This window comes from Arthrobacter sp. TMP15, from assembly GCF_039529835.1.
Classification (GTDB): Bacteria; Actinomycetota; Actinomycetes; order Actinomycetales; family Micrococcaceae; genus Specibacter.
This window is the reverse complement of the sequence record NZ_CP154262.1, coordinates 1,552,316-1,667,658: the sequence shown is the minus strand read 5'-3', so window position 1 is coordinate 1,667,658 and position 115,343 is coordinate 1,552,316. Positions and strand designations below refer to the sequence as shown.

The following is a 115,343-nucleotide window of genomic DNA, read 5'->3' as shown; positions in this document are numbered from 1 at the left end:
GCCAGTGAGCGAGTCCGCCCGGTCACTGCTGTGGAACGTTTCATCACCCAGTAACCAGCTATTCGGCAATACCAGTTTCACAGTCAGGGCTGCCGCAATAAGGCACCTGCCACGAAAGCCGGGCACCTACGGGTGCCCGGCTTTGTTGCTAGTTGGCTTCCTAGCATTGGGGTGCGCTAGTCGTTAGGGCTTACGGGCACTCCATGCCCAGGCAACCAGGGGTACCTGCAGTGGCAGTCGGACCGAGTGGATCTTCTTAGCTGTTGAATTTCCGTCCGGCCCCCAGGCACGCCGCAAGGCCGTCACGTGCCCCGCGGTGAAAGCGATGAACATCAAAGCGGAGGCTGTCGCCGCGGCCTTGCGTGTCCGGGGAATCAAGAGTCCTACCGCAGCGAGTGCTTCCGGCACGGCCGAGGCAATCACCCACTGATGACGTGTCATTAGCGCAAATTTTCCGCCTTTATCGCTGCACAGTGACGGTGGAACAACGGCGTAATAAAACTTGGGGTCCTTGATGTGGTTGATGGCACTTGTACCCAGCAGAGCAGCCAGGGCCCACGCTTTGAGGTTGATTGAGGTCATTGACCCATCCTTGCATGCCTAACCCCGGGCGAAACTGAGAACTCAGGCGGCAACCAGCTTCCGGCGTCGCGCCGCATTCATCCGGGTAGAGATCAAACCATGGCGTGGGCTAAACAAATAGACCAGCGTAAAGGCAGCACCCTGTGCCAAAACCACCATGCCACCTGAGGCGGCGTCAAGGTAATAGCTGGCGTAGAGGCCCACGACTGCGCAGACCGCTGAGATGGTTGGTGCCAAAAATAGCATCCGGCCAAAACGATCTGTGAGCAAATAGGCCGTGGCCCCAGGAATGATGAGCATCGCAACCACCAACACCACCCCCACCGCTTGCAAGGCAACTACGGAAGTCAGGGCCAAGAGACCCAGCAGGAATGCACCGAGCACGCGCGGGTTCAAACCGATGGCGTGGGCATGCGTGGGATCGAAGGCAAAGAGCGTGAAGTCACGCCGCTTGATGAGCAGGATCGCCAGGGTGAAAGCACCAAGAATCAGCACCTGCTTGAGATCAGAATGGCTCAACCCCAGCAAGTTTCCGAAAATAATGTGGGTGAGATCCGTTTGGCTTGGTGTCACCGAAATCAGCACCAGACCCAAGGCGAACAGGGTGGTGAAGACGATCCCAATCGCGGCATCTTCCTTGACCCGGCTGGTGTCACGAACCGCACCGATCAAAGCCACCGCGAGAAAGCCGAAGAGCACAGCGCCAACGGCGAAGGGGGCACCAACAATGTAGGCCAGGGCTACCCCGGGCAGAACGGCGTGTGAGACTGCGTCCCCCATCAGCGACCAGCCAATGAGAACAAGCCAGCACGAGAGCACGGCACACACCACCGCGGCAATTAACGTGACAGCAAGTGCGCGCTGCATGAAAACAAAATCGAACGGTTCAATCAAGAATTCAAGGATGCTCATGCCGAAACCCCGCTGCGGTGTGCCCCGCTCATGCCGGCAGCCGCCATATTTGCGGCAGCTGCATGTGTGCTGTCCAAACCAAAAGCCAAAGCAAGGTTCTCAGGCGCCAATACTTCCCCAGGAGTGCCGTGCATCAGTACCCGACGCATCAACAGCACCGCCTCGTCTGCCAGATCCGGGAGCGCATGCAAGTCATGGGTGGAAACTAAAATGGTGGCACCTTCCTGGGCAAGACCACGCAACAGGGCGGCGATAGTGGCCTCAGAGCGCTTGTCTACACCAGCAAAAGGCTCATCCAGCAGCAACGTTGTGGCGCCCTGCGCGATTCCACGAGCAACAAAAGTACGCTTTTTCTGGCCACCTGAAAGCTGACCAATCTGACGCTGCGCGTACTCCCCCAGTTCCACGCGTTCCAAAGCTTCCGCCACCACCAGCCTGTCGGCCTTGCGCGGACGACGGGTCAGTCCCATATGTCCGTAGCGGCCCATCATCACCACATCTTGTACCGAGAGCGGAAATTGCCAGTCCACGTCTTCACTTTGCGGGACATAACTAACGACGCCGGACCGCCTGGCTTTAGCAGGGGTGTCGCCATTAATCGTGAGCGTTCCCGCGTCCGGTTTCACCAAACCCATAATGGCTTTAAACAGGGTTGACTTCCCCGAACCGTTCATACCCACGAGCCCACAAATTCTTCCCTTTTCCAGCTTTAGGGTGGCCCCGTCGAGGGCAAGGACTTCCCCGTAATGGACTGTTACGGCATTGACATCAATAGCGGCATTCATGATTTTTCTCCCTGCTGCGCACTATCGGTGCCGCCCGTCAGTGCATCGACAATCACCTTGGCGTCATAACGAATGAGATCCAAATAAGTGGGGACGGGTCCATCGGGTTCGGAAAGCGAATCGACATACAAGGTTCCGCCAAAGACAGCATCCGTAGCCTCAACAACCCGGTCCATGGGTGCTGCCGAGACGGTGGACTCGCAAAAGACTGCCGGTACCTTGTTGGTCCGGACAAATTCGATGGCGCCGGTTATCTGTTGGGGTGTGGCCTGCTGTTCTGCGTTGACTGCCCAAATGTACTTCTCAGTCAGACCGGCGTCGCGGGCCAGATAGGAAAACGCGCCCTCGCAGCTCACGAGGGCGCGCTGGCTAACTGGGAGGACAGAGAGTTTCTCAACCAGGTCATCCTGGACCTCCTGTAGCGTTGCGTTGTAGGAGGCAGCGTTGCTTTCATAAAATGCGGAGTTATCCGGATCAAGTTTTTGAAACGCAGTCACCATGTTCTTGACATAGATCTGAACATTCTTAGGTGACATCCAAGCATGTGGATTCGGCATGTCCTTATAGACATCCTCAGCGATGCTGATGGCTTCCACACCCTCCGTTACAACGGCGTGAGGGGCCTTAACATCTTGCACAAACTGTTCAAACCACGCTTCAAGTCCCATACCGTTGTCAAGGATCAAATCAGCCTTGCCGGCCTTGCGGATATCCCCCGGAGTTGGTTCATAACCATGAATCTCGGCTCCAACTTTGGTGATCGATTCCACCTGTAACTTATCCCCCGCAATGTTCTGGGCAATATCAGCCAGCACAGTGAACGTTGTCAGAACTACCGGAGGTCCATCGCTAACTTCGGCGTCAAGTGCGGCATCTCCCGCGGTGCAGGAGGTCAGTGCAAGCGCCAGCGCAGCTAGGCCTGCAATCATGGCGCGGCGGCGGGTCTTCTGGGACCGGGGGTGGGCCGTGGACCGGGCAAGAGAAAATGACATGCAATGACCATAGTTTAGGCTTACCGAAATTGCTAATTACTACTACCCGTAAAATGCCGCTTGGACACCGTACTATTACTTTTGTGCCTTGGCACTAGCCCCGCAAAAAAGTCTCTTTCCCTGCATGCGCATCGAGCTCCATGGCTCCAGATGGGCAGGCGACTACCTTTGCTGCGTGTGACCTGTGGCCCATAGGCCTGCCGAGGAAAAGAAATCTCCTGGCACCGCCTCCGTGAATACCCGCCAGCACCAGCTCCGGGATTTACCCCCGACCCTCGCCCCGGGGAGAAAACGCACCATGAGAATCAAGGACACTCCGCTGTTATCTAGCTCGGGATCGGTACAGGAATGGCTAGCCCACGCCGTCGTCCATCAAACGAGCCGCATGAGAAATGGGAATAGATCCGAGAGTAGCTGCGCTTGCAAACGTGAGACAAAAGACTCCCCTAACGCCCACCCCACCAACGCGCCATTTCATCCATCAGCATTCAGGACCTCACATGACTATCGCCACCCAGAAAACGCCTGAACGGCTCTCCTCTAAAGACCGCACCACCATCGCAGTATTGTTGGTTTCAACGTTTGTGGTGATCTTGAACGAAACCATCATGAACGTGGCGCTGCCCCGTTTGATGCATCAGTTCGACGTCTCATCCTCAACCATCCAGTGGCTGGCCACGGCCTTTTTGCTTACCATGTCAGTTGTCATCCCGGCCACGGGATATCTGCTGAGCCGGCTCTCCATACGTACCGTATTCATCCTGGCGATGGGTCTGTTTTCCACGGGTACCCTGCTGGCGGGACTGGCACCGGGCTTCGAGGTCCTCCTCCTGGCGCGGGTGGTCCAGGCATCCGGAACAGCGATCATGTTGCCGTTGCTCATGACCACTATCTTGGACCTAGTTCCATCACACCGCCGCGGTGCGATTATGGGTAATGTTTCCATCGTGATCTCGGTTGCACCCGCCATCGGCCCCACTCTCTCCGGCATCATTTTGAACTCACTCTCATGGCGGTTCATGTTCCTTTTGGTACTTCCGGTGGCCGTGATCGCATTGATCGTGGGAGCGCGCCTGCTCACCACTGAGAATCAACGGGCAAGTAGCAAACTCTCTATTCCGTCGGTACTGATATCCATCCCAGCCTTCGGCGGTCTTGTGTATGGCCTCAGCGGCATTGGCTCCCAGGACAATACGACGCAACAGATCGCTTTGCTCTCTCTTGTGATTTCATTGCTGTTCATGGCAGCGTTTGTTCTCCTGCAATTACGATTGCAGCGCAAGGACAGCGCACTGTTGGATCTGCGTCCATTCTTGATCCCACAATTCACACTTGCGCTTGCACTGATGGTCCTGGCAATGGTGGCGCTTTTCGGTGTCATTATTCTCTTGCCCATGTACCTTCAAAACGTCCGAGGGCTCGATGTTCTCACCACTGGGCTGATGCTCCTGCCTGGTGGGCTGCTCATGGGGCTGCTGGCACCCTGGGTTGGAAAGCTGTTTGACAGGGTTGGTGCACGCCCCCTGCTGATGCCCGGCGGAGCTCTATTGTCGCTTGCTTTATTCAGCTACACAAGGCTGGATGAAAACACGCCTCTGCTGATGATTATTGGCCTGCACTTGCTCATGTCCCTTGCGCTGGCATTCATCTTTACCCCTGCCTTTACGGCCGGGCTGAACCCCCTGCCACATTCCCTGCACTCACACGGATCGGCTGTGCTATCGACTCTCCAGCAGCTAGGCGCGGCGGCCGGCACGGCACTGCTTGTAGGTGTCATGGCGGCCGGTACAGTGGCTGCCGGCGCAGCCGGTAAGGATGAGATCGCCGCCCAAGTTAGTGGTTTAAGCAATGCGTTCACAGTTGCCGCCTGTGTTTCTGTGGGCATCGTTGTCATTGCCGCTTTTATGCGCAAGGTTGACTTTCCCGAGGATAACGATGCCGCCGCGGAGGTAGCTGCTGTAGCCAGCTAGCTGGCTTTGTGGCCTTTCCGTGGTGCCTGCAGCCACGGACGGAGCAATCTTGTGCTTAGCGGCAGGAAAAAGTAGGTCATGACAGGGGTCAAAACACAAACATTCAGCAGCACAGCGAGCACTAGGGGCCAATCTTCGGTGAGGGGGCGCAAAAAAATATTAGCCAGCAGACTTAATGGGAAGAACGGCAGGAAGATCCCTACTGCCTGCTTCCAGCGCGGGGGCACCACTGTCTCCGGTACCGTGACCGAGACGTCCCCGGGCTGGTCAAACCAGCCCTCAATGCCTGTGCGGTGCTCCACACGGGTCATTTTCATCAGGTCACCGCAACTGTCAATCCACCATTTACGCTCGTGGGAGTGGTCCCACTCCTTGAGTGTGTCAATGTTGGAGAAACGGTACATGACATGCCATTCATCGGACTCAGGGCTGGTCCGTACCCATCCTGAACCCAGGTAACCTGGCCATTCTCTGGCTAGTTCTTGGCCAGCATGAGCCCATGCGGCGAATTGGCGGTGGTAGCCGGGCTGGACACTGCGGGCGATGGATACTGTAACGGGATGCAATTTTGACACTGAAGAAGTCTACGTGCTTTTAGCAGTAGCTACAGCGAGCAGCAGCCAGCCCCCTATGGCGCGTGAGTCTACTTAGCGGTTTGGTTTTTCATAGGTGCCGTGGGTAGCGATCAAACCCATGATCACTGTGAGAATTACAATAACTGCTATGACAATAACAAGTCCCATCATGCTCATGACGTGTCAGCTCCTTAGTCCGAGGCCAGGGGTGATGGCGGCCTACGCTTGGCTTCTTTGCTGAATTCAGCTATCTCCATCATGCACCTAGTAGCGTGATGTCTCTAGAGGCTACACAGGTCCATCAGGGGTGGTCTCAGCCGGCGGCGCCTCTGAGTGCACAGGCTTGCCTCCAAGTGCACAGGCTTGCCTCTAAGTGCACAGCCGGGTTCAGAAACGCAGCTACCGGGTTGATCGTCCTCAGTCAGCCTGCATTGACAGCCAACCACCCGCGCTGCCAAGGATATGACCCGGTCACGCTCGGTGGGCCCGCCAGATCCTTCCGGATTCAGTTCCGCCATGACCTCCGCTAAGCACCCATCGTGACGTCACGGCAACCACGGCTCTACCATCTCCTCACTGCGTTGCCAGAGCTGCTGGGCCACGTCAGGATCGTTGGCTTGCCGGCTGATGCGAGCAGGCCTGCTTCTGGCGTAGTAACCGCCGGAAAACCAGTCAATGCCTGGCTCACCCAAAGCGAGCCACACAAGAGTGTGTGCTCCTTGTGCGGGGGTGAGCATGTATGTTCGCAACCCGCTGCCGTAGAGGAAACGCAAATAGCTTTTAGAACCGGCAGAAAAATTGGTGGCCACCCCGCCTGGATGAAAAGCGGCTGCGTTCAGGCCTTCAGCGGTGAAGCGGCGGTGAAGTTCCTTCGTAAAAAGGATGTTGGCTAGTTTGGCGTTCCCATAGGCCAGGTTGGAGGAGTACTTTTTCGTCGATGAAAGGTCGTTCAAATCCAATTGACCAAACAGTCTGTGGGCAACACTGGAAGTACTAATGACTTTGGCTTTGCTGGCCAGCAGCACGTTCTCAAGCGTTCTTGTCAGCAGGTACGGGGCCAGATGATTGACTTGAAACGTGCTCTCGTAGCCATCCTGGGTCAGCTCGCGTCTGCCCATAATACTTCCGGCATTATTGGCCAACAAGTCAATCCTGGGGTAGCTCTTTTTGAGTGTAATAGCTAACTCGCGCACCTGATCGAGACTGGAGAAATCGGCGACAAAATGTTCGGCACCAATGTCCTCCGCAACAGCTTGTGTCCGCTTGGGTGAGCGTCCAATAATGACAATTCTGTCCCCCGTCTGAGCCAGCGTGCGGGCAGCAGCTTCACCAATTCCACTACTGGCACCGGTAATGATGATGGTTTTCTGATCCATGGGTTGTCCTTAGCGGAAGGCCGGAATTCCGGTGATGTGGCTACCCAAAATCAAGGTGTGAACCTCATCGGTTCCTTCATAGGTTCGGACAGATTCAAGGTTATTGGCATGCCTCAGTGGCGAATATTCTAAAGTGATGCCGTTGCCGCCTAGGATTGCCCGGGCGTCACGACATATTTGAATGGCTTCCCTACAGTTGTTTAGTTTGCCCACAGAAATCTGAACCGGCTCTAGGGTGCCGGCTTCTTTCATGCGCCCGGTGTGGATAGCCAGCAAAGTGCCTTTCTGAATCTCAAGACACATATTCACGAGTTTTTGCTGCGTAATTTGATAGGCAGCCAGCGGCTTGTCGAACTGCAACCTTTCCAGCGAGTAAGCCAAGGCCGCCTCATAGCTGTCACGAGCAGCACCCATGGCGCCCCAGATGATCCCGTAGCGGGCCTCGTTCAAGCAGGAAAAGGGGCCGCGCAATCCCCTGGCCCCGGGAAGCAGCGCGTCATTGGGTAAGTGGACGTCCTCGAAGGTGAGATCGCATTGGATCGAAGCCCGCATGGACAGCTTTTCTTCGATGGGGGTAGCGGTAAATCCTGGCGTGCCGGTCGGCAACAAAAATCCGCGGACCCCGTCATCCGTCATGGCCCACACCACAGCGATATGGGCAATCGAGGCAAGCCCAATCCACCGTTTAGCCCCGTTGAGGACCCAGCCGTCACCGTCGCGGCGCGCAAAGGTTGCCATGGCGGAGGGATCAGAGCCCGCGGTGGGTTCGGTCAATGCGAAACAACCAATGATCTCGCCCGTCGCCATACCCGGAAGATACTGGTTTTTTTGCTCTTCGGAGCCCCAATGATGGATGGCAGTCATGGCCAACGAGCCTTGTACGCTGACAAATGTCCGCAGACCCGAATCGCCGGCCTCAAGTTCCATGGCGGCCAACCCGTATTCAACGGCGGAGCGCCCCGGGCAGCCATACCCTTTTAGCGTCATTCCCAGTAAACCCAGCGACCCCATTTCCTTCACAAGCTCTACGGGGAACAAGGCCCCGTCATACCAGCGGGCAATATTTGGGCGGATGCGCTCATCCACAAAGCTGCGCACTGTGCCGCGTAGTTCAAGCTCCTGCGCACTGAACAAAGCGTCGAGGTTGAGCACATCCGAACGTTGGCCCAGCTCTGTGTTGGTGGCAGGAGTGCTCATAATGATTCCTTCTGATCTGGCTGTTGCATGGACACCACTGAGACGATTGAGCCCGTTTTGAACTTCTTGGTGTCTATCGCCCAGCTGTTATGGGTTACTCACTCTGAGTCTAGGTTCATTCATCGCCAATATGCGTTAGCCGGTGAGTACGTTCATCTACACTGGCGACATGAACCAGTCACAAACCCTGGCCATCGTGGACCTAGCTTCGGGCCCAGCCCGATGGTGGGAGGTACTGGCCGCATTGGGCCCCCTCGCTGTTCTCATAGGCGCCATTGTTGCCGCAGTCGTTGGCGGGTTTACGCTCAGGCAGCGGGCTATAGCTGATGCACTCCAGTTGGCTCAAAAAGGGGAATCGGATAAGAAAGTACTTGACCAACAGCGCCTTGCCGATGACCGCAGTGAATGGTGGCGTCGCGCCCAATGGGCCCTTGACCGAGCGCTTTCTAGCAGTGAGGGTACCAAAGCCCTCGGACTAGCCACTTTGGAGGTCCTCGCGCACAGCTCGTTGGCTCGTACCGAGGAATTGGAGCTGTTTGACGTTGCCTGGGTCTCCGTTAGTAATCCACTGGGTGAGAGCTCAAACAAACACATTGCTCTTGCTCCGGAGCCACGGAGCGAAACCAGGAGCACCTTACCCCATCGGGTTCAGGTGGCTGCAGCCAGGCTGCAAGTTACACTTGATGCACGCCTGGCGCGCCCAACCCCAGAAGAAGTTAGCATCTTGGCCGGACAGCATTTATAGAGACTTTTGTGAGTTGATCCGGTTCCGGGATGACTGGCGCATGGTTGCCCTTCACATCACGCGTGCAAGACTTGGCACATGGACCTGGAGGTATTACCCACGCTCACGATTCCAGCCGCGGAGCTTGGCTGGCGTTTTTCACGCTCGTCGGGTCCAGGCGGACAGCACGTCAACACTTCGGATAGCCGGGTAGAACTGTTTTGGAATGTCTTGGGCTCGGCCACCCTGGATGATGAGCAGCGGGCCCAATTGGCAACACACTTGGGGCCCAGGCTCAACTCTGGGGTTATCACGGTGGCCGCATCGGAACAACGTTCGCAGCTACGGAACCGTGAAACTGCCTTGGCCAAGCTCGCCCAGATTATTGCCACCGGCCTAGCCCCGGAGGCTCCCTCACGGCGTCCAACCAAGCCCACACGCGGTTCTAAACGTCGGCACCAAGCAGCCAAATCCCAGCGTTCAGCCACCAAGTCACTGCGAAAACGGCCCACAGGCGAGTGATGCCACCCACGGCAGGCCCCTGAATGCACCAGCCTGCAGCGGGTCAGCCAGCACGCCCACTTCACTCCATAGCGGGAGTGTGTGCTGGATCAACTTCCTTGGCCGATGAGCTAAGTAGCGTCCTGGCCCGCCCCGCTGACCGGTAGCCTTGGGAGAGAATTCGGCACGTCCATTCTCAGTCAATGAAAGCAGGAGTATGCCTCACTTCGATTTAGTCATCATCGGCACCGGTTCAGGAAACTCGATCCCCGGTCCGGAATTTGATCATTGGAATATTGCCATTATTGAGGATGGCTCCTTCGGCGGGACGTGTTTGAATGTGGGCTGTATTCCCACCAAAATGTTTGTCCACCCGGCCGAGCTTGCTGACGCCACCCGGCACGGTAGCCTGCTAGGGATCGATGCACAGCTGAATTCAGTTGATTGGCCGGGCATCAGGGATCGAATCTTTGGCCGTATCGACGCCATAGAAGCCGGTGGACGGGAGTATCGAGAGGGCCCCGAGTGCCCAAACATCACGGTGTTTGCCGGGCGGGGAAAGTTCACCGGGCATAAGTCTTTGCGTGTTGACCTGCACGACGGCGGTACAACAGAGGTAACGGCTGAGAGGTTTGTGCTGGCCGCAGGTTCGCATGCGGTGGTCCCTCAGCTGCCGGGCCTTGCCACTGTTCCGGGCTCTTCCGGTCCCGGCACTGCGTTCCATACTTCTGACACAATCATGCGACTAGCCCAATTGCCGGCCAGCATCGCGATTTTGGGTGGCGGGTATATCGCGGCCGAGTTTGCGCATGTTTTTTCTTCCTTTGGCGTCCGCGTCACACAGATCGCACGCGGTTCTCGGCTGCTCAAGTCCCAAGACGCGGACGTATCTGCACAGTTCACCAAGGAAGCTTCAGCCCGCTACAAAGTCCTGCTCAACACAACGGTGCACAGCGTGGAGAACTCAGCCGACGGCGTCGAACTTCAGGTAGAGGACCCGAATGGGTTGGCTACTGTTCACTGCGAACTCTTCCTCGTCGCTATTGGCCGGGACCCCAACGGGGCAAATCTGGATGTGGGAAAAACCGGGGTGGATTTGGATGACCATGGCCGTGTGGTGGTTGATGAATTCCAGCGCACAGGCGTAGAGGGAATCTACGCGCTTGGCGACATATCTTCGCACTACCAACTCAAGCATGTGGCCAACCACGAAGCCAAGGTGGTCAAGCACAACTTGGCCAACCCAGAGAAGCGAATCCGCTCTGACCATCGCTTTGTGCCGGCCGCGGTGTTCTCCGATCCGCAAATCGCATCCGTGGGGATGACCCAGGCCCACGCCGTCAAGGCTGGCATTCCCCATGCGGTGAAGGTGCAAAAATATGCCGATATCGCTGCCGGTTGGGCACGCGAGGACACTGGCCACTTCTTGAAAGTGTTAGCCGATCCTGCCACCGGCAAACTCCTGGGCGCACAAATGATCGGCCCCGAGGCCGCCACCATCATCCAGCCACTGATCCAGGCCATGCATTTTGGTCAAACCGCGCATGAGGTGGCCAGCAAGCAGTACTGGATCCATCCAGCATTGTCCGAACTGGTTGAAAATGCGCTCCTGGGCTTGCCCGAACCCACAGGACTGTAGCTGTAAAAAGTAGGGTAACTGCCAACAGTCCTATAGCAGCGTGGCCACGAGCCGGACACCTTCCTGAATCTGCGCAATTGACGCGGCGCTATAAGAAAGTCGAAGGTGCGCGGCAGGTGGTTCGTCAACATAAAACTGTTTGCCGTCACCGATTAGCACGCCAGCTGTATGCGCCCTTGCCGTGAGCGCCGTTGAGTCAGTTCCAGCCGGCAATTTCACCCACAGGTGGATGCCGCCGGTGGGGACGTGCTCCACCCGCGCTCCCATCATTGAGGAGTGTACCTGTGCCATCATGGCGTCGCGGCGCTCGCGCAAGCCTGCTCGCAGGCGCTTAAGATGACGAGGCCAGGCGCTAGAAGCCAGCAACCCCAGCGCGATCTCCTGTGTCAGGGCCGGAACACACATATCGTCGGCAATGCGAGCCGTGCGCAGACGCTCACCAGCAGGCCCACGTGCCGCTATGGCACCAACGCGGAGACCTGGGGCCGCCGGCTTGCTGAGAGTGGCAATCGAAACAACGTGTCCATCCGAATCTTGCGTAAACAGCGGCAGCGGCGCTGACCCTTCAAGGGAAAGGTGCCTAGCCCAGTCATCCTCAATGATGAACGCACCGTGTTTTTTAGCTAGGGCAAGAACCTCTACACGCCGTTCAGGACTCAAGATCGATCCTGTGGGGTTGGCGTAGCTTGGTTGCAGGTAAATGAGCTTGCCCTGAGTCCGCTCAAGTGTCTCAGCGAGCTTGTCAGGCCGTATCCCGTGCGAATCTGCTGGTACTGGTGCCAGCTGCAGACCAGCTGCCTGCGCGGCGATGGTGGCTCCGGGATAGCTAGGGCTTTCGGTGATGAGCGTGGAACCGGGATCGGCAAGTGTGCGCATGGCAAAGACCAGCGACTGCTGGCCGCCGGGCATGATCAGCATGTCTTCTGGGCTTGCCCGCAGTTCTGCGGCGAAAGCACTGCGCAACTCTGGAAGTCCCATGGGGGGCGCTATGGTCCAAGCCCGATGGCTTTTGGCACAGCGGGCCGCCAAAGTGCGAAGTTCATCGAAAGGCTGTAGCTCTGGTGCCAAGTAGCCCCATGAGAGCTGAACATGACCAGCGGTTCCTTTGACTCCTGGCCTGCCTGCCCGGTTCGGATCGGCACGGCTAGCATCAACGCGCGAGCGGCCAAGGGTTGATGACTGCCATGCATAGTCCGCTTCGATAAATTTGTCCCGCTCGGCCACAAACGTGCCACGTCCCGGTTCAGCACGCACCACACCTAGACCTGTGAGTGAGCTAATGGCGGCCGTGATTGTCACCGGACTCGCCCCAAACGCTTTCGACAGTGCTCTCACCGAGGGCATCTTGTCCCCCACCTGCATGCTGTCTGCTTGCAGGTGCAACCGGCTGGCTATCTCAGTGGCTCTGCTATCGATGGACACGAGTTCATTAGATAGCGTTACTGTATTTAGGTCAATATTTGCTCGAGATTGTTACTCCCCATGGCGTGCCCTGGTTGCTGCCGTGGGCGCGGGTCATCCGCAGACGTTCAGGTGCTGTCTTCTTCAGGTGCTGTCTTGTTCAGGTGCTGTCTTGTTCAGGTGCTGAAACTTTGATAGTCAGGAATCCCTTAGTGCTTCTATCAATTCTCCCTTGCGCTTACGCGAATACCCGGTCAAATTGATTTCTTTTGCTTTGGTACGCAGCTGTTCCACAGTCCACTCCTCATAAGAGTTGGCTTTACCGCCTTTGCGCCCGACTGAGCTGCGGCCCTTCTTAGCGGCTGCATTGGAGATGCGGGCGGCTTTTTGCTGGGACGCGCCGTCGTCTCGGAGCGCCTGATACATGTCAGGATCTTTGATGCTGGTGTTTTCTTTTTCTGGCATGTCATACTCTTTCTCTTCATAGTCCGTCTCTTCATGCGCCGTCTCTAGTCTCGGCCGCCACGGCGGTGCTGGCACTGCCGCTCTGGCACTGCCGCTCTCCCACTGCCGCTCTCCCACCGGCGTCATATCAGTGCAGCGCTATATCAGTGCAGCGTTATATCACTGCCCCTGACTAGCAACGTTGGAGATGGCCCAGAACAGAAGCAAGAACTCTGCTGCGGGTCTTTGGACCCTACCCACGCCACTGGAACACACTTAGAATCTATGCCATGACGGATACCCCAGCCCACGCCCATACGGAAGAGCTCCCTGCCCACGAGTGCTGGGATTTGCTCCGCGGAGTCTCTGTCGGCAGACTGGGCCTTTGGGTAGAAGATCATCCGGATATCTTTCCCATAAATTTTGCAGTGGACCACGGCACACTGGTCTTTCGCACGGCGCCAGGAACCAAGCTCTCCGCCGCCTTGGGGGACACTGCCGTGGCTCTGGAAGCTGACGGGGTTGATGCCATCAGCGGCGTTGCGTGGAGTGTTGTCATTAAAGGTATGTGTACTTTGATCAGTTCAACCGAGGAGGTTCTTGACAGCTTTTCAATCATGCTTTTTCCTTGGCATTCCGGCAGTAAGAATGCTTTCCTCCGAATTACTCCGAGCTCTATCACCGGCCGACGGTTCACTGTGGCTGCCCCGGGCGAGTGGTGGACTACCCAAGCTAAGGATCCCCATACTTCCGCTGAGTGAAACCCGGCGTTCGAATATGGCAATTTGGTTCCGGGCGACTTCACTGCCACAGCGGCAAGGCCGTTATTTCAGCCACCATCCTCACAGTACGCGGTGGCATGTTCCCTGGGTCATCGGCAACGCCAGGACAATCCAGCAGGACCGGTCAGTCCGGGCGTAGAGTCTTCACTCCTGCCATTAACAATTTTCCCTACGTAGTTAATTTCTCCTAGTGCCCCGGTTGCAGGAAACCAGTATTGGCGAAACAGTCCCTAAGCTTCAGCGAATGTGCTTCGCATCACCTTGACCCAACATACCCCTAGGGGGTATGTTGGGTCTGTTGTCAATGAAGTAGTTTGTCTCGACCGAGGATTATTCCGGCCGCCACTGCCGTTCAACCCCAACGCACCCTCCATCCTCATTCAAAGGAAATAACTGACATGTGCGCAAGTAACACCCCTAATGATCTCACCCTGACACCCGTTTCCGGCAGCGGCTGCGGGTGCTGCTCCACCGACTCAACGTCCATGAACTCATCTCCCGCAGTTGCGTCCAAAGCAGTTCTGGCCGAAGCAGTTCCCACCGAAACTGCAGACACGAGCTACGCGTTGGAAGGACTGACGTGCGGGCATTGCGTGAAAAGCGTAGAAACGGCCGTAGCAGCGTTATCGGGAGTGGATTCGGCCACAGTTGAACTGATATCCGGCGCAGTCTCAACGCTTTCCGTCACAGGCGATGCCAGCCGCGATACCGTGCAAGCCGCTGTTGAAAAAGCTGGCTATTCCCTCACCGCAGAATAAACAGCACCCAACTTTTTCTGCCCCACTGAGCCAGGAGTGACATGGACAAGCGCCACCATCCCATCGAACGACCATCCGCCAATCCAGGACCACCTCGGGACCCGCATCAGGACCTGCCTGAAGAACACCACATTGCCGGTGAAACGATGCCGGATCACTCCTCGCTCAGTCATGGCGGCATGACTGATGATGACCATGCTGTGCATAGCGGAGGTCAGCATGCCGGGCACAGTACTGCCATGTTCAAGAACCGTTTCTGGCTCACCTTGATCCTGTCCCTCCCCGTCGTGTTCTTCAGCCCCATGCTCGGGCATCTCCTGAACTACACCGTGCCGCAGTTCCCTGGTTCAAACTGGATTCCACCCGTACTGGGTACTGTGATCTTCTTCTATGGCGGCCAACCATTCCTTAAGGGTGGGTGGCAGGAAATTAAGTCCCGCCAACCGGCCATGATGTTGCTGATCTCCATGGCCATCACGGTTGCGTTTATTGCTTCGTGGGTGACGAGCCTGGGCCTTGGCGGTTTTGACCTGGATTTCTGGTGGGAACTGGCCTTGCTGGTAGCCATCATGTTGCTGGGCCACTGGATCGAAATGCGGGCGCTGGGCTCTGCCAGAGGAGCCCTTGACGCCTTGGCCGCGCTATTACCAGATGAGGCCGAGCGGGTAACCGACGATGGCACAGAGACCATTAGCATCGCAGAATTAAACCCCGGAGACATTGTTCTGGTTCGTCCCGGCGCTCGGTTACCGGCCGACGGCGAGATCACCGACGGTTCCGCGGAAGTGGACGAGTCCATGATCACCGGCGAGTCCAAAACTATTTCTCGTTCGGTCGGAGACCCTGTGGTGGCAGGAACCGTGGCCACCGATAATTCCCTACGGGTGAAGGTGACAGCTGTTGGCGATGACACTGCGCTGGCCGGAATTCAGCGGCTGGTGGCTGAGGCTCAGTCCTCCACGTCCCGGGCACAGGCACTAGCTGACCGTGCCGCCGCGTTCCTGTTTTACTTCGCCGCTGGCTCCGGCGTCATCACTTTCATTGTTTGGTCACTGCTGGGCAGCATTCCCGACGCCGTCACCCGCACCGTAACAGTGCTCGTCATCGCCTGCCCCCATGCTCTGGGTCTAGCCATTCCATTGGTCATTGCCATCTCCACCGAGCGTGCGGCCAAGGCAGGAGTCTTGATCAAGGACAGGATGGCGTTGGAGCGGATGCGCACCATCGACGTCGTCCTCTTCGATAAGACCGGAACCCTGACCAAGGGCGAACCAGCTCTCACCGACGTCGCTGCCGTTCCGGCACTGAGCACTGATGAGCTACTGGCACTGGCCGCTGCTGTGGAATCAGACAGCGAACACCCCGTGGCCCGCGCCATCATTGCCGCCGCCAGCAAGACCGAGACTCCAGCGCTCGCAGCCACTGCGTTCCAGTCAATGACCGGTCGCGGAGTTCAAGCCACCATTGACGGTGCCACCGTGGCCGTCGGCGGCCCAGCACTGCTGAAAGAACTCGGACTCACCGAACCGGAACAGATCGCAGCCGCGACTACTGGGTGGATGGACCGAGGCGCTTCGGTGCTTCACGTCATCAAAGATGGTGCCGTGATCGGCGCCGTCGCACTAGAAGATGAAGTCCGGACCGAATCCTTGCAGGCAGTCCACGCCCTGCAGGGACGTGGCATCAAGGTTGCCATGATCACCGGTGACGCGCAGCAAGTTGCCGATACTGTCGCCGCTAAACTGGGCATCGACGAGGTCTTCGCCCAGGTGCTGCCACAGGATAAGGACCAAAAAGTTGCCGAGCTACAAGGCCGCGGGATGAAAGTTGCCATGGTCGGTGACGGCGTCAATGACGCACCGGCCCTGGCCAGGGCGGAAGTTGGCATCGCGATCGGAGCCGGAACGGACGTCGCCATGGAATCAGCGGGAGTGGTCCTGGCGGGCAACGACCCCCGCGCTGTGCTCTCCACCGTGGATCTCTCCCAAGCCAGCTACCGCAAAATGTGGCAAAACCTGATCTGGGCTACTGGCTACAACATCATCTCCGTCCCGCTGGCTGCCGGGGTACTGGCCGGCATCGGTTTTGTACTCTCCCCCGCGGCAGGAGCAGTGCTCATGTCGCTATCCACCATCGTGGTGGCACTGAATGCCCAGCTGCTGCGCCGCCTCAAGCTCAATCCCGCGGATGTGAGCTAGTACAAGACTCACCGGAATCACCCAGTACGCTCCGGTACACTACACAACGACTGGAGTGTACAAACCATCAGGAAGGATCCCGTCATGACTTCGTCAGCCACGCTGCCTCTGCCGGGGTCCTTGCTGCGCTTGGGCGGGGCCCTCACCCTGATCCTGCTTCTTGTGGCCGGTATTCTGGGAATGCACATGATTGCTGGCGCCCAAGCGTCACCGATGGCAACGGCACACGCCGGCACATCAGCAACCATGTCGATCGCCGACCATGGCGAAGTTCCGAATACATCCAACCATCTGGGCGACGCCACGGTGTGCGGATGTTCTCCCTTAGGCTGCGAAATGCCCATGGCCGGCCACGGATCCTGTATCCCCGCTCCTGGTACCGGAACGCCAACGGCCCCGCAGCCCGGTCTCGTTCCCGACCCCTCCGCCGGTCCCACCGCATCGGATCAGGCTGGATACAAAATCTCGGGCCGACTTCTGGATCCGCCTTCTTTGACTCAACTTTCTATCAGCCGGACGTAAAACGTCCGATACTGACCTGTCACCAAGTGACGGGCCCACGTTAACGCACTCCACTAAAGGGTTGCGTCCATCTGTAATGAAAAATTGAGTTGAGGACTGTTTACCGTGAAAAAACTTCTGCCCCTTACTGCCACCGCATTTGCCGCCCTCATTGCCCTGGGTGGCTGTTCCACAGCCGCCGACCCCGGCTCGATGGAGGGCATGGACCACGGCGGTTCGGCCATGTCCACCGCCCAGCCAACCGAAGTCGGTACTGACACCGGGGCCGCGCATAACGCCGCGGATACGATGTTCGCCCAGATGATGCTGCCCCACCACTCCCAAGCGGTGGAGATGAGCGAGATCATGCTGGCAAAACCCGGCATGGACACAAAAATCGCAGCTTTGGCCAAAGACATCAAGGCCGCCCAAGCCCCGGAGATCACCACCATGACGAACTTTCTCAAGTCTTGGGGTGAACCCACCACCATGACCGAAGATCACGCCATGGCCGGCATGATGACCAGCACCGACTTGGACAAACTCAAGGCAGCCGAAGGCACTGAGGCAGCCAAATTGTTTCTTGTCCAGATGACAGCTCATCATGAAGGCGCCCTTGAAATGGCCAAGACTGAAGTAGCCGAGGGAAAGAACACTGACGCCGTCACCTTGGCCACATCAATTGTTTCCAGCCAAGAAACTGAAATCAATGACATGAAAAAACTGCTGGCCGCTCTGTAGAGACCGCCCGCTCTACACGCCGGTGGCGACCCTGATGGGCCGCCACCGGCCACAGCCCTCCCCTCTTCCTTTGGAGACCTCCTTGAAATTTCTAACCCTCTTCTCGCGCACTCGCCTTCCACTGCTCAGCGCAGCCTTGCTTCTGCCACTGACTCTGATTGGCTGCACACCACCGACAACCACTGCGGCTGCCCCCGAACCCGTCTCAGCTGATGACGGGCATGTCCACGGAATCGTTGTGGATCCTGTATCCAAGCAGATTCTCCTCGCCACCCACGACGGTCTCTACGACGCCACCAACAAAACCCCCGTCAAAATCGGAGCGCAGACGATTGACCTAATGGGCTTCACCGCAACAGCGGATCCTTTGGTGTTTTACGCCTCCGGGCACCCCGGCCCCGGCTCCACACTGCCAAACCCCGTGGGCCTGATCCGTTCCTTAGATGCCGGCAAAACGTGGGAACCTCTCTCGCGCGGTGGCCAATCAGACTTCCACGCTCTCAGCAGCACTGACCACGGACTCGTCGCCTTTGACGGAGAATTGCGCACCAGCGTCGACGGCGTCACATGGGCAACATCCACGGCGAGCTTTACCCCGGCAGTATTGGCCGGAAATCCGGCCACCTCAATAGTCTTGGCCACCACCGAAGATGGCTTGCAACGCTCCACCGACAGCGGGAAAACCTGGAAAGCAGTTCCAGACGCCCCGCTCATGCAGTTCGTGTCCTTCGCCAACGAATCTGCTGGAGCGGGGGCCGCACCCACACAGGCTGTCGGCATCACCCCCGACGGCAACGTCAATACCTCCAGTGATGCCGGACTGACCTGGACTCAAGCCGGGAAGGTTGAAGGGCAGGTTCAGGCCGTAACCGCTGTGGCCGGCACAGCCGGTAAACCCAGAATCTGGGCGGCCACTGCTGAAGGCGTGCAAAGCTCCTCCGACGGCGGAGCCACCTTCTCCCTGGCCACACCCTGACACGGTGAACGCTGGGGACTTCTTCGCCACCAACGCCACCGACGGTCCAACCGGACACCCGCAAAGGAATTCATTATGAACAACACCCCCACCCGGCGCTCCTTCCTAGGACTGTCCGTGGCCGCTACCGCCATAGCTGCACTCAGCGCCTGCACTCCCGCCACCACAGCAAGCCAGCAAAACCGGATCCTGCCCACGGATCCATTGATTGCTAAGATCGAAGCTGCCCGGGCCGCCACCGGAACAACCATCACCAAAACGCTGAGCCCGGCACCGCTGACCACCACCTTGGCTGGCAAGCCCATCACTACCGCCGGCTACAACGGTACCCTCGTGGCACCAACCCTGCGCGGCACCGTGGGCGACCAACTCACGATCACTATTGCCAACAAACTCAGTGCCGGCACCAGCGTGCACTGGCACGGCCTAGCCCTAAGCAACAACAACGACGTCGTCCCCGGTCTCACGCAGGACGCCTTCGCCCCCGGGTCCCAGAACGGCTACAACTTCAAACTTCCCCACCCTGGCACCTACTGGTACCACTCACACGTGGAAATGCAGCGCGAACAAGCTCTCTACGGGGCGCTCATCATCGAGGACCCGAACGAGACGCTCGTCTATGACAAGGAGTGGGTGATCGTCCTGGACGACTGGCTCGACGGCATCAGCGGAACCCCCACCGATGTTCTGAAGGAACTCTCCCAAGGCATGGGCGGGGGCATGTCAGGGGGCGGCATGGATGGCATGGGCCACGGCAACCCGGACCAGGAAAAGACAGACCAGGGAAAAACAAGCCAAGGGAACACTGGCCCGGGCGGCATGTCGATGGGCCACATGCTCATGGGCGCCTCCAGTGACTTTTTAGGTGGAGACGCCGGTGATGTTGCCTACCCCTTACATCTCTTCAACGGCAAAGACCCGGAGAATCCGGAAACGTTCACGGCCACACCGGGTGAGAAGATCCGTCTGCGCATCATCAACGCCGCCGGAGACACCGCCTACCGGGTAGGGGTTCCCGGTCAGCAGCTCACCCTGACTCACACCGACGGGTTCCCCATCAAGCACACCGAGGTTGACGCCGTCGTGCTGGGCATGGGTGAGCGCATCGACGCTCTCCTGACCGCTAAGGACGGAATCACCCCCGTATTGGCGCTGGCCGAAGGGAAAGGGCAGATGACTTACGGGCTCATTGCCACCGGGACCGGGACCGTGCCGGCCAGGGAGTCCCTGCCCAGCACCCTGACCGGAACAGTTCTCCACGGCGGTCAACTCACCGCGGACCCCTCCGTGACGCTGCCCGCCAAGAAACCCGACCGGGTCCATGAACTGCGCCTGACCGGCGGAATGATGAAGTACGACTGGGGCATTAACGGACACCGCTTCGACCCGGCCCACCCCTTCGAGAACGCCTTTGACCTCAAAGCCGGGGAACGCGTGGAAGTGAAATTCATCAACGACACCATGATGTGGCACCCCATGCACATCCACGGCCACACGTTCCAAATCGGAACCGCTGGGGCCCGGAAAGACACCGTCATTGTCCGGCCCATGGAAACCGTGAGCGTCCAGTTCGATGCCGATAATCCGGGCCAATGGCTCTTTCACTGCCACAACGCCTATCATGCCGAACGCGGCATGATGGGTGTCTTCTCCTACCTCGCCTAAAGCCCAACGACCCTGGTTACAGCTGCGCAATACCGGATGGCAGATTCGAGACCCTCACTCTTGCCGTGAACTTTTGCATCTGCCTTCCCAAGGCACCTAGATATCTTTAATTTTTTGCTTCCACAGCGAGTCATTGTAGAGCGTCTTTGCCTCTGCTGCGGGCTCGTTAGGGACATTTATGACGTCGAAAACGGTGCTCCTGTTCTATTGGCTAGTTCAGGACCTAGGGCCCTATAAAGTCCGGCGCACAAGGCATAGGGTTGCTTTCATGACAAGTGAAAAGGCGCCGGCAGCGACTTCGTCGAAAGCACACCCCATAGAACACCTGACAAAGCCCGAGTGTTGGGATTTACTTAAAGAACAAGTGCTTGGCCGTCTAGCTGTTGTTGTTGATGATCATCCGGATATATTTCCGGTCAACTACGTGGTGGACGCTGAAACCCTCGTGTTCCGAACGGCAGAAGGCACCAAACTCTACGGCTCAACGAGCAATACGCCTGTAGCCTTTGAAATCGATGGCTACCTGCCCGAGACAGCGAAGGCGTGGAGCATTGTCCTTCGCGGTACTGTCATGCAAATCAAGGAACCCGCTCAAATCCAGACTGTGGAGAACCTTATGCTTCAGCCGTGGCAGGGCGGTATTAAAAACCACTTCATGCGTGTGCGTCCGTTAAATCTCAGCGGGAGACGGTTTCAGGTTGTAAACGCTGATATGTGGAGAACACCCTTGAGCGATGCAAGGCGTGCATCCTTTGAATAACTCACTAGACGGGACCAAAAACATGCCTTCTCAGGATCATCGCTCGCCCCTGGAACCTGGTGAAATCAAGCTATTGAACCGGTATTGGGATGCTGCCAACTACCTCACAGTTGCCCAGATCTACCTGCAGGAAAATGCTCTATTGCGTACGCCTCTACTTCCTGAGCAGATAAAGCCTCGTCTGCTTGGCCATTGGGGCACCAGTCCCGGCCTGTCATTAATCTATGTTCATTTGAATCGGCTAATTCGTAAAACTGGCGCCAAAATCTTATACATGGCGGGACCTGGACACGGTGGACCTGCCGTGATCGCGAACCTCTATTTAGAGGGAACGTATTCGCAAATTTATCCCGAAGTCAGTCAAGACAACGCTGGACTCCGACGGCTAATCCGTCAGTTTTCCACCCCGGGTGGCATTCCTAGCCATGTTGGCCCACCAACACCGGGATCCATTCATGAAGGCGGCGAGCTGGGCTACTCTTTGGCCCATGCCACCGGCGCTGTCATGGACAACCCAGAGCTGATAGTGGCCTGCATCATTGGCGACGGCGAAGCAGAAACAGCTCCGTTGGAGGGTGCTTGGAAAGCACCGTCATTCCTGAACCCCCAGCGGGACGGAGCCGTACTGCCCATACTTCACCTCAACGGCTACAAGATTTCCGGGCCCACAGTTCTCGGCCGGCAATCAGATGAGCAAGTCATTGCACTGCTGCGCGCCCACGGCTGGGATCCCGTGATCGTCTCAGGTGAGGATCCCGCCGTGGTACATCCTCAGCTCGCGCAAGCGTTAGAAAATGCCCACACACAAATTCTCCGTATCCAGGACCAGTCGCGCCGGCAAACAGTTGCCCACTGCGCGCCCTGGCCTGCGATCATCTTGCGCACGCCTAAGGGGTGGACCGGGCCAGATACTGTGGACGGCATTCAAATTGAAGGTACCTTTCGGGCCCATCAGGTCCCCCTGGCAGCAGTAAGAGAAAATCCTGCCCATCTGGCCCAGCTGGAGGCGTGGTTGCATTCCTACCAGCCGGACACCCTCTTTGACGCACAGGGTACTCTGGTACCGGAACTCGCTGCCTTGGCTCCTTCCGGTCAGCTGCGTATGGGAGCTAATCCTTGGGCTAACGGCGGCCCCGAGATAGCCCCGCTGCCGTTGCGCCCGCTGGAAAATTACGCGCTTGAAGTGGGGGTCCCGGGCTCCACGAAACATGAAACCACTAGAGTGTTGGGTGAATTTTTACGCGATATCTACACTGATACTTCCGAAGACCCCCGCTTCAGACTGTTCAGCCCGGATGAGACTAATAGCAACCGTTTGGGTGCTGTTTTCGAAGTCACGGACAGATGTCTGATGGAACCGCTGCAAGGCGGTGATGACCACCTCTCCCCGGATGGTCGGGTTATGGAAGTCCTCTCCGAGCATCTATGCCAAGGCTGGCTTGAAGGCTACGTACTCACGGGCCGTTACGGACTCTTCGCCACCTATGAGGCGTTTGCCATGGTCAGTGCTTCCATGACCATCCAACACACCAAGTGGCTCCAGCATGCACGCGAATTGCCGTGGAGAGTTCCTGTGCCAAGTCTGAACATTTTGCTCACCTCCACGTGCTGGCGCAACGATCACAATGGTTTCAGTCATCAAGGACCTGGCCTCATTGATACCGTCTTGTCCCTATCCGGTTCAGTCATCCGCATCTACCTTCCACCAGATTCAAACACCTTGTTGGCCGCCGCTGAGCATGTCTTACTCAGTAAGGACTACGTCAATCTCGTGGTGGTGGACAAGCAAGCGCACCCCCAGTATCTGAACTTAGAGGATGCACGCAAGCATGCAGCTGCCGGTGCCTCCATTTGGCATTGGGCCGGAAATGAGAACTCCTCCGAAACAGCAATTGCCATGCCCGACATCGTTATGGCTTGCGCCGGAGATGTGCCCACGGAAGAAACGTTGGCAGCGGCCTGGCTCATCCAGCGTTATATCCCCGCGCTGAGGGTGCGGGTCGTGAACGTCATGGACCTGCTGGTACTACCCCCTACTGACACGCACCCGCACGGTCTCTCCGACCCAGACTTCGAACTGCTCTTCACAGCAAATCGGGAAGTTATTGTCGCATTCCACGGATATGCCAGGGCCTTCCACCAGCTGCTTCACGGCCGGGCCAACCCAGGACGATTCCATGTTCGTGGTTACAACGAACAAGGCACCACCACTACACCCTTTGACATGGTGGTTCTTAATAAAATGAGCAGATATCACCTGACGTTGGAAGCTCTGCACAGAGTCAGTGGAGAATTTGAGGGCGCACAGGAACTGGCGGAGCACTGCAAACACATGCTGGCTCGCCATGAAGCCTACATCCACGAGCATCTGGAGGACATGCCGGAAATTCGTGACTGGCTGTGGTCACCACCGGAACTGTGAAAACCCCTGGTATGAACAAAATAGAAAGTTTCCATGAGAATGAACCACACACGGCTAACCTCGCAGGGCGGCTGAACTGGCTTCGAGCTGGGGTTCTTGGTGCTAATGACGGAATAGTCTCAGTTGCTGCAACCGTTGTTGGGGTGGCTGGTGTGACAAATTCGCCGGCTCCGATCCTCGTGGCCGGGATCGCTGCAGTTGTTGGCGGTGCAGTCTCGATGGCTCTTGGCGAGTACGTTTCGGTCAGTAGCCAGCGAGATAGCCAAAGGGCGTTGATCGAGAAGGAACGCCGCGAATTGGAGGAGGACCCTGAGACCGAATTGGCTGAACTCGCTGGTCTCTACCAAGCCAAAGGGCTCAGCGTCACAACAGCTGCGCAAGTGGCACTGGAACTGTCCGCACATGACGCTCTAGCCGCACATCTCTCGGTTGAACTAAACATCAATGAGCACGATGAAGTTAATCCTTGGCAAGCTGCATACGCTTCAGCGGCAGCGTTTACCATTGGTGCAGTCCTGCCAATGCTCGCCATCTTGCTTCCGCCAACTGAGCTGGCAATTCCCGTGACCTTCGTTGCTGTTTTGCTTGCCTTGGCCCTTACCGGTACCCTTAGCGCAACCATCGGAGGCAGCTCCAGAACCGTCTCAGCCACACGACTAGTTATTGGTGGCGCACTGGCATTGGCCGCCACATACGGCATCGGAAGTGCGCTCGGGGCAAGTGGCTTCATGCAGTGAGGCACTCGCTTTCCAACGTGCGTGTAGTCCAGATTTGGGCATCCTCTTTTCCGTCAAGGACGCGGATTCTGCCGGTCTCGGGAACTCGAGTGAATTTTCTTGTAGATCATTAATGGTCTAGTGTCGGGAAAATGTTAGATTCTCATGTTCCCACGCCACAGTTTCAAGCTTCTGATGAGCCGTTGGAGGGGTATGTACGCGTTCGAGGTGCTCGCGAGAACAACCTTAAAAATGTTGACGTTGATGTTCCGCGGGACGCGATTGTTGCCTTTACCGGCATCTCCGGTAGCGGCAAATCGTCCTTGGCGTTTGGAACCATTTTTGCTGAGGCCCAGCGCCGCTACTTCGAGTCAGTTGCACCCTACGCCCGGCGGCTGATCCAGCAGGGCAACACCCCGTTGGTGGAGGAAATTACTGGGCTGCCTCCTGCAGTGGCGTTGCAGCAGCGACGGGGAACACCAAGCACACGTTCGTCAGTAGGAACGCTCACAACCTTGTCGAACTCACTACGCATGCTCTTCTCCCGTGCCGGGGAGTATCCGGACGGCGCGGGGATACTGTATTCGGATTCTTTCTCTCCCAACACGGTGGCCGGAGCCTGCCACGTGTGCCATGGACTGGGTATTGCCCACACTGTCAGTGAAGAGCTCCTGGTCCCGGATCCCTCACTTACCATTCGCGAGGGTGCAGTGGCTGCTTGGCCGGGCGCGTGGCAGGGCAAAAATCTGCGGGATATCCTCGCCCACCTCGGCTATAACATCGACGTCCCGTTCAACCAGTTGCCACGGACGCAGCAAGAATGGATCCTGTATACGGACGAGCAGCCCGTCGTGGAGGTCACCCCACAGCGTGATCGTGTGGCAAAACCTTACAAGGGCAGGTTCTGGAGCGCACGTAGCCACGTTCTGCATACCCTTTCCGACTCCAAGAGTGCGTCCATGCGCGAACGTTCTCTGGCCTTCATGCATTCAGGTCCCTGCCCTAGCTGCGAGGGAAGTGGTTTGCAGGCAGCTGCCTTGGCAGTGACGGTGCAGGGGCGCAATATCGCCGCGATGAACACTCTTTCCTTGACGGATCTCACCTCAGTGCTGCAAGAGCTCGAAACCTGCGACCAGGGAGGGGACGGCACTAGCACGGCCGTTGCCGCGGCCATTGCTAAAGACCTGCTCCAACGCGTACGAGTTCTTTTGGATCTTGGGCTTGGGTACCTGAGCCTGGGCCGGGCCACGCCCACCCTCTCCCCCGGTGAAATGCAGCGACTGCGGATCGCCACACAGCTGCGGTCAGGTCTATTCGGTGTCATTTATGTCCTTGATGAGCCATCAGCGGGACTGCACCCAGCAGATGCCGAACCTTTGCTGGAGGTACTGGAGCAGCTGAAATCATCGGGCAACTCCGTCTTCGTGGTTGAGCACAATATGGACCTTGTGCGGCGCGCGGACTGGCTGGTCGATGTGGGTCCCCAAGCGGGAGAAGCCGGCGGACGAATACTCTACAGCGGACCTGTTGCCGGCCTCGCGCAGGTAGAGGACTCGGTGACCAGGCCCTTCCTCTTCGGCACGGCCTCACCTGCCGCGCCGATCAAAGCTGGTGTGGGTGCCCAAGCCAAAAAAACAGGTGAGGGAGAGAGCGCGCTCACTCATCGGGGCAACGCTAAGAACTGGGTTCAGATGGACGGCATCACGTTGCATAACCTGGTGGGTGTCGATGCGGCTATCCCCTTGGGCGTACTCACAGCTGTCACTGGTGTGTCCGGCTCCGGCAAGTCAAGCCTGCTTCAGGTCATGTCCAGGGCCGCGGGAGTTCACGTGCACACTGTAGATCAAGATCCCCTGCCAGCCGCGGCTGAGGGTGGCGAGCAGCAACCTCACGAGGGTGCGGATCAACCCATTGAGCTTGTGCGCAAAATGACCGGGCTGGATCCCGTGGATCGACTGGTTCAAGTTGACCAACGACCCATCGGCCGTACACCGCGTTCCAACCTGGCTACATACACTGGACTTTTTGACGCCGTTCGGCGCGAGTTTGCAGCCACAGAGGGGGCCCGCACTCGAGGATTCGGTCCAGGACGCTTCTCCTTCAACGTTGCTGGCGGGCGGTGTGAAACCTGTCTTGGAGAGGGCTCAGTAGCAGTAGAGCTCCTGTTTCTACCCGGCAGTTACGGACCCTGCCCTACTTGCCACGGATCTCGATTCAATGAAGAAACCCTTGCCGTGGAATACCACGGCAAGAACATTGCACAAGTGCTGGCCTTGAGTGTGGACGCGGCAGCTGCCTTCCTCTGCGATATTCCGGCGGCAGCACGCAGCTTGGCTACTCTCCTTGAAGTGGGCCTTGGCTACCTTCGCCTTGGCCAACCTGCAACCGAACTCTCCGGTGGTGAGGCCCAGCGCATCAAATTAGCCACCGAACTTCAGCGCGCCCGCCGCGGCCACACACTTTACCTTCTGGATGAACCAACTACCGGCCTTCACCCGGCGGATGTTCGTCTTTTGTTGCACCAGCTCAACCGGCTTGTGGACGCCGGTAATACGGTGGTGGTGGTTGAACATGACATGGACGTCATTGCAGCGGCCGACTGGGTCATTGATCTGGGTCCTTCCGGTGGAACCGATGGGGGGCGGATTATGGCAGCAGGCACGCCCGAATACGTCTCGACGGTTGAGGACAGCCGAACCGCTCCCTATCTCGCCAAAGCGCTGGAGCGCTCCTAAGCTGGAGCTCCCTTAAACATGCGCTGCCTAGTGGGCAGGGGTGCCTGCGGCCGCTGGCTCGAGCCGGACCACCAGATGTTTGGATACGGGAGTGTTGCTCTCCTCGGCCACCGCTTCCAGCGGAACAAGTACGTTAGCTTCCGGATAATATGCAGCTGCACAACCGATGGCACTGGGATAGGCCACCACACGGTAGTTGCGCAATACACGTTCCACGTCGTCTGCATATTCGCCGTAAATATCAACGTACTGGCCATCCGCAAGACCCAGGGTCGCGAGATCCGCCGGGTTGACAAAAACCACTTCACGACCTTTTTTGATCCCTCGGTAGCGGTCGTCATGACCGTAGATAGTGGTGTTGAACTGGTCGTGTGAGCGCATGGTCTGCAAGATCAGGCGCCCCGGCGGGCACTGCACGTGTTCAAGATCATTCACAGTAAACATGGCTCTACCAGTGGCAGTGTGAAAAGTCCTAGAGTCACGTGGGCCGTTGGCCATGACAAACCCGCCCTCCTGCCGGATTCGTTGGTTGTAGTTCTCACAGCCATCCACCACCCGCGAAATATGATCGCGGATCAGGTCATAGTTCCCCTCAAAACCAGCCCAGTCCACCTTTACTTTCTCTGACAAAGTTGCCTGGGCCAGCCGGGACACGATTGCCACCTCGGAGAGTAGATTTGGTGCCACTGCCTCCACCTTTCCCCACGATGGATGGACGGCACACACTGTGTCCTCCACTGAAACGAATTGTTCACCGCTTGCCTGACGGTCAATTTCAGTGCGGCCCATGGTGGGCAGAATCAGTGCCTCCTGACCGAGAACCGTGTGGGATCTATTTAATTTTGTGGAAATCTGAACGCTCATCTCCAAGTTCTCCATAGCCGCCTCCGCAGCGTGCGTATCAGAAATTGCGGCCACAAGGTTCCCGCCCATCGCCACGAAAACTTTCATGTCGCCGTCGCGCATTTTCACAATGGTCTGCACAGCGTCAGTTCCATGTCCGCGAGGCGGCTCAAAGCCAAACTCCTTTTCAAGTGCATCTAGAAATGCTGGCGGCATCTGCTCCCAGATGCCCATGGTTCGGTCACCTTGGACGTTGCTGTGTCCGCGGATAGGAGAGGCCCCGGCACCGGGTTTTCCGATGTTGCCACGCAGCAGCAGGAGGTTGATGATCTCCTTGATGGCAGCGACCCCCTTTTTCTGTTGAGTCAAACCCATGGCCCAGGTGATGATGACTCGTTCAGCTTTGAGATAACGCCCTGCCAGTTCATCAATCTCAGCCAAAGTCAGCCCGGTGGATTCCATGACGGCCTGTTCATCAAGTTGGTTCAGATGAGTTTTTAGCTCCTCCAGCCCCTCGCAATGGTCCTGGATGAACTCTCGGTCAAGGACAGTACCCGGATTAGCTTCTTTGGCGTCCAGTACCCGTTTGGATACAGCCTGCAGCAGGGCCATATCTCCGCCCAGGCGTATCTGCATAAACTGGTCGGCAATATCAGTGCCACGTCCTACGATGCCTTTAACTTCTTGCGGATTTTTATAACGTCGCAGCCCTGCCTCAGGCAGTGGATTGACGGCAACAATCTGGGCCCCGTTATTTTTTGCCTCTTCCAGGGCGGTGAGCATTCGGGGGTGGTTAGTGCCAGGGTTTTGTCCCATGATAATGATGAGATCTGATTTACCGAAGTCGTCGTAGGAGATAGTGCTTTTACCGATCCCCAGAGTTTCTCCCATAGCCCAACCGGTGGATTCATGGCACATATTGGAGCAGTCCGGCAGATTATTGGTGCCGAAAGCGCGTACAAAGAGCTGGTATGCAAATGCTGCCTCGTTGGAGGTGCGGCCACTGGTGTAGAAAACAGCCTGATCAGGTGACGCCAGGCTGTTCAACTTCTCCCCCAGGATCTTGAATGCCTCATCCCAGCTGACAGGACGGTAGTGGTCCTCCCCCGCTGGCTTGTACACCGGCTCGGTAAGTCGGCCCTGCTGGCCGAGCCAATACTCAGATTTCTGACGAAGTTCGCTGACAGAATGCTCTGCCCAGAAGCCCGAACTGACGGTGATGGGTGTGGCTTCCCACGTAACGGCTTTAGCTCCGTTCTCACAGAACTCGAAGGTCTTACGGTGATCGGGGTCAGGCCAGGCACAACTCATGCAGTCAAAGCCGTCCTTGTGGTTCATCGCCAGCAACGTTTTACGGCTCCGCTCCACACCCATGTCACGAAGTGCCGGCCCCATCGAATGTAAGACACCTGGTACTCCAGCCGCCCACTCCTTTGGGCTGCTAACCTCAATATTTTCCTGGCTTGGTTCTTCCAGGCGAGGAGATTTGTTCCGTGCCATGCCGCACTTCCCTTCAGCCACCCCGGCCGGTGATTGAAAAGGTGTGCCACCGGGGTCATCGCGCACCTACCCTAGGCCTAACAGCTATTCGGGAGAGCTGCAAGGCAAAACGCACTTTTCTCTACCCGGAGCCCTCACCAGTGAACACAATTTGGCGTTGACTACACCTGCGCACCCTGGCTGTACAGCGGGTGCCATAGGCCCCTAGCCGATACCCGCCTGTGGGGCTACGCTCAATTTTATGGATACTGAACGCATGTCAACCCAGGAGACATTCGTCATCGTTGGTGCTGGAATGGCGGGCGCAAAAGCCGCCGAGGCGCTGCGTGCGGAAGGGTTCCTTGGCCGTATTGTGCTCATCGGGGAAGAACCAGAGCGCCCCTATGAACGGCCACCGCTTTCCAAAGGGTTCCTACAAGGCACAGTGGAGCGGGAAAAGATCTTCGTCCACTCCAAATCTTGGTACACAAAAAACAAGATCGAACTTCGAAGTAGTACCAAGGCCACTGGGATCGATACGTCAGCGCACCGGGTGGATTGCGCTCGGGGAGGCTCTGTCTACTATGACAAGCTGCTACTGACCACGGGCGCGTCCCCACGCCCGCTGACCATATCCGGCAGTGACAGACACCGGGTTTACTATCTCCGTCGTATTGAAGACAGCCAGCAGCTGAAGTTTGCACTCTCAGTGAGCTCCCGCGTGGCCATCATAGGCGCTGGTTGGATTGGGCTGGAAGTTGCCGCCGCCGCACGGGATGCCGGCTTAGACGTTACTTTGCTAGAACGCGGGGAAATTCCTCTCCAACACATCCTGGGAGCTGAGGTAGCCGGGATCTTTGCCACCTTGCATACAGACCACGGAGTGGATCTACGCTGCAACACCCAAGTAAGACGTATCACAGGAGATAATCCCCGCCAGGGCACCGGCGTGGAATTATCTGATGGAACCGTGATCGATGCTGATCTCATTGTTGCTGGGATCGGAGCCGTGCCCAATACTGCCCTGGCGCAGGCAGCCGGTCTGGAGTTGGAGAACGGCATCAAGGTCAATGAACACCTGTGCACCTCCGACCCTGACATATATGCCGCCGGTGACGTTGCTAACGCTTTTCACCCGCTGTTGGGTCTACACATTCGTAGCGAGCACTGGTTCAATGCGCTGAGCCAGCCAGCAGTGGCGGCCCGGTCCATGCTGGGTCAAAACGCGGAGTATTCAGAGGTACCCTATTTTTTCACCGACCAGTTCGGGCTAAGCATGGAGTACTGCGGTTATATGGCACCAGCCGGCTACGAGGAAGTTCTCTTCCGAGGAGATAAAGAAACCTTGGAATTCATGGTTTTTTGGCTCAAAGAGCACCGCGTAATCGCCGGGATGAACGTAAACATCTGGGATCAAACGGAACATATCAAGGCACTTATTCGCTCGGCTCTACCCGTCGATACCGAACAGCTGGCCAATATTGATGTCTCTTTGGAGACCATCCTTATGAACGCCCAGGCCTCCACCAAATAGTGCCCTCCTACGGATTCGTACAGCGCTCTAGCGTGTTGTCAGGTCGCGATCTAAGGTGTCCACATGAGAGCTTTGTTATGCAGGTGAAGACGAACAATGTGACCGGTGCACCATCAAGAAGTGCGCGCTCCACAGCGGCTCGATCCTCTGTGCTGCTCCACGCGGCAATGGCCGTCACCGGGCTGATCATGATCCTGTTCCTCCTGGCGCACATGTACGGGAACTTGAAGGTTTTCGAGGGTCAACAGGGCTTCGATGGATACGCGGGCTACCTACGTGAGATCGGGGAGCCACTTCTGCCCCATGCCGGAGTGTTGTGGATCTTGCGCGTAATTCTGTTGGCAAGTGTCCTGCTCCACATTTTCTCTGCCCTCACCTTGTGGCACCGCTCCCGGCACGCCACAGCAGGCAAAGGCGGATGGAGATACGAGAGTCGCAAGAACCGCCGTGGTGTCCAGCGAAGTTACGCCTCATTCACGATGCGTTGGGGCGGAGTCGTCATTGGTCTCTTCGTGATTTACCACCTTTTACACCTGTCAGCTGATGTCATTGCTCCTGGTGGGGCCTCGGCGAGCCCCTACCAAAGAATGGTTAACGGTTTCGCAATTTGGTGGGTTTTGTGTTCTTACGTGATAGCCCTGATAGCTCTTGGTTTTCATTTGCGCCACGGCATCTGGAGCGCGTTCGCGTCCCTTGGTGCCAATAAATCGTTATCCGGACGCCGTTTCCTCAACCAGTTGGCAATGATGATTACGCTGGTGATCTTGGTGGGCTTTTTAGTTCCACCAGTGGCTATCTTTGCAGGATGGGTGAACTGATGGAACAGTTTTTCACAATCGGAGAACCCATTCAAGACACCAAGACTCCCGCGGGGCCTCTGGCCGATCAGTGGGAGTCTCGTCGCTTTGGCGCCAAACTGATCAACCCTGCCAACCGGCGCAAGCTCTCCGTCATCATGATCGGTACTGGATTGGCGGGCGCTTCGGCCGCGGCAACTCTGGGGGAGGCCGGTTATCACGTCAAGAGTTTCTGCTATCAAGACAGCCCTCGGCGCGCCCACAGCATCGCCGCACAGGGTGGGATTAATGCAGCTAAAAACTATCGCAACGACGGGGACAGCGTTCGCCGCCTGTTTTACGACACCGTCAAGGGCGGGGACTACCGTTCCCGGGAGTCAAACGTCTACCGCCTTGCGGAAGTCAGTTCTTCCATCATCGATCAGTGCGTTGCCCAGGGCGTTCCGTTCGCTCGGGACTACGGCGGACTATTGGACACTCGCTCCTTTGGCGGCGTGCAGGTTTCTCGAACTTTCTACGCTCGCGGCCAGACGGGCCAGCAATTGTTGTTGGGCGCTTACCAAGCACTTGAGCGCCAAGTCGCTGCGGGCACCGTGGAAGTCAACACACGCCACGAGATGCTTGACCTCATCGTCATCGATGGGAAGGCCAGGGGCGTTGTGGTCCGGGATTTGGTCTCCGGGGCCTTGGAGACTCACCTGGCCGACGCCGTCGTTCTCGCCTCAGGTGGTTATGGCAACGTCTATTATCTCTCCACGAATGCCATGGGCTGCAATACAACGGCCACCTGGCGGGCGCACCGCAAAGGCGCACTGTTCGCTAACCCGTGCTTCACACAAATCCATCCAACCTGTATTCCTGTCAGTGGAGAGCATCAATCAAAACTGACGCTGATGAGCGAATCATTGCGCAACGACGGGCGTATTTGGGTTCCGAAGAAAGCTGGTGATACCCGGTCCCCAGCGCAGATTCCACTCAACGAGCGGGACTACTACCTCGAACGTGCCTACCCCGCGTTCGGCAACCTCGTTCCCCGGGATGTGGCCTCCCGGGCAGCCAAGAGTCAATGCGATGCCGGGCATGGGGTGGGACCGGGCGGACGCGGAGTCTACCTGGATTTTGCCGACGCAATAGCCCGGCTGGGTCGGGCTGCCATCGAGGAAAAATACGGCAACCTTTTTGACATGTATCAAAAAATCACCGATGAAGATCCCTACCAGGTGCCGATGCGGATCTATCCTGCGGTGCATTACACCATGGGTGGGCTCTGGGTGGACTACGATCTGGAGAGCTCCATTCCCGGATTGTTCGTCATTGGCGAAGCGAACTTCTCAGACCACGGTGCTAATAGGCTCGGTGCCAGCGCACTAATGCAGGGTTTGGCCGACGGCTACTTCATTCTGCCTAACACCATCAATGACTATTTCGCCAGAAATCCTGTCACGGCCCTCGATTCATCCCACCCGGAGGCAGTGAAAGCGCTTGAGACGGTCCGAACTCGCCTGAAGTACTTCCTTGCCATCGACGGCAACCGGAGCGTTGATTCATTCCATAAGGAACTAGGCAGCATTCTCTGGGAATATTGTGGAATGGAGCGCAGCGCCCAGGGACTTGCCCAGGGGCTTGAGCTGATCCGTGCACTCAAACACGAGTTTTGGACAAATGTTAAAGTCACTGGCGTGAACGAGGAACTAAACCAGACACTGGAACGGGCCGGCCGTGTTGGTGATTTCTTCGAGCTAGCCGAGCTCATGTGCATTGATGCGTTGCACCGGGAAGAGTCCTGTGGCAGCCATTTTAGGACTGAGAGCCAGACGGCCGACGGCGAAGCGTTGCGCAATGATGGTGCGTTCACCTATGTTGCGGCGTGGGAATTCACGGACGAGGACTCCCCGCCGCGGTTGCGTAAGGAAATCTTAGAATACTCCAACGTTGAGCTGGCCCAGAGGAGCTACAAATGAACATCACGGTACGCATCTGGCGTCAACATGACCATACTGCCCCCGGCCAGATGGTTAACTACGCCGTGGATGGTATCTCTGCCGATATGTCTTTTTTGGAAATGCTCGACGTGCTTAATGATCAACTCACCACTGCCGGGGACGACCCTGTGGCCTTTGACCACGACTGCCGCGAAGGTATCTGCGGCATGTGTAGTCTTGTTATCAACGGCATCGCCCACGGTCCCGAAGCCTTGACCACCACCTGTCAGCTGTATATGCGCCACTTCAACGATGGCGACACGATCGACGTCGAACCTTGGCGTTCACAATCTTTCCCGATCCTGCGAGATCTCATCGTGGACCGAAGCGCCATGGACAGAATCATTCAGGCAGGCGGCTTCATCAGCGCCCCCACAGGATCTGCACCTGACGCTGCGGCGGCTCTGGTGTCCAAGAACGACGCCGACAGGGCATTCGACGCCGCTGTCTGCATTGGTTGCGGTGCCTGTATCGCCGCATGCCCCAACGGATCGGGAATGCTGTTCACAGGTGCCAAAGCGAATCATTTGGGAATACTTCCCCAGGGGCAGCCAGAGCGCCAGTCACGGGCATTGGCCATGGTTAATCAACATGATGCTGAGGGATTAGGCGGCTGCACACAGATTGGCGAATGCACGGCCGTGTGCCCTGTTGGCATCCCACTTGACATGATTTCCTTCCTGAACGCAGATGTACTCTCGGCGTTGGCCCACGAAAAAGACTGACCCGCTGGCTACTGTCAGCTTTCGTGAGGCGCAGTGAGAATGGCGTGGCATGTCAGCGCCGTCAGCGTGGGGGCTTTCGCAACCGTGCGTGGGTAGATACAGTAAAAACAGCACTTCTCCTTCGGGGCACAAACGCAATGCCAACGGGTTTCATCTGCCGCAGCGGCCCCGCAGGCACACCTTTTTGAAGTATGAAAACGTTCGGACAAGGAGACTCCATGAAAGCAAAATTGACCTTCCTAGCAGGTCTGGCCGTTGGCTACGTAGTAGGCACCCGAGTGGGACGCCGCGGCTACGAGAGCCTAAAGAAGAATGCCAAGAGTGTCTGGGAAACAGATATCGTGCAGGAAACTGTCACGACGGTGGAAGACACCGTAAAGGACCAGGCAAAGGATCTCGGCGCCCGTCTCGTGGGCAAAGTGGCCGGAACCGAATCGGGACGCCGAGTTGCCCGCGAAAAAGACTCTTCGGAAGTCGAACAACCAGCCCTCTCGGATGTGGATTCAGATCCCGCCTTGAACAATGATGTTGGGCAGGATTGGGCAGATGAAGGCGGAGCCCTCCCGTCAGGACCGGCACGCTAGTGCGCACGGAACGCTCCTGACCTTCAGAACTTGCAAATCAATTAAGCAGCACGCAAGGAGAACCTCATGAATAGTGATAAGAAAAACATGAATCCCCTCCACAACCAGTCTCCCGGGTCTGCATCAGTTGGATCGCAGGAGAGCACCCGAGCACTGGAGGAGGAGCTACCTGCTGGCAATACTGCCAATCCAGGCTCGCCTGACCCGACTATTCTGGGGCAGCAAACTGATGCCGAAGCCTTAGGTGCCGACCCGAGTTTGGGGGCGCCCGATCCAAGTTTCTTCCAAGACGAAGACTCTGGCAGCGATGGTGAGCCCGACGCGGGTCCTTTGGGCGGAACCCAGGATCAGTTCCATGCCGAAATGGACCGCAGCGACGCAGACGCGGCTCGCGTTGACCCAGCTGATGAATCTCCACGAGAGACCTGATAGGCCAGGACACAGTTGAGCGTGGAGCTTTACGCTGGATGTAGGCACTTTAGGGTCTAAGCATTTTTGGGCTGGTATTTTTGACCCACTGCTTCCCAGAAAGCTGCCACAAGGTCGGCTGGAGCATCTTCTGCTGATAGGCCGATTAGCTGTCGAGACAAAGCAATTTGGGGCACCTGTATCACCGTGATCCCGGCCGGACGTTCCAGCATTGCCAGCGACGGCACCATGGCAATCCCATGCCCCGCTGCCACTAATCTCAAAGTGGCTTGAAAGTCGTCACTGAAAGCGACAACACGTGGGTGAATTCCTGCATTGGCCAACAGGGAATCAATGACGCTTGAATCACTAGAACCGCGCAGATGTAGAATCCATGGCATCCCCGCCACGTCATTCGCTCCAACCACTGCTGCTGAATCCATGCGCCAGCGCGCAGGCACAATGATCTGAAAGGGGTCCTCCCCCAGCCACGTCTTAGTGACCCCCTGCGGCAAGACCAGACCTGATTCCCCGAGCTGATACACGAGACAAACATCCAGTTCACCGCCCGCACGTAAACCAGGCACGGTAGCGCTTGGCTCACCAATAGTGACCAACAAGCCCACACCGCGTGACTGCCAAACTTGCGAATCCAACAGCATGGGAACAATGAACGTGGCCGCTGAAGGAAACGCGCCCACCCGTAAAGTCGCTTCATGACTGCCCCCGGCACTATTTCCTGCGGCAATTAGCAGTTCTGCCTCACGCATAAGTTTCACGCCGTGCAAACTCATAGCTTGGGCTGCTGGTGTGGGCTGGATACTCCGCGCGCTTCTAACGAACAATTGAATACCAGTCTCACGTTCCAAAGATGCCATTTGCTGGGAGACGGCCGAGGCTGTATAGCCCAGTCGATTTCCCGCCGCAGTGAACGAGCCCAGCCTCACCACTTCAGTCAGGGTACGGATGTGCACAATATTGAGCATTAGCTTTCCTTGAAGTCAGTACAGCGTATTCTCGGCGTTCATCAGCTCATATCCTGCCACAAAGTGTCCTAGAGTAGACAAAGTAGTTATTTGTGACTCATCCCACACTTTGTTTTCATCAATACAGCGGCCTGATGCCGCTCGAAGGATTAGGAATGCTTGAACAACGCTTATTTGTCAATGGACGCTTCTTAACTGTGCCGTCCAATCAGACTCCCGGATCATCCCCCACAGCTTTATTGAGCCACGGCGAAGAAATCATCGCGCTAGGTACTTCAGAGGAACTACGTGCGCACACTGTCGGCGCCATAGAAACGATTGATTTAGCGGGCGCTACCGTTATTCCAGGGCTAACTGATGCCCACATCCACACGGCGAACTTGGCCCGGGAGCTGGCTGCCGTTGACCTGCGTGGGGCCAAAGATCTAGAAGAGGCGCTAGAGAGAATCCGCACCTTCGCCCAGCCTCTGCCCCATGATGCTTGGATATTCGGCGGACGCTGGGATTTCAACGCATGGACTGTACCAATCCAACCCACCCGGCAAGCCTTGGATTCCGTCACAGGAGGACGCCCCGCCGCTCTGCCCAGTGTTGACGGGCATACCGTGTGGGCCAACACAGCAGCACTTCGCGCGGTTGGGATTACAGCTGCGAGCTGTGATCCCGTAGGGGGAGAAATTGAGCGGGACGCTTCTGGTGAGCCAACCGGAATCCTTCGCGAAGCAGCCCATGGACCCCTAGAAGCCATCATGCACAGCTCGGCAGCTGGAGACCTTACGCAGCAGCTCAAAACGGCACAGGATTTCCTACTCTCAGTTGGCCTCACGGGGATCCATGATTTTGATGGCGAAGACTGCTTGGCGGCCTACCGAACTCTTGAAGCTGCCGGAGATTTGCAACTTCGTGTACACAAAGCAATCCCTGCAGTTGCCCTTGATCTGGCCATCGCAGAGCGCCGATTCACTGGTGCTGGAACCCCTTGGCTACGCACTGGTCCTGTGAAATTGTTCTCCGACGGGGCACTTGGTTCACACACCTGCCATGTCTCGGAACCATTCCCGGGTGAGGACGGCAATGTTGGCATCGCGGTCACACCCTTTGAGGAACTGCTTCGCCTGGTCCGCCGTGCTGCCAGTGCTGGCATTGCAGTGGCAACACATGCCATTGGAGACCGAGCAAACCACTTGGTTCTCAACGCTTATGAAGACCTGACCAATCACCCGGTTTCCGCAACACGGCAGGGAGCTGGTGCACAGCCGTTACGTCATCGTATAGAACACACACAGCATCTTCTGCCCGGGGATGTTTCAAGACTCGCGCGTCTGGGTGTGATCCCTTCAATGCAACCCACACATTGCACCAGTGATTACAGACTGGTAACCAACCTTTTAGCGGATCGAAAATTGGCCTCCTACGCGTGGCGCTCACTGATCGATGCAGGGGCCATTCCCGCCTTTGGCTCCGATTCTCCAGTGGAACAGCCCCACCCACTGCACGGAATCCACGCCGCGGTGACCCGCCAAGACAGCAACCACCTGCCACAAGGCGGCTGGCAACCCTCCGAACGCGTCACTGTGCAAGAGGCGATAGCCGGATTCACCAGTGGGGCTGCCCACGCTTCCGGTGAAGAGCGGCTTAAGGGCCGGCTCAAAGCCGGCATGTTGGCCGATTTTACTGTCCTAGGTGAAGACCCCTGCCGAGTCTCGAGCTCGGATATCCGCGATATTCCTGTGGAAGCCACAGTGGTGGGCGGTCGTGTTCGCTACCGCAAGTCTGCTTAACTTTCTTAGCTAACAAACAACTATCAACACAACAATCGACAGGGAAGTACTATGCACCGTTTAGCCAGTAGCTCAAAGAAGAGTTTCTCCCCATGGGTCTTAGCATCCATTGCTGTCAGCGCAGCCCTCCTGACCTCAGCATGTGGTGGCCAGTCGCTCTCAGGTGTGGGAGCCGAACCTACACTTTCCAACAGTGCCTTTACCGCTGTCCCGGCACCCAGTGAAGACTTGGCCAAGGATGTCATCGATGCCGTCAAACCAGACGCTGAGCTGACATCCATGCTGCCCGCAACGATGGTGTCAGAGGGACTTCGTATGACCACCTCCGAGGGTTACCCGCCCATGGAAATGTTCGCCACTGATGGTGAAACGTTGGTGGGAGTTGATCCCTCGTTAGGCCGTGCCATTGCCAATAAGCTTGGCCTGGCCATCTCCATCAAGAATGAAGACTTCAACGCGCAGATACCCGGGATAACCACCGGACGGTATGACATCATCATGTCCTCCATGACGGACAATGAAGAACGCCGCAAAACCGTTTCCTTTGTGGACTATGTCCAATCGGGGTCCGGCTGGGTGGTGAAAAAAGGGAATCCAGCCAGTATGGGCGCTCCGGAGACTGCCTGTGGCAAGACTGTCTCGGTAGTTGACAATGGCTCTTCACTATCTCTTTTGGAAGACTTCGACAAAGAGTGCAAGTCATCCGGCAAAGCAAGCATCAACATTCTAAAATTTGCGGGCGATCAGGAAGCTATCCTGCAGGTTCGCAATGGGCGTGCTGACGCAGCTGTCAATGACTATCCGGTAGCCGCATACCGTGCTCAGACCTCAGAAAGCATTCTTGATGCCGTCATCATTGATGGTCCCACCAGCCCTTGGGGTATAGCTATCAGCCAGAAGGATCCAAAGGTCATCCAAGCGGTCCAGAAGGCTCTGCAGTCACTGATCGAGGAGGGCAGCTACGAAAAGATCCTGCAGGCCTGGAACGTTGAGAAGATGGCCGTTCCCTCCGCCATCGTCAATGACGGCAAGTAGCACGTGGCCATCCAACGCGGTGCACGCCCGACCAGCTTAAAGAGCCCTGACGGAACATTGGTTCCAGTTGTCAGACTCAAGCACACGGATCGATGGATTATCGGAACCTTGGCCCTCGCCGTGTTCGCGTGGTTGGCGTGGACTTTGGCATCCAACCAGAACATCCGCTGGAACGAGGTAGCAGCGTACCTTTTCTTCCCCAAGATCATCAGCGGCATCTGGATCACAATTATGATCTCGGTGGTAGCTACTGTGCTTGGACTGTTACTGGGTGTCCTTCTAGCCGTTATGAGGTTGGCGCATAACCCAGTGTTGAACTGGCTTGCCACTCTTTATATCTGGTTCTTTAGGGGCACTCCTGTGCTTGTGCAATTGATTTTCTGGTACAACTTAGCGTTCTTGTTTCCACTGCTGATCATCAAGATTCCTTTTACCACCATCGGTTATGCGTGGAACACCAACGACGTCATGACAGGATTCACTTCGGCGCTGCTGGGCCTGGGATTAAACCTTGCCGCGTACTTTGCCGAAACTGTCAGGGCCGGGATTCAAGCCATTGATGCTGGGCAATCCGAGGCGGCACTTGCCTTGGGGATGACCCCGGGTAAGCGCATGCGCAAAATTGTGCTTCCCCAAGCCCTGCGCATCATTATCCCTCCCACAGGGAATGAGTTCATTTCCATGTTGAAGACCACGTCGCTGGTCTATGTCGTGGCGGGAAACGATCTGATGACCAACGCTTCCCAGATTTATAAGCAGAACAACCTGATTATGGAGCTGCTCATCGTTGCATCCATCTGGTACATGGTCATGACAGCAATAGCGACGTTCTTCCAGTCAAAGTTGGAAAAACGCTTCGGTTCAGAGGCTGTCAGGCTGGTCCGCAGGCCAAGTATGCTGCAGAGAATATTTCTTGGCTCTCGTCAGACACGAGAAAGCGCTACGCCCGGTTCTTTGCCGCACACTATTGGGGACGAAGTTTCTGCCACAGGCAAGGAGATGTCATGACAGCGCAGTTGCACGTTCAAGCAGAGGGCGTGACCAAGTCATTCGGAAATCATCAGGTCCTCACCGGAGTCAATTTCACCGTAAAACCTGGTGAGGTAAGTTGTATCATTGGTCCCTCAGGTTCTGGCAAGTCAACCTTTTTGCGCTGTCTCAATGCGTTAGAGAGCTACGACTCTGGAACCCTTACCGTAGACGGTAGACACGTTGGCTACGAGTACAGGGAAGGTAAGTACTACGAATGGTCAACGAAGGAATACGCTGCGTTCCGATCCAATCTGGGCATGCTGTTTCAGCGATTCAACCTGTTTGGACACCTGACTGCTGAGGAAAACGTGGTGTGCGCCCTAGTAGAAGTCCGGCGTATGAATAAATCCATTGCCCGAAAGCGTGCAGTGGAAGAACTACGCAAAGTGGGACTCGATAGTCATCGCCACAAACGCCCCCACCAGCTCTCGGGCGGGCAACAGCAAAGAGTGGCGATCGCACGGGCCCTTGCTATGGATCCAGAAATAATGTTGTTCGATGAACCAACCTCAGCACTAGACCCTGAGCTGGTTGAGGAGGTCCTAGAAGCAATGAAGGAGCTGACCCGAGAGGGGATGACAATGATTGTGGTCACTCATGAGATGGGGTTCGCCAGAGAAGTTGGCGACACTGTGAATTTCTTCGACAACGGAGCCATTGTGGAATCCGGTAAACCGGCGGAGGTGCTGTTGAACCCGAAAATGGACCGCACTAAGGCTTTTCTAGCCAAAGTTCTGTAAGCAGAAACACGACTTGCAGTTCAGCGCCAGTGACGGTCTCAACCGACACGGCTCAGTACCTGAGCAATCGCAGAAAAGAAGCTGGCCGCGTTCGATCGAAACACATTTTTTCATCGAACGCGGTCTTTCTATTTTAAAACTACTCATTTGTTTAGAAACACTGCTGCCGTAGCGGAGTAGTGTGATGGCATGACTGATCAGCAGCCGTACCAGATTGTTCAAAGCCACGAGGTTTTCCAAGTGCGCCGTTATCCCAAACACTTGCTGGCTGAGGTGATTACACAAGGCACTTTCGACCAAGCTGGCAAGAAGGCGTTTCGCTATCTTTTTTCTTATATCACTGGGGAAAACCACTCAAGCCAGAAACTCTCAATGACATCACCGGTGGTTCAGGACTCGGCAGCGGAAACGCTTGAGATGACAGCACCTGTCCTTCAGCAGGGATTTGATGTGGAGACCGATCTTTCCCAGCCTGCCGGGTTCCGAGTAGCATTTGTTCTGCCAGAAGGAAGCACACTGGAAAACGTACCCAAGCCCAACAACTCACTCGTGAGAATTCGTGCAGTTCCGGAAAGCCTTTCGGCCGTGATTGATTTTAGTGGCCGGTGGACAGAGGCAAACTATGATCGCCATCTCAAGAGGTTGAGACAGGCTGTGGCTGACGCAGGTCTGAGAACCGTAGGCTCGCCACGGTTCGCCAAATTTGATCCTCCGATGAAGCCATCATTTATGCGTCGAAACGAAATCGGCCTGAATCTCGTGGACAACCTGGAAAACACTCTCGGGGGAACTATATTATCTAAAGGCTGAGGCTGGTAAGTCAGACTCATCGTCGGCAATTGCTAGCACTATCCGGCTGGCAACCTCGACTGGATCCAGTCCATCACCTAGCCTCGGTGAGACACCAGAAATTGGTCGGGTGTGCAGACCCGTCTCAGTGTGGGGAGGACGAACATCAAGGACCCGTATTTTTTGTCGACGCAGCTCGGCACTCATAGCAGTACTAAATCCAGTCAGAGCAGCCTTCACAGCAGAATAAGCAGCCATTCCCTTCATCGGCTGCTCAGCAACGACCGCACTTAGGTGGACCACCACTGCTCCCGGGCTCAAATAGGGAAGCAAGCTGCGCAATAGTCTGACTGGAGCGACAAAGTTCAACAGCATTAACTCATCAAAAGTGTCATCATCGAGTTCTGCCAAGGGTCCGAACGCCACAACCCCTGCAGCATAAACCACACCATCGATGCGCCCCTCTTTCGCTACCGCCGCGGCAAGCGTTGCTGGTCCATCTGGCAGACTTAGATCAGCAGACACAGTGGTGATCACGGCTGCACCAAGTTCCTGCGCTAGGGCCTCAAGGCTGGACTCATTTCTTCCCGCCAGCGTTAGTCGCGCTCCTGCATCACGTAACCGGCGACAGACTGCGGAACCGATCCCGCCAGTAGCCCCCACAACCAACAGATGAGCATCACGTAGTTCAGTCATGGGGACATGATAGCAACTCGCACGCCCCAACAACAGAGGCCACGATTAGGTGCCCATCGTGTTGAAAGTTAAAGTTGTTCACCCACCTGTTAGGGCGGACCAAACCTTGGCATGCCCGGTTTTTTGACGCAGGTTGTGGCCGAGCGCATGCAGAGCCGCTCGCTTTTCGTCAGGCAATTCCAGCACGGTACCCAGCGCAGTGCGGATGTCCTCTACCGTGCTGGTATTTGGGGCCAGCGCCGCCCCGAAACCAGCCGATTCAAGTGCCGCAGCACCGGCAAACTGGTCTGTAGAGAACGGCATGACCACTAACGGGACCCCAAAAGTCATAGATTCTGTGACACTGTTGTTGCCTCCGTGAGTCACAGCGGCTGCCGCCGACTCCAGCAACGTCACCTGTGGCAGAAATTCACCTACCAGCCAATGATCAGGAATCTCCCCCAGTGCCGTCAGATCTGATGACCCATAGGCAACTGCTGCTCGGATCCCCGATTCCCGCAACGCTCTAACTACCTTGCCGAGAACATCATCACGTACTGAAAGGAAACTACCAAAGCTGACATAAACGAAGCGTTCGTTGCTTGAGGCTAGCCATCGTTCCACCTTCGGTTCTGTCCGTTCTGAACGTACAGAGGAGCCCATGAAAACGTGTTCTGGCAGCAATTGTGCGCGTTCTTTGCTCATCAGCTCTGCGGGGTAATTAAAAACTAGCAGGTCGCCATGCTCGGCGAATGCATCTGGAGAGGGATCCAACGCAGGGTTCAACTCGGCCAACGCATGATTCCACTCGGAGGTGAAAGATTCGGCAACTTTCACGCATAGGTTTTTCAGTTCATCGAGCTCTTGCTCACTGGGTGAGAATGCGATAGGCCAGTGCGGTGGAAGCCCGTAAACCTCTGAGGCGCCGGGGAGCGGCAGAGCTGTGGGATGGCCCAGGACGACGTCGATGTGGTGAATTCCTGCCGCCACCATGGCAAGGCGGGCACTGAAGGCTAAATGATCAACGATGATCGTATGGGGGTTGAGTTCCGCAATGATTGCTTGCACAGAACGAGCGGTACTTACCGGCTCCCACATGAGGTCGTTCAGGCGCGCTTCGGCTTGGAATGAAAGGGTTTCAATCATGCCCCTGCGAGTGGCTGAAAAAAAACCAAGCAAGGCCGCATCTTCCCCTTTGGGCTGTTCCGCAGCACGGATCACACCTGGGTTGGACCCTCTACTTAGCTGGAGTGGAACATAGTCGAAGCCAAAGGACTCAACTATGGAAGAGGTTGCGGGCCCGGTCGCAACCACCACCCTCTCACCCGCGTCTTGCCAGCTGGTTCCCATGGCAGCAAGTGGGTAAAGGTGTGAAGCGTAATCCGGACTGATGATCAGGACTGTCATGGGTAAGTAATCAACTCTCTTCGCATTTCGATATCGTCAGAATGTACGGAGGTATAAACGTGGTTCAAAGTATGTGCCATGGCTTCGATCGTAAACTGTTCTTGAACAACACTGCGTGCGTAAGCAGCTCGATCGTCTGTAGATTCATTGACCGATTGTTCCAGTGCTAAAACTATGGCGTCACCGAGCATGGTGGTATCCCACGTTGTCGTGAGAAATCCTGTGCGGCCTTGTTCCACGTAAGTTGCTGGGCCGCCGCTGTCGGGAGCAACTACCAGCAAGCCCGATGCCATAGCCTCTAGCAGCGCAATGCCGAATTCTTCTTTGAGACTCCCACACACGTAAACACCAAGCGGCGCAGCATAGCCGGGTACTCCAGTGCGTGCAGCGGCAACCCATCTGGCCACCGTATTGTTGGGCTGGTGGCCGGGAAGTAGCAAGCCCGCCTTTAGCCTGTCAGCCGGTTGAACTATGGCGTCGATTAGCCCTAGTTGCTCACGCTCATCCGCAGAGGGGTTCTTGAGGTTCCCCCCGATCAGTAGAAGGTTGGTCTTATCACGCAGCTCGCTCCCTGCCCAGGCTTCAACAACAGTTGCCATACCCTTAATCCTGTGGAAACGGCCGACACTAATCACTAGTGGCAACCCACGTCGCGCAGGCGGAAGTCCGCGAAGAAGGTCTTCTAACTCAAGTAGTGCTGCTGTTGCTGGTTTACCGCCAGCATGTTCTTCAGCTTCACGCACTGCTTGGTCAATGACTTTCAGGTCAACACCTTCAGGGACAATAGTATGCCGAAGAGGTTCTTTCGCTACGTCGATTCCGACCAAATTAATGATGTCTCGGCGTAAGTTTGGGCGGGGGAAGAAAACGCTATGAGCCGAGTTGGTCGCTAGCCGCTGCACAAGCCTGGCGCGGAACCAAAAATGTTCTATCTCATCAATAGTTCCAAAGTTTTCCCTTGTTAAAGTCCCCGCACGATCCATCGAATCAATAACAGCATGGGGATCCGGCGCCACGGTGAAGACAACAGGAATTTCAAGGGCACGGGCCACGTCGAACGCAGCTAAACTGCCCACATCTGCCATCCTCAAATGAATGACGTGAACGTCTCCGGCAGCCCTGAGCATCCGGCTGATGCCTCGCCGGGCTGCCACCAGTAATGTCCACGCTTTCGCCGACGCCGGTGCGGGCTGGAGCAGCGGGATACGAGCATATATATGTCCCTGTTTGACTCTCTCTAATTCCACAATGCTCTGCGCCGCATCAATGACGTCGCCCCTAGAGAGTGTCAGCACTCGACCGATTGGCAGACTGCGGACGCTTACCTCTTCTGCTGTTGGACTTTTCTCAGCTTTCTCAGTTTTTTCAGCTTCATCGTTTACCGGGGCCTGATCAGCTACGAGTGCATCACCGAGACGCACCAACAAGGTCGCAATCCCGCCGTTGTCCCCGCTTCCGGCTCGGCTCAGAGTCGCATCTATATCAGCGTGGAGGAACAGCTGGGCCACCGTCAGCCCTGTCTCAGGAGCAACTACCATCTCCACGCTGTCGGGAGCTTCCTGAGCAGCAAGATCCACCAAGGAAAGTTCGGCTACTTCCCCAATATTTCCTCCGCAAGTAACGAGTCTTTCAAGTAGTTCAACTGTTTCTGCTTCTCTCTGGCGTTGACCTAGTGCCGCAACAGCCGCAACACGGACACTTATTTCTTCGCTCCCGTCCTGTGCCACTTCCAATAACGGAGTGGTGGCAACCGGCTGCTGTACCAAACCAAGTGTCTCTACCAAGCGGTAACGACTCGTCGGTTCTTTTACACCTAGCAGCGCGCTTTCGAGGCCAATGGCGACAAGGTCAGGCGATGAGGTGGCCCACACTTCTAGAGTTCGCTGGGCCAGCATCGAAGCAAATCCGCCAGAAACCACGAGCCCTATCAACCGTCCAACGGATCCGGGCCGGGGCACACGGGATCTGTGCGCCCAGGCTGCGTGCTCACGGATGAATCTTTGTTGACTCGAGAGGAGGTCAGAGAGCACCACGTCAACTTCTTCACCATCCATTTGAGCCACAGCGTGAATCGCTGCAATCGCCACAATCTGGTCTGTGGATCCAATGGCACGTCGAAGAATACGCAGGTTTCGCACGCCCCCGTTGCGACCAGCTTGCACGGCTAAATCATCGGCAAGTCGCAAGGCATCGACAAGCCGACTGGCCTGCTTCAATGCATCAAGACAGTTTTGAACCCTCATGCAACGACCTCTTCAGGAGTAAGAGAAATATGGTTCTGATTCTATTGACTACTTGTTCACATCATTGCACCTGCGGTGCTGGTTCTCCCAGAGATGAAAAATGCGTCATGCTACACAACGTGAAACTAGTTGAATCTACTGCGCGCCGAGGGCATGCATCGCGGAACAGCTGAATCCAACTCACCGATTTTTTAGGATCACGCCCTGATGCCGACGACGAGTTCAGGGCTTACCTCACCTGGCTCTCCACACTCATCTACAATTCGGTTGACCAAAGGCTGTAGGAAAAGTCGGCCAAACTGGCGGACAATCATCGTAACCGTTTGCTCTGTCACGCTGCGTTCCGTTGAAGCCAATCCGGTGCCACGCAGCGAGCGTACCTGTTCCGCCGTCAAAACAGCAAGCCTGCTCAGGACATCACCGGCCTGTCCAGGTCCTGTCAACAGTGAGCGGCGAAGATAGTCGACAATGACCGGATTACTCTCCAACATCGCAGCCACAGCAGCGTCTCGAAGCGCCACTATTGCCCGGGATGAGCCCGTCATCGGCACCGAGGTAAGGGTATCCGCGAAAAGATTAACGACCAGTGAGTCCACCGCCTCGCGTAGCCCCTCTTTGGTGCCGTAGTGGTGGGCCACCAGTCCAACTGTCACCTCCGCCTCGGCAGCAATCAAACGCATGGACGTGCCATCTTCACCAAGTCTGGCAAAAAGGCTCAGCGCCGCATTGCGGATACGTGCCTTGGAGGTCAGATCCTTGGGTGACCAGGGAGTTGAAGGAACCTCCGGCTGGGAAATCTTTTCTTTGCTGCTATCTCTGTTCACAGCTCAATATTAGACTACAACCTCTTGTACTACCGTATTGGATACTGTACAACTGTACAAAGAGCATTTTTGAACACTGACGTCAGGAGCTGCATTGACCAACCCGCTGGCAGGCATTGTCATAGTCACAGTCGCCATCAATCTCCCAGGACCGCTTGCTGCCTCACGGTTGGCAGAGTTAGGTGCCAGAGTCATCAAGGTGGAACCGCTCCAGGGTGACCCCCTGCGTAGTGTTGCCCCTGGATGGTATGACGAACTTGTTGCAGGACAAGAAGTCATCTCACTTGATCTGAAAGACCCCTCCAGCCGCTCCTCGTTTGAAGAGCTACTCGCTCAGGCCGACGTTCTTCTCACCTCCATGCGGCCTTCCGCACTGAACCGACTTAATCTCGGAGAAACACTCAGGAATCACGGTATAGCGCTGGTTGAAATTGTTGGCCACGATGGTCCACTTTCTGAGCAGCCCGGTCATGACTTGACGTACCAAGCCGCACACGGAACCTTGCTCCCCCCGGACCTTCCCCTCATCCCAGTCGCGGATCTGCTCGGCTCCGAGCGGGCAGTGGTGGCCACCCTCATGGCTCTTCGCCAGAAGGATCAAGGCGTGAAAGAAATCCACGAGAAGGTGGTTCTTGATGTGGCAGCACATGCCGCTGCGGCTGGAGTCCGGCACGGGCTCACCTCCCCCGGGGCCATCCTTGGTGGGGCGGTGCCAACGTACGGTATCTACCAGAGTGCAGATGGCTACATTGCTGTGGGGGCGCTCGAGCCACACTTCGCTGCTCGTCTCCAGACTCATATTGGCAGCACACGGGAGGAGATAACCCGAGAATTCGCTAGCCAGCCGAACTCTCATTGGGCGGCCCTAGGGCAAGCCCACGATCTGCCTCTTGTCCCCGTTCTCCTCCCTGGGGACGCAGCCACAGAATATGTGGCTGCCACCAGTTCCCAGCGTAGCAATTCCACCAGCACCGCAGAATAGGAGTAATCATGCCCGACCTAGCAGGAATCCTCGCCCGGACAGCCGCGGGCTGTCCGAATCGAATCGCCTTAAGTTATTGTGGGCTCACTCACACCTACGCTGAGCTTGACCGGCGAGTCAGCCAACTCGCCAACGAGTTCAAGGCACGCGGTCTTGTCAAAGGCGACAGACTCGTCCTCCTCTCAGGGAACAGCGACGCATTTGTGATCGCCTTGTACGCCGGACTGCGCGCAGGTGCAATCGTTGTCCCTGTCAACCCGCGGTCGGCACCACTGGAGATCGATTACTTCCTGACGGACACCGAAGCAAAACTGCTCGTTTTTGGCCCGGAGGTTGCCGGAGCCATCTCCGGATGGCGAGACGCAAGCAAACGCCAAGCTGATGTCCCCGCCCTAGCGCTCGGATCCGTTCCGGGCTACGAGGATGTGCTCACCCTCGCCGCAGAACAACCAATCCAAGCCCCCGACGTCGACATTGCCGAAGACGACGACGCGTTGATCATCTACACCTCAGGAACTACTGGCCGGCCCAAGGGGGCATTGTTTGACCACCATCGCATCATTTGGGTGGGCATCAATTCCTGTGTGGGCTTTGGTTTACGTATGGCAGAGCGACTTTTACATGTTGCACCGCTTTATCATTCAGCCGATCTGAACCTAGTCCTCATCCCGGGCATGATGCTCGGCGCGACACACGTGATCCTGCCGGCTTTCGAACCGGAAACGGTACTTTCAGCTATTGAATCCGAACGTATTGGCTTCTTTTTTGGCGTCCCTACCATGTATACATTCCTGATGCGCTCGCCGAGCTTGTCCACACGCGACCTCTCCAGTCTTCGCATCTGCATGTATGGCGCGGCACCTATGCCTGCGGGCTTGGCCCAACAAATGGTGGCGGCCCTGCCGAACGCGTGGATCGTTCAAGCATGTGGGCAGACGGAGGGTGGCCCGGGCGGTATCCTGCTCACTCACGATGAAGTACTGGAGCGCCCCTCGGCCAGTGGCCGGTTCGCCATCGCCAATACTGAGGTCCGCATCGTTGACCCCGAGGGCAATGAGGTCCTCACTGGCGAAGTGGGCGAGATGATCATGCGCGGGGAAACGATGATGAAAGGCTACTGGCGCAATCCTGAAGCTACCGCAGCAACAATCCGGGATGGGTGGGTCCATACCGGTGACCTCGCACAAGAGGACCAGGAGGGTTACATCACCCTTGTGGACCGAATGAAAGACATGATCATCACGGGGGGACGCAATGTTTACTCCGCCGAGGTTGAAAGTGCCATGGCCGGGCACCCAGCGGTTGCCGACATCGCGGTTGTTGGACGTACTCACGAAGACTACGGCGAGACCGTTGTTGCTGTGGTGACTCTGTTGCCCGGTCAGCAGCTGACACTGGATGAACTGCGCGAGTACGGACGAGAACAAATTGCCGACTACAAGCTGCCACGCGAACTCGTCATTGCCGAGATTCCACGCAACCCCTCAGGGAAAATCCTCAAACATCGCCTACGCGACGACATTCGGTCTTGAATCTACTCTTGAACACTTACAGCTAGGAGAACCTTTATGAAGCGCGAAGCAGTAATTGTTGACGCCGTCAGGACACCAGTAGGCAAGCGTGGCGGTCAGCTGAGCCAGTGGCACCCAGTGGACCTTTTGGCTCAAACACTCTCAACCCTGGCAGAACGTACAGGGATAGATCAGAACCGCCTAGCTGATGTGATCGTTGGGTGCGGAATCCAGAGCGGCGAACAGGCAGGGAACGTTGCCCGTAACGCTATCCTCGGCGCTGGCTTCCCTATCGGGCTTCCTGGAACAACTCTTGACCGCCAGTGTGGTTCTGGCCAGCAGGCAGTCCACTTTGCCGCACAAGGCATCAAGTCCGGCGAATATGATTTCGCGATCGGCGCGGGTGTGGAATCAATGTCACGGGTAGATTTGGGGCCATTGTTCATCCCCGGTGGACCTCAAGGTCAGTGGTATGGAAAGCGATCCCTGGCTCGGTTCGGCGGAACTATCCCAGCCCAGGGTCCATCCGCAGAGTTGATCGTTAGCAAGTGGGGGTTCACCCGCGAACAACTCGATGAATTCAGCATTCGTAGTCACCGACGTGCAGCAGCAGCAACGGAGGCCGGGTACTTCACTTCACAGCTTGTTCCAGTGGACGGAACCTCTAAAGACGGCACAGTGGCGGCTATGACTCGAGATGAAGGTATTCGGGCAGTCCTGGACCCAGCAAAGATGGCTGCACTGGCCCCTGTGTTCTCCCCCGATGGCGTCATCACCGCCGCAAACTCTTCCCAGATGAGCGACGGCGCAGCCGCATTACTCATCGCCGAACGCTCTCAGGCTGAGTCTGCCGGATTGCGTCCCCGGGCGCGAATTGTCTCCATGGCCGTGGCCGCTGATGATCCCGTCCTGCAGTTCACTGCGGTCCTGCCGGCAACACAGCGTGCACTTGATCAGGCAGGTTTGAGTATTGGCGAGATTGACCTCGTAGAAGTCAACGAAGCTTTCGCACCGGTTCCGCTCCTCTGGGCCGCCGAATATGGCTACCCACAGGATCAACTCAACGTCAACGGCGGATCAATTGCTATTGGCCATCCCCTTGGATCAACCGGCGCCCGTCTGCTTGCCCAGTTGTTGAACGAACTTGAGCGGCGTGAAGGACGATACGGACTACTCACCATTTGTGAGGGCGGCGGCATGGCCAACTGCACCATCATCGAAAGAATCTAGAGGAAACCATGGAAATTAAGAACCGAACTTTCATCGTGACCGGTGGGGCCTCGGGCCTTGGCGAGGCGACGGTAAATGCGCTCCTTGAACGCGGCGCTCACGTCATCGCAGCCGACTTGAAGGGTCCAGCACCGGAGGGGGCCATCTTCGTGGAAACCGATGTCACCAATCCTGAACAAGTAGCCCACGCCATCTCTGTGGCAACATCGCAGCCTGGCCCCTTGTCAGGAATCGTGAACTGCGCAGGCATCGGGATCGCCACTAAGGTGCTGGGCAAAGAGGGGCCCCATCCTATGGATGCCTTCCTGCGCGTGCTCACCATCAACTTAGCCGGTACGTTTAACGTCATCAGGCTAGCCGCTGAGGCAATGAGTACCAATGAGCCCGGAGCCAGTGGCGAACGTGGGGTCATTATTAACACCGCCTCGGCAGCAGCGTTTGACGGACAGATTGGGCAGGCAGCGTACGCCGCATCCAAAGGTGGCGTGAGCGCCATGACACTGCCCATTGCTCGGGAGCTTGCCCGGTATGGAATCCGGGTTGCCACCATAGCCCCGGGGTTGTTCCTCACCCCAATGATGGGTTCCCTCCCTGAAGCGGCCCGCGACTCACTGGGAGCGCAGGTGCCGTTCCCCTCGCGGCTTGGCGACCCCACCGAATTCGCTGCACTGGCGGCCCACATAGTTGAGAACCAAATGATCAACGGCGAGGTAATCCGTCTTGACGGAGCACTGCGCATGGCAGCTCGATAAGGAAACGCCGTGACTATGAACACCAAAGAGATTGTTTCAGGTCATCCTTCCACTATGGGAGATGACGTTCAGCTCAACACCACTACACTCATCCGCCATGCTGCGCGAACCCACGGGGAGCGCGAGATTGTTTATCGCACCGCCGGTGGTGGCTGGGACCGATACAACTATGCAGAGGCCTACGACCGGATCAAGCGTGGCGCCAACGCACTACGTTCTCTCGGTGTGGGCCCGGCTACACGAGTCGGCATCATCGATTGGAACAGCCGCCGTCACTTTGAGCTCTACTGGGCTATCCCAGGTCTGGCTGCCGTCATGGTGCAATTAAACCTGCGGCTTGGGCCCGAGGATCTCAGCTACGTGATCAAAGACAGCGATACATCTCTGATCTGCGTCGATGAATCGTTGCTTCCTTTGGCAGAAGCTGTAGCACCTTCAATGCCCAGTGTCACCACATGGATCATCATGAGTGATAAGCCCATGTCCGAGATAACAACAACATTGCCCAACGCCCATCACTACGAAGAACTCCTCGCAGCAAGCGAAGCTGATATTCACTGGCCTGAGATAGATGAGCATTCCGCCTACAGTGCTTGCTACACCACTGGAACGACCGGACGGCCCAAAGGCGTGTTTTATTCACACAGAGCCATCTACCTGCATTCCTATGCCATTGCCGCGAACGTTGGTATGACCTTGGATGACTGCACCATGCTCATCACCCCCATGTTCCATGGGCAGGCTTGGGGCCTGCCTCAGGCTGCGGCACTCATGGCCAATAAAATAGTTCTGCCGGGGCGTTACATGGCCGAAGATACAGGTCCATTGACTGATGCACTCATCGACGAAGGTGTGACCATTACCAACGGGGCGCCCGTTATCTTCATTCCGATGCTTCAATACATTGAGACGCTGGAGGTCAAACCGGATCTCAGTAATTTGCGCATGCTATCCGGCGCCACTGAACCACCGCTCACGCTGATGCGCGGCTTCGAAAATCTTACTGGAGCCGAAACCGTTCATGCTTACGGTGCCACCGAAACAACACCCCTTGTGACCATGAACCGTTATAAGGCCAGTGTCCGCGCACGCCTCACCCCGGCGGAACTTCTTGATCTCAAGCGCAAGCAAGGGCTGCCAGTATCCGGCGTCGAGATTCGCTTAGTCGACGGTTCTGACCAGGACGTGCAGTGGGATGGAGTCACCCAGGGCGAGATTTGCGTCCGGGGGCCGTGGGTCACTCGCGGCTATCACAATATGCTTGCCGAAGATGCAAAGGACCGCTTCGTCGATGGGTATTGGCGCAGTGGTGACGTCGGGACCATCGACCCCGACGGCTACCTGAAGGTCACCGACAGGATCAAGGACGTCATAAAGAGTGGTGGCGAGTGGATCTCCTCCATCGATATGGAGAACCTGTTGCTGAACCATCCAAACATTGCGGAGGCTGCCGTTGTGGGGCTTCCTCACCCCAAATGGCAGGAACGCCCATTTGTACTGGTTGTTCCTAGATCAAACGCGACAGTGGACATAGCCGACATTCGTTCGCACCTCTCCTCCGCATTCGCGGCGTGGCAATTACCCGAGGCGATGACGATCGTCACGGAAATCCCACGGACGAGCGTCGGTAAGTTTGATAAGAAGACCATTCGCAGTCAACATGCCAGCGTTTACGCGGGGTCCGCAACCAGCGAATAAGAATGTGTCCAGGCAGTCACCGAGCGGCAGATGTCGCGAGCAGCAATTAATCAGGAATTAGGAGAACAAACATGATGATGGACGATTACCGTTCGCCGTGGCGCACGGAAGAACTCGATGACCTCAGGGCTATGACACGCATCTTCTTGGAGAAGGAATCAGCGCCGCATCACGCGCGCTGGGCGGAGCAGCATGCCGTGGACCGCAATTTCTGGAAACTGGCCGGAGAAGCCGGACTTCTGTGCATCAGCATCCCGGAGGAATACGGTGGAGGTGGCGGCACTTTCGCCCACGAAGCGGTCATTATGGAAGAACAGGCACGCATTGCCGACACGGCATGGGCAAATGTTGTTCACAGTGCAATCGTTGCGCACTACATCTCAGCCTTTGGCACTGAAGAACAGAAACACCGCTGGCTCCCAGGCATGGCATCCGGAGAGCTGGTTGGCGCCATCGCTATGACCGAACCGTCAACTGGTTCCGACCTCCAAAGCGTGCGTACCCGCGCCAAGCGTGAAGGAGAAAATTACGTACTCAACGGTTCAAAGACGTTTATCACCAACGGCACCCATTGCGATATTTTGGTCATCGTAGCCCGCACAAGCGATGAAAAGGGTGGACGTGCTTTGTCGCTCATTGTTGCCGAAACCTCAGATCTTGCCGGGTTTGAGCGTGGCCGGGTCCTTCAGAAAATCGGCATGCACGGACAGGACACCCGCGAACTTTCCTTCGTGGATATGCAGGTACCAGTTGAGAATGTGCTCGGTGGCGTTGAGGGCAAGGGTTTTGTGCAGCTGATGGAGCAACTCCCCCAAGAACGCCTTGGGATCGCTGTCGCGGCGGCGGCAGAGTGTGAGTTCGCGGTGCGGGAGGCCACCGCGTACGCCAAAGACCGTGATGCTTTTGGACAGAACCTGTTGGGTTTCCAAAACACTCGGTTCGTGCTTGCAGAGTGCCTGGCGGATAGCCTTGCTGCAAGGACGCTTGTCGATCACTGCATCACAGAGCATGTGAAAGGTGAACTCGATGCCCCGACTGCTTCCTTGGCAAAGTTCTGGTGCACTGATATGCAGAACAAGGTCGTGGATCGGTGCCTACAGATCTTCGGTGGTTATGGCTATATGGCCGAGTACCCCATTGCCCGCAGGTTCGCCGCGGCACGCGTCCAGAAGATCTACGGTGGAACCAACGAGATCATGAAGGAACTCGTCGCCCGTTCACTTTGAGAATATCGTTTCACCAATGAAGCTGCCGTGAAGAGCAGAAGGTTCTCCCGGGCCGCAAACGCCCGGGAGAACCTTCTGCTCTTCTTAGCGCATGTAGTGTTTTCGCATCAAGCAGTAGGCTCACGTTAGTGTTTGGTACGCGGTTAGCTTCGTATCAGCGTTTCGGGTCAGCAATGATGGGAGCAATTCAGTGGGTAACCATTTTGAACGGTACGCCGAGGTTGCAGAGATTTTGGCACGCCATGGTTTTGGCTCTCTGACTACAAGATTGGGATTGGGTCGGTTTTTACCTGGCTCGGGATCGCAGGGGTCTGAGGATCTTTCCGATCCCGAGCGGTTGCGGCGTGCGTTGGAAGAACTTGGCCCAACTTTCATTAAACTCGGCCAGGTGCTTTCCACACGTCCCGATATTCTGCCGCCGGGCTACCTCACTGCATTATCCAAACTTCAAAGCAGTGCCCCAGAAGTGCCTGCCGGAACCATCAGGTCCCTCATCGAGCAAGAATTGGGAGCAAGTCCTGAAGAGCTCTTTAAGGCCTTTAGCGATTCTCCGTTGGCAAGCGCTTCGATTGGGCAAGCCCACGCAGCAACACTGCATGACGGCACAGCCGTCGTCATTAAAGTCCGCCGCCCAGGAGTAGTCGCCCAAGTGCAGGAGGATCTGGAGATCCTGCAAAACCTGGCCCAACATCTAAGCCGCAATTGGACGCTCGTAGCGGATTACAACCTTGAGGCAATTTCCGCCAATTTCGCCACAACCCTTCGGGCGGAGCTCGATTACTTGCAAGAGGGACACAATGCGGAACGTTTCGCTAAAAATTTTGCTGACGATCCCAGCATCCATATTCCAAAAATCTATTGGAATAGGACAACTTCCCGAGTTCTGACGATCGAACGCATCTTTGGACTAAAGATCGACGACGAAGAAGTCCTTGCCATGCCTGCCGCCGAGAAGAACTTTTTGGCTGAGCTAGCAGCCAAGGCTGCGGTCAAAATGATCTTTGAGGACGGTTTTTTCCATGCGGACCCGCACCCGGGCAATTTGTTTGTCGAAACTAATACTCGCATAGCCTTAATTGATTTTGGCATGGTCGGAGAGGTCGACAAAGAACTTCGAGGACACCTCGGAAACCTTTTACTGGCGCTTAGCCTCAATGACGCAGACCGCATCTGCCGGTCATTGCTGGAACTTTCAATCAACCGCCCATCTACGGATCGCAGTGTTTTTCGTCAGGATGTACTTCGTTTTATGAAGCAATATCAGGGAAGGGCTTTGGGTGAAATCGAAATTTCACCGCTCATAGGAGAAATACTCGCTATTTTGCGTAATCATCATCTTCAGTTGCCTAGCGAGATCGCGATGCTGACAAAAATGGTCTTCATGACAGAAGGCATGGGTGCTCGATTGAATCCAGACTTCAACCTAGGTACAGTCGTCAAGCCCTACGCCAGCAAATTTGCCTTTGAACGGGCAATTCCGCAGGATTTCCTTCGCAACTTCTCCCGATGGGGATTAGATGCTGCCGTTCTCGCCGCTGAACTTCCTGATCGAGTGAGAAAATTAATTGACCACTTGGACGACGGCGTTGAAGTTCACCTTCGAGCCGCAGAATTAGACCCGTTAATGACCCGAGCCGAACAGATAGGTAACCGACTTGTGGCCGGGATGATTGTTGCGGCATTCATTCGAGGTATTGGTGAGCTCACGGCGGCAGATCGGGAGAGACTGCGCATCTGGCAGAATCCGCTGGTGGCCGGTGGTGTTGGGGTAGTGACGGCTTTTGGCGGATATCTTGCCTGGACCTCACGACGCCGTGGAGGACGTGCCCACAGACAGTAGTGGCTCACCGGATCCGGAGCTGATGCATACTCAGCAGGAAATTAAATGCGGGCGCACTACAGCGTGAAAAGCCCATACGACGCTCGGGGCTGAACATTTCAATAACATGAACTGGGTAAAGCTTGAAAATTTGCTGAGAGTACACATGAGACTAAAAAATGTTCTCGTGCTTGCAACTGGCGACTCTCTAGCCGATCCGCCACTGACTGAATAGGTGCAGCCTGATCAAATGCCGCCTCGCGGCCGTGCACGAGTTGTCCTCTACGTAGTTCTCTTCCTGGGAGTGCTCAGCGCTAATGCGCTGGTGTTCCTCTGGGGAATGATGGCCGGATGGTGAACTTCATCTCCTGGCCAGCTACACGTGCGCCATCCTCTTGGCCACAGAAGCTACGATGGCGCCTTGCCCAGTACTACCATGTGGATGGTTTGCATGTTGGCGGCGCTCTGGCCGGCACGGCCTGGTACATCGTTTCGTTGCACTTCTTGCTCCAGCGTGGGCTGATGGAGAAGCAGGCTACGACGATGTATCCGTAGCCATGGCGCTCATCGTGGCAACATTGTTACTCACCATCTGCACCCTAGCGGGGACAAAGTTTCGTACCCGTCGCCACGATGTCTTTGAGGCGTCGCATCGCTTCGGGACTCGGGCCGTCATGGGTTGTGCGTGGGTGAATGCAATGCTTCTGGCCCAGTTATAGACGCCGGCCCGAACGTTCGAGCAGCCTCTTTTGACCTCACCAATCTTCTGGATGCTCGTGGCCTCCAGTGCACTAGCAGTGTTGCCCTGGTTGTTGCTGCGGCGTGTGCCGATCACAGTTGAGCGTCCTTCGCCCCACGTAGTAATTGTCAAGCTCAATCACGGCTACATCAGGGGAATCTGGATACCGCATGGTGGTCTCGCGGGCTGGCGGGTGGACATCAGAGTTCATCGCGAAGCCGCCAGCGCATGTATGAATTCGCGGCATTCCCACCGTCGGCGTGGCAAACGCCAAGTGACTTTTAAATCGTGTGGTTTACGTTGTCACAGGAAGCGGCATTGGTCCAGTGCTTGGCCACCTACTTACCGATACACAGGGGGCTCGGCTCGATTGGGTGACCAAAACCCCACATGCCACTTACGGCGATGAGCTCGTTGGTGAAGTCACCTCGGCGCAGCCCGAAACCGTCATCTGGAACACCTCGGAGCAGGGCAAACCTGATGTATTTGAACTTTCCTACAACGCCTTTGTTGCCTCCGGCGCCGACGCAGTGATCTGTGTTTCGAATAAATCGGTCACCGGACGGGTCGTTGGCGAATTTGAACCACGTGGCGTACCAGCATTCGGCCCCATCTGGGATTCCTGAGGTTAGTTGCACGTCACGGGACTTCGGCACTGGATTCATAGCTGACTTGTTGGTTTGATTCTCAGCATCAAAGGGCAACGCTCAGCATTGCACGTGAGGCCCTATAACTACGGATCGCTGGGCCGCCTTCACAACCGCCAGCATCGAACCAACCCACAGGGGATGCAATTGGATCAATCTTCATGGCACCACATGCTCCCCTGACGGTCAGTAAGTGTTTGAGGCTTTAGGCACCACCAACTAGAACCGGATCAGTTAACCATGCTCGATCGCTAGGTAGCCACCCATTGGTTATTCCCACTATGGAGAGAACTTGACCAAGCAGCCCTGCTCGCACGAAGGCCCTGAGTTCTTGATATACAGCAGAAGATCTGACAGGAATGGCCGTTAATGAAATGACCTTCGCAGGCGCCTTAACCGTAATACCGTCCTTCGCATGGGCCAGGTAGGGGGCCAGTGGTTTTTCGCACAGGATATGTGCCCTGCCTGGGACCGACCGCGGGATGAGCTCCGCGTGTTTGTAGCTTTCGCCACAAGTGATGACCGCGTCCGGACGCCATTCAAGGATATTTTGCAGGCATCTACGTAAGGTGCACGGTAGATAGCGGCAAATTCTGCTCCCCGCAAGTCTTCATCAGTAGCTAGTTCACCATCTGGGGTTTTGCTGCCGTAGCCGTAGCGTTCCCGGGTCCCATTGTTTAGGGCTGTAGCGACATTGTCCAGGTCGGCTTAGGTGTAACCTGCAAGGCCGGTGCCCTTGGGGAGTATTGGTGCAAAAGCTTGTTTGCGTTCTCCTTCGATCCACGCTGCCAGGGTGAGTGGGGCTCGTGGCTCCCACTTCGCAACGGGGCTCGCCTGCCGGGCATCAACAAATCCGCCATTGATCCGCACAGCCGGTATGGACGCAGCGCAAACAAGCACCAGCAAGATTCTGCGGAGATCTACAAGAAGAAGATAGTGCTCAGCACCTCCACAAAGAGCAAGCAAGGTGAGTCGGCCACCGAAACTGCATTTTTTAGCTATGGCCTCGACTACGATGACACGCAGTAAGGTACATCACTTTCGATCACCCACTAAGGACACCCAATGCGCGCAAAGTATGCAATTCCCGCACTGACTGCCGCCGTAGCAATGATGCTAACCGGTTGCGTGGACAACAGCGCTACCGCACCAGGTGCCAGCTCCTCTGCCTCAGGCGATGCCATTGTGGTCAAGAAAAATGATGCAATCGCGGCCTCTGTGCCGGAAAAGATCAAGAGTGCCGGTGTGCTAAATGTGGGAATGGCTAATAATTACCCACCCAATGAGTTCAAGGACGCCAACGGCAAGCCCGCTGGCTGGTCGGTAGACCTCGCAAACGCCCTTGGTGAGGTGATGGGGCTAAAAGTTAACTTCGACATCGGTACCTTCGATAACATCCTGCCAGCCATCAACGCCGGGAAAAATGACATGGGCATGTCTTCCTTCACGGACACGGCAGAACGCGAAAAGCAGGTCGACTTCGTGAACTACTACATGGCAGGAATCCAATGGGCCTCCCCCGTGGATAAAACGGTTGATCCCAACAACGCCTGTGGACTAAAAGTTGCCGTGCAGGCCACCACCTATGAGGACACTCATGAGGTTCCAGCCAAATCCAAGGCCTGCACCGACGCCGGCAAAGCAGCCATCGAGATCTTCAAATTCGACTCTCAAGACCAGGCAACCAATGCACTCGTCATTGGACAGGTGGATGCCATGAGTGCCGATTCACCTGTCACCCTCTTTGCGATCTCTAAAACCGATGGAAAGCTCCACACTTCCGGCGACGCTTTCGAAGTTGCCCCTTATGGGATGCCTGTCATCAAGGACGGAGAATTCAAGCCCGTTCTTCAGAACGCGCTACAGGCCCTGATCGACGACGGCTCCTACACCAAGATCCTCACCAAATGGGGTGTAGAAAGTGGCTCAGTTTCCACCGCCACCATCAACGTAGGCGCGAAAAGCTAACAAGCCATGAGGACACCGGAGAGCAGCGAAACCCCCGTGGCGCCTTCGCTTCCACTGCATGTTGAGCAGGATGGCGAAGTAGTCAAGGCAATCCCACTGCGCCATCCATGGCGCATTATTGTGGCCGTGATTTTGGTGGCTCTACTGGCTGTCTTTATCATCGACGCTTTTCAACGTGAAGCCTATGGCTGGTCGAACGTAGGAAAGTTTATTTTCGACAAACGAATCAGCCAGGCAGCCCTGGTGACGTTGCAACTCACGGTGTATGCCATGGTCCTGGCCATAGCATTGGGCTTGCTGTTGGCAATTATGCGGCTCTCCCCTAACCCTGTTGTGAAAAGTATTGCCTGGCTCTACATTTGGATTTTTCGTGGAACTCCTGTTTATGTTCAGCTGGTTTTCTGGGGCATTGTCGCCCTAATTTACCCGGTGCTAACCGTTGGAGTGCCGTTCATGACTCCTTGGATTACCTTTCAGAATGGCATTTTCACTAACCTGTTTGTCACTGCAATCATCGGTCTGGCTTTGAACGAGGCCGCGTACATGTCAGAGATTGTCAGAGCGGGGTTGCTCTCAGTGGATGAAGGACAGGAGGAAGCATCACGCGCTCTGGCAATGTCCTGGAGTCAGACCATGCGTTACATTGTGGTCCCTCAGGCAATGCGCATCATCATTCCACCGACGGGCAACGAGGTCATCTCAATGCTCAAGACCACGTCCCTGGTGGCGGCTATCCCACTAAGTATTGACCTGTATGGCGTCTCCCGCGGCATCTCGGCGGTCACGTTTACACCGGTCCCGCTGCTAATTGTCGCCTCTATCTGGTATCTCTTGTTCACCTCCATCCTCATGGTCGGCCAGCACTTCATCGAGAAGCGATTCTCCCGCGGCTCCGGTCAGCGCAAAAGCGAGAAGGCTTCCGGTCCCGGAACGCCCCCAGCAGCTATAGGGCTCACCACCGAACCCCTTGGCAACGAGATAGGCGGCAAGGGATGAGCAATATTCCGATGGTGCATGCGGACCGCGTATCCAAGAGTTTTGGTTCCAACGTGGTCCTGAAAAGCATCAGTCTGAAAGTTGATGCCGGTGAAGTCCTCTGCATAGTGGGTCCCAGCGGTTCCGGGAAATCGACGTTCCTACGCTGCATCAACCATTTGGAACGGGTCGACGCCGGACGGCTCTCCGTGGATGGTCAGCTGGTGGGCTACCGGCAGAGGGGCGAGAAACTATACGAACTCCGGCCCAAAGAGGCTGCTTTTCAGCGCCGAGAGATTGGGATGGTTTTTCAGCGCTTCAATTTGTTCCCACACCTGACGGCGCTTGAAAATATAATCCAGGCCCCGATGCGGGTAAAAGGACTTTCAAAAACCAAGGCAGCAGCGAGAGCAAAAGAACTGATGGAACGGGTTGGTTTGGGCGATAAGTCCGATTATTACCCGGCTCATCTTTCCGGAGGTCAGCAGCAGCGCGTTGCCATTGCCAGGGCTTTAGCCATGGATCCGAAACTGATGCTCTTTGATGAACCAACAAGCGCCCTGGATCCCGAGCTTGTGGGCGAGGTTCTGGATGTGATGAAGGAACTGGCCAGCAGTGGCATGACGATGATTGTGGTGACCCATGAAATGGGATTCGCCCGTGAAGTGGCTGACTCGCTGGTGTTCATGGACGGTGGTGTCGTGGTGGAATCCGGGAATCCTGAGCAAGTCCTTTCCAAACCCCAGCACGAACGAACCAAAATGTTCCTCTCCAAAGTGTTTTAAGGCTTCTCAGGGTCCGGACACTCTTCACGCCCCTGCCCAGAGGAACTATGATCTGCGCCACATGGCACCGCGGCGACTCGGTCGCCCGGCTAGGGTTGAACGCGGCGCCCACCAATCCACAGCCGGCCCATGGCCGAGAGAACGGATGGTGAGCACCCCCACAATGTTTCACTTTACTGGTCCGCAGGAAGATGTTCATGACTCTCGCTCGCCCCTTAGCCAACAGTTTATTTCCGGCAGCTACGGCCCTAGCCGCAGCACTTATTCTGACAGGCTGCTCACCCGTAAGCCCCACGGCGGGTGCTGGCGACGATGCCGGCACACCAGTTGCTGGCGGAACCCTGGTTTACGCTTCCGGCGACGCCGAACCCAGTTGCCTAGATCCCCATGTTGGGGGCAACTACCCACAAGCGCTTGTCTCCTCGCAATATTTGGAGACGCTCTATACCAAAAACGCCGAAGGCTTGTTGGTTCCTTGGCTCGCCGAAGACTCTACTGTCTCAGATGATGGGCTCACCCGAACAGTGAAGATTCGTGCTGGCATAAGCTTCACCGATGGCACCGCACTGGACGCTGAAGCAGTCAAGAGCAACTTTGAGCACCTGTTAGATCCCAGCACCGCTTCATCCACTGGCTACCTAGCCCTTGGAAAAATCGATTCCATGAAGGTTACCGATACCAACACCCTTGAATTACGCCTCAAGACCCCGGATAACTCACTGCTGGAATCGTTCTCCATGCCCTGGGTATCCATTGAGTCCCCTACTGCGCTTAAGCGTCCCCAAGCCGAGAACTGTGCATCCCCTGTGGGCACTGGACCTTTCAAGGTTGAATCCTGGAAAAAGCAGGAATCCGTAAACCTTGTGCGCAACGACGCGTACATCTCCCCTGATCCGAGCGCTGCAAACGCAGGGAAAGCGCACCTGGATTCCATCACTTGGCGCTTCATCCCCGAGGCGGCAACCCGCTATGCTGCCCTGCAAGCCGGTGAAGTGCAGGTCATCGACAACGCCCAGCCTGACGCCATTGCCGCAGCCGGCAAGATTGCCAGTATCAAGCACCTGGATGCACCGCGCCCCGGAGCCGCGAATCGTATTGAGCTGAACTCTTCTAAAGCCCCGTTCAACGACGTCAACGTCCGGGAAGCCTTCATCCACGCGGTGAACGTCAATGCAAGTATTGATTCTCTCTTCTTCGACACGGCACCGCGTTCCTATTCACCCCTCTCCAGCGTTGAACCGCTGGCATACTCTGAGGAAAAGCTCTTCAACTACGACCCGGCAAAGGCTGGCGAGTTACTCGATGCCGCTGGCTGGAAACGACGCGACGCTGAGGGATACCGCGTTAAGGACGGGGCCAGGCTTTCCCTCAATTTTCCGGTAAGTACCAGCCAGTCCATCCCAGCTGAACAATCACTCTTCGAACAGATGCAGGCCACTGCCAAAGAATCTGGCATCGAGATCAAGATCAACCTCTTGGATGTCTCCAGCTGGTATGGCGACTTGGCCAAAAACAACTACAACCTCGTCTCCGCTCCCTACACCAAGGTTGGTCCGAGCGTCTTAGCCATCCTTTTCCATTCTGATTCAACCATTCCCGCCCCCTCGGGCTACTTTGCCAATCTCTCCCAAGTCAAAAACGAAAACCTCGATGCCTTGCTTGACGCCGCCGGGACTACAAAGGACGAAGAGCAGCGCAAAGACCTGTATGCCCAGGTGCAAAAGCAGGTTCTTGAGGGCTACTACGTTCTGCCCCTCTATGACCAGCAGAACCATTTTCTTTACTCGGATAAACTGAAAAACGTGGGTTCCACCACTGCAGTCGCAACACCGCTCTTCGTCGATGCCTGGTTGGCTAACTAGGCACTGAGAAGAAATCACCGCCGCCCGTGCTTACATCTCCTGCAGCGTTCCCTAATAAATCGGACGTTTTCGTGGTGTGCCTGCGATGGCTCCTGCGCAAAGTCGGTGGCGCTGTCTTTGTGCTCTGGGCGGTTGCCACGGCCATCTTCTTTGCAATTCGGATGATCCCAGGGGACCCGGCCGAAGCCATCATGGGTGGTCCAGGCTCCCAAGCTTCCCCCGAAGCCCTTGCAGCAGCTCGAGCCCAATATGGTTTGGATTTACCGCTGCACGTGCAGTATTTTTCTCAACTGCGCAGACTTGCCACGGGAGACATGGGCACGTCATATTCGTTGAAGAGTCCAGTCTCGGAAGTGCTGGTTGAGTTGGTTCCTTCTACACTGACTCTCGCCGTACTAGCACTGTTGGTGGCCTGGACCATGGCGCTTCTGCTTGCTGTGGTTTCGACTCGCAGTGGTGCAGTGGGTTCGAGCGTGGCTTCGGGATTGGAGATCGTCTCGGCTGCAGTACCCCACTTTTGGCTGGCCAGTGTGCTGATCATGGTTTTTTCCACCCTGCTGGGTTGGCTCCCACCGGTGAGTACCAGCACACCGGCTGGTCTTGTTTTGCCCGTAGCCACACTGGCTCTTCCGCTGGCAGGTTTTTTAGGTCAGGTTATGCGGGACACCATGGGAGAAGCCCAACGCTCGGCTTTTGCTCTTTCCGCGCGGGCCCGAGGGGAATCGGAGATAGGGGTACTGCTGCGCCATTCATTGCGGCACGCAGCACTTCCAGGCATTGCCCTCTCCGGGTGGGCCCTGGGATCGCTTCTCTCGGGCGCAGTTGTGGTTGAGTCCATCTTTGCCCGTCCAGGTCTGGGACGCTCACTTCTTTCTGCCGTCACTTCTAGGGATATCCCCTTGGTCACAGGCGTTGCTCTGCTCTCATCCGCCGCCTATATCGTCATTATGGCCCTATCCGATATTGCCGAACGAATCGCGGACCCACGGATAGCAACACAATGACAGGCCAAGAATTTAGCCAACCAACAAAAGCTCCCTTGGTGGCAATGTCGAGGAGGCCGCCGCTGCTTCGTAGCGCCAGCTTGGTAAGACAATTTGCAACTCAGGTCCCACTTTGCCTCTCCACCGCTGTGCTGCTCTTTTTCATCCTTGCGGCGACCGCACCGAATCTCCTGGCTCCGGTTGATCCGCTGGCCATCAACCCCGTCGAAGCATTCTCCGCGCCCGGTGCCGGGCACTTCCTTGGTACTGACGAATCGGGCCGGGACATCTATTCGCGCATCATCCACGGCTCACGTGCATCGCTGCTTATTGGTGCTGCGGCAACCGCAATAGGACTTGTTCTGGCACTAGTGCTCGGCATCCTTGCAGGCTTCGGTGGACGGTGGCTGGACTTTGGTGTTGGCCGAATCTTGGAGGTGCTATTTTCACTACCCGGACTGTTGCTGGCGCTAGTTTTCATTGCATTTGCTGGCCCCGGCGTGAGCACAACAGTCATAGCGGTAGGGCTGACTACTGCTCCCGGATATGCCCGGCTTATTCGCGCCCAAATCCTTGCACTACGCACCTCCCCCATGGTCGAGGCCGCCACGGTACTTGGGCGTAGCCGGGCCAGAATCCTCACTGTCCACATTCTTCCTAACGCTCTCTCACCTATTGTTGTACTTGCCACTCTGGGGCTTGGACAGGCCATTCTATGGTCGGCGTCGCTGAGCTTTCTGGGACTCGGCTCACCTCCCCCAGCACCCGAGTGGGGAACCATGCTTTCAGCCGGCCGTACATACCTTGCCCTCGCCTGGTGGATGACGCTCTTCCCAGGCCTTGCCATTGTGCTCGTTGCTGCCGCCGCCACAGTGCTCTCTCGATCCTTGAAGGCGCGTGGTCCCAAATGAGTGGAATTGAGCCCCTTTTGCAGGTCATGGACCTCAACGTCTCCTTTGCCGGGAAGAACGTAGTGCATGACGTCTCCTTCACGGTGGACGCCGGGGAGTGCCTGGCCCTAGTAGGCGAGTCAGGATCGGGTAAGTCGGTGACTGCCAGATCGCTGATTGGCCTGGCTGGCCCCGGCTCACTTGTGCACGCCGAAACACTTGACATAGGGGGCCGTGACGCTAGGAATCTCTCCCAAAGAAGCTGGCGGGCCATCCGTGGCAAGCGGGTGGGCCTGATCTTGCAAGATGCTCTAACCTCGCTGGATCCGCTGCGAACCGTCGGCAAGGAAATCGACGACACACTGCGTCTGCACTCAACAGGTTCTGGGGCACAACGCGCCTCACGCGTCATTGAACTGCTAACGGCAGCTGGCTTGGATGACCCAATACGTTGTGCCTCCCAACGCTCAGGAGAGCTCTCTGGGGGTATGCGTCAGAGGGCGTTGATCGCTTCTGCAATCGCGTTAGAGCCGGCACTAATCATCGCAGATGAACCTACCACTGCACTGGATGCGACAATCGCCGCATCGGTGCTGCGTCTTCTCAGTGATTTGCGCCAAGAAGGCTCGGGAATGCTCCTAATCAGCCACGATCTAGCAGCCGTGGCACGGGTGGCCGATTCCATTGCCGTTATGCAGGCCGGAAAAATAGTCGAGCGTGGCACCCGCGAACAGATATTCGAAAACCCACAACACCCGTATACACGTGCACTTCTAGCCGCAGCTCCTGAGGATAAACCCCGCTTTAGCCGGCTATCCCCGCCCAGCGATGGCCCAACAACGCCAATGCCTCAGCCCAGAGCGCATGCTGCGAACCAAATCGAAGCTGACGCCAAGTCTCCACCGTTACTCAGTGCCCGCGGTCTCTCCAAGAGCTTCCCTCTAGCCAAGTCGTCGAGTTTTAGCGCTGTACGTAACGTTGACTTCGAACTATTCGCTGGCCGTACCCTAGGAGTGGTGGGCGAATCCGGATCAGGAAAGACCACAACCGCACGTATGGTCTTAGGGCTGTTGAGCCCCGATTCTGGATCTGTTGAGCTCTTCGGTGAACGGTGGAGCGGGGTCCCGGAGTCTCGACGCCGTGCTCTCCGCTCCTCCCTAGGTGCAATTTATCAAGACCCGCTTTCTTCCTTCGATCCCCGTCTTTCCACGGCTTCGTTGCTTGCCGACGCGATAAGCTCCGGCGCAACACGCAACCCCCGCTGCCACGCGGTGAGGATCCAGGAATTGCTTGAGATGGTGGGACTGGATCCCGAAGTGGCAGCCCGTAATCCAGCCACGCTCTCTGGTGGGCAACGGCAACGAGTGGCAATCGCCCGGGCTCTGGCACCGAACCCGCGGGTTTTGATCTGCGATGAACCTGTCTCCGCGTTAGATGTCTCCATTCAGGCTCAGGTGCTTGACTTGCTTGATGATCTGCAGCAGCGGCTTGGGCTGAGCTACCTGCTTATTTCCCACGATCTTGCAGTTATCAGACACATGAGCGACTCTGTGCTGGTCATGCGGGCTGGGGAAGTTGTTGAATCCGGTGCCACTGAATCAGTTTTTACCAACCCCAAACATGAGTACACGCGTACATTAGTGGCAGCAGCACCAGATAGCAGACTCTGAGGTCCGCGGTCCGGAATCCGAGCCTCCTAGTACGTCTTGAAAAAACCTCGAACGTGGCAAGTTAACTTTGCCTGCGGAGATACCTGCGTAACTTCTTAAGTCCTCATCTTTTTTTCTGCCAGATAGTCCAGGCTGAGAGTTGCACACCATCCCTGGCCTCAGAGCAGAGCCAAACGGGCCCTGGCGAAGCTATAGAGTCCATACGCAATAAGTCCGACGCCAACCACGGCCAGAACTGCTTCCCCAAAGGGTAGCGCTGTCAAGGCTTTCAGGGCACCGTCAAGACCTGTTGCATTTCCTGGATCAACTTTGACGGCTGCAACAATGAACAGAATACCAAGCGTGAGGATAGCTATTCCTTTAGCAATATGTCCTGTAATGGCCACCGCAACAACAACCTTTTTGGCACTGCCGGAGGGTATGCGGATATCGTTACGGAACTTTTGCCGGGCACCCTTATAGATGAAGTAGCAACCAATGCCAACCGTGGCGAGTCCAATAGTAATTAGCAAGAACTGGCCGCCGGGAAAGGAGAGAATATCTGCGCTGGTCTGGCTCGTTGACGTTGAGGAGTCGCTGGGGCGCCGCAGCGCAAAGGAGAGAGCCGTCGATGCTACCGCGATGTAGGCGATGGCATTGCCCAGAGCAGACAAACTGCGTGTCCAACGTTTTTTTGATGATGAACCGATCCCCAGTCCTGCCTGAAGCAGAAACCATAGAGATAAAGCTGCCAGGCCTACAACGGTGACCCACAAAACGATCACACCCCCGGGCAGCTTCATCAGTTGCGCGAACGCACCTGACTGGTCTGATTCCCCTCCATGGTGGAAAGCAATCTGAAGAGCTAGATATCCCATCAGCACGTGAATCAGCCCATTGGCGGCAAAACCGATCCGGGCGATCATGGTCAGTGTTTGACTGTTACCGGCGCGGCTTGCCACCTTGCGAGTTTCTTTACCAGCCCTCATGCCCCAGCCACCCGGGCTAGTGAGTGGTCGCCATGGATGCGAATAGTGAAAAAGCGGTGACGGTCATGAATACTCCTAAGTTGGCAAGTGAAAGTACCAAAAACAGAACCCTCGCTCCAGCTTCAGCGCGAGCGGGGGTGGGGAAGTGCATAGTGGCCGCGTCTACCAGCTGACACCCGCACAGGGTCTTCTCCAATACCTACCGAAATTGCCTGCTAAAGTTCTCTGCCAAACTGCGGATTGCTCCAACACTGAACAATACTGGAGCGAGCAGTACCAATAGATTTGTTGCTAGGCCAGTATGTACGCCGTGTATCTGCAATTCTTCCGGCCGATCTGAGTCTATCGCCGTGGGACGGTGCTGGTGAGGGACTTCCCAACCGATAGACTCTACCAATGGATGAATTACTCCGGGAACCGGCAGCTGAGATCGCACGAAAGACCGTAGGTCGCTCACTATTAGCCTTCGCAGCCGTACAAGCAGTCGTGATCACAGGGCTTGTTGTTGTAGACATAGTTAAAAAACGAGACCGCACTAAACGCAAAGGCTTCCCACACCCGGGTGTATTCGAGAAGACCATCGCCGATACGCTTGTCACCACCTACACCTACGGTGCTGACCTGTATAGCGACATGCTCCAAGCGATCCGGGAAGCAAAAGAATCCATCCTGATAGAAACTTTTATCTGGAAAGACGACGAGACCGGGAAGCAGTTCAAGAACGCGATTAATGAAGCAGCCAGTCGTGGCGTTGAGGTTTTTCTCATTTATGACGGTTTCGCCAACTTGGTAGTGCCAACCTCTTTTTTCCGGTTCCACCCAGATGTCCATGTGCATCGATTCCCTGTGCTGCGCACCTCAATGCTCACCAAAACCATCCGCAGCACGGGGCTGGATCACCGCAAACTGCTTATCGTTGATGGTGAGATTGGCTTCGTGGGTGGCTATAATATTGGTTCCCTCTACGCCACCGAGTGGCGAGATACTCATCTACGCCTCGTGGGGCCCTCCGTGTGGGATTTGCGTCAAGCGTTTGTCAACGTTTGGAATGAGAACGCTTCCGGCACTACCCCAGAAATTCCGCACACGCGTCCCGAGGTGTGGGAACCTCGGATCCGAGCGGTCAATAATATCCCCTCGGATCTTGTTTTTCCGATCCGCGGAGTTTATCTGGATGCGATCACGCGGGCACAAAAACATATTTACGTCACCATGGCCTATTTTATCCCTGACCAGCAGATCCTCAGGGCGTTACTTGCTGCCAGTCGGCGCGGGGTTGACGTTAGGATTATTCTTCCCGAGGATTCCAACCACGTCCTCTCGGACTGGTTGTCCCGCGGGTTCTACCGGTCCCTGCTTAACGATGGAGTCACGATCCTGCTCTATCGGAACGCGATGATCCATGCAAAAACGGCAACGATTGATGGTAGCTGGTCCACCGTGGGCAGCGCCAATATCGACAGGTTGAGTCTGACAGGGAATTACGAGATCAACCTTGAAATCCATGATGAAGATTTCGCCTCTGATATGCAGAAGATCTTCGAAATCGACAGCCGCAACGCCAAGGTGCTGACAGTGGATGAATGGCAGGACCGGTCTCTGCTTTCCAGGTTTAGTGAAACCGTCCTCATCCCCCTGCGCCCTCTCCTCTGACACCATCTTTGCGGACCAGCAGCGCCTCAGCACACCGTGCCAAGTCCCGCTAAATTAGTCGATCTTCTAAGACCCGGCTCTCTTTCACGTCCGACGGCGGCCAAGCTACTCACGCCGTCGAACATGGCCTGCATTCGGCTGCTGGTATCGGATATTCCGTTATGGCAGCCGTTTTCTAGTTCTATGACTGTCCGTAATATTCTTGGTCAAATCAGATCATGGACGGGCTTGCCAAGTTTGTTCTGATCTCATGCTCAGGATCCTGATGGTTTCCATGTTGTTTCTCGTGACTCTGGTTCCAGTGCTTCTTGTGGCGTTACTTATTTTGGCCATCACCGGTACCGGGCAGAAGAAGCCCTCGATCCTTAATCTGCGAACGGGCCAAAGTCGCCAAACTAAGAACAAGCTTTTGGTACTGAACGCGCTGCTGGGGAAGTTGGTTACGAAGATCTTGTGCATTCCACGGCACCGTTGGAACCAACCGAGCACGCACCAACTGTCCGTACCGGCGGCCCGGACTGCTCTCAGCCCTACGAGATGGGGATTATCTTATGTGGGAGATCGTCAGCGGTTACTTCGGGACCCGCACCAAGGACGGTGATTTTGATCCGCGGATGTTCGCCGAGACGGCTGCCCACCCATCCGTTAAATGCCTCTCACTGAAGCTAAGTCCAGGCGCCAAGCCGAGCATTGGCGGTGTCCTTCCCGTCGGCGAGGTGACCGCCGAAATTGCCAAGGCTCGTAATATGCAAGAGGGAGTGCAATGTGTGAGTTCGGCAGCGCACAAAGTTTTTTCAACACCACGGGAACTCATCCAGTTCATGTCAACTATGCGCGAACTCTCTCCGGGGGAACCCGTGGGGCTCAAACTCTGTGTGGGATCACGGACAGATGTTTTAGCAATATGCAAAGCCATGTTTTCCTGAAGATCTCACTCATGACTTCATGACCGGATCCGGATCGGCGCCGACTCCACCCATGCTGCCCGAGCCATGATGATGTCCACCGGCTGTATTCAGTCTCAACGGTGCCACGCAAACCACTGTCCGGTAGAAGTAACCAGCCAGAACCACTGAATTTTAAACATACCTATTTTCCAGAGGTTGGCGAACAGGACTTCAGAGGTGCACACCCCTCAGGCTTTCACCCGGAGGCAAAGGGCACACCGACCAACGTGAGCCGCCTCGATCCCTCGTGGGGATGGGCAGCCGGACAAGTCATCTCCACCCCAGCGAACTCAATGAGTTCACCCGAGCAGTGCTTGATGGCCGTCTACTCGGTCCAGAGATGCTGGCAGAGATGAAAAAGACAGTGCCCAGCGATGACACTTCTTTCAGCGTCGCGGTGACTTCCTCTGGGCCTTCATCAATATCAAGGACGAAGTGCTCCTTCTGGAAACCTATAAATCCGTCACTGACACTGTAGATGCGGCTTTCTGCCAGCTCTAGCCGGGGATGGCCTGGTGGTCGGCATGTGAGTTGATCCGTGCCCGGACCCGTCCTAGAATCTCGACCGCCACGCACCCAATCAGTGAGGCTATCACTGTGACTTGTAGCAGCTGCGCCGGAGGTACCACCACGTTGAAGAAGTCTCTGGGGAGCGGAATCAACAGCAGCCCACCAAGCACGGCGTACATGGCGAGAACGACGGCGATGCGCTTCAAGTTCAGCGGTCGGGCGACTATCACGAGAACCCACAGGCCGATGAGCGAAAGCGTGATCACTGATGCGCTCTGAACCTCTACCGTGGAGAATTCTCCGTGCAGTGTCGCGTACATCTTCACGCCCAGAATGCTGGCGGTAACGATAAGCCCGGCAGGTATCGCGAAGGAGAGGGAACGTTTCAAGAATCCTCGACGGTACCGGCGATTGTTTGCCATCAAAGCGAGGAAGAAGGACGGGATACCGATCGTGAGACCATCAGTAGCGGAGAGTTGGCGGGGAAGGAAAGGGAAACCCCAGATAAGTGCCCCAAAGATCACCGACATTGCAACGGCGTATGCTGTCTTGCTCAAATACAGCATGGAAACCCGCTCAATGTTAGCGATCACTTGCCGGCCCTCCGCCACGACGCTCGGCAAACGGTCGAACCGGCCGTCCAGCAACACCAGCTTGGAGACCGCTTTGGTAGCTGCCGCAGCCGAATTCATGGCGATGCCAATGTCAGCATTTTTCAGTGCGAGGGCATCGTTGACCCCGTCCCCCGTCATCGCGACTACGTGTCCGCGCTGCTGGAGCGCCTTGACCATCTGTTTCTTTTGGACCGGGGTGACCCGACCAAAAACAAAGTGTCTGTCCATAACATCACCTAGTTTGTCGGGATCCTCGGGCAGTTGACGAGCGTCGTAGCCTTTCTCGACATGCACACCCACCTCACGGGCAACAGCTGCCACCGTCGCAGGATCGTCACCGGAGATGACGCGCACTCCAACACCTTGTTCGTGGAAAAACGAGATTGTGCGAGCCGCGTCAGCGCGCACCTTCTCGCGAAAAGTCAGCAGCACCACCGGCGATATCCCCGATGGCAACCGGGTACCGTCTGAGATCAACTCGGTACTGTGGGCGAGCACAAGTGTTCGCATGCCAGCCGACGCGAGTCTTTTAGCTTCGGCCAGCACTGCGACAACAGAACCGGATGGTTCCAGCGTCGACAGACCGTGACCTGTTTCAGTACTCACGCCGGGGTCCAAGACCATCTCTGGGGCGCCCAGCAGCCAAGTACCGGCAGCGGTGTCAGTATTAGAGAACGAAACTGCGCTCCACTTGCGCTCGGATGAGAAGGGCGTCGTGGCCACGGGATTGAGTCCCCTCTGAGCCGGGAACTCCTTCGCCAGACACCGCGCAGTCGCATTCGCATTTGGTTCCGTGCCAAACCAACCCAGGCTTTGCCGCCATCCGGAACCTTGGTCCAGGCTCCGTGAGGATAACGTGGCAAGGGAGTGAACGGCGTCGAACATGATGGCACCCTCGGTGAGGGTTCCAGTTTTGTCCAAACAAATAATGTCCACCCGCGCCAGCACTTCAACAGCGGCAAGTTCTTGGATCAGCACCTTCTGTTGGGCCAACCGCACACCACTGACGGCAAAGGCGACGCTTGTCAGTAGGACCAGACCCAATGGAACCATGGCGATGATACTCGCTACTGCTCCCACTGCAGCAGTTTTCCAGGTTCCGGTGCTGATGGCTGCTTCCCAGCCGCCCGCGGCCTGCATCTGGCCGTTGACAACGATCGCCATAATGGGAAGAAGCGCCCACGTGATCCATCGCAGCACCCTATTGAGCCCATTGCGAATTTCAGAATTAACAAGCGAAAATTGCTTGGCCTCAGCGCTTAGTTTGCTGGCAAAGGATTCTGCCCCCACATGGGTGACCTTTGCCCTCCCGTTTCCGCCCACCACACTTGAGCCGGAGAGGACTCGATCCCCCGGAGACTTTACTACTGGTTCTGCCTCACCGGTAAGGAGAGATTCGTCAATTTCCAGGCCCTCGCTGTCGAGCATCGTGGCATCAGCGCACACCTGGTCCCCGGCTCTAAAGACAAGGATGTCATCGCGCACCACGGCCTCGACCGCGATGTCCTGCACGGCGCCTTCCCGAAGGACCCGTGCATCCGGGGTATTGATGACGGCGAGCCGGTCAAGTGCCCTCTTGGCACGGTACTCCTGTACCACGCCGATCACCGCGTTACCCACGGCAGCAAATCCAAACAGCGCATCTCGCCATTGGCCCAGCATCAGCAGAAGGATAAAACTCCCTGCCACGATCGCATTGAACAATGTGAGCACGTTCGCTTGCACAATGCTCCACAGACTTCGACTGGAGGATTGCAATACCCGGTTTGTCAGCCCTGCCGAATTCCGGTTAGCTACTTCTTCATTGGAAAGTCCCCGACGATGCGGTTTATGCGGCCTATCGTGGCCGATCTTGACTTTCCTGCTCACAATGAATCAGACCGGAAGTACACCATGCCTGAACCCTACAGGAGTGCCGCAGCGAGAGCTTCGCAGCAAACACGTGCAGCGGTGTATATTCAGGTTCGGACTTCAAGGATATTTCATAGCGGAGAACCTCCACTACCCATTCTGCTGCTCAGGGCCTTTCGGCCCTTGTTGGTCACTGGCGCATAGGAGAGACTGGCTGGAATGATCGGCATTACGAACGGAGGGAAGACTAATGGTTCAGCTGGATGCGACGGCGAAAGACACAGCAACTCCAGCGTTGGCGCCTATCACGGTCTTTATTCTGGACGATCACGAACTTGTCAGACGCGGACTCAAAGAACTCCTTGAGGGCGAAGGCTTCAGCGTCATAGGCTCCAGTGGCTCCGCTCTGGAGGCGACAAGACTTATTCCGGCTTTGCATCCGGATGTTTGCGTGTTGGATGCAAGGCTCCCGGATGGAACCGGCATTGAAGTTTGCCGCAACGTGCGGTCTGTGGACCCCTCCTTGCAATGCCTTATACTCACCAGTTACGACGACGCACAAGCCCTTCGAGGCGCGGTTCTTGCCGGTGCTTGCGGTTACGTGCTGAAAGAAATCGATGGAACAGATCTGCTGACCTCGCTGCGCCGCACCGCCAAGGGCGAAACACTCTTCTCCCCCGACGTCGTGGCCAAAGTGATTCAAGGACTGGCAGAACCAGAACGAACAGATCCGCGGATCGCTGCCCTAACACCGCAGGAAAGCCGTGTTCTAAACCTCATTGGCGCCGGCTTGACCAACCGGGACATTGGCCGTGAGATGTTTCTGGCAGAAAAGACTGTTAAGAACTACGTCTCTTCACTCTTGGCAAAGCTGGGATTCGTCCGACGCACACAGGCGGCAGTTTTTATCACCAACAAAAGCTGGATGATCCCACCACCGAATCACTGAGCATCTTCACTAGGAACTTCCCAGGTCATGCGAGTTCCAGTAGTTTCAGTACTCTCAATCTCAAAAGTCCCGTTCAGAAGTTTGGCCCTTTTTTCCATGTTTAGCAGCCCACTACGGCGGCCCGGCTCACCCACTCCAATGCCGTCGTCAACAATAGTCACAGTAACTTTATCCGCTGTCACGTCCACGCAAACCTCGATGACCCCAGCCTTGGAATGACGTACGGCATTGCTCAATCCTTCAGATAAAACCGCCAGCAGATGTTTCGCCGTCTCCTCGGATACCGTGGAATCGATGGGTCCTGCAAGATTCAGGCGCGGTGCAAACGCGAGAGGCTTCGCAGCGTTTCGGACAGCTCGCAAGATCAAGTCACTGAGAAGCTCCGTTTCGTTGGAGCTGACCTGCAATGAATAAATAGTGTTACGTAGATCCCGAATGGTCTCATCCAGTTCAGTGGTGACATTTTTGATTCGTTCCAACGCTGTTTTATCCGTAATGAGACGCTGCATACTCTGCATGCTCAGCCCTGCAGCAAAGAGGCGCTGAATGACGACGTCGTGCAAGTCCCTGGCAATGCGATCCCGGTCGGTAAAGACCATAATCTGTTCACGCAAACGGTGTGTCCTGGCTAATTCCAAAGCCAAAGCAACGTGAGAGCCAAACACTGCACTCATCTCCACTACGATCTTGGAGTAACTTTCAGAATCTTGGTTCTTTGCAAGTATTAGCAAGCCTTGGTTGGTGCCCTGAGGGCCCAACGGAATGACGATCGTTGGCCCAAGAGTGGTGCCTTCCGCTTTACCCAGTAGGCCAGTGACGTCATTGAACACTGTTGGGACACCTGTTCTCAAGACCTCCACGATTTCCGGGGAATCCAGGACAAGCGAGCGGCCAACAAGCAGTGATGCCCGCTCTCCGGCAGCAGCAGCAACGAATAAGTCAGGTCCCTTGTCAGAGGAAACACCAATCATGGCCAGTGCGGAGTCAGACTCGGCCAACGCGGTGGCCGCAATCATATCCAAACTACTTCCAGTGATGTTTCTATCATCATCCATCATCCGGCCAGTGACACTCATGCTCGCTTCCAACCAGCTCGAGCGGCGTCTGGCATCCTCAAACAAACGAGCATTTTCAATGGCAACGCCCGCAGCTGCCGCCAAAGCAACAGCCAACTCCTCATCCTCCGCCGTGAAGTCCGCCCCATCTGACTTCTCTGTGAGGTAAAGGTTTCCGAAAACTCTCCCTCTAACCCGCACAGGAACTCCCAGAAAAGAGACCATTGACGGATGGTGTTCAGGGAACCCGTAGGAGGCGGGGTGATCGTGCAGATCACGTAACCGCATCGGATGTGGGTCACTTGTCAACAGCCCTAAAACACCGTGACCGGTGGGCAATGGGCCAATCTTGCGGATGAGCTCTTCATCTATTCCAACAGTGATGAAATGACTCAGGGATTGGTCTTCCGCGATAACGCCAAGAGCAGCATAGCGAGCGTCAAGGAGTGTGCAAGCAGATCTAACAACTCTCTCCAGAACCGCATCCAGACTCAGGTCTTCTGCTACGGAAACCACAGCCTCAAGCAGGCCGCGCATTCTTTCCTGTGTGGAGAGCAGTTCACCCGCTCTGTCTACGAACTCCCGGAGTAGGTCCTCAATGCGCGTTCCTGCCGCCGCTGGCAACAATGGTGTGGAATTATTTGCATCGGAATATTTCACCTTACCCACCTTTGATGGCCCATCAGTCATTGTGTTACGAGCCTCAAAAACGGCTTACTCCCCACAGGCTACCCTCCTTCTCTGGAAGCGGCCCGCAGATGCCGGATAAGTTATAGTCTCCCTCTACAACCTGAGAAGATTAACGAGCATTGGACCCCCAAGGCTGGCTGAATTCATGGATTCATGACCCACGGTCTTGACCAGATTAGTGGCTCTGGAACGCTGAATCGCGCCGCTCGGCGGTGTACATGGAGGGAGGTTCCGCGGTGGCGAACTGTAGTGCTTTGTTGGGCTGGCCGGGAGGAAAACCATAGTTTGGCTAGCTCCACCAACACCAAATACACAACCGTCTTAGCAGAACGTGGTGAAATCGAACAGTGAACTGATTGGCCCGAACAAGAACAAGCAGCGGAGGATGACGGCGATGTCCCCATAGGAGGGGGCTAATGGTTGTTCCCTATCGACGCGGTCTCCTTGAATGGCGAGTTGACCTGTGTCATACAGCAGGTTGTTGACTAGGATTTGTCCTGGCAGCATCGGCAGAAATCTAAGGACCACGCAGGCTGTTGCAGCACTGAGCATATTTCCGAAATTACTTGCGGTGCCGGCCAGCACGATGTGCGCTGCGTCTTTTGCAACATCAGCTGCACTCTCAACCGAAATTCCAACATCCCCCTGGTGTAACGCCAGGGCATCATTGGCGCCGTCGCCAAGAAAAGCCACAGCCCAACCCCACTGCCGCATAAGCCTGATAATTCTGGCTTTTTGTTCCGGCTAATGCTAGTCCAAGATACCTGCACACTTTCTCTGCAACCCTGTTTCTCTCTGTAACCCTGGCGTTGTCTCCTGTGGCTAGTTTGACCGTAATTCCAAGCTCCGCCAGCCCTATTAGGGACTCCCTAACGTTGGCTTTTGGCTTGTCCACCAAGACCAGAAACCCAGCCAATGTCAGCCTCACTTCCTCAGCCGGGACTATGGCACTCATTCCCACCACCTGACGTGAAGCCACAGCGATAACCCGTGCTCCGGCGTCGTACTGTTCATTTAATCGGAGCAGCGCTTGTGGCGGCACGTCAAGACACAGCGGCATGACGTCCTCAACCGAACCCTTCGTAACAATTTGTTGCGCCCCACTCGGATCAACCACCAAAACACTTGTCATACGATGCTGATGGTCGAAGGGAATAATGTCCACACGCACGTCGCTGCCAGGAGAAAAATCATGCGTTTGCGGGGCCTCCCAGACAGCCGCATCCAACCGATTTTGACCCACTATTGAGACCTCGCCATGAGCCAGGTCGACTTCCGTTGACACCAGTCCCAGGACAAAATGTTCTGCCTCGGTAATATCCGCACCAATGGCGAATGCCGAAGTAAAACTGGTATGCCACTCTGTCAGAGTGCCGGTTTTATCGGTGACAAGAACATCCATATCACCTAGATCCCCAATACAAACCAGCCGTTTAACCAGTACTTTTCTTTTGGCCAACGTCCGGCTTCCAGCCGCCAAGCAAGTCCTGACGACGGCGGGTAGCAGCTGCGGCGTGATGCCCGCAGCTATTATGAGGGGAAAAGAGCAGCGACACCAGAAAAGGGCGACCGAGCAGGTTGGTAAGGAAAATAAGAGCTGTGAGGGCAAGCGCCACTTGTAGAAGTAGGAAAGAGAACCTCTTGAGACCGTGTTGAAATTCCGTCTGTGGTTGATGCTCCCCCACGCCCAAGGCGATCTTGCCAAACTCGGCACGACCACCCGTGGCTACGACAACTCCCACGCAATTGCCAGCGTTCACTACGGTCCCCATAAAACGACAGCACGTCATCCCATCCAGCGAACCCACGTCACCCGGTACTAAGTCCACGACGCTAATTTGCCAGTCTGCACCGTCCCGCACAACCATGTGCGTAACGCGTGAATGAAGAGCCTGCGCAGCTTGTTCGGCCCTAAATTCATTGGGAACCCCAAACCGACACCAACCATGGTCGTACCTGATGGCTGCGCAAAGCGTTGGGACAAACTTCTGCCAACCGACGCCACGCCTCCTCAGAACACAAACCAATCACGCTCCAGTGACAGTCAAGAAGAACCTGTTCAACGCTAGTGTGGGCGGTGGTGGCGAGTGAAGGCCACCCTAAATTTGTCTTCTCAGCTGGTAGAGACGGGCTCATCGGTATCCTCGTTGTTTGCGCCCACCGTCTCAGGCCCCGGGACCGTGTCTAAGGAAAGAGGCACTACCAACACAGGACAAGGTGCATGTTCTACGCATGCCGAACTAACCGATCCCAAGAGCATTCCTTTGAAGCCGCCACGCCCACGTGAGCCGACTATAAGCATGTGGGCGGATTCAGCGGCATCGATCAACACCTTGGCAGGCCTGCCTCGGACACAGACCCCAGTAAATCCTTCTGGCATCCCATCTCCAAATGCCTCCTGCGCGGCATCTTTAAGGAGCTGCTGCGCATCCTGGTCCGGATCCCAGTCAGGGATTATGTACGAGCCAAAGACGGTCTCCATGTGCCACGCAGTAACAGCAATAATTCTGGTGTTAAGGGACTGTGCCATTTTTTGCCCCCACTTCAGGGCAAGCACGGACTCGGCAGACCCATCAACACCAACCACAATGCGCGAAGTCCTCGGGGTTCCCTGTTCTTCCATGGTCCCAGCCATCCTTCTTCTCTTTCACATCCGTTTCTTTCACTTCAACTTCCAGCGGCAAAAGAAGTGAGCCGCTTCCGGTCTCTCACGCGCGCCAGCTATGTCTGCACACTTCAATGATCGAGTCCCACAGGAGAAACTGCACAGGGTCATAGGTCCCTAACTTTGCGGTTAGCTTCGTGCCATGATCAGGGATACCAGCAAAGATAAGGAACACCCTCGTGATGAAAGCTCCACAAGAACCAGCCGTCATTGTAGTGGGAGTTGACGGATCAGACTCATCCGTTGAAGCTCTGCGTAAGGCTGTCTGGTTGGCACAACACCTCGATGCGCAAGTGAAAGCCTTGGCCTGTTGGAACTATCCCAATGCCTATGTAGTTCCATATGCTCTGGGGAACTTTGACTTTGAAGGGGCGGCACAAGAGGTGCTCGATTCCGCCGTCGAAAGAGCCTTCGGGCTGGACTGGCCCCGGCAGCTCAGCGCCCACTTGGTACAAGGCTCTGCCCGGTCAGTACTAATTGATGCTAGCGAAGATGCCACGATCCTCGTTCTGGGACGGCGTGGCTTTGGTGGATTCAAGGGTTTGCTGATGGGATCCGTCAGTTCAGCCTGCACCGCCCACGCCCACTGCCCGGTCATGATCGTAAACCCACCACCTGATCCTCCTTTGGGCTCAGCTCCGGAAGCGTTTGCGGAGCCTTAGAATGTGGGACGCCGAGTTGTTCTCCTTGAGCTGTTGGAATGGATCCACTGAGTCTCAGCTATGCACACTGCCCTTGCTGTGCCGGATGGTGCACTTCTGACTCTTATGAGAGAAATGCAGACTGTCTCCAGCAACAAGTATTTTTTGGTTCTCCTCAACGCAGACACGGATAGGCGCGGCCAAGCCCTCAGCTAGGTGCAAAGAAAGAGAGTCCTGGGTGAGCTTGACGGTAATTGATTGACCGTGAAATAAAAGTTGAAAGCTCACCCGCGAGAGCTCCCGCGGCAGAAGAGGATGCAATCGTAAGGTGTTGTCGCGGGTTTCCACCCCGCCATAACAGCGAAGGACCATGTCCGAGGTACCAGCCATTGCCCCGAGATGGACCCCCTCCCTAGTGCTCCCACCCTGGGTGTCCTCGATATCGCATTGAAGTGCGTGGGTGAACAGGGCCCAGGACTGTTCTCTATCGGTGCGCGCCAGAACCCAACTGTGAGCCAGCCGGCTTAGGGTGGATCCATGACTTGTCCGTGCCAAATAGTAACGGATGGTTTGGGGTACAACTTCTGGCGGCAGCGGGTAACCTAGCCGCTCAAATACCGTACGCAGCTCTTCAGCAGACAGCAGGTAGAACAGCATCAGCACATCTGCCTGTTTTGATAATTTGTAACAGTTGGTCGAATCCCCTTCTGCCTGAAGAATTAGATCTAAGCGGCCAATATCACCATAAGTAGCCCGGTAACTGCCCCAATCAAATTCCAGCAGGTCCTCATAACCCTCAAACTGGCTGATCACCCCATCTGCGTGGAAGGCTACACGTAGCCGACGGCTTATTTTCTCCCATTCGGCGAGTTCCTGCCCATCCACCAGCAGGCGAGCGCGCAACAAACCTCCATCACCAGCAGAAACAACCCCCACGGCTTCCCCAGCCTTGGAAAGAACCCACGATGCAAGCACATTCGTATAAGCGTTATTGCGCAGCCCCGCACCGGCTTGGCCGGGGTAGCCGTCGTGAAACTCATCAGGTCCCATCACCTCAGTAATGCAATACCGCCCGTCGGCAGGGTCAAGTACTGCCAGATCGGCGAAGAAACGTGAGACTTCAACAAGAATTTCTGCACCGTAACGAGCTAGAAATACCCAGTCATTGCTGGCTTGAAAGTACTGCCAAACATTGTAGGCGACGGCCAGACCACTGTGGCGCTGGAGATGAGAGTTGTCAGGCATCCACTGTTGCCCGCGGACATTGAAGAGAGTAGATGGTGTCTCTTCTTGCCCATCACTGCCACTTTGCCAAGGAAACATAGCTCCTTTGTGTCCTATAGCCCGCGCGGCTGCTCGTGCCGCGCCCAAGCGCCGGTATCTGTACATCAGAAAAGATCTGGTGATATCTGGGCGCCTCAGGGTCACCATGGGATAAACGAAAAGCTCATCCCAGAATATGTGTCCTCGGTAGCCCTCGCCATGCAGACCTCTGGCCGGGACACCAGCGTCAAGGTCTGGATCTGCGGTCGCCACGGTTTGCAACACATGGAAGATGTTGAGGTTTAGAGCCTGAGAGTGTGATTGCCCGGCTCCCAGCTCAACCCCGAAGCTGTCCCATAGTTCATCCCAAGCGCGTGTGTGCTCCAGCAAGAGCACCTCACTCGTTGATGCCCCTCGAATCTTCGCGCTGGCTGACAATCCGGCAGTTGAAATCGCCGGATCTCGTGACGTTACTGCGGCCACCGTCTTTATAATCGTGACAGGTTCGCCGGGCTTCAAGGAAAAGTTTAGGAGATGACCTGCCCGTGCATCGTCAAGCACAAGTTCGCGCTCTCTGGTGATCGGTTCGCCGCTTGCACTGCGAAGGCTTGTGCGAAGGGCCATAGCAATAGTGATCCCTGATTGTTTGGTCCGGGATTCCCACAGGACACTTTCATCTCCTATTTCGCTGCCGCCAACAGCTACAAGGTGATCACCTTCCAGCTGACTATCGGCCGGTGAATTACGATTCTCCACGGCACCATTGATAGCCGAAACGACGTCGACGTCTCCCGCCCAATCTTCAGCTTCAACTGTCATCTCAAGTACGGCGAGGTGCTTCTGATCCATTGACTGAAACTGTCTGGAGGTGATCCAGGTGGTCCGCCCATTCGAGTCTAGGTAGCGGTTTTTCCGCGTCAATATCCCATGCTTGAGATCAATCTTCTGATGGTGGCTGAGCGTCTCCGGGCCCCCTGGACGTAACGTGGAGCCACCGGGGAGCTGGAGCGAAAGGAAAGTCCAATCCGGAGCGTTGACCATGTGCTCAGTTTCATCAATGCGCCCGGCCACATCAGTTACGGCACGGTTGTAGACTCCGGCAAAGTACGTCCCCGGATAGTGGGCTGAATCCGCAACACTGCCGGGAATGGATCCGCGCGTTGCCCAATAGCCGTTGCCCAGAGTGCACAATGCCTCTCGACGGCCTTCCAAGGCAGGGTCAAACTGGTTGTACTCCAGCGACCATTCATCCTTCACCTCCTCACTCGGCCAAGGGTAGTGGTCACCCACAGCTACGGCTGATCCCTGGGTGGCATCAGTGAGAGGGCGTACAAGGGATAACGCATTGAGATCGGTGACCGTCAGATTTGCCCCTGATGCCAGCAAGGCGCTCCCGCCGGTTCCCCTCTCAACCCCCACAACTAGTGCAAAGCCACCCGACACCCCGGCCTTGACTCCTGCAGTGGCGTCTTCTAGAACCACGATGTCCGATGGTTGAATTTTTAGGCGGTGTGCTGCCTCAAGAAACATGGCCGGGTCCGGCTTCCCGGGCAGTGCCAGTTCTAGGGCATCCGTGCCGTCCACCAAAACCGTAAATAGGTCCGATATTGACGCCGCAGCCAGAATTTCCCGGCTGTTGCGGCTTGCGGTGACCAAAGCCGTTGGCACCATTGCCCCCAAAAGTCGCCGCAACAAAGCCAAGGCATCGGGAAAGACAACCACCCCCGAATCCTTCAGGAGCTGAGCGAAGATCTCCTGCTTTCGGGCCGCCATGCCTGTGACGCTCAAGGTGCCCGAATCATCCTCTGCACCGCCGTCTGGCGCGTGGATGCCTCGATGATTTAGAAAAGTCCGGATTCCGTCTTCGCGACTGCGGCCGTCAACGTACAGGCGGTAGTCCTGTTCAGTATCAAAAATATTCGTTTCCGATTCGCCTAACCGTGGCAATACTTCGTCAAAGAGCGCCTTCCAGGCGGTGGCATGCAACCGGGCTGTGTCAGTGACAACCCCGTCCATGTCAAAAATGACAGCACCATAGCCACCGGTCTCAGCCGTTCTGCCTAGCGTCCGCGAAACGTTGTGCAGTTTCATTGAAGTTGATTTCCCCTGTTTGCCTGGGTTCCTTTTCTTGCTTGCGTGCTTGGGCACCGCTGCCACTTCCCTGCATCTAGCTTGCCTCGTGCACCTGAAAGCGTCAGCAATTACTATGATTCCCGCAGCTTAGCTGACCTGCACAGGGCACAAGGTCCCGAACCGCCTGTTCCATGTAATCCAACACCGCTACCGGCGGCTTACGGCTTCATGTCCTGGTCCACTTGGAAATGCCAACAGCATCAACGCCGTACAAATATTTTCTCCACAGGGGCCTTCTGGCCCTATTTCTGGTGCGGCCGGAGACGTAACGTTTTTGCTGTGGGCCAATAGGTGCTGCGGGCCAATACATCCGGTAGCGGCATCGCACAAGCCTCAGGTAAGCGCGTCGCTGGGGACGTCACGGCATCTCATCTAAGGAACAAAATATGAAGGCACTCGTTTATCAAGGTCCAGGGAAAAAGCAGTGGATGGAGGTACCCGCACCGCAACTGCTCAATGACAGTGATGTCGTGGTGCGCGTCGACACCACAACAATTTGTGGAACCGATCTGCATATCCTCAAAGGAGATGTTCCCGCCGTCAGTATCGGCCGTATTTTGGGTCATGAGGGTGTGGGTACCATCTCAGAAGTTGGATCCGGGGTCAAAGACTTCAGTGTTGGCGACCGCGTCATTATCTCCTGCATCAAGTCATGTGGACACTGTGTTAATTGCCGCGCGGGGCTGTACTCGCACTGCCTCGGAGAAGAAGGGGCATCCGGGATCGGCTGGGTGTTTGGCCACCTGATCGATGGAACACAGGCCGAGTATGTGCGCGTGCCATACGCGGATAACTCCCTGCATAAACTCCCTGAAGGTGTTACTGACATTGCGGCGGTTATGCTATCCGACATTCTCCCCACGGGATTTGAAATCGGCGTTCTAGCCGGCCATGTTAGGCCAGGTGATGTGGTGGCGGTCATCGGCGCCGGACCAGTGGGCCTGGCCTCGATGATGACAGCCGGGCTCTGCGGGGCTGCAACGATCATTGCCCTGGACCTTGATCGTGGACGGTTGGAGCAAGCCAAGTCTTTTGGTGCCACCGACACGGTTGTCTCGGACACTGCCGACTGGAAGGAACAGGTCCTGGCGCTCACCGATGGTGCAGGAGTGGATGTCGCCATTGAAGCCGTTGGTGTGCCGGAGACATTTGCGGTAGCCCTAAACATTGTTCGCCCCGGTGGCCACGTCGCCAACGTCGGTGTCCATGGCGAAGCTGTCACGCTACATCTGGAAGAACTGTGGATTCGAAACATCACCATCACTATGGGCCTTGTCAATGCAAATACGACGCCGATGCTGCTCAAGCTCGTTGCTTCACACAAACTCGCCGCCGAGCGATTTGCCACGCACTTCTTCACCCTTGACCAGATGCTGGAGGCCTACGAGACATTCTCAAATGCAGCCACGACCAAGGCACTTAAAGTCATCATTTCTCGGGTTGGCTGAACCAGTGCCGTGGGGCGTGCGGCACCGGCGCTCTTGACCGCGAGCAGTACGTCTTGAAACAAAACACCGCACCCCTCATTCGTTGGAAAGGCAATCAAGATGAGCATCGCCGTCGTCTATGAATCCATGTTTGGCAACACCCGCACAATAGCCTTTGCCATCGCTGAGGGCCTGGCCCCTTTTGGCGTAGTTGTCACTGCAAACGTCAACGATCCACGATCCACTGGTGCCACTCGTTGCGCCGAGTTGCTGGTTCTCGGTGGACCAACCCATGTCCATGGCATGACACGCCCCGCTTCACGGGAAGAAGCAGCAAGGTGGTCCAAAGACTCCACCAAACATCTGATCCTTGAACCCTCGGCGCCAGGGATCGGCGTCCGTGAATGGATCAGGGACCTTGACCTCGTTCCAGCACTGAGTGCAGCGTTCGACACCCGGGTGGACAAAGCCCACATAATTACCGGTGCAGCGTCAGGACACATTGAACACGCGCTCACGAAAAGGGGGTCGCGCTCAGCGATTACGCCAGAGAGCTTCTTGGTGACTGCGGACAACGGTCTGGCAAATGACGAGCTGGATCGGGCCTTAGCGTGGGGCATCTCCGTGGGCAAAGCCATGGAACAGTTCATCCACCACTGAGCCGACGGGGACAACCAGTCTGCTCGTATTAACGCGCGGAGATACGGATTTCACAAGGAGCAGGAATATGAGTTGGCTTAAAAACTCCGTCAGCGTAGCGATTCCTTTGCCTGGTGCGCCAGAAGGGACCAGGATGGGGCGTCAAGACCCTACCTGGACCCTCGACAAATCTCCCTTGCCACTGACGGAGGTAAAGCCCTTGGCGGTGGGGCATTGGGGCACCACTCCGGGTCAGAATTTCATTTCCGTGCACTTGAACGGCTATAACATCAGCAATCCAACGGTGTTGGCCCGCATCGAGCCACCAGAAGTGGATGCGCTTCTGCCTGGGTGCGGAAATGATCCTCGCTACGTTGAAGGTGAGGACCCGGCCGCGCCGCATCAGCTAATGGCCGCTGTCTTGGAAGAAGCCATAGAAGACATCCTGTCCGTCAACTCCGCTGCACGGGTCGATGGTTGCACGCGCTGGCCGCGCTGGCCCGTGCTCGTTTTGCGCTCCCCCAAAGAGTGGACAGGACCCAAGACGGTGGACGGGCTACCGGTTGAGGGCACGTTCCGCTCACATCAAGTTCCACTACTGGTGGAGGATGCCCATCCCGAGCACGGTGAACGGCTCGAACAGTGGCTACGTACTTACAGACCCGAGGAGCTTTTCGATGAGTGCGCCAAGCTCAAGATTAGGGCATTGCCGTGGTGACAAGACACCTCATCGCTAGACTATTTGCTGGCTTCTCACCTGTGGCAGCAGGACCACAACGGCTTCCCCGACCAGGATCCTGGCTTTGTGGATCATGTGGATCATGTGGTGAACAAGAAGGCAGACATCTTCAGGGTTCACCTCTCTCCGGATGCCAACTCCCTGCTCACTGTTGCCGACCACTGTTTGCGCAGCCGCCATTACGTCGCAGTCCTAGTAGCCGGTGAGCGTGACATGCCACAGTGGTTCTCCATGGCCGACGTCGACCTTCCCTGCTGCGGTGACACACCCACTCATGAGGTACTAGCAGCGGTCTCAATCGTGGGCGAACACGTGAAAGAACTGAAAGTTCGGGTTGTCAACGTTGTTGATTTGTTGAAGCTGCAATCGGCAAACGAGCATCCACCTGGCCTCTCTGATCCGGACTATGACACGCTGTTCAGCAAAAGCAGACGCATCGTGCTCGCCTTTCCCGAATATCCGAGCCTGATCCACCGTCTGATTCACCGTCGCAGCAATCGAAACACGTACGTGCGCGGCTTCAGCCAAGCGGGCATTATCACCACAGCAGTCGATATGCCAGTGCGGAACCGGCTGGACCACTTTCACCTGGTTCAGGACCTCATTGACAGGCTTCCGCAACTGGGTGCCCCCGCGGAGTATCTCAAACAAGCCATGACTCACAAGCTCTTTGAACACAACCTGTATATCAACCAGCACAGCCAAGACCTGCCCGAAATCTGCAACTGGGCGTGGAACTCAGAGGTGGTGGGTCATGGCTGATAAGTCATTGCCCATGCAGGAGGTATTCCGGCAGCTGGAAACAACGGCTGCCGGGCTGAGCCAGGCTGAGGCTGCGAAGCGATTGCTGAAATATGGACCAAACGAGATCGCCGAGCACCACACGAATCCCCTGCTGAAGTTCCTGTCCTATTTTTGGGGACCAATCCCGTGGATGATTGAAATCGCGGTGCTCCTATCAGCAGTGGTGGGGCACTGGCCAGACTTTTTCATCATCTTGATTCTTCTGCTTGCCAACGCGTTGGTTGGTTTCACCGAAGAGCATCAAGCCGGAAGTGCAATAGATGCCTTGCGGGCGAAACTTGCTATCACGGCCCGTGTTCGACGCGACGGCGCATGGATCACCCCGGCGGCTCGGGATCTGGTCCCTGGTGATGTGATTCGTCTGCGACTCGGTGACATTGTCCCAGCTGACGCCCGGCTACTGGACGGGGATCCGATTGAGGTCGATCAGTCTGCTCTCACGGGTGAATCCCTGCCTGCAACTCGCGGACCAGGGGACGCAGTATTTTCAGGTTCTATCATCCGCCGGGGCGAGATCGGTGCGCTGGTCTACGCCACCGGAGCGCATACCTACTTCGGCAAAACCGCCGAACTTGTTGCCGAGGCACACACCGTCAGCCACTTCCAAAGGGCCGTCCTGAAGATAGGCAACTATCTGATCCTTCTCGCTGCCGTTTTCGTGGCAATAATAATATTTGTATCCCTGCTGCGCGGCGACGCCGTTCTCACCACGTTGCAGTTCGCTCTTGTACTCACTGTCGCCGCAATTCCTGTTGCGATGCCCACGGTGTTGTCGGTGACCATGGCTGTAGGCGCCCGGTTACTGGCCAAACAGAAGGCCATTGTTAGCCGATTGGTTGCCATTGAGGAACTAGCCGGCGTGGACGTGCTCTGCACCGATAAAACTGGCACCCTCACCCAAAACTCTCTAACTCTGGGCGAGACTTTCAGTGTTGACACAGTCACCGCAGCAGAGGTCATTTTGGCAGGTGCACTGGCTTCCCGAGTTGATGACGAGGATCCGATCGACCTTGCCGTCTTTGGCGGACTAGAAGATACAACGGCATTGAACTCATGCACGGTGACTCACTTCGAGCCGTTCAACCCAGTAGATAAACGCACCGAGGCCGCCATCACAGGTGCCGGCGGACATCTTTTCAAAGTTACCAAGGGCGCCCCGCAGGTGATTCTTGCTCTTGCCGGTGGTGGTGCCAAGGTCACCGCCACAGTTGTGGCCGCCGTCAATGCGTTTGCTGCACACGGCTACCGCTCGTTGGGCGTCGCTAAAACCAACGAGAACAACCAGTGGCAATTTCTGGGGGTGCTACCGCTGTTCGATCCACCCAGAGAAGATGCCAAGTCAACAATCAGCACAGCGCGGTCAATGGGCATCAGCGTAAAAATGGTCACCGGTGATGCCCTGGCGATTGCCACAGAGACCGCGGGGAAACTCGGGCTCGGCACCAATATTCTCGACGCATCCGGACTTGGTGATGTAAAGAAAGAAGAAAGCCCTGCAAGTATGCGCTCAATTGAGACGGCAGACGGCTTTGCTCAAGTCTTCCCAGAGCACAAATACCACATCATTGACGTACTGCAGAAGCGCGGTCATATTGTTGGGATGACAGGAGATGGTGTCAACGATGCCCCAGCCTTGAAAAAGGCGGACTGTGGGATTGCCGTTTCCGGTGCCACCGATGCCGCCCGTGCGGCCGCGGCCATCATACTGATCACTCCCGGACTGGCAGTGATCATTGATGCGATCAAAGAGAGCCGCAAGATTTTTCAGCGGATGAATTCCTACGCCATGTACCGCATAGCGGAGACACTCCGTGTGCTGTTGTTCGTTACCGGGGCGATCCTGTTCTTCAACTTCTTTCCGGTCACCGCGATCATGATAGTTATGCTGGCGCTGCTGAACGACGGCGCAATTCTCGCCATCGCCTATGACAACGTCCATTTCAAGATGAAACCCGAGGCTTGGAACATGCGCCTAGTCTTGGGGATCGCCACCGTTCTGGGCGTTGTAGGTCCCATCGCGGCATTTGGTCTCTTCTACCTTGGTGAGATGGTCTTTGGTCTGGGCCGTCCCCAGCTACAAACCATGATGTATCTGATGCTCTCCGTAGCGGGGCACCTAACCATATTTCTTACCCGAACTCGTGGCCCGTTTTGGTCTATCCGTCCCGCCCGTATCCTTTTGGTGGCAGTTTTAGGTACACAGGTGATTGCCACACTCATCGCCGTGTACGGATTGTTCATGACACCGCTGGGATGGGGGTGGGCCGCTTTCGTTTGGGGCTACGCCATCATCTGGGCACTAGTGGGCGACCGCATTAAACTGCTGGCCTATCGTGTTCTCGAACCAGCTCCTCGACCTATGTGAGAGTGCACGGCCCCACCTCTCGCTAAGCACCACTGGTAGAGGTATGGTCAGCTCATGATGACTGTGGGAGAAAAAACAACAGCGGACTACCGGAGCCTATTCGAATCAATGCCCGGCATTGGGCTCTCCATGGGCGCAGGGTTGGGGCTCGTGTTTGCTGGCGCGCCAGGTCTCGCCATAGGTGCAGGGGTGGGCCTGATAGCGGGTTCGATCGTGTGGATGTGGTTTCACCAGTCCTGACACGGCGAGCTCACTCTGATTTAGGCCACTCCCCCGGGTTCTATTTCAGCTCTGTTTAGCCAGTCTCATCGCGAATAGTCCATGGGCAATAAGCATCAGGATGTAGGTCAGGTCAACGAGGATGTCCGTGGTTGAGATGCGTACCGAAGTTCTCTCGTTAGAGATAGTAAACCTGGCAAAGTCATTGTTAAGCCCGCACCCCAAAATCCCAAAGTGTGCAGAAGAACCATAGCCACCACGTCCAGGACTACTTGTCCCAAGGACTCCATCAAAGGTTGTGGCAGTCCAGGAAACGCAGATTAAAAATGGCGAACACTAGATTAACCACACCGAACAAAACGGCTATCCAGAGGCTGAACAACTATGGCCGTTTCTCGATTAGTACCTCTAGCCGCACTTTCAACGGTACTGGTCCTCAGATCACAGTGCACTGGTTCCTGGTCACAGCGCAGTATTTTGCGCTATCGCAGTTCTTAAGCTGTGGTTCACCCTGCTGAATACTCTCGACACTAGACTGATCAGAAGAGGCGCACCCCCGACGTTGCACAAGGTCCAAGGAGTCACACAGGAGCACAGGCACTCGCTGGGGCGGGCTTGGCGGGAGGCAGCGGTTGGTTAGAATGGCTGCGACTCTTTGGGCTATGTAAGCGTCTTACTGCTGGCAGCTGTGCTTGCCATAACGGTAGGTACCAACTCCTTCCCAATCCCCCTGCCGGAACGGATGCCGCCTTCACTGAGCACCGTTGGCAGCTCCGCGGTCTACGAGATCATGGCGTACGTCTTGTTCATTGCCTCCACAATCTCGATAGGCGGTTGGGCGGCTGGACTGCTCAGCAATGGCCTAAGAAGAAGGCTCTGCTCCTCCACCCTCGGTCCAGGCGCGTTCACACGATGAAGAGCACGAGCAGGATGGGGTAGGTGAGGAGGAGATTCTTGCCAATCAGGACATGGGCGGTTCCCATGACCAACGAAAGGGCGATGCCGTAGATCCCGGTAGAAATATCCTGAGTAAGGAAGTGAACAAGACCCCAAGTAAGTGCCAGCATGATCCCTCCCCATGGCATCCATCTAGCAACGAACCACCGTTCTCCTGCCGCCTGCCCAAATCCAATGATCAAGGCAATGATGATCGCTTCGGAGAAGTAGTAGAGAACCTGAACAAGCCAGACAATAGTTCCTTCGTCGCCATAGAGTTCCAAGAACGCATCATGCTCCGCTACTGGAGGAAGAACACCACCTCGAACCATCCACTGGCCCAACAAAGTGAGAACAATGAGCGCGGCGACCGCCAACCACCGCATAACACCCAAACGTACATCGGCTTCACCGCACAGTGCGAAATCGGTTCGCCGACGAGCCCAGGCTACCAAGCCAACCCCACCACCTACCCAAAGGAAGATCGTGACCCCCCAGTGAACAATCGATCCAAGAGAACCCCCCGCGGGCAGACCGATTAGTGACTCAAAAGCTGCGAGCACGAGCTCTAGACCCAAGAGTGCGAAAGCGTAAAGCGCAAGGTAGAGGTACTCTTGCGCCCGCGTTGTTCTCACCGTTCCGGAAATATCAATCCACGTCCTCAGTTTTAAGCGGTCTGTAGCCCCGCCCTCCCAGAGTACAGCGGCAGCAATGGCGGTCATTATCCTGGCGGAGGTGCTGGGCCATGAGGAGGGGACCAAAGGCACTGTTACAGCGGGCTAGGGGCTGTCAGGATGAAATGAACACTAATAGGCGGTAGTTGCCACGGCGTTTCGCGTGTTCTGACCCCGCTGTCAGGAAAGGTTGATGCTCGGAATGGCTCGTACCCAGCGATCATCGAACATTTGTGGTCCAGTCGCTCGTCCGTGGTGCACGCATTGTGGAACTGATGAATTCCTGCTCATGGAGTCTGTTGCCCCCTGCTCATGCGGTGTTGCCGGGCTCGTGGGTCTGAGCTACTCATGTTTAGAATGCGAAGGTTTTTCAGCCCACTGTGTTGTTGTCAGCGCGGCTGAGACTACTTTGGCGCTCATGGTCTCAGGGATGGCAGATGACGGGCATCGATGAGATGAGGATCGTGTGCCGTGATAGATATCGAGGACAGTGCAGGGGTGTCACCAACGATTCTGTGGTTGATAGATCGAATCCCGCTTCCAGCATTATTCGGAAGGGGAACGGCAGGTCACATCGTGGCGCTGGTGCTGGGCAAGACGTAGGATATTCACGGGATTGGCGGAAACGTCGGTGCAGTGCACTCAGCTACTGCTGCGTCCCAGCAAGGATCCGACGGTTATTTCACCACGCCAACGCGTCCTTTTCTTAACAACTTCATACGCACTCTCCTCTTCCCCCGCCCAGATAGGAGGCGAGAAAGTGGCATTTGATCTTGGTAGTCTAGGGCTAAACGCCACCACCACGGTACCCGGGGGCCAACAGTTTTCTGGCGTCCAGAGACCTGCACTCTTGTTCGGTGGTCTGCCCACAGAAATGCATACTACTACTAGGTCCTATCCCGCTCGTCATACAGGACAGCTGAATACGCCTCCATCTAGCGGGCTGTGGGTGGGCAAATGGCTGTTGGCAGTACCCCACTACTTTATTCTGTTCTTCCTTGGGTCGCCGTTCTTCTCACCACAGTCGTTTTCTGGTTCGCCATCTTGTTCACAGGCCACTACCTGAACCACTGTTCCACTTTGCTGCCATTCTCACCGACTACCCTGCCAACTCCGAGGTGGACAACCCCGAACAACTCTCCCATGGACTCGTCCTTATCAAATGGTGACCGCTGGCTATCCCCCATTGACTCATCGCCTCCGGATACTGGGCGCAATGTCGGCCTCTCGCCGCTGGACTGCGTGTGCTTGTTGCTGCCCTCATGCTCCCGTTCACCGGCCGCTACCTGCGTCCACTGCTCGACTTGGTCATGGGGATAAACCCGTGGAACTACCGGGTTGCCGGTTACACCCTGCTGCCAAGTGATGAATACCCGCCGTTCAGACTAGATCAGGGACCGGAGGACCCGGACCAGCGTAACGTTCGCGCCGGTATGAACTTTCCCCGACCAAATGCTCCACTAACGCTCTTGAACACCCCACTGAGCGAACGCTACATTTGGGCGGTGGTGCGGACGCTGCCCCAGCCCCCGAACGGGAAGCCGTCCTGGAACTCGGCCACCCCGATCGTCGTGCCGCAAACCAAGCGCACCGGCATTGCACTTGATCGGCCCGAGGCATTATTTTGATTACCTAAGGTTGCTCAAGCTATTGATGGGCATCACGGTGCCTCTCGCCGCGGTCGCAGTATTCTTAGGAGTTCTACTCTCCGGAAGTGGACTTGGTGAATCCATCGCTGCCGCAGTCGTCGGTGCAGTCAACGTCGCCTTTCAAGTTGCATTCTGGGTCACCGTAGTGTTCGCAGTCATCGATCACACAAGCATGAGTGACAGGACGCTCACTGCGTGGACACCTGATCGATTGCCCAGAATCCCTTCTGGGGCACAGATCACCGTGATCGACTCGGTGATCGATGCGGCCGGGCTCCTAGTATTCGCCGGTGCCATTGTTTGGCAGCAGCTTTCTTCACTATTTCAGGACAGCACCGGCACGCCAATCCCTCTCTTAGCGCCCGGACTATGGTCGCTCTGGTTCCTTAACATGAAGCGGCTACTCAACCCCGACTTCCTCACAATGGTCCAGCAGGCAACGGCACTTCATGTTCAGACGCCCAGTTTTTACATCATCATCAGCGTAATAGTGATAGGGCTTTTAGTGTGGAAAATCATCGATGGCTTCGTCAAGGTCGGATAGGCCAACCGAGAGTGTGAAGATCGAGGTTTGGATGACATCTAATTTGTGATCTTTGATCCGTGCGTTAACGATGGGTAGAAAGTCGGCCAGTATTTCCAATGCAGCAATCTACCACCGAGGTCCACTTGGTCCTGTCAATGAGTACCATGTCAGTGAGTACCCTGCCGGCGTACATTTGGTGAGCTGGCGGGTGCAGGGGCTGGCTCCTGAGAGCAATGACTTCGCTGTGATGGATGCGTATGTCGATGGTGACCGTGGCAATGATTCCCATCACGGGTTGTTCGCCCCAGGGCGCGAACTCGAGGTTGGTGCTCGCACTCATGAAGCCTTGTTCATAGAGTGAGCTGATGGTCTGAAAGAACAGCTTCGCAAAACCGATCCCTCTAGCCACGTAGTAGGCCTGGAGGTGTCTCTGGGAATCTGTCTAGGTCAGTGGTGGAGCCGACCGGTGGCCACACCGCTTGCGGGAGCTATACGCCCAAGATGGACAGGCACACCACGCTGGTGGTGCAATGCACTTGTTAGGCTGGCACGTAGGCCCACCCCGGCTCTATCGCGTATCTGAAGGGTCAGAATCACATGCTCGAACGCACCATTATTGAAGCTGTGGGCACCGCGGAAACCCTGATCGATCAGGGTGACCAGGGAGATGCTCAGGCGCTACTCACACAGGCCCTGCTAATGTGCGCCCTTGCAGCCAATGACAGGGAGGCCCTCGCCATAGCAAAAGCCACCAGGCTACTCATCAATTTGGATGTTGGACTGCTGCCGGAGGGTGCAATCGATGCCCATGTAGAGCGGATGCGCCGGTTGATCGCGCCGTTTCACTGCGAGACAACAGCCACAGCATCTGCAGAAGCCGAGTTGAGCCGCTTCGAATGGGTCCACTCCAGTAGCGACGCAGATCCAATCGTGCTGGTAGACGTGCTCCGTGGTGCACGTGAATTCACCGCGCGGGCGCACGACTCGGAGCACGAGGGCGTGCGGCGGGCTGCCGCCGAGGCAGCCTTAACAGCCCAGATAATCCGTGAATGGCTCAGCCAAGACGCCACGTCAATCGCCGTGGCGCTCGAGTCGTTAGCACTGAGTCTGACCTCCGAGTCCGACTCTCGCATGCGCCACATCCGCATCGATGCACTGTACACGGCCGCGCGGCTGCGCATCGATCACACCAACGACGCACCCGCCGCCCATTACCTTCTACATACGGTATTCAAGGAAGCAGGCGAGCTCGCTTCGGCGCGGCGGTTCTACTATTCAGCCACCCTCCATCTAGCTGACCTGTCCTTGGATGCTGCTGCGTCGCCGGCGGAGGCGCTCACCGAGGCCACCACCGCACTTCACAGTGACTACGCCGACGATGTGCAGGATGCTGCTTTACGCTGCCAGCACCTAGATCGGATGCTAGTCCGGATTACCGCAGACGACCGTGAAAAGATGGCCGCCATGGAATGGGTGCGGCTGATCAACCGCCTCACGGCCAGCCCCGATCCGCAGGTACGTGCAACTGTGCTTGACCATGTCAGGTTTCGAAGAACCAACCTCGACGGCCTCACGGCAACGGACCTGCACATCCTCCAGCATGCCGATACTGCAGCGCTCCGTGACACACACCAGGGGACTGTGGGAGCACGGTTTCAGGTGGCCTGCAGAATCGTGGAAGTCATCGGGCGCCCTAACCTCGGAGTAGTACCATCCCACACGGAGCCCCACCGGGATCCATCACTGGCGGTACGCCTTTCTGAAGAGCTAGAACAGCGTTTCCCCCACGCCGCGTCAAGTCCGGAACTAGCACCAACCATGGCCCGGATGCTGCTCGAACGGGCCCTGCGTTTATCTGAAATCGGTCGCCGCGAACAGGCGCTGTCCGTCCTGGCTGAAGTCCGTTCGAAGGTCGCCAACGCACCCGTCAACCACTTACGCCACATCCTTGCGCAGTCCGATTATTGGAGGGGCCGCCTCCAAAGGGAAGCAGGACAACGCCACCAAGCCAGCACCGCCGTAGATGCCATGGTTACCGAATTCGCCCATGACCCCGATCCCGACGTGCGGGTATGGGCTGCGAACGCGCTCCACTCCGCAAGCCGCGACCCAGAGCTGAACCCCTCCGACGTCGATGCCATCCTCGACAGATTCGCCGAAGCCTTCAGCGACGACGAGGACCCACGCATCCGCCAGCACGATGCCCACCGGCGCTTGAACCAAGCCGTACACGCACACGAACAAGGAGCCACCAACCGGGCTGCCCAGCTACTCAAGGACTTAGTCGCCCGGTACAACACGGATACCGATGCTGAGATTATCGACACTGTGCGGCTCGCACAGCAGAACCTCACCGTTTTGACCCTTTCCGCCAAGGAGGCAAAAACCCCCGGAACCGAATCTGAGGAACAATACCGGGACCTGAGCAGCCGACTCCATGCGGCTGATGGTATCTACGCCTCCGGCCGTACGGAGGAAGCTGCACGGCAGTGGCAGGTGCTGGCCGACTCTGCGCATGGCAGCAACGACCCAAACATCGCCATCATTGGTCTCGCAGCACTGGACATGTGGGGGGCTTACCTCAACGACAGTCAACAATGGGTGGCTCTCAGCGCCGTAGCCCGCCGGGCGATGGTCGCACGGGAAAACCTGGACTTCCGGGCTGAACGAATGCGCACCCGCGCCTACCTCCGCTTCGGCATTGCACAAGGACGAGTCGGAGATCCGTTGTCGGCTATCGCCGCTTTCGAAGCACTTGATGCATTGGCCGCCAACACAGGGGACGACGAGATCATGACGACCCGGCAACAGGCAATCTACAATCGCGCCGTCATGATTGACGACCTTGGTGATGCTGAGGGGGCCATTGAAGCCTACGAGCATGTTCTGGCCGTGCACTCGGCCAGCCGCGATTCACAGGCACGCCGGCTCCGGCGTATCAAGGCGCTGCGGAACAAGGCCCTACTTCTGAACGATTTGAACCGACTCCCGGACGCTGCAAGTGCCCACCGTCAGATCTTGGATATAGCCTCCGGCAATCCCGATCCTGAACTGTGCCAGCGTGCCCGGCTCTCAGCATTCTCCCTGGCCGAATGCTTCACCCGCCTCGGTGACCATTCCTCGTCGGCTCAGACCTACGCTTGGATACGCTCGGTAACGACACTCGGATTTACCTCGACTGATAACTTGTCAGCCGCACGGGCCCAGAAGTCGGCCGAACGCTTAGCCCACCGAGCAGGTAAAAGGAAACAATAATCGGCACTAAACCACTCAACTCTGCCCTAAAAATCGATGCCCAAGTGTTGCGGCGAGTCCACACCACCAACTTGAGGCGGGTCAAGGATCTGGGACGATCAATCTGATGTTCGGTGGTTGGCCTGTTGCGCCCTTGTGACACTGAGGGCCACGGCTGGTAGGAAGTCTCCGATCAGCACGTAGGATTTGGTCTTCCGCCGATACTTATGTCGTTTTCTGCCCAGTCGGCCATCTTTTAATAGCGGCCTTTCTGCTCGGCGCATAGGGCCGTCAACCACCCGACTTCCCCGGAGGTCCCCTACACAAAATAGGTTTACTGCGGCCAAAAACCCTTGGTTCATCAGCGCTGACTGGAACACTTCCCGTCGCCTAGGGGTACTCGTTGAACTATACCCGTGGCGGGCTTCGAACCCGTCCTGAGCAAACGGAGCCAGTGCGGATGCAAGTTTTTCTCAAACGAGCCTTTTATCGAGAACAGCCTTAGGGTCCCAGCACAAAAGGCAGACAAGGAGAAAGAGCAAGAATCGGAAAGCCCACACTGCCTAGCTTCAAAACCACCATTTTGAGTTCAGTGGCTCCAACGCTCAATCGCTTTTGGTGCTGCAAAGCTGCTAGCGGCCCGATTTCGCACGCACGGATGCTCAGCTGAAAAATGTATTCGCCATGACCACAAAAGGGGCGTGGAGACCACTGATCGCTGACTGCTATCAGGTGAGGCTCTTTTACAGAGCGTTTGGCTAGAAACCTAGTGGTAAAGCAGCCTAGTTCAGGAGGTGCTGATGGACTCCTTCGCCTGCGAGCAGGCGCTTCTGTTCGGCTATCTTGATGATCCGGTCGATCACGGTGCGTGTGCTTACACGATTTTGGGCTTCAGGTCTGGTTAGAATATCGATGTTTCGACCAAGGGTGAGTCCTTGGATCGGGCGAAGAACCACGTGCTCACGAAAGTATGGAGTCAGTCCGGTGTATCGGGGCAGCAAGCCCACGGTGCCGCTCTCAGCGATGATCGCTGCCACCATATTGAACTCATTAACTCGGTGCGTAATCTGGATGGGTGTGCCAGCGCTGGCAAACATTGCTTGGATCAGGAGTGGCTCCAGCGCAAATCCTTCATGGGCTGCCACCCAAGTTTCGTCCACTAGATCAGCTAGGGATACCGTCTCGTGTTTAGCCAATGGGTGTTCACGATGGATCGCTAAGTCGATCGGTTCTTGCAGCACAGGAGTGACATGCACTCTGCGGGTGGGCCAGGGATCTGATGTCAGCGGCCGGTGCGCGATCACGATGTCGTGGTCACCAACCAAGTCTACGAATTTGTTGATCGATACGTCTTCGTCCCGGCAACGCACCTTTGGTCCGCCAGGGTCCCTGAGGCTGCCCGCGATAAGTGCCGGAAACCAGGCCAGACCGGCACTGTGAAAAGCAGTGACTGAAACGGGTTGTTGACGTGCAACAAGATACTCGTTGACTGAATTTTCCGCACGGGCAAGAGACTCCAGCACATCCCCACCAGCATCGGCCAGCAGTTCACCGGCAGGTGTAAGCACCAAGACTCGGCCTCTTTGCTCCGTGAGGGGGGTTGGCACGCTTCGCTGCAATGATGCGATTTGTTGGGAGACCGCAGATGGAGAAAGTAGCAGTGCTTGTGCCACTGCTGTGACCGAGCCACGGTCTCTGAGCTCACGCAAAGTTCGAAGATGATGCACTTCCATGAAGCTAAGCTTACAGGTTATTGAAGATAGTGGCCGTTGTTCTGTAAGGAGTGAGTTAATTACGGTAAAAGAATGTCCTTTCCTTCCAGCTCCATTTCGCGCCTACTGCCGGATCTAGTGCTCTTGATCGTCGCGATAATCTGGGGTGGCAGCTATCTGGCGACTCAAGAGCTAGCTGCGGCTTCATCTGCGGCCGCGGTTATGTGCGCCCGTTTCGTCCCTGCAGCAATCCTCTTGATATCTGTGAATCTCGCTCGCCGAAAAGTCCGTCTCCGTGATTCAGCATTGCCCGGCATCCTGCTGGGAACACTTCGCACGGCTACCATCGCGATGGAGACGATCGGCGTAACGCTCACAAGTGCCACAAACGCCGGACTCATCATCGCCCTATCCATTCTCCTCACTCCTATACTTGAATCCGCGCTCACCAAGAGACGACTTCCCCTCCCCTTGATAGGAAGCATTCTGCTCGCCCTCACAGGCATTTCCTTACTGGTGGGAGGGCAAGACTTTTCCGGGATCAATCTAGGTGATGGACTCATGCTCTTGGCGGCGGCGACGCGGGCCCTCCTCGGTGTTTCGGAGGCACTATTCACCGTCGGTAGGAAAGCTGACGTTCTGAGCTTGACCACGCTCGAGATCGTTGTTGGTGCGGTCATATTCGCGGCCTGGGGCGGGAACTCATTGCTGGAGCATGTTCCCAATTTTAGTGTCTCTAATTGGTTCACCTTGGCCTATCTTTGTCTGGGCTGCACAATCTTTGCATTTCTTGGGCAGCTCTGGGCAACGAAGCACACCTCGGCGTCGCGTGCGGGGATGCTTTTGGGTACAGAGCCAGGCTGGGCACTCCTTGTTGGGGTGTTCCTGGCCGGGGACAGAATTGGTGCACTTGGATATATGGGGGCGGCGGTGCTCTTGGCTGCAACTTGGTGGGGCGCACGTGCCGAACAACGCTGGCGCGGAGCGGGGTTAGCGGCCATAATGTGTGTATGCAAAGTGGCTTTTGACCAGTAATCATATGGGATGCAGGGCCTTGTACATGCTTTGAAAGCATGTATGGTGACAGTTCCCAAGAACCACCCCCGTTGTGGTGTATGTGCTCAGAAGCTTGTGAAGAACGGTTCGACCAGTGCAGGTAAAACCCGGTGGCGGTGTAAATCCTGTGGTGCTTCCAGTACTCAATCCAGGGTTGATATCAGCAAGAAAGCAGAGTTCGCCGCTTTCCAGTCATGGATCACTGGCAAGACCCGTCAGGACGCCCATGCCAGCTCATCACGGACCTTTCGGAGACAGAGTGCTTGGTGTTGGAACGTGGCCCCACAAGCCCCTGTGACCGGGGAAATTCACCCGGTGCTCATCCTCGATGGAACGTACTTCAACGGCTGGTGCGTGCTCATTGCTTACACCGGTGATCACGTTGTTGGCTGGCAGTGGTGCGATCGGGAAAAACATGCTTCCTGGTCAGCGTTACTCAAGCAACTCCCGGCCCCTGCCATGGTCGTCATCGACGGGCACAAAGGCCTCGAGAGTGCGTTGGGTCAGCACTGGCCAGAAACAAGAGTGCAGCGGTGTTTGTTTCATATTCAACAGAACATCCGTACCCACCTCACGATGCGTCCGAAACTCGATGCTGGCAAGGAATTACTGGCCCTAGCGAAGGCTTTAACACCGATCCAGTCCCTGGATCAAGCCGCTGTGTGGGTCGGTGAGTTCGCGTCCTGGGAAGCACGCTGGGAGAAGTTCTTGAAGGACCGCACCTACGCGAAGAAGAACGGTGAAAGGCCCTCACACGTGCGGGCAAACCAGAACTGGTGGTTCACGCATCTTCGTCTGCGCCAAGCCCGTGGAACACTAGCCACAGTCCTGCAGAACGATCATCTGTTTACTTGGCTCACCCACGCCACCGAAGACCAGAAACTCCCTAGGACAACGAGCCCGCTCGAGGGTGGGATCAATGCTGGCTTGAAGCACCTTCTTCGGGACCATCGAGGTCTTAGCGATGATCATGCCAAACGAGCCGTGGACTGGTACCTCTACCACCACACCGAGGCCCCTAAAGATCCCTGGGACCTAGTGAAGGCCCACCACTGGCAACCAAAAAAGAAGAAACGACAAATGGTTCACGAGCCCATCGGCCCTGCCCTCTACGACACAGCCTTCAGCCCAGAAGACGGCAATGGAATTCAACAAGGATGGGGCGGAAGAAGCCACTGACACGCCCGGGCTGTACACACATTTTGGCCGCTAACCCCACATTTTGGCCGCTAACCCGGGGTTAGTGTCAACCCTTAAACACGAAAACCTCCTGTCACCAGGAGGTTTTCGTTGAAATGTACCCGAGGTGGGACTCGAACCCACACATCTTTCGATACTGCATTTTGAGTGCAGCGCGTCTACCATTCCGCCACTCGGGCCTATGCAAGACTCTCAAATGAAAGCCGTTACAAAGATCACGCTCTCTTTCCGGAATCACTTCCGAACGAGTGCGCGAAACTACTCTACATGCAGATAGGCTGTTTTGTAGAACCAGCGCCTCCTAAGCGCTAAAAAATCGGATTTTGTGTCCGAAGTCTCAGTTAATCGCTTCCAAGGAGTTATTTGTGTCTGAATCAACGGATTCGAACCCCACGTCCCCCGCACGCCGCGTCATTGTTGCCGAGGATGAAACCTTGATCCGTTTGGACATCATGGAGATTCTTCGCGGAGAAGGGTACGACGTTGTTGGCGAGGCTGACAACGGCCAGAAAGCCGTAGAGCTTGCGAAAGAGCTCAAACCTGATCTGGTCCTCATGGACGTCAAAATGCCTGTCATGGACGGCATAACGGCGGCTGAGATCATCGTCAAAGCCCGGATCGCTCCCGTGGTCCTCCTGACGGCGTTCAGCCAGAAGGAACTCGTTGAGCGTGCCCGCGACGCCGGCGCCATGGCCTATGTTGTAAAACCCTTCACACCCGCAGATCTTGTCCCTGCCTTGGAGATTGCGCTCTCCCGCCACGAGGAGATCAAGGCGCTGGAGGAGGAAGTCACTGACCTGCAGGAGCAGTTCGCCACACGCAAGCTTGTGGAGCGCGCCAAGAGTCTACTGACCACCAAAATGGGCCTCACCGAGCCCGAAGCATTCCGTTGGATCCAGAAGACCTCCATGGACCGCCGGCTGAGCATGCGTGAAGTGGCCGAAACGATTATCAACCAGGTTAACTAAGCCGCAACAACACAGTTGTTGCTCAAAAGCACCCGCGAGTTGCCACTTGGGGTGCCCAAAAGCGTGCTTTGGGCACCACTTGTGGCAACTCGCGAAGTTTGTAGGCACGGCTCACTGCTTAACCAACGACGACGGCGCTCACCAGGTGGTGGGCGCCGTCGTCGTTCTTCTCCAGCTAGAACAAACTAGTGGATGTTAGTCAGTGGGCCAAGGACCAATCTTTTCCTTGGTCCCACGGGCACTGCCGGTCTTGGCAGTGTCGGCCTGGTCGCCAACAACGTGTGCCTTGACAAGGTTCGTGGAACCAGCCTGTCCGGGAGGGGAACCGGCTGCAATAACAACCATGTCGCCTTCTTCCACGAGACCCTTCTGCAAGAGAACAGCGTCAACCTGCTCGGTCATGGCATCAGTGTGGGCTACCATCGGAACCAGCACGGGCTCGATGCCCCATGCAAGCGCGAGCTGATTGCGTACACGCTCATCCGGAGTGAACGCAAAGACCTGCTTGGCCGGGCGGAGCCTGGACAAACGGTAGGCCGAGTCACCTGACTGCGTGAACGCTGCAATGTACTTGGCATCGAGCTGGTTGGCGATCTGCACAGCCGCTGCCGTGATGACACCGCCGCGGGTCCGCGGCTGCGAACCCAGGCTCGGAATCAGCTTCATGCCTGCGTCTTCTTCGGCTGCTTCAATGATGCGCGCCATGACCTTGACGGTCTCGATCGGGAACTTGCCAACGCTTGTCTCTCCGGAGAGCATGACTGCGTCCGCGCCGTCGAGCACAGCATTTGCACAGTCGGAAGCCTCCGCACGGGTGGGCCGCGGGCTTTCGATCATGGATTCAAGTACCTGGGTTGCTACGATGACGGGCTTGGCCCAGCGGCGTGCCATTTCAACACACTTCTTCTGTACCAGTGGGACATCTTCCAAGGGAAGCTCCACACCCAAGTCACCACGAGCAACCATGATGGCGTCAAACGCGTCAACAATGGCTTCCAGGTTGGCAACTGCCTGTGGCTTCTCGATCTTGGCGATCACCGGAACGCGACGGCCTTCTTCATCCATGATCTCGTGGACACGCTGGATATCAGCTGCATCACGGACAAACGACAAAGCAACCAAGTCAACGCCACATTCAAGGGCCCAGCGCAGATCGTCTTCATCTTTTTCACTCAAGGCCGGAACGTTCACAGCAACACCGGGTAAGTTGATGCCCTTGTTGTTAGAAACCTTGCCCGGCACAGTCACTTCGGTGACTACCTTGATGGCGTCAACGGCTGTGGCCCGCACGGAGACCTTGCCGTCATCGATCAGCATGATGTCCCCAACTTTGACGTCCTCAGTAAGCGACTTCAAAGTGGTGGAGCAAATGTCCTTGGTACCGGGGACATCTTCTGTGGTGATCGTGAAAACATCACCCACGGCCAGGTCGTATCCCTCGCCGTTGGCGAAGCGACCCAAACGGATCTTCGGGCCCTGCAGGTCAGCCATGATGGCAACCGGCTTGCCCAAGGCCTCTGCGGCCTTGCGCACGTTCTCATACGTGTTCTGATGCACGGTGTAATCGCCGTGGCTCATGTTCATGCGGGCTACGTTAACGCCCGCCTCCAGTACCGCAAGTGTGTTTTCATAGCTGGCGATTGCCGGCCCGAAAGTCGCAACAATTTTTGCGCGTCTCAATGTACCTACCTTGTGTGTGGTTATCAGCAGAAATCTTTAGTCCCGTCATATAGCCTAACGCTTTTGGCACTAGAGGCGGATAGCCGAATCACTAGGTGAGACGGGAGCAGGCAGGAAGGTCTCCCCCATCAAGAACCTATCTACTGCCGCAGCGCAGGCGCGCCCTTCAGCAATGGCCCAAACAATCAGCGACTGGCCGCGCCCGGCGTCCCCTGCTGCAAAGACCCCTTCACGTTCCGTCATGTAGTGACTGTCACGGTTAATATTTGCTCGTGAGTCCAAAGTCACGGGCAACTGATGCGTCAACTGCGCTGATTCTGGGCCCGTGAAGCCCAATGCAAGAAACACTAAATCGGCGGCAATAACGCGTTCTGTGCCCACCTTAGGCACCCGACGCCCGTGCAGATATTCGGTTTCTGCGATCTTTAATCCAGTCAGCACACCGTTTTCACCAACAAACTCCACCGTGGACGCCAAGTAGCTGCGGACACCACCTTCTTCATGTGCACTGGCGACCTCAAAGAGGTTCGGAGAAGTGGGCCACGGTTGCGCCACGCTGCGAGCTGCCCCAGGCTGCGCCCCAATGGCCAACGTTGTCACACTGGCTGCCTGCTGACGGTGCGCGGTCCCCAGACAATCTGCACCGGTATCGCCGCCGCCCAGGATCACAACATGCTTGCCACGTGTGTGGATCTGCACTGCCTCGCCACCCAAGGATTCCCCTGTGCCAACGGAATTCTCGCCGGAAACGCTCCTGTTGGCTTGCACAAGGTACTCCATGGCGAAATGCACCCCCTTCAGGGCACGGCCCGGAATGGGTAGATCACGCGGCACAGTTGACCCAGTGCACACCACGACGGCGTCATACCTCCTGCGCAGGTCCTCCCACCCCATGTCCTTTCCCACCTCAACTCCTGTGCGAAAGCGGGTACCTTCAGCCGCCATCTGCTCAACCCGGCGGTCAACGCTTTCTTTCTCCAGTTTGAAGTCGGGGATGCCGTAGCGCAGCAACCCGCCGATCTTCTCGTCTCGCTCGTAGACGGCAACAGTGTGCCCAGTCCGGGTGAGCTGCTGGGCTGCCGCTAACCCCGCAGGGCCGGAACCAACGACGGCGACGGTCTTGCCTGTGAGCCTGGCCGGCGGCAACGGGTGTACCCAATCCTGGTTGAAGGCCTCATCAATGATTGACACTTCAACCTGTTTAATCGTCACGGCCGGCTGGTTAATGCCCAGCACACATGCCGCTTCGCATGGGGCCGGACACAGCCGCCCGGTGAACTCAGGGAAGTTGTTTGTTGAATGCAGACGCTCAATAGCTTCCTGCCCCTTGTCTCTCCAAGTGAGGTCATTCCATTCAGGGATGAGGTTGCCCAACGGGCACCCCTGGTGGCAGAAGGGCACACCGCAATCCATGCAACGCCCCGCTTGGGACTTTAGTACCCCTTTTTCTTGTGCCTCGTAGATTTCTTTCCAGTCCATGATTCGCACAGGGACCGGGCGGCGCGTCTGGGTGATGCGTTCGCGATTGTTCAAGAAACCTTGTGGATCAGCCACCTGTGACCTCCAATATTTTTGCCCAGGCCGTTGCGCCGTTGGGGTCTTCGCCCAATTCGGCTGATGCCAATTGGGTCTGTAAAACTGCCGCGTAATCACGCGCCAACACCTTCGTGATGCGAGCTAGCGTGCCCGGAACATCGGCCAACAATGCCTCTGCCACGTCCGAACCGGTTTCTTCTTGGTGCCGTCGTAAAAGTGACTGCACAATGTCCGCATCAACGCCGTCGAGCATCAATAACGAAAGCTCTCCACTTGCCAACGCGCCCTTGTTCACACGCTTGGGTTCCAGATCCAAAACGTACGCCGTACCCCCTGACATGCCAGCGCCAAAATTACGTCCCATGGGTCCTATGATGAGTGCTTTTCCACCCGTCATATACTCACAACCATGGTCCCCAATGCCTTCAACAACCGCGGTGGCACCTGAGTTTCGCACCAGGAAGCGCTCCCCCACCAATCCGCGCAGAAACATTTCACCGCTGGTGGCGCCATATCCAATCACATTTCCGGCGATCACGTTATCTGCCGCGCTGAAGGTGTTGGCCCTATCAGGACGGACAGCTATACGACCTCCGGAGAGACCCTTGCCCACGTAATCATTGGCATCCCCAAACAGCCGCAAGGTGATGCCGGCGGGCAGGAATGCGCCCAGCGATTGGCCGGCTTGGCCAGTCAACGTGACATCGATCGTGTCCGGGCCCAGCACATCCACACCGAACGTTTTGGTCACGTGGTAGCCAAGCATGGTACCAACAGACCTGTCCGTGTTCCGAACTGGCACACTGATTTTAACCGGAGCCCGCTCACGCAATGATTCGGCGGCCATCGTGATCAACTGCTGGTCAAAGTGATTCTCCAGCTCGTGATTCTGATTGCTCAGATGCCGCCTCGGAGCTGTGAGCGGCACCCCGGCGTCGGAGAGGATGGGGCGCAGGTCAAGCCCCTCCGCTTTCCAATGGTGTAGCGCCGCCTTAAGATCCAGCGTGCCCGACTGTCCCACCGCCTCTTGTAGACTGCGGAACCCAAGTCCCGCCAGAATCTCGCGTACCTCTTCGGCTAAGAACTCGAAAAAATTCACCACAAATTCTGGTTTGCCGCTGAAGCGCTGGCGCAATTCCGGGTTTTGTGTAGCCACGCCCACCGGGCAGGTGTCCAGATGGCATACCCGCATCATGACACAACCGGAAACGACTAGTGGCGCGGTGGCAAAACCAAATTCCTCGGCGCCAAGCAGCGCGGCAATGACCACGTCACGTCCTGTCTTTAGCTGCCCGTCAACCTGCACCACCACCCGTTCGCGCAGCCCATTGAGGCGCAAGGTCTGCTGGGTTTCGGCAAGGCCGAGTTCCCAGGGCATGCCAGCATGTTTGAGAGAGTTCAGCGGGCTGGCCCCGGTACCTCCGTCATGACCGGAGACAAGAACCACGTCGGCCTTCGCCTTGGCCACGCCAGCCGCCACCGTGCCGATCCCCATTTCGGACACGAGTTTGACGTGCACACGCGCGGTGGGATTGGCTCGTTTGCAGTCGTAAATGAGCTGGGCCAGGTCCTCAATCGAGTAAATATCGTGGTGTGGTGGGGGTGAAATCAGCCCCACACCCGGAGTTGAATGACGAGTCTGGGCGATCCACGGGTACACCTTTTTCGCCATCAGCTGGCCACCTTCGCCAGGTTTCGCTCCCTGTGCCATCTTAATTTGAATGTCCTGGGCATGACTGAGGTAAAGACTCGTCACCCCGAAACGGCCCGAGGCAACCTGCTTGATGGCGCTGGACCGCTCAGGGTCAAGAAGTCTCTGAACATCCTCGCCACCCTCACCAGTGTTGGACTTGGCGCCCAACCGGTTCATGGCTATGGCCAGTGTCTGGTGAGCCTCCGCAGAAATGGAGCCGTAGCTCATGGCCCCGGTTGAGAAACGCTTAACAATCTCGCTGACCGATTCCACCTCTTCCAGCGGAACAGGCAGACGTTCTCCATCCTTGAACGTGAGCAGCCCACGGAAAGTCATGAGCCTGTTAGCCTGTTCATCCACGCCCTCGGTGTACTTCTTGAAAATGTCGTAGCGGCGTTCGCGAGTAGCGTGCTGTAGCCGGAAGACAGTGTCAGGGTTGAAAAGGTGCGGCTCGCCGTCGCGGCGCCACTGATATTCGCCTCCCGACAACAGGGGCCGGTGAGGGACATCCACCCCATCCACGGGGTAAGCAAGAAGGTGCCGCGCGCTCACCTCAGCAGCGATCACCTCAAGGCCAACCCCACCCAGCTGAGTAATGGTGCCGGTGAAATACGCATTAATGAGTTCTTGCGACAAGCCCAGCGCCTCAAAAGTCTGGGCACCACAGTATGAGGAAACTGTTGAAATACCCATCTTGGACATAATTTTCAAAACGCCCTTGCCCAGTCCCTTGATCAGGTGGCGGACTCCCTCTTCGGCACTCACACCTGTCACGTCTCCATTGCGGATCAACTCCTCCACTGATTCCATGGCCAGGTACGGATTGATCGCGGCAGCTCCATAACCGACAAGAACAGCTACATGGTGAACCTCCCGCACATCACCGGCCTCAACGACCAGGGAAACCTTGGTGCGGTTGGCGCTGCGCAACAGATGATGATGCACAGCGCTCACGAGCAGCAGCGACGGGATGGGAGCCCATGCCGCGGTGGAATCCCTATCGGAAAGCACAACGTATTGCACACCACGGTTGATGGCTCCGGAAACCTGTTCGCAGACCTCGGCCAGCCGAGTGCGCAGGGCGGCCTCACCGCCATCAACCTTGTAGAGTCCGCGCACTTTCATGGAAATCCGCTCCCCACCTGACCCATCATCGGCTACAGGAGTTTCCATATTGGCGATCTTGGCCAGATCGTCGTTGTCTATGACGGGAAAGGTTAAGGCCAGCTGCGGCGCCCGTACCTTAGTGCGTGAGAGTAGGTTTCCCTGCGGACCGATGGTGGTCTTTAGCGAGGTGACAAGTTCCTCCCGAATGGCATCCAAGGGAGGATTTGTCACTTGGGCGAATTGCTGGACAAAGTAATCAAAGAGCAGGCGCGGGCGTGAGGACAGCACGGCAACCGGCGTATCAGTGCCCATGGCGCCGAGGGGTTCAGTACCTGTTCCTCCCATGGGTCCGAGCAGCATTCGCAGCTCCTCGGTGGTGTAACCGAAGGTCCGCTGACGGTGGAGCACGGAGGCTGTTGTGTAGATGACGTGTTCGCGTTCGGGGAGGCCTTTCAAGGCGATGGTGTTTTCCTTGACCCACGCCTCGTAAGGGTTAGCTGCGGATGCCTGGGCTTTAATGTCGGCATCACTGATCAGCTCACCCTTGGCAGTGTCCACAAGAAACATGGTGCCCGGGGCCACCCTGCCTTTCGCTACGATGCTGCCAGGGTCAATCTCAAGCACCCCAACTTCTGAGGCCAGGACCACAAGGCCGTCATCGGTGATCCAGTAGCGCGCGGGGCGCAAACCGTTGCGGTCAAGGGTTGCACCGACCACTGTTCCGTCGGTGAAAGATACCGCCGCAGGGCCATCCCACGGTTCCATCATGAGTGAGTGGTACTCGTAAAACGCTTTCTTGGCCGGATCCATCGTGGCGTGATTCTCCCACGCCTCGGGGATCATCATCATGACTGCTTCGGTGATGGGACGTCCAGAAAGCCACAACAATTCAGCGACCTCATCAAAGGAAGCCGAGTCGGAAGCCCCCGGTGTACAAATGGGGAACAGCTCTTCTGGGGTTTCCCCCAGAAGTTTGTGCGCCATGGTTGATTGGCGGGCGCGCATCCAGTTTCGGTTGCCTTTGACGGTGTTGATTTCCCCATTGTGAGCAATGCTTCGAAACGGTTGGGCAAGGGGCCAGGAAGGGAAAGTGTTGGTGGAGAAACGTGAATGGACCACTGCCAGCTTGGTGGCAAAAAGTGGATGAGAAAGGTCAGGGTAGAACGGTTCCAGCTGCGCCGTTGTCACCATCCCCTTGTACACAATGGTCTTGGATGACAATGACGGAAAATAAACTCCAAATTTTTGCTGAGCTCGTTTCCGTACACGGAAGACTTTGCCGTCCAGTTCATTGGCTGCGAGAATATCCAAAGGCTGTTTCGGCTCGCCCTCCAAAGCCACAAAGAGTTGGCTGAAATGTGGCATGCAGGCCCTTGCACTGGCACCAACGAGCTCGGCAGCAACGGGAACCTCCCGCCAGCCCAGGACCTTCAACCCCTCAGTTTCTGCCAGTCTTTCAAGGCCAGCAATAGCGGCAACTCGGTCTAGGTTCTCGGTGGGCAAAAAAGCTGTCCCCACTGCGTAGTGGCCTGGTTCAGGCAGCCGGAACTCTGTGACGCTCTGGAAGAACTCGGCAGGGATCTGCGCGAGAATTCCGGCGCCGTCCCCCGTGCCTTCATCGGCACCCACCGCTCCACGGTGCTCGAGGTTGCGAAGTGCCACTAACGCCTTTTGCACAATATCGTGGCCAGGAGTGCCCCTAAGGGTGGCAACGACAGCCAAGCCGCAGGCATCCTTCTCGTTTTCAGGCTGGTAGAGGCCTACCTTTTGCGGCATGGCAGCAAAACGGATGAACGGCGAGATTGCCTGGGTGCTGTTGGAGGCACGTACAAGATGGTGTGTCACGGCGGGTAAGTCCTTCCCCAAATATGAGAGCCGGTGGGGGCGACGCTGGCCCGTGCGTTGAGAAAGTGGATCTTACTCAACAGTGCTGCTAATCCTGACTTATGCAGTGCTGGTGCTGATTTACCGTCAGCAACCTGCTAATGGCAGCAATCTAGTGCATATGCACAAGAGAAGAGGATTTCTTGGTTCACTGCTTCTGGTGCAGCGATTTTTACTATATAGCCGCATGGGTCGCTGTAATATGAGAATCTTAGATAATGGAATAATATGCAGGTAAAGTAATATTCTCAGCCTTTTGAATACCCAAAGGTACTAAAAAGGCGGCCCCGGGGAATCCGGAGCCGCCTTTTTCAATACCTTCAGTTCGTTCAGTTCGTTCGGTGCATTCAGTCCTGCACCGAGTGCTTAGAGATCCTTTTCGGACTCGCTCTCCTGCTCACCGGCCATGGTGGCTCGCACTTGTGTTCCGGCAGGTGTCTCACTTTCCTGTGCAACACCAGTGCCGGCCGGAACAACAGACGGTTCATGCCCCGTCAAATAAACGGAGTCGTTGGGTTTGCCGCGCCGCACATATGTGATCACGATGAATAGCGCCAAGGCCACCGCAAAGACGACGATGCTTGTCCAAACGTTCAGTCGCGCAGTGACGCCAAAGAAAGTGATCTGTTCAGCGGTATCAATGCGCAACATCTCAATCCACACCCGCCCTGCCGTGTAAATCATCGCGTAAAGCAAGAAGAGGCGACCGCTGCGCAGTTGGAACTTCCTGTCCAGAAGCAACAGCACAACGACTCCGGCCAGGTTCCAGAGGCACTCATACAAGAATGTGGGGTGGAATAGCGTGTCAGGGCTGAACCCGGCAGGAACAAATTCGGCTGAAACGCTCAGTCCCCACGGCAGGGTGGTAGGCCCGCCAAAGAGCTCCTGGTTAAAGTAATTACCCCAGCGGCCAAGCGCCTGGGCCAGAAGTATGCCGGGGGCGGCAGCATCAATGAAGGCGGAGATCTTCACGTTCGCTCGTCGGCAGCCAATCCAGGCACCAACAACGCCAAGCACCACAGCACCCCAGATACCGAGCCCGCCAAGCCAAATCTGTGGGATCAGTGACAAATCGCCGGTGCCATCAAACCCTGGCCCGAAATAGGCTTCAGGGGAGGAAAACACATGATACAGCCGGCCCCCAATAATGCCAAAGGGAATCGCCCAGATGGCAATGTCCCAAATGGAGCCTTCGGGGCCGCCCCGGCGCTTCCAGCGCCTATCCGTCAGCCAAATCGCCGCAATAATGCCCAGTAGGATGCACAGCGCATAAGCATGGACACGGAGCGGGCCCAGGTCAAACCCGGACCACACAGGAGCTGGGATGGAGTTGGCAAGTGCGTGGGGTAGAAGAGTTAAAATCACAGGCTGACCGTTTCCGTAGTGGCAGGGGCATCAAAGCCGGAGCTGAGCTCCTTAGTCAAAGCGCCCACGGCGCCGACGCCGCCATCACGCAACGCAGCCACCAAGGCGGTGCCAACAATGACCCCGTCCGCATAGGCTGCTATTTCACGAACATGCTTGGACGCCGATACGCCCAAGCCCACACAAACCCGCTCGGCACCGGCGTCGTGCGCAGCAGCTACCACTGCCTCAGCGGCGCTGGAGACAGAGCTGCGTGCTCCTGTCACGCCCATGATGGAGACGGCATAGACAAAACCACGGGTCGCCTGAACGCTCATAGCTACGCGCTCTGGAGTGGACGAAGGCGCCACGAGAAAGACGCGGTCAAGTCCGTATTTATCGGAGGCAGCAAACCACTGGGCGGCCTCGTCCGGAATCAGGTCTGGGGTGATTAGCCCGGCACCACCTGCCTCGGACAGGCGACGCGAAAATTCATCAACTCCCATGCGCATCACTGGATTCCAGTAAGTCATGACCATCACGGCTGCATCAGTTTCAGCCGTGATGGCAGCAACGATGTCAAAAACGTCTTCCACGCGAAACCCGTTATTCAGAGCCTGTGTGGTTGCTGCCTGAATGACGGCACCATCCATGACGGGATCTGAATACGGGATGCCAATTTCAATGATGTTGGCACCGTTGCGGGCCACAGCAATTGCAGCATCAATCGATCCCTGCTTATCGGGAAAACCTGCGGGCAAGTAGGCGATTAACGCCTTGCGCCCAGCAGCTTTGGCCTTATCGATGGCGGCAGCAGACTTGCTGACAGCTGCTGGGGCGCCGGTGGTGTTGCTGTTTAACTCACTCATAGCTGGCATCCTCTGAGTTGATATCCAAGCTGGCATCTAAGTTGGGCTGGGAAGCTTGTGCTGGGTTTTGCTCGCCGTCGCTGTTGTGGCTATCGCTAGAGACGGCACCAGCTCCATGGGCTGCACCCTTGGCAGCACGGGTGGAAAGCATGGTGCCTTTGACATTCCCATCTTCATCGATCATGCCAAACCACTCAGCAGCGGTCTGCACATCCTTGTCACCGCGGCCAGAAAGGTTCACGATGATCACCACGTCTTCAGGCTTTTCTGCGTGCGCAACAAGGCGTTTACCAACACTCAATGCACCAGCCAATGCGTGCGCGGACTCGATGGCCGGGATGATACCTTCGGTGCGGCTCAGTAGATTGAAGGCGTCCATGGCCTGGGTATCGGTGATGGGTTCATAGCTGACACGACCAATGTCGTGCAGGTAGGAATGCTCCGGACCCACTCCCGGGTAGTCAAGACCTGCAGAGATGGAGTGTGAATCAATTGTCTGTCCGTCATCGTCTTGCATCAGGTAGGTCAGCGCGCCGTGCAGCACACCGGGGCGCCCCAAGCTGATGGTCGCTGCGTGGCGAGCCGTATCAATGCCATCACCGGCTGCCTCGAAACCAAACATCTTCACCGAGGAGTCATCCAGGAATCCATGGAACAAACCGATGGCATTGGAGCCGCCACCAATGCAGGCACATACGGCGTCAGGCAGTCGCCCGACCTGCTCAATGATCTGCCCACGTGCTTCTTCACCAATTACTTCGTGGAAGAAGCGCACCATGGCCGGGAATGGGTGAGCACCTGAGACCGTACCCAATAGGTAGTGTGTGTTCTCCACGTTGGCAACCCAGTCACGAAGGGCGTCATTGATGGCGTCCTTGAGTGTCTGTGAACCGTTTGTCACGGGTACAACAGTGGCTCCCAGAAGTTGCATGCGAGCCACGTTGAGAGCTTGGCGTCGGCAATCTTCTGCACCCATGTAAACAACGCATTCCATGCCCAACAAAGCTGCTGCAGTTGCGCTTGCAACCCCGTGCTGGCCGGCACCGGTTTCGGCAATAATGCGCGTCTTACCCATGCGCTTAGCTAGCAGCGCTTGGCCTATGACATTGTTGATTTTGTGGGAACCAGTGTGGTTCAAGTCTTCGCGCTTGAGAAAAATCCGTGCCCCACCGGCGTGTTCGCTGAAGCGTTTAGCCTCAGTAAGCAGTGAGGGACGTCCCGAATAGTTCTTGTTTAGTTCTGCAACTTCAGCGAGGAACTCAGGGTCGACTTTGGCTTTCTCAAAAGTGTCTTCAAGCTCGTCCAGAGCGGCAATCAGCGATTCTGGCATCCAGCGACCGCCGTAGCTGCCAAAGTAAGGCCCCGGCGCATGCCGAAGCGAATGCTCAGGGGTTGATTCTGCAGGGACGCCGCCCTGCAGGAATGCTGTTGCTGGATCCACCATGTCAGCGGGATCCTGTGACGAAGCTGCTGGCACTTGAGCCATCAGTTTCACCGTCCTGTTCCTGGATAATTGTGCACTAAATTTTCTTATGGCGGTAGCTTCTTTGAGCGGTTATGGCGACGGTAACCCGTTGCCCGGTTTCGGCACGCAAAGCACCTTTACCGGGGCAAGCCATTCGCTAACGGGTGCTGATTGCCAGCGCCCCGGCGGACTTAAATTCTGCTATCCGCTCGCGTGGAGTTGCATCTTTCACGAGAGCTTCACCCACCAAAATGGCGTGTGCCCCGTGTGCACAGTAATGCTCAACGTCGCTAACATCGCGAACGCCTGACTCCGCAACAACGATCGGTCCTGCGGGGATGCCACCTGCCAGTGAGGCAAACACCCCACGATCCACCTCCAGAGTTTTTAAGTTCCGAACGTTGATGCCAATGATCTTCGCGCCAACCGCAACCGCTCGTGCGATCTCTTCGGCAGTGTGCGTTTCGACTATTGCGTTCATGCCGAGTTCGTGAGTTAGGGCTAAATAGCTGCCCAACTCTTCATCGCTGAGCGCTGCAACAATGAGCAGTACCAGATCAGCTCCGTGGGCACGGGCCTCGTAGATCATGTACTCATCGCAGGTGAAGTCCTTGCGCAGAACTGGGATGTCCACGGCCGCACGCACGGCGTCAAGGTCGGCCAACGAGCCGCCAAACCTGCGCGCTTCCGTAAGCACGCTGATCACGGAGGCCCCACCGTCGCGATACAGCCCCGCCAAAGCAGCAGGATCGGCGATCCCCGCCAAGTCCCCTTTGGAGGGGCTGCGGCGCTTGACCTCGGCTATGACCAACAGATCAGCCCGAACAGCGCTATCGCCGCCCAACGCAGCCCAGGCATCCAGCGCCGGGGGAACATCTTTGATGCGCTCCTGCAGATCGGCGAGACTCACCTTTTCTGCACGAGCGGCCATATCCTGGCGAACACCATCAATAATGTCCAGCAAAACACTCACTACTAGTGGCCGTTGCTCTTCAGCTTGCTGCCACCAACACCGTAGCCTGCAGCTTTTAGAACCGGGCCCAGGATGACGCCGACGGCGATGATTCCTACCCCGATCCAGAACAGCAACATGGCGCTTTCCCCGATCAGGAAAGCGATGCAACCGACCAGCACACCAACCAGCATGACGGCAACGCTTGTCCATGCAGCCGGGCTGTTGCCATGACCCAGTTCAACGCTATGGTCCATCGGTTCTTGTACGGCTACTGATGCAGTCGACTTGTTGCTCATGGTAAATCTCCCTATTTAACGCGGATACTGAAATACATTCTGCCATTACTTGCCTATGGAAACCGAAAGCTGGGCACTGCAACGATGTGCGCCGCGCTTATACTGTGGGATCCTCGCCACGGCTGAGCTGGTCCCATCTGTCAATTTCGTCAATCGGCTCATCATCCGTGTTCGCCTGTGTCTCCTTGGCGGCGTCGTATTTGGTGCGCACACTCCAAGAACGTCCGTACCAAAGAACCAGCAGCGCAGCTATCCCCAGGATCACCGCGGCCACCATCGCTAGAACAGGAAAAATCGTCGTTGTGGCGTTGGCGCCCTGGCCTTCAATGCCTGTTGCCGCGCCAACTTCAGCCATGGCTGCGGCCACCGGGTTAGTGAGAACTCCCAGTACGACGGCGGCAATCCCCACAGCGCTGAGGGCCATGATCGCTGTGGTGATGTAGCGAGCTATTTTCCCGGCAATGCTGGTTGCTAGCGAGCCGGCCAGAGCCACCAGTGCCAGCGCCGATACGGCCACGGCCGCTTTGCTGCCCGGGATGTCCAAGTCCGTTTGGGCTACCTCGCCTTGACCAATTGCCACATGGATCCACGTCTGAGTTGTGGTGCCAAAAACGGCCAGTGCGGCTAAAACTGCCAGCAGAATCAAGGTGGACTTGCGCTGCCAAAAAGGCACGGTTCGTGCCGAAGTGTGCGGAAGTTCTGTGCTCATCAGTGATCTCCTGGGTTCTCATCCAAGGCGCGCAATGAGGCTGCGGCGTAGACGGCTCGTAGTGGTGCTGCTGCCTTATTCACTGTTTCTTCAGCCTCAGTTTCATTAACAGAATCAGCCACGATGCCTCCACCTGCCTGAACATAGGCTTTACCATCGCGCAGAAGGGCCGAACGTATGGCGATGGCCATGTCCATGTCACCGGCGAAGTCAAGGTAGCCAACAACGCCACCGTAAATGCCACGCCGCACAGGTTCGAGTTCATCCAAAAGCCGCAGTGCACGGGGTTTGGGTGCTCCCGAGAGCGTGCCAGCGGGGAACGTTGCCGCCAACACGTCGTAGGCGTTCTTCTCCGGGCTCAAAGTTCCCACCACTGTGGAGACCAGGTGCATGATGTGGCTAAACCGTTCCACTTCCATGAATTGGGTGACATCAACGGTTCCTGGCACACACACCTTGGAGAGGTCATTGCGGGAAAGGTCAACGAGCATCAAGTGCTCCGAGCGTTCCTTTTCATCGGCCAATAAATCTTTGGCAAGCCACTTGTCATCCTCAGTGGTTTTCCCGCGCGGTCTTGAGCCTGCAATGGGGTGGGTGATCACTTCACTGCCCAGAACGCTAACAAGTGCTTCGGGAGAGGACCCCACAATGGAGTACGGCTGTCCCTTCGCGTCCTCAAAACTATAGAGATACATGTAGGGGCTGGGATTGGTGTTGCGTAAAACCCTATAAACATCCAGTGCTGTCGCTTCGCAGGCCATCTCA

The 115,343-nt window shown here is 56.4% G+C and carries 96 protein-coding genes, 1 tRNA gene and 2 pseudogenes (2 of these 99 running past the window's edge); 62 read left to right on the top strand and 37 right to left on the bottom strand.

Features of this window, described 5'->3' with window-relative positions; genetic code table 11:
* Window positions 1–54, top strand: the final stretch of a protein-coding gene (locus AAFM46_RS07290) for a sulfatase-like hydrolase/transferase (RefSeq protein WP_343320172.1). The gene continues 1,470 nt to the left of window position 1, outside the view; 54 of the gene's 1,524 nt are visible here — the last part of the coding sequence; its start codon lies beyond the left edge, outside the window; it ends in the stop codon at window positions 52–54.
* A gap of 129 nt (window positions 55–183) precedes the next feature.
* Here AAFM46_RS07290 and AAFM46_RS07285 read toward each other — a convergent pair whose 3' ends face one another.
* The 4 genes from AAFM46_RS07285 to AAFM46_RS07270 are packed head-to-tail and all read right to left on the bottom strand — an operon-like array spanning window position 184 to window position 3,271.
* Complete coding sequence (locus tag AAFM46_RS07285) at window positions 184–582, bottom strand: MauE/DoxX family redox-associated membrane protein (protein WP_283526669.1); 399 nt, start codon at window positions 580–582, stop codon at window positions 184–186.
* A gap of 42 nt (window positions 583–624) precedes the next feature.
* Window positions 625–1,494: a metal ABC transporter permease gene (locus tag AAFM46_RS07280; RefSeq protein WP_283526667.1), complete on the bottom strand. Its 870-nt coding sequence runs from the start codon at window positions 1,492–1,494 to the stop codon at window positions 625–627.
* The gene (locus AAFM46_RS07275; RefSeq protein ID WP_283526665.1) at window positions 1,491–2,279 is read right to left on the bottom strand and encodes a metal ABC transporter ATP-binding protein; all 789 of its coding nucleotides are present in this window, start codon (window positions 2,277–2,279) and stop codon (window positions 1,491–1,493) included. Before AAFM46_RS07275 ends, AAFM46_RS07280 begins: the two co-directional genes overlap by 4 nt.
* Window positions 2,276–3,271, bottom strand: a complete 996-nt coding sequence (locus AAFM46_RS07270; protein ID WP_343320170.1) for a metal ABC transporter substrate-binding protein — start codon at window positions 3,269–3,271, stop codon at window positions 2,276–2,278. Before AAFM46_RS07270 ends, AAFM46_RS07275 begins: the two co-directional genes overlap by 4 nt.
* A 500-nt stretch (window positions 3,272–3,771) precedes the next feature.
* On the opposite strand from AAFM46_RS07270, the gene AAFM46_RS07265 reads away from it, so the two are divergent.
* Window positions 3,772–5,241 (top strand): MDR family MFS transporter, encoded by a 1,470-nt coding sequence (locus AAFM46_RS07265; protein ID WP_343320169.1) that lies wholly within the window; start codon window positions 3,772–3,774, stop codon window positions 5,239–5,241.
* Here AAFM46_RS07265 and AAFM46_RS07260 read toward each other — a convergent pair.
* The 3 genes from AAFM46_RS07260 to AAFM46_RS07250 all read right to left on the bottom strand — a co-directional run bounded on the left by AAFM46_RS07260 (window position 5,238) and on the right by AAFM46_RS07250 (window position 8,389).
* A complete protein-coding gene (locus tag AAFM46_RS07260; RefSeq protein ID WP_283526659.1) occupies window positions 5,238–5,816 on the bottom strand; it encodes an antibiotic biosynthesis monooxygenase in 579 nt (192 codons plus the stop codon). The two genes, AAFM46_RS07265 and AAFM46_RS07260, sit on opposite strands and share 4 nt — an antisense overlap.
* Before the next feature lie 545 nt (window positions 5,817–6,361).
* On the bottom strand, window positions 6,362–7,192 hold the full coding sequence (locus AAFM46_RS07255; RefSeq protein ID WP_283526656.1) for an SDR family NAD(P)-dependent oxidoreductase: 831 nt from the start codon (window positions 7,190–7,192) through the stop codon (window positions 6,362–6,364).
* Between the two features lie 9 nt (window positions 7,193–7,201).
* A complete protein-coding gene (locus AAFM46_RS07250) occupies window positions 7,202–8,389 on the bottom strand; it encodes an acyl-CoA dehydrogenase family protein (RefSeq protein ID WP_283526654.1) in 1,188 nt (395 codons plus the stop codon).
* A 169-nt stretch (window positions 8,390–8,558) separates the two neighbouring features.
* Between AAFM46_RS07250 and AAFM46_RS07245 the strand changes: the two genes are divergently transcribed.
* The 3 genes from AAFM46_RS07245 (at window position 8,559) to AAFM46_RS07235 (ending at window position 11,253) form a co-directional block, all read left to right on the top strand.
* Entirely contained in the window at window positions 8,559–9,134 is a 576-nt protein-coding gene (locus AAFM46_RS07245) for a hypothetical protein (RefSeq protein ID WP_283526652.1), read from the top strand.
* Window positions 9,135–9,212: 78 nt separating this feature from the next.
* The gene (gene arfB, locus AAFM46_RS07240) at window positions 9,213–9,635 is read left to right on the top strand and encodes an alternative ribosome rescue aminoacyl-tRNA hydrolase ArfB (protein WP_283526650.1); all 423 of its coding nucleotides are present in this window, start codon (window positions 9,213–9,215) and stop codon (window positions 9,633–9,635) included.
* A 196-nt stretch (window positions 9,636–9,831) separates the two neighbouring features.
* The gene (locus AAFM46_RS07235; protein ID WP_283526648.1) at window positions 9,832–11,253 is read left to right on the top strand and encodes a mycothione reductase; all 1,422 of its coding nucleotides are present in this window, start codon (window positions 9,832–9,834) and stop codon (window positions 11,251–11,253) included.
* Between the two features lie 30 nt (window positions 11,254–11,283).
* Here the strand turns inward: AAFM46_RS07235 and AAFM46_RS07230 are convergent, their stop codons facing one another.
* Together AAFM46_RS07230 and AAFM46_RS07225 are read right to left on the bottom strand one after the other, a co-directional pair.
* Window positions 11,284–12,675, bottom strand: a complete 1,392-nt coding sequence (locus tag AAFM46_RS07230; protein WP_343320166.1) for a PLP-dependent aminotransferase family protein — start codon at window positions 12,673–12,675, stop codon at window positions 11,284–11,286.
* Between the two features lie 177 nt (window positions 12,676–12,852).
* A complete protein-coding gene (locus AAFM46_RS07225) occupies window positions 12,853–13,119 on the bottom strand; it encodes a Rho termination factor N-terminal domain-containing protein (RefSeq protein WP_283526643.1) in 267 nt (88 codons plus the stop codon).
* A 269-nt stretch (window positions 13,120–13,388) separates the two neighbouring features.
* Between AAFM46_RS07225 and AAFM46_RS07220 the strand changes: the two genes are divergently transcribed.
* The 11 genes from AAFM46_RS07220 (at window position 13,389) to AAFM46_RS07170 (ending at window position 27,352) form a co-directional block, all read left to right on the top strand.
* Window positions 13,389–13,859, top strand: coding sequence for a pyridoxamine 5'-phosphate oxidase family protein (locus tag AAFM46_RS07220; RefSeq protein WP_283526641.1), 471 nt, complete (start codon window positions 13,389–13,391; stop codon window positions 13,857–13,859).
* A 506-nt stretch (window positions 13,860–14,365) separates the two neighbouring features.
* A complete protein-coding gene (locus tag AAFM46_RS07215) occupies window positions 14,366–14,638 on the top strand; it encodes a cation transporter (protein WP_283526639.1) in 273 nt (90 codons plus the stop codon).
* Window positions 14,639–14,784: 146 nt separating this feature from the next.
* On the top strand, window positions 14,785–16,836 hold the full coding sequence (locus AAFM46_RS07210) for a copper-translocating P-type ATPase (RefSeq protein WP_283528530.1): 2,052 nt from the start codon (window positions 14,785–14,787) through the stop codon (window positions 16,834–16,836).
* A gap of 84 nt (window positions 16,837–16,920) precedes the next feature.
* Window positions 16,921–17,358, top strand: coding sequence for a DUF6153 family protein (locus AAFM46_RS07205; RefSeq protein WP_283526637.1), 438 nt, complete (start codon window positions 16,921–16,923; stop codon window positions 17,356–17,358).
* Window positions 17,359–17,463: 105 nt separating this feature from the next.
* Window positions 17,464–18,078 carry a DUF305 domain-containing protein gene (locus AAFM46_RS07200; protein WP_283526635.1) on the top strand — a complete coding sequence of 205 codons (615 nt, stop codon included), beginning with the start codon at window positions 17,464–17,466 and terminating at the stop codon, window positions 18,076–18,078.
* Between the two features lie 82 nt (window positions 18,079–18,160).
* A complete protein-coding gene (locus tag AAFM46_RS07195; RefSeq protein WP_283526633.1) occupies window positions 18,161–19,054 on the top strand; it encodes a F510_1955 family glycosylhydrolase in 894 nt (297 codons plus the stop codon).
* Between the two features lie 75 nt (window positions 19,055–19,129).
* Window positions 19,130–20,719 (top strand): multicopper oxidase family protein, encoded by a 1,590-nt coding sequence (locus tag AAFM46_RS07190; protein ID WP_343320164.1) that lies wholly within the window; start codon window positions 19,130–19,132, stop codon window positions 20,717–20,719.
* A 268-nt stretch (window positions 20,720–20,987) separates the two neighbouring features.
* Window positions 20,988–21,479, top strand: a complete 492-nt coding sequence (locus AAFM46_RS07185; protein WP_343320163.1) for a pyridoxamine 5'-phosphate oxidase family protein — start codon at window positions 20,988–20,990, stop codon at window positions 21,477–21,479.
* Window positions 21,472–23,901, top strand: coding sequence for a phosphoketolase family protein (locus tag AAFM46_RS07180; protein ID WP_343320161.1), 2,430 nt, complete (start codon window positions 21,472–21,474; stop codon window positions 23,899–23,901). Before AAFM46_RS07185 ends, AAFM46_RS07180 begins: the two co-directional genes overlap by 8 nt.
* An 11-nt stretch (window positions 23,902–23,912) precedes the next feature.
* A complete protein-coding gene (locus tag AAFM46_RS07175; RefSeq protein WP_343320160.1) occupies window positions 23,913–24,638 on the top strand; it encodes a VIT family protein in 726 nt (241 codons plus the stop codon).
* 131 nt (window positions 24,639–24,769) lie between these two features.
* A complete protein-coding gene (locus AAFM46_RS07170; protein WP_283526624.1) occupies window positions 24,770–27,352 on the top strand; it encodes an excinuclease ABC subunit UvrA in 2,583 nt (860 codons plus the stop codon).
* Between the two features lie 27 nt (window positions 27,353–27,379).
* On the opposite strand, the gene AAFM46_RS07165 is transcribed toward AAFM46_RS07170, so the two are convergent.
* Window positions 27,380–29,695 carry an FdhF/YdeP family oxidoreductase gene (locus tag AAFM46_RS07165; protein ID WP_343320159.1) on the bottom strand — a complete coding sequence of 772 codons (2,316 nt, stop codon included), beginning with the start codon at window positions 29,693–29,695 and terminating at the stop codon, window positions 27,380–27,382.
* 256 nt (window positions 29,696–29,951) lie between these two features.
* Here AAFM46_RS07165 and AAFM46_RS07160 point away from each other — a divergent pair, with 256 nt between their 5' ends.
* The 6 genes from AAFM46_RS07160 to AAFM46_RS07135 all read left to right on the top strand — a co-directional run bounded on the left by AAFM46_RS07160 (window position 29,952) and on the right by AAFM46_RS07135 (window position 35,725).
* Entirely contained in the window at window positions 29,952–31,208 is a 1,257-nt protein-coding gene (locus AAFM46_RS07160; protein WP_343320158.1) for an FAD-dependent oxidoreductase, read from the top strand.
* Between the two features lie 77 nt (window positions 31,209–31,285).
* Window positions 31,286–32,026, top strand: a complete 741-nt coding sequence (locus AAFM46_RS07155) for a succinate dehydrogenase cytochrome b subunit (protein WP_343320157.1) — start codon at window positions 31,286–31,288, stop codon at window positions 32,024–32,026.
* Window positions 32,026–33,966 carry a fumarate reductase/succinate dehydrogenase flavoprotein subunit gene (locus AAFM46_RS07150; RefSeq protein ID WP_343320156.1) on the top strand — a complete coding sequence of 647 codons (1,941 nt, stop codon included), beginning with the start codon at window positions 32,026–32,028 and terminating at the stop codon, window positions 33,964–33,966. The genes AAFM46_RS07155 and AAFM46_RS07150 overlap by 1 nt, the downstream gene beginning before the upstream one ends.
* The gene (locus AAFM46_RS07145) at window positions 33,963–34,712 is read left to right on the top strand and encodes a succinate dehydrogenase/fumarate reductase iron-sulfur subunit (protein WP_283526613.1); all 750 of its coding nucleotides are present in this window, start codon (window positions 33,963–33,965) and stop codon (window positions 34,710–34,712) included. The genes AAFM46_RS07150 and AAFM46_RS07145 overlap by 4 nt, the downstream gene beginning before the upstream one ends.
* A 218-nt stretch (window positions 34,713–34,930) precedes the next feature.
* On the top strand, window positions 34,931–35,296 hold the full coding sequence (locus AAFM46_RS07140; protein WP_283526611.1) for a YtxH domain-containing protein: 366 nt from the start codon (window positions 34,931–34,933) through the stop codon (window positions 35,294–35,296).
* A 66-nt stretch (window positions 35,297–35,362) separates the two neighbouring features.
* Complete coding sequence (locus tag AAFM46_RS07135; RefSeq protein WP_283526609.1) at window positions 35,363–35,725, top strand: hypothetical protein; 363 nt, start codon at window positions 35,363–35,365, stop codon at window positions 35,723–35,725.
* 56 nt (window positions 35,726–35,781) lie between these two features.
* Here the strand turns inward: AAFM46_RS07135 and AAFM46_RS07130 are convergent, their stop codons facing one another.
* Window positions 35,782–36,690: a LysR family transcriptional regulator gene (locus tag AAFM46_RS07130; protein WP_343320155.1), complete on the bottom strand. Its 909-nt coding sequence runs from the start codon at window positions 36,688–36,690 to the stop codon at window positions 35,782–35,784.
* 155 nt (window positions 36,691–36,845) lie between these two features.
* Between AAFM46_RS07130 and AAFM46_RS07125 the strand changes: the two genes are divergently transcribed.
* The 5 genes from AAFM46_RS07125 (at window position 36,846) to AAFM46_RS07105 (ending at window position 42,088) form a co-directional block, all read left to right on the top strand.
* On the top strand, window positions 36,846–38,471 hold the full coding sequence (locus AAFM46_RS07125) for an amidohydrolase (RefSeq protein ID WP_343320154.1): 1,626 nt from the start codon (window positions 36,846–36,848) through the stop codon (window positions 38,469–38,471).
* Between the two features lie 51 nt (window positions 38,472–38,522).
* Entirely contained in the window at window positions 38,523–39,506 is a 984-nt protein-coding gene (locus tag AAFM46_RS07120) for an ABC transporter substrate-binding protein (protein ID WP_283526602.1), read from the top strand.
* A 3-nt stretch (window positions 39,507–39,509) separates the two neighbouring features.
* Window positions 39,510–40,514, top strand: a complete 1,005-nt coding sequence (locus AAFM46_RS07115) for an amino acid ABC transporter permease (protein ID WP_343320153.1) — start codon at window positions 39,510–39,512, stop codon at window positions 40,512–40,514.
* On the top strand, window positions 40,511–41,278 hold the full coding sequence (locus AAFM46_RS07110; RefSeq protein ID WP_283532263.1) for an amino acid ABC transporter ATP-binding protein: 768 nt from the start codon (window positions 40,511–40,513) through the stop codon (window positions 41,276–41,278). Before AAFM46_RS07115 ends, AAFM46_RS07110 begins: the two co-directional genes overlap by 4 nt.
* Before the next feature lie 189 nt (window positions 41,279–41,467).
* Window positions 41,468–42,088 carry a heme-binding protein gene (locus AAFM46_RS07105; protein ID WP_343320152.1) on the top strand — a complete coding sequence of 207 codons (621 nt, stop codon included), beginning with the start codon at window positions 41,468–41,470 and terminating at the stop codon, window positions 42,086–42,088.
* Here AAFM46_RS07105 and AAFM46_RS07100 read toward each other — a convergent pair.
* From AAFM46_RS07100 to AAFM46_RS07085, 4 genes are all read right to left on the bottom strand, one after another.
* Window positions 42,074–42,763 carry an SDR family NAD(P)-dependent oxidoreductase gene (locus AAFM46_RS07100; RefSeq protein WP_283532265.1) on the bottom strand — a complete coding sequence of 230 codons (690 nt, stop codon included), beginning with the start codon at window positions 42,761–42,763 and terminating at the stop codon, window positions 42,074–42,076. The two genes, AAFM46_RS07105 and AAFM46_RS07100, sit on opposite strands and share 15 nt — an antisense overlap.
* A gap of 78 nt (window positions 42,764–42,841) precedes the next feature.
* Complete coding sequence (locus tag AAFM46_RS07095; protein ID WP_343320151.1) at window positions 42,842–44,149, bottom strand: glycosyltransferase; 1,308 nt, start codon at window positions 44,147–44,149, stop codon at window positions 42,842–42,844.
* The gene (locus AAFM46_RS07090; RefSeq protein ID WP_283532267.1) at window positions 44,146–46,392 is read right to left on the bottom strand and encodes a glycosyltransferase; all 2,247 of its coding nucleotides are present in this window, start codon (window positions 46,390–46,392) and stop codon (window positions 44,146–44,148) included. The genes AAFM46_RS07095 and AAFM46_RS07090 overlap by 4 nt, the downstream gene beginning before the upstream one ends.
* A gap of 197 nt (window positions 46,393–46,589) precedes the next feature.
* On the bottom strand, window positions 46,590–47,216 hold the full coding sequence (locus AAFM46_RS07085) for a TetR/AcrR family transcriptional regulator (protein ID WP_283532268.1): 627 nt from the start codon (window positions 47,214–47,216) through the stop codon (window positions 46,590–46,592).
* A gap of 94 nt (window positions 47,217–47,310) precedes the next feature.
* Here AAFM46_RS07085 and AAFM46_RS07080 point away from each other — a divergent pair, with 94 nt between their 5' ends.
* The 8 genes from AAFM46_RS07080 to AAFM46_RS07045 all read left to right on the top strand — a co-directional run bounded on the left by AAFM46_RS07080 (window position 47,311) and on the right by AAFM46_RS07045 (window position 56,989).
* Window positions 47,311–48,198, top strand: coding sequence for a CoA transferase (locus tag AAFM46_RS07080; RefSeq protein ID WP_283532269.1), 888 nt, complete (start codon window positions 47,311–47,313; stop codon window positions 48,196–48,198).
* 8 nt (window positions 48,199–48,206) lie between these two features.
* Window positions 48,207–49,730 carry a long-chain fatty acid--CoA ligase gene (locus AAFM46_RS07075; protein WP_283532270.1) on the top strand — a complete coding sequence of 508 codons (1,524 nt, stop codon included), beginning with the start codon at window positions 48,207–48,209 and terminating at the stop codon, window positions 49,728–49,730.
* Between the two features lie 36 nt (window positions 49,731–49,766).
* Window positions 49,767–50,939 (top strand): thiolase family protein, encoded by a 1,173-nt coding sequence (locus AAFM46_RS07070; protein WP_283532271.1) that lies wholly within the window; start codon window positions 49,767–49,769, stop codon window positions 50,937–50,939.
* Window positions 50,940–50,947: 8 nt separating this feature from the next.
* The gene (locus AAFM46_RS07065; RefSeq protein WP_283532273.1) at window positions 50,948–51,691 is read left to right on the top strand and encodes an SDR family NAD(P)-dependent oxidoreductase; all 744 of its coding nucleotides are present in this window, start codon (window positions 50,948–50,950) and stop codon (window positions 51,689–51,691) included.
* A 15-nt stretch (window positions 51,692–51,706) separates the two neighbouring features.
* On the top strand, window positions 51,707–53,389 hold the full coding sequence (locus AAFM46_RS07060; RefSeq protein ID WP_343320405.1) for a long-chain-fatty-acid--CoA ligase: 1,683 nt from the start codon (window positions 51,707–51,709) through the stop codon (window positions 53,387–53,389).
* A 71-nt stretch (window positions 53,390–53,460) separates the two neighbouring features.
* Entirely contained in the window at window positions 53,461–54,615 is a 1,155-nt protein-coding gene (locus AAFM46_RS07055; protein ID WP_283532274.1) for an acyl-CoA dehydrogenase family protein, read from the top strand.
* A 190-nt stretch (window positions 54,616–54,805) separates the two neighbouring features.
* Window positions 54,806–56,455, top strand: coding sequence for an AarF/ABC1/UbiB kinase family protein (locus tag AAFM46_RS07050; RefSeq protein ID WP_343320150.1), 1,650 nt, complete (start codon window positions 54,806–54,808; stop codon window positions 56,453–56,455).
* Between the two features lie 330 nt (window positions 56,456–56,785).
* Window positions 56,786–56,989, top strand: coding sequence for a hypothetical protein (locus AAFM46_RS07045; protein ID WP_343320149.1), 204 nt, complete (start codon window positions 56,786–56,788; stop codon window positions 56,987–56,989).
* Here AAFM46_RS07045 and AAFM46_RS07040 read toward each other — a convergent pair.
* Complete coding sequence (locus tag AAFM46_RS07040; protein WP_343320148.1) at window positions 56,970–57,311, bottom strand: hypothetical protein; 342 nt, start codon at window positions 57,309–57,311, stop codon at window positions 56,970–56,972. The two genes, AAFM46_RS07045 and AAFM46_RS07040, sit on opposite strands and share 20 nt — an antisense overlap.
* 236 nt (window positions 57,312–57,547) lie before the next feature.
* Here AAFM46_RS07040 and AAFM46_RS07035 point away from each other — a divergent pair, with 236 nt between their 5' ends.
* From AAFM46_RS07035 to AAFM46_RS06995, 9 genes are all read left to right on the top strand, one after another.
* The gene (locus AAFM46_RS07035; protein WP_343320147.1) at window positions 57,548–57,799 is read left to right on the top strand and encodes a hypothetical protein; all 252 of its coding nucleotides are present in this window, start codon (window positions 57,548–57,550) and stop codon (window positions 57,797–57,799) included.
* Window positions 57,800–58,579: 780 nt separating this feature from the next.
* Window positions 58,580–58,849 (top strand): hypothetical protein, encoded by a 270-nt coding sequence (locus AAFM46_RS07030; protein ID WP_283532313.1) that lies wholly within the window; start codon window positions 58,580–58,582, stop codon window positions 58,847–58,849.
* Between the two features lie 36 nt (window positions 58,850–58,885).
* Complete coding sequence (locus tag AAFM46_RS07025) at window positions 58,886–59,788, top strand: ABC transporter substrate-binding protein (RefSeq protein ID WP_283532278.1); 903 nt, start codon at window positions 58,886–58,888, stop codon at window positions 59,786–59,788.
* A gap of 6 nt (window positions 59,789–59,794) precedes the next feature.
* Complete coding sequence (locus tag AAFM46_RS07020; protein WP_283532279.1) at window positions 59,795–60,784, top strand: amino acid ABC transporter permease; 990 nt, start codon at window positions 59,795–59,797, stop codon at window positions 60,782–60,784.
* Complete coding sequence (locus tag AAFM46_RS07015; protein ID WP_283532281.1) at window positions 60,781–61,548, top strand: amino acid ABC transporter ATP-binding protein; 768 nt, start codon at window positions 60,781–60,783, stop codon at window positions 61,546–61,548. The genes AAFM46_RS07020 and AAFM46_RS07015 overlap by 4 nt, the downstream gene beginning before the upstream one ends.
* Before the next feature lie 197 nt (window positions 61,549–61,745).
* Window positions 61,746–63,410 carry an ABC transporter substrate-binding protein gene (locus tag AAFM46_RS07010; RefSeq protein ID WP_343320146.1) on the top strand — a complete coding sequence of 555 codons (1,665 nt, stop codon included), beginning with the start codon at window positions 61,746–61,748 and terminating at the stop codon, window positions 63,408–63,410.
* 26 nt (window positions 63,411–63,436) lie between these two features.
* Window positions 63,437–64,414 carry an ABC transporter permease gene (locus tag AAFM46_RS07005; RefSeq protein ID WP_343320145.1) on the top strand — a complete coding sequence of 326 codons (978 nt, stop codon included), beginning with the start codon at window positions 63,437–63,439 and terminating at the stop codon, window positions 64,412–64,414.
* Window positions 64,411–65,304 carry an ABC transporter permease gene (locus AAFM46_RS07000; RefSeq protein WP_343320144.1) on the top strand — a complete coding sequence of 298 codons (894 nt, stop codon included), beginning with the start codon at window positions 64,411–64,413 and terminating at the stop codon, window positions 65,302–65,304. Before AAFM46_RS07005 ends, AAFM46_RS07000 begins: the two co-directional genes overlap by 4 nt.
* Window positions 65,301–66,953 (top strand): ABC transporter ATP-binding protein, encoded by a 1,653-nt coding sequence (locus AAFM46_RS06995; RefSeq protein WP_343320143.1) that lies wholly within the window; start codon window positions 65,301–65,303, stop codon window positions 66,951–66,953. Before AAFM46_RS07000 ends, AAFM46_RS06995 begins: the two co-directional genes overlap by 4 nt.
* Before the next feature lie 158 nt (window positions 66,954–67,111).
* Here the strand turns inward: AAFM46_RS06995 and AAFM46_RS06990 are convergent, their stop codons facing one another.
* Window positions 67,112–67,921 (bottom strand): DUF1206 domain-containing protein, encoded by an 810-nt coding sequence (locus tag AAFM46_RS06990; RefSeq protein ID WP_283532286.1) that lies wholly within the window; start codon window positions 67,919–67,921, stop codon window positions 67,112–67,114.
* A 396-nt stretch (window positions 67,922–68,317) separates the two neighbouring features.
* Between AAFM46_RS06990 and AAFM46_RS06985 the strand changes: the two genes are divergently transcribed.
* Both AAFM46_RS06985 and AAFM46_RS06980 read left to right on the top strand, forming a co-directional pair.
* Entirely contained in the window at window positions 68,318–69,574 is a 1,257-nt protein-coding gene (locus AAFM46_RS06985; RefSeq protein WP_283532287.1) for a phospholipase D-like domain-containing protein, read from the top strand.
* Between the two features lie 551 nt (window positions 69,575–70,125).
* Complete coding sequence (locus tag AAFM46_RS06980; protein WP_283532288.1) at window positions 70,126–70,500, top strand: glutamate synthase-related protein; 375 nt, start codon at window positions 70,126–70,128, stop codon at window positions 70,498–70,500.
* Between the two features lie 518 nt (window positions 70,501–71,018).
* On the opposite strand, the gene AAFM46_RS06975 is transcribed toward AAFM46_RS06980, so the two are convergent.
* Window positions 71,019–73,370: an HAD-IC family P-type ATPase gene (locus AAFM46_RS06975; protein ID WP_343320142.1), complete on the bottom strand. Its 2,352-nt coding sequence runs from the start codon at window positions 73,368–73,370 to the stop codon at window positions 71,019–71,021.
* A gap of 376 nt (window positions 73,371–73,746) precedes the next feature.
* Here AAFM46_RS06975 and AAFM46_RS06970 point away from each other — a divergent pair, with 376 nt between their 5' ends.
* Window positions 73,747–74,445: a response regulator transcription factor gene (locus tag AAFM46_RS06970; protein ID WP_283532290.1), complete on the top strand. Its 699-nt coding sequence runs from the start codon at window positions 73,747–73,749 to the stop codon at window positions 74,443–74,445.
* Here AAFM46_RS06970 and AAFM46_RS06965 read toward each other — a convergent pair.
* The 5 genes from AAFM46_RS06965 to AAFM46_RS06945 all read right to left on the bottom strand — a co-directional run bounded on the left by AAFM46_RS06965 (window position 74,439) and on the right by AAFM46_RS06945 (window position 78,813).
* Window positions 74,439–76,160 (bottom strand): GAF domain-containing protein, encoded by a 1,722-nt coding sequence (locus AAFM46_RS06965; RefSeq protein ID WP_343320141.1) that lies wholly within the window; start codon window positions 76,158–76,160, stop codon window positions 74,439–74,441. The two genes, AAFM46_RS06970 and AAFM46_RS06965, sit on opposite strands and share 7 nt — an antisense overlap.
* Before the next feature lie 351 nt (window positions 76,161–76,511).
* Entirely contained in the window at window positions 76,512–76,883 is a 372-nt protein-coding gene (locus AAFM46_RS06960) for a hypothetical protein (protein ID WP_343320140.1), read from the bottom strand.
* A complete protein-coding gene (locus AAFM46_RS06955; protein ID WP_343320139.1) occupies window positions 76,855–77,592 on the bottom strand; it encodes a hypothetical protein in 738 nt (245 codons plus the stop codon). The genes AAFM46_RS06960 and AAFM46_RS06955 overlap by 29 nt, the downstream gene beginning before the upstream one ends.
* A 31-nt stretch (window positions 77,593–77,623) precedes the next feature.
* Complete coding sequence (locus tag AAFM46_RS06950; RefSeq protein ID WP_283532295.1) at window positions 77,624–77,950, bottom strand: hypothetical protein; 327 nt, start codon at window positions 77,948–77,950, stop codon at window positions 77,624–77,626.
* A gap of 353 nt (window positions 77,951–78,303) precedes the next feature.
* The gene (locus AAFM46_RS06945; protein ID WP_283532296.1) at window positions 78,304–78,813 is read right to left on the bottom strand and encodes a universal stress protein; all 510 of its coding nucleotides are present in this window, start codon (window positions 78,811–78,813) and stop codon (window positions 78,304–78,306) included.
* 224 nt (window positions 78,814–79,037) lie between these two features.
* Here AAFM46_RS06945 and AAFM46_RS06940 point away from each other — a divergent pair, with 224 nt between their 5' ends.
* Entirely contained in the window at window positions 79,038–79,517 is a 480-nt protein-coding gene (locus tag AAFM46_RS06940; RefSeq protein ID WP_343320138.1) for a universal stress protein, read from the top strand.
* A 54-nt stretch (window positions 79,518–79,571) separates the two neighbouring features.
* On the opposite strand, the gene AAFM46_RS06935 is transcribed toward AAFM46_RS06940, so the two are convergent.
* On the bottom strand, window positions 79,572–82,850 hold the full coding sequence (locus AAFM46_RS06935) for a beta-phosphoglucomutase family hydrolase (protein ID WP_343320137.1): 3,279 nt from the start codon (window positions 82,848–82,850) through the stop codon (window positions 79,572–79,574).
* Between the two features lie 428 nt (window positions 82,851–83,278).
* Here AAFM46_RS06935 and AAFM46_RS06930 point away from each other — a divergent pair, with 428 nt between their 5' ends.
* The 7 genes and pseudogenes from AAFM46_RS06930 (at window position 83,279) to AAFM46_RS06900 (ending at window position 89,106) form a co-directional block, all read left to right on the top strand.
* Window positions 83,279–84,340: a zinc-dependent alcohol dehydrogenase family protein gene (locus AAFM46_RS06930; protein WP_343320136.1), complete on the top strand. Its 1,062-nt coding sequence runs from the start codon at window positions 83,279–83,281 to the stop codon at window positions 84,338–84,340.
* 99 nt (window positions 84,341–84,439) lie between these two features.
* Window positions 84,440–84,979, top strand: a complete 540-nt coding sequence (locus AAFM46_RS06925) for a hypothetical protein (RefSeq protein WP_343320135.1) — start codon at window positions 84,440–84,442, stop codon at window positions 84,977–84,979.
* A gap of 67 nt (window positions 84,980–85,046) precedes the next feature.
* Entirely contained in the window at window positions 85,047–85,676 is a 630-nt protein-coding gene (locus AAFM46_RS06920; RefSeq protein WP_343320134.1) for a hypothetical protein, read from the top strand.
* A gap of 15 nt (window positions 85,677–85,691) precedes the next feature.
* Window positions 85,692–85,859, top strand: a pseudogene (locus AAFM46_RS06915) (hypothetical protein); the annotation flags it as partial.
* Window positions 85,860–85,910: 51 nt separating this feature from the next.
* Window positions 85,911–86,459, top strand: coding sequence for a hypothetical protein (locus AAFM46_RS06910; protein ID WP_343320404.1), 549 nt, complete (start codon window positions 85,911–85,913; stop codon window positions 86,457–86,459).
* Window positions 86,452–88,866 (top strand): plasma-membrane proton-efflux P-type ATPase, encoded by a 2,415-nt coding sequence (locus tag AAFM46_RS06905; protein ID WP_343320133.1) that lies wholly within the window; start codon window positions 86,452–86,454, stop codon window positions 88,864–88,866. The genes AAFM46_RS06910 and AAFM46_RS06905 overlap by 8 nt, the downstream gene beginning before the upstream one ends.
* Before the next feature lie 54 nt (window positions 88,867–88,920).
* Entirely contained in the window at window positions 88,921–89,106 is a 186-nt protein-coding gene (locus tag AAFM46_RS06900) for a hypothetical protein (RefSeq protein WP_283532303.1), read from the top strand.
* Window positions 89,107–89,990: 884 nt separating this feature from the next.
* Here AAFM46_RS06900 and AAFM46_RS06895 read toward each other — a convergent pair.
* Window positions 89,991–90,743 carry a hypothetical protein gene (locus tag AAFM46_RS06895; protein WP_343320132.1) on the bottom strand — a complete coding sequence of 251 codons (753 nt, stop codon included), beginning with the start codon at window positions 90,741–90,743 and terminating at the stop codon, window positions 89,991–89,993.
* Between the two features lie 1,196 nt (window positions 90,744–91,939).
* Between AAFM46_RS06895 and AAFM46_RS06890 the strand changes: the two genes are divergently transcribed.
* From AAFM46_RS06890 to AAFM46_RS06875, 4 genes are all read left to right on the top strand, one after another.
* Entirely contained in the window at window positions 91,940–92,323 is a 384-nt protein-coding gene (locus AAFM46_RS06890; RefSeq protein WP_283532305.1) for a hypothetical protein, read from the top strand.
* Between the two features lie 25 nt (window positions 92,324–92,348).
* A complete protein-coding gene (locus AAFM46_RS06885) occupies window positions 92,349–92,888 on the top strand; it encodes a hypothetical protein (protein ID WP_343320130.1) in 540 nt (179 codons plus the stop codon).
* A gap of 70 nt (window positions 92,889–92,958) precedes the next feature.
* Entirely contained in the window at window positions 92,959–93,231 is a 273-nt protein-coding gene (locus AAFM46_RS06880) for a hypothetical protein (RefSeq protein WP_343320129.1), read from the top strand.
* Between the two features lie 236 nt (window positions 93,232–93,467).
* Window positions 93,468–96,125 (top strand): hypothetical protein, encoded by a 2,658-nt coding sequence (locus AAFM46_RS06875; protein ID WP_343320128.1) that lies wholly within the window; start codon window positions 93,468–93,470, stop codon window positions 96,123–96,125.
* A 761-nt stretch (window positions 96,126–96,886) separates the two neighbouring features.
* Here AAFM46_RS06875 and AAFM46_RS06870 read toward each other — a convergent pair.
* Entirely contained in the window at window positions 96,887–97,837 is a 951-nt protein-coding gene (locus tag AAFM46_RS06870; RefSeq protein ID WP_343320127.1) for a LysR family transcriptional regulator, read from the bottom strand.
* A 72-nt stretch (window positions 97,838–97,909) separates the two neighbouring features.
* Between AAFM46_RS06870 and AAFM46_RS06865 the strand changes: the two genes are divergently transcribed.
* Both AAFM46_RS06865 and AAFM46_RS06860 read left to right on the top strand, forming a co-directional pair.
* Window positions 97,910–98,851 (top strand): DMT family transporter, encoded by a 942-nt coding sequence (locus AAFM46_RS06865; protein ID WP_343320126.1) that lies wholly within the window; start codon window positions 97,910–97,912, stop codon window positions 98,849–98,851.
* Window positions 98,852–98,896: 45 nt separating this feature from the next.
* Window positions 98,897–100,051, top strand: a complete 1,155-nt coding sequence (locus AAFM46_RS06860) for an IS1249 family transposase (RefSeq protein ID WP_343320324.1) — start codon at window positions 98,897–98,899, stop codon at window positions 100,049–100,051.
* 119 nt (window positions 100,052–100,170) lie between these two features.
* On the opposite strand, the gene AAFM46_RS06855 is transcribed toward AAFM46_RS06860, so the two are convergent.
* A tRNA-Leu gene (locus AAFM46_RS06855) sits at window positions 100,171–100,251 on the bottom strand.
* Between the two features lie 186 nt (window positions 100,252–100,437).
* Between AAFM46_RS06855 and AAFM46_RS06850 the strand changes: the two genes are divergently transcribed.
* A complete protein-coding gene (locus tag AAFM46_RS06850; protein WP_283531453.1) occupies window positions 100,438–101,040 on the top strand; it encodes a response regulator in 603 nt (200 codons plus the stop codon).
* Window positions 101,041–101,235: 195 nt separating this feature from the next.
* Here AAFM46_RS06850 and pyk read toward each other — a convergent pair whose 3' ends face one another.
* From pyk to AAFM46_RS06800, 10 genes and pseudogenes are all read right to left on the bottom strand, one after another.
* Window positions 101,236–102,720 carry a pyruvate kinase gene (pyk, locus tag AAFM46_RS06845; protein WP_283531454.1) on the bottom strand — a complete coding sequence of 495 codons (1,485 nt, stop codon included), beginning with the start codon at window positions 102,718–102,720 and terminating at the stop codon, window positions 101,236–101,238.
* A gap of 69 nt (window positions 102,721–102,789) precedes the next feature.
* Window positions 102,790–104,274, bottom strand: coding sequence for a glutamate synthase subunit beta (locus AAFM46_RS06840; RefSeq protein WP_343320124.1), 1,485 nt, complete (start codon window positions 104,272–104,274; stop codon window positions 102,790–102,792).
* The gene (gene gltB, locus AAFM46_RS06835) at window positions 104,267–108,832 is read right to left on the bottom strand and encodes a glutamate synthase large subunit (protein ID WP_343320403.1); all 4,566 of its coding nucleotides are present in this window, start codon (window positions 108,830–108,832) and stop codon (window positions 104,267–104,269) included. The genes AAFM46_RS06840 and gltB overlap by 8 nt, the downstream gene beginning before the upstream one ends.
* A gap of 474 nt (window positions 108,833–109,306) precedes the next feature.
* Window positions 109,307–110,305 carry a prolipoprotein diacylglyceryl transferase gene (gene lgt, locus AAFM46_RS06830; protein WP_283531460.1) on the bottom strand — a complete coding sequence of 333 codons (999 nt, stop codon included), beginning with the start codon at window positions 110,303–110,305 and terminating at the stop codon, window positions 109,307–109,309.
* Window positions 110,302–111,153, bottom strand: a complete 852-nt coding sequence (gene trpA / locus AAFM46_RS06825) for a tryptophan synthase subunit alpha (RefSeq protein WP_343320123.1) — start codon at window positions 111,151–111,153, stop codon at window positions 110,302–110,304. Before trpA ends, lgt begins: the two co-directional genes overlap by 4 nt.
* A gap of 169 nt (window positions 111,154–111,322) precedes the next feature.
* A pseudogene (trpB, locus tag AAFM46_RS06820) lies at window positions 111,323–112,639 on the bottom strand (tryptophan synthase subunit beta); the annotation flags it as partial.
* Window positions 112,640–112,775: 136 nt separating this feature from the next.
* Window positions 112,776–113,591 carry an indole-3-glycerol phosphate synthase TrpC gene (gene trpC / locus AAFM46_RS06815; protein WP_283531465.1) on the bottom strand — a complete coding sequence of 272 codons (816 nt, stop codon included), beginning with the start codon at window positions 113,589–113,591 and terminating at the stop codon, window positions 112,776–112,778.
* Window positions 113,592–113,593: 2 nt separating this feature from the next.
* Window positions 113,594–113,869: an HGxxPAAW family protein gene (locus AAFM46_RS06810; RefSeq protein WP_283531466.1), complete on the bottom strand. Its 276-nt coding sequence runs from the start codon at window positions 113,867–113,869 to the stop codon at window positions 113,594–113,596.
* A gap of 97 nt (window positions 113,870–113,966) precedes the next feature.
* On the bottom strand, window positions 113,967–114,578 hold the full coding sequence (locus tag AAFM46_RS06805; RefSeq protein WP_283531467.1) for a Trp biosynthesis-associated membrane protein: 612 nt from the start codon (window positions 114,576–114,578) through the stop codon (window positions 113,967–113,969).
* Window positions 114,578–115,343, bottom strand: the 3' end of a protein-coding gene (locus AAFM46_RS06800) for an anthranilate synthase component I (protein ID WP_283531468.1). It continues 785 nt past the right edge of the window; 766 of the gene's 1,551 nt are visible here — the last part of the coding sequence; the start codon falls outside the window, past its right edge; the stop codon is at window positions 114,578–114,580. The genes AAFM46_RS06805 and AAFM46_RS06800 overlap by 1 nt, the downstream gene beginning before the upstream one ends.

What these genes read in the sequence shown, in the direction of transcription:
- AAFM46_RS07175 (WP_343320160.1), top strand. Translation starts at nt 23,913, where the DNA reads ATGAACAAAATAGAAAGTTTCCATGAGAATGAACCACACACGGCTAAC.
- AAFM46_RS06880 (WP_343320129.1), top strand. Translation starts at nt 92,959, where the DNA reads ATGGGTAGAAAGTCGGCCAGTATTTCCAATGCAGCAATCTACCACCGA.
- AAFM46_RS07150 (WP_343320156.1), top strand. Translation starts at nt 32,026, where the DNA reads ATGGAACAGTTTTTCACAATCGGAGAACCCATTCAAGACACCAAGACT.
- AAFM46_RS07015 (WP_283532281.1), top strand. Translation starts at nt 60,781, where the DNA reads ATGAGCAATATTCCGATGGTGCATGCGGACCGCGTATCCAAGAGTTTT.
- AAFM46_RS07075 (WP_283532270.1), top strand. Translation starts at nt 48,207, where the DNA reads ATGCCCGACCTAGCAGGAATCCTCGCCCGGACAGCCGCGGGCTGTCCG.
- AAFM46_RS06930 (WP_343320136.1), top strand. Translation starts at nt 83,279, where the DNA reads ATGAAGGCACTCGTTTATCAAGGTCCAGGGAAAAAGCAGTGGATGGAG.
- AAFM46_RS07100 (WP_283532265.1), bottom strand. Translation starts at nt 42,763, where the DNA reads ATGACTGAACTACGTGATGCTCATCTGTTGGTTGTGGGGGCTACTGGC.
- AAFM46_RS07215 (WP_283526639.1), top strand. Translation starts at nt 14,366, where the DNA reads ATGAACTCATCTCCCGCAGTTGCGTCCAAAGCAGTTCTGGCCGAAGCA.
- AAFM46_RS06910 (WP_343320404.1), top strand. Translation starts at nt 85,911, where the DNA reads ATGCCACAGTGGTTCTCCATGGCCGACGTCGACCTTCCCTGCTGCGGT.
- AAFM46_RS06870 (WP_343320127.1), bottom strand. Translation starts at nt 97,837, where the DNA reads ATGGAAGTGCATCATCTTCGAACTTTGCGTGAGCTCAGAGACCGTGGC.
- AAFM46_RS07025 (WP_283532278.1), top strand. Translation starts at nt 58,886, where the DNA reads ATGCGCGCAAAGTATGCAATTCCCGCACTGACTGCCGCCGTAGCAATG.
- AAFM46_RS07130 (WP_343320155.1), bottom strand. Translation starts at nt 36,690, where the DNA reads ATGCTCAATATTGTGCACATCCGTACCCTGACTGAAGTGGTGAGGCTG.
- AAFM46_RS07140 (WP_283526611.1), top strand. Translation starts at nt 34,931, where the DNA reads ATGAAAGCAAAATTGACCTTCCTAGCAGGTCTGGCCGTTGGCTACGTA.
- AAFM46_RS06980 (WP_283532288.1), top strand. Translation starts at nt 70,126, where the DNA reads ATGTGGGAGATCGTCAGCGGTTACTTCGGGACCCGCACCAAGGACGGT.
- AAFM46_RS07120 (WP_283526602.1), top strand. Translation starts at nt 38,523, where the DNA reads ATGCACCGTTTAGCCAGTAGCTCAAAGAAGAGTTTCTCCCCATGGGTC.
- AAFM46_RS07090 (WP_283532267.1), bottom strand. Translation starts at nt 46,392, where the DNA reads ATGAGGGTTCAAAACTGTCTTGATGCATTGAAGCAGGCCAGTCGGCTT.
- AAFM46_RS07020 (WP_283532279.1), top strand. Translation starts at nt 59,795, where the DNA reads ATGAGGACACCGGAGAGCAGCGAAACCCCCGTGGCGCCTTCGCTTCCA.
- trpA (WP_343320123.1), bottom strand. Translation starts at nt 111,153, where the DNA reads ATGAGTGAGTTAAACAGCAACACCACCGGCGCCCCAGCAGCTGTCAGC.
- AAFM46_RS06900 (WP_283532303.1), top strand. Translation starts at nt 88,921, where the DNA reads ATGATGACTGTGGGAGAAAAAACAACAGCGGACTACCGGAGCCTATTC.
- AAFM46_RS06805 (WP_283531467.1), bottom strand. Translation starts at nt 114,578, where the DNA reads ATGAGCACAGAACTTCCGCACACTTCGGCACGAACCGTGCCTTTTTGG.
- AAFM46_RS06955 (WP_343320139.1), bottom strand. Translation starts at nt 77,592, where the DNA reads ATGGATGTTCTTGTCACCGATAAAACCGGCACTCTGACAGAGTGGCAT.
- AAFM46_RS06905 (WP_343320133.1), top strand. Translation starts at nt 86,452, where the DNA reads ATGGCTGATAAGTCATTGCCCATGCAGGAGGTATTCCGGCAGCTGGAA.
- AAFM46_RS07135 (WP_283526609.1), top strand. Translation starts at nt 35,363, where the DNA reads ATGAATAGTGATAAGAAAAACATGAATCCCCTCCACAACCAGTCTCCC.
- AAFM46_RS06885 (WP_343320130.1), top strand. Translation starts at nt 92,349, where the DNA reads ATGGGCATCACGGTGCCTCTCGCCGCGGTCGCAGTATTCTTAGGAGTT.
- AAFM46_RS07125 (WP_343320154.1), top strand. Translation starts at nt 36,846, where the DNA reads ATGCTTGAACAACGCTTATTTGTCAATGGACGCTTCTTAACTGTGCCG.
- AAFM46_RS07220 (WP_283526641.1), top strand. Translation starts at nt 13,389, where the DNA reads ATGACGGATACCCCAGCCCACGCCCATACGGAAGAGCTCCCTGCCCAC.
- AAFM46_RS06990 (WP_283532286.1), bottom strand. Translation starts at nt 67,921, where the DNA reads ATGAGGGCTGGTAAAGAAACTCGCAAGGTGGCAAGCCGCGCCGGTAAC.
- AAFM46_RS07155 (WP_343320157.1), top strand. Translation starts at nt 31,286, where the DNA reads ATGCAGGTGAAGACGAACAATGTGACCGGTGCACCATCAAGAAGTGCG.
- AAFM46_RS07065 (WP_283532273.1), top strand. Translation starts at nt 50,948, where the DNA reads ATGGAAATTAAGAACCGAACTTTCATCGTGACCGGTGGGGCCTCGGGC.
- AAFM46_RS07045 (WP_343320149.1), top strand. Translation starts at nt 56,786, where the DNA reads ATGGTGAACTTCATCTCCTGGCCAGCTACACGTGCGCCATCCTCTTGG.
- AAFM46_RS07235 (WP_283526648.1), top strand. Translation starts at nt 9,832, where the DNA reads ATGCCTCACTTCGATTTAGTCATCATCGGCACCGGTTCAGGAAACTCG.
- AAFM46_RS06895 (WP_343320132.1), bottom strand. Translation starts at nt 90,743, where the DNA reads ATGACCGCCATTGCTGCCGCTGTACTCTGGGAGGGCGGGGCTACAGAC.
- AAFM46_RS07190 (WP_343320164.1), top strand. Translation starts at nt 19,130, where the DNA reads ATGAACAACACCCCCACCCGGCGCTCCTTCCTAGGACTGTCCGTGGCC.
- AAFM46_RS06945 (WP_283532296.1), bottom strand. Translation starts at nt 78,813, where the DNA reads ATGGAAGAACAGGGAACCCCGAGGACTTCGCGCATTGTGGTTGGTGTT.
- AAFM46_RS07285 (WP_283526669.1), bottom strand. Translation starts at nt 582, where the DNA reads ATGACCTCAATCAACCTCAAAGCGTGGGCCCTGGCTGCTCTGCTGGGT.
- AAFM46_RS07145 (WP_283526613.1), top strand. Translation starts at nt 33,963, where the DNA reads ATGAACATCACGGTACGCATCTGGCGTCAACATGACCATACTGCCCCC.
- AAFM46_RS06995 (WP_343320143.1), top strand. Translation starts at nt 65,301, where the DNA reads ATGAGTGGAATTGAGCCCCTTTTGCAGGTCATGGACCTCAACGTCTCC.
- AAFM46_RS07170 (WP_283526624.1), top strand. Translation starts at nt 24,770, where the DNA reads ATGTTAGATTCTCATGTTCCCACGCCACAGTTTCAAGCTTCTGATGAG.
- AAFM46_RS06875 (WP_343320128.1), top strand. Translation starts at nt 93,468, where the DNA reads ATGCTCGAACGCACCATTATTGAAGCTGTGGGCACCGCGGAAACCCTG.
- AAFM46_RS07250 (WP_283526654.1), bottom strand. Translation starts at nt 8,389, where the DNA reads ATGAGCACTCCTGCCACCAACACAGAGCTGGGCCAACGTTCGGATGTG.
- AAFM46_RS06920 (WP_343320134.1), top strand. Translation starts at nt 85,047, where the DNA reads ATGAGTTGGCTTAAAAACTCCGTCAGCGTAGCGATTCCTTTGCCTGGT.
- AAFM46_RS07185 (WP_343320163.1), top strand. Translation starts at nt 20,988, where the DNA reads ATGACAAGTGAAAAGGCGCCGGCAGCGACTTCGTCGAAAGCACACCCC.
- AAFM46_RS07165 (WP_343320159.1), bottom strand. Translation starts at nt 29,695, where the DNA reads ATGGCACGGAACAAATCTCCTCGCCTGGAAGAACCAAGCCAGGAAAAT.
- AAFM46_RS06865 (WP_343320126.1), top strand. Translation starts at nt 97,910, where the DNA reads ATGTCCTTTCCTTCCAGCTCCATTTCGCGCCTACTGCCGGATCTAGTG.
- AAFM46_RS07000 (WP_343320144.1), top strand. Translation starts at nt 64,411, where the DNA reads ATGACAGGCCAAGAATTTAGCCAACCAACAAAAGCTCCCTTGGTGGCA.
- AAFM46_RS07160 (WP_343320158.1), top strand. Translation starts at nt 29,952, where the DNA reads ATGTCAACCCAGGAGACATTCGTCATCGTTGGTGCTGGAATGGCGGGC.
- AAFM46_RS07060 (WP_343320405.1), top strand. Translation starts at nt 51,707, where the DNA reads ATGAACACCAAAGAGATTGTTTCAGGTCATCCTTCCACTATGGGAGAT.
- AAFM46_RS07105 (WP_343320152.1), top strand. Translation starts at nt 41,468, where the DNA reads ATGACTGATCAGCAGCCGTACCAGATTGTTCAAAGCCACGAGGTTTTC.
- AAFM46_RS07245 (WP_283526652.1), top strand. Translation starts at nt 8,559, where the DNA reads ATGAACCAGTCACAAACCCTGGCCATCGTGGACCTAGCTTCGGGCCCA.
- AAFM46_RS06985 (WP_283532287.1), top strand. Translation starts at nt 68,318, where the DNA reads ATGGATGAATTACTCCGGGAACCGGCAGCTGAGATCGCACGAAAGACC.
- AAFM46_RS07270 (WP_343320170.1), bottom strand. Translation starts at nt 3,271, where the DNA reads ATGTCATTTTCTCTTGCCCGGTCCACGGCCCACCCCCGGTCCCAGAAG.
- AAFM46_RS07055 (WP_283532274.1), top strand. Translation starts at nt 53,461, where the DNA reads ATGATGATGGACGATTACCGTTCGCCGTGGCGCACGGAAGAACTCGAT.
- AAFM46_RS07280 (WP_283526667.1), bottom strand. Translation starts at nt 1,494, where the DNA reads ATGAGCATCCTTGAATTCTTGATTGAACCGTTCGATTTTGTTTTCATG.
- AAFM46_RS06925 (WP_343320135.1), top strand. Translation starts at nt 84,440, where the DNA reads ATGAGCATCGCCGTCGTCTATGAATCCATGTTTGGCAACACCCGCACA.
- AAFM46_RS07225 (WP_283526643.1), bottom strand. Translation starts at nt 13,119, where the DNA reads ATGCCAGAAAAAGAAAACACCAGCATCAAAGATCCTGACATGTATCAG.
- AAFM46_RS07070 (WP_283532271.1), top strand. Translation starts at nt 49,767, where the DNA reads ATGAAGCGCGAAGCAGTAATTGTTGACGCCGTCAGGACACCAGTAGGC.
- AAFM46_RS07265 (WP_343320169.1), top strand. Translation starts at nt 3,772, where the DNA reads ATGACTATCGCCACCCAGAAAACGCCTGAACGGCTCTCCTCTAAAGAC.
- AAFM46_RS07110 (WP_283532263.1), top strand. Translation starts at nt 40,511, where the DNA reads ATGACAGCGCAGTTGCACGTTCAAGCAGAGGGCGTGACCAAGTCATTC.
- AAFM46_RS07210 (WP_283528530.1), top strand. Translation starts at nt 14,785, where the DNA reads ATGCCGGATCACTCCTCGCTCAGTCATGGCGGCATGACTGATGATGAC.
- AAFM46_RS06935 (WP_343320137.1), bottom strand. Translation starts at nt 82,850, where the DNA reads ATGAAACTGCACAACGTTTCGCGGACGCTAGGCAGAACGGCTGAGACC.
- AAFM46_RS07095 (WP_343320151.1), bottom strand. Translation starts at nt 44,149, where the DNA reads ATGACAGTCCTGATCATCAGTCCGGATTACGCTTCACACCTTTACCCA.
- AAFM46_RS07205 (WP_283526637.1), top strand. Translation starts at nt 16,921, where the DNA reads ATGACTTCGTCAGCCACGCTGCCTCTGCCGGGGTCCTTGCTGCGCTTG.
- AAFM46_RS07255 (WP_283526656.1), bottom strand. Translation starts at nt 7,192, where the DNA reads ATGGATCAGAAAACCATCATCATTACCGGTGCCAGTAGTGGAATTGGT.
- AAFM46_RS06940 (WP_343320138.1), top strand. Translation starts at nt 79,038, where the DNA reads ATGAAAGCTCCACAAGAACCAGCCGTCATTGTAGTGGGAGTTGACGGA.
- gltB (WP_343320403.1), bottom strand. Translation starts at nt 108,832, where the DNA reads ATGCCGCAAAAGGTAGGCCTCTACCAGCCTGAAAACGAGAAGGATGCC.
- AAFM46_RS06810 (WP_283531466.1), bottom strand. Translation starts at nt 113,869, where the DNA reads ATGAGCAACAAGTCGACTGCATCAGTAGCCGTACAAGAACCGATGGAC.
- AAFM46_RS07010 (WP_343320146.1), top strand. Translation starts at nt 61,746, where the DNA reads ATGACTCTCGCTCGCCCCTTAGCCAACAGTTTATTTCCGGCAGCTACG.
- AAFM46_RS06970 (WP_283532290.1), top strand. Translation starts at nt 73,747, where the DNA reads ATGGTTCAGCTGGATGCGACGGCGAAAGACACAGCAACTCCAGCGTTG.
- AAFM46_RS07275 (WP_283526665.1), bottom strand. Translation starts at nt 2,279, where the DNA reads ATGAATGCCGCTATTGATGTCAATGCCGTAACAGTCCATTACGGGGAA.
- arfB (WP_283526650.1), top strand. Translation starts at nt 9,213, where the DNA reads ATGGACCTGGAGGTATTACCCACGCTCACGATTCCAGCCGCGGAGCTT.